The sequence below is a fragment of the Streptomyces sp. NPDC048659 genome (genome assembly GCF_040650575.1).
Classification (GTDB): domain Bacteria; phylum Actinomycetota; class Actinomycetes; order Streptomycetales; family Streptomycetaceae; genus Streptomyces.
On the sequence record NZ_JBEZHM010000041.1, the window covers coordinates 1 to 85,615 of the forward strand.

The window sequence follows — 85,615 nt, forward strand, 5'->3', positions numbered from 1 at the left end:
CCCCGCCCCCACCCGCGCCCGCTGTTTCACCGTCCCCCCCGTGGGGGGCCCGCCGCTCCCGTCCCCGGGGGGGCCCGGCGCACACGCGTGTGCGCCGGGCCCGACTTCGATTCGGAGTCCCACTCGGAGTCCCCCTCGGACTCAGAGGCCGGCTCCGACTCCGAGTCCGCCGCTCAACGCCAGATGCGGGCCGTCCGACGCCCGGGCGCCCCCTCGGCGGACGGCATGGTGATCGCGTAGTCGATCAGGGAGCCGAGCGCGGCGAGCTCACCGTGGTGGATCGCGCCGCGCGGGTCGTCGGTGAGGAGGCGGGGGATGCCCCGGACGCAGCCCGCGACCGCGAGGAGCGCGGTCTGCTCGCGGCGGGACAGGACCGGGGCTGCGGCGTCCGCCAGATACCGGACCAGGCCGTCGAGGGCATCCCGCGCTCCGACCCCTTCCGCGTCGGCCCGGCCGAGGCTGCCCATGGTCTCCTCGACGGCGGAGGCGAGCACCTCACGCACCCAGTCGCCCGGCGGCAGGGGCAGCCCCCGCATCCACGCCGCGGCGCGCCGGCCGACGGCCGCGGCCTCGGCGAGGACCAGCCGTTCGTACTCGGCCTCTTCGGCGAGAACGGCGGCCTCTTCCGGATCGGACGGCGGCGCGGGCACAGGATCGCTGTGCCGCTCGGCCGACAGCCGCGCGCCGGGGACGGGCTCGTGGCCCGCGCCGTCGGCTGTGCGCGGCGGCGTGTCCCCTCGGGGCGGTTCGGGCAGTTGATCGGTTGTCATAGCGGGTGAACGAGCGACCGCGTGCCTGGTGGCGGGCGGGGTGGGCGCCGTATCAGCAGCGCTGCCGCTCGACGGCCGGCGTCCCGTCCTCGATGTGCCCCGGGCGGGCGGCCCGGACCCCGAAGGCGACCTGGGGCACGAGTGTCAGGACGAGGAAGCCCAACGGCAGGGTCCACGCGTGCGTCTGCTGGTACAGGGCGCCGATCAGGACCGGTCCGGGGATCGAGATCAGGTAGCCGACCCCCTGGACGAACGCGGAGAGCCGGGCGACACCGCCGGGTGTACGGGCCCGCAGGCCGATCATGGTGAGGGCCAGCGGGAAGGAGCAGGCCGAGAGGCCGACCAGGGTGGCCCACAGCCAGGGCGCGGCGCCCGCGCCGAGGGCCAGCCCGCCGAAGCCCGCCAGGCCGCACAGGCCCAGGACGACCACGTAGATCCCCTGACTGCCGCGACGGGCCGCGAGGTTGGGCAGCACGAACGAGGCGGGGACGCCGATCACCATTACGTACGCCAGCAGCAGACCGGACGTTCCGGCCGGCACCCCGGCGTCCTGGTAGATCTGCGGCAGCCAGCCCATGACGGCGTACGCGCCGGCGGCCTGAACGCCGAAGAACACGGCGAGCGCCCACGCGGTGCCGCTGCGCCGGACGGACACCGCCGCGGCCTCCTGGCGCTGCCCGGGAACCCGCCGCCCACGGCGGCTGACCGCCACGAGCCCCCAGACCAGTACGGCCACGGCCACGGGGACGGCCCAGACGGCGAGACCGGGCCGCCAGTCGTCGCCGAGCGCGCGGGTGAGCGGCACGGTCACGGCGGCGGCCAGCGCGGTGCCGCCGGTGAGCGCCATCGAGTACAGGCCGATCAGCGGGCCGACACGGTCGGGGAAGAACCGCTTGATGACCACAGGGATGAGGACGTTGGCGACCGCCACGCCCGCCAGGGCCAGCGCGGTGAGCAGCAGGAACACGGCGGCGCCGCCCGCCAGCGAGCGCGCGGCCACGCCGAGGGCGACCGCGGCCAGACCGGCCATGATCGCCAGAACCGGGCCGATCCTGCGGGCCAGGGTCGGCGCGCCGAACCCGAAGACCGCGAAGCAGACGGACGGCACCGCCGTGAGCAGCCCGGCCGTCCCGGCGCTCATCCCCAGATCGCCACGGACGTCTTCGAGCAGCGGGCCGAGGCTGGTCACCATCGGGCGCAGGTTGAGGGCGGCGAGCACGATCGCCACGGCGAGCAGGCGTCCCGCCCACGGGGTGGGGCGGGGCGGGGGAGCGGCGGTGTCGGGGGCGGTGCCTTGTGCGGTCGGCGCAACCTGGGTGGTTTCTGTGGCCTGCGTGGCCTGCGTGGCCTGCGTGGCCTGCATGACCTGCGTGGCCTGCGTGGTGCGTGTGATCCGTGTCGGCATGTCGTTGTTCTCCCTCGCGGGCCAACGCAAAAAGGGCCCGCTCTCATGAGCAGGGCCCCAGCAACACGACTGGTCTGGCTCCCCAGGCACTCACCTGGAGATGTCAGCTTACTGGATCGTATGACCGAATTGCCTCGTCCCAGGCTCCCGGGCTGCGGTGATGATTCCTGTGCCCGGCGGCGAGTACGTGCCGCAGCTCGGCCAGGTGCCGAGTGCCCGTGGGGAGGGTCAGCCGGTCGAGGAGGGTGAGCGCGGCGGCCGGCTCCAGGTCGCCGTACAGGTCGTGGAAGCTGGTCAGCAGGGCCCGGAAGACGGCCGGGTGCAGGGCGGGAAGCCGTACGGCGGCGCGGTACGCGGGCTCCTTGACGGTCCAGTTCACGGGGCCCGAACACTCCAAGACCCGGCAGGCCCGGCGGAGCCCGGATTGCGTTCGCGCGGCCACCTGGTCGATGTCGTCGCCGAGGACCTCCGCGAAGGCGGTCGCGGACGTGGCGGGGTCCTCGAACCAGTCCACCCACAGCGAGTACGTGACGGCCTCGGCGTCCCGGTCGGCCTCCAGCCGCCGCCGGTAGCCGTCCCAGAGCGCGGCGGCCGGCAAGGGGCCGTCCGCCCCCTCGTTCGCGAACCGGATCTCGCACGTCACCCAGTACTCGTCGAGGAGGTCCAGCAGCCCGAACGCCAGCCGCACCTGGTCGGCGGCGTCCATATCCTCGGCGAACACATCACCCGCCCAGGGATGCGCCACCTGCCCGGCGGTTAGCGGCACACCGGGCTGCTCGGCGTGGACCCAGGCGCTGCCCACCTGGCTGACCCCTTGACCGGCCAGCCAACGCCGCGCCGCCTCCGTGGCCTCGCTCCCCATCCGGAAAGTATGACCGGCCGCGCGCTCCCGGCGATTCCTGGGGAGGAGCGGCAGGCCGGTGACACGAGCGCTACGCCCGAAATGCGGGCCCCACGCGCGGCTTCTACGTTGGGGATCATGACAGTCCAGGTCACAGACCAGCCCGACGCGCACCGCTACGTAGCCCGCCTCGACGGCGCCGAGGAGATCGCGGGGATCGCCGAGTATCTCCGTACCCCCGAGCTGATCGCGTTCACCCACACCGAGGTCGACTCCGCGTACGAGGGGAAGGGCGTGGGTTCCGCGCTGGCCCGCTCCTCGCTGGACGAGGCGCGTGCCGCGGGGCTGAGGGTGCTCGCGGTCTGCCCGTTCTACGCGGGCTGGATCGCACGGCACCCGGAGTACCAGGAGCTCCTGTACCAGAGCCGCAGCAAGGTCACCGACTGAACCACCGCCACCGACGCCACCAGCGCCGCCGTCACCGCTGACGGCATCTGCTGCGGTGGGGCAGGACGTGGACGGATCCGCCGGATCCGACGGATCTGGGCGTCGGCGGTCAATGCCTGGCCGGCACAGGGGAGGCCGGCCAGGAGCGCGTTCAGCCCTGCTTGATCGCGGAGATGTCGAATTCCAGGACGACCTTGTCGCCGACCAGGACGCCGCCGCCTTCGAGCGCGGCGTTCCAGGTCACGCCGAACTCCTTGCGGGAGATCGTCACCGAGCCTTCGAGGCCGACCCGCAGGTTGCCGTAGGGGTCGACGGCGTTGCCGGTGTACTCGAAGTCGATGGTGAGCGGCTTGGTGGTCTCCTTGATGGTGAGATCGCCGGTCACCCGGTAGTCGGTCTCGGACTTCGGCTCGACCTTGGTGACGCGGAAGGTGATGTCGGGGAAGTTCGGCGCGTCCAGGAAGTCGTTGGTGCGCAGGTGCTGGTCACGCTGCTCGACCCCGGTGTCGATGCTCTCGGCCTTGATGACCACCTGTCCGGTGGACCGCGCCGGGTCGGCGCCGTCCAGGTGCGCGGTCCCCTCGAACTGGTGGAAGGCGCCGCGGACCTTGGTCACCATCGCGTGGCGGGCGATGAAGCCGATCCGGGTGTGGGTGGGGTCGAGGACGTAGTCCCCGGTGAGCTCGCTGAGAGCCGCTGCCGTGGTCACGGTGTCTCCGTAGGTTCTGGATCCAGGCGACGGTCCGCCCGAATCGTTCCCGGGTCACGCTAGGCCGCGGACGGCTCTCGGCCCGGAGGTACGCGCGGGCTGGCGCGAGGATGCACCCTGATCGGTGACACGGGCGGCGCAGCGCCCGCCGCGCGGAGCATAGGGTGGCGGGCGAAGAGAGAAGACACCTCATGGACCCCCGGATACCCCGCCTGCGTCGCAAGCTGGCCGCGATCCCTTACCAGCCCCTGCGCAGCCACTCCTTCGGAGAAGAGCGGCACGAGTTCCGTCTCGGCCCGAGACTGCCGGAGTCACGCATCGCCCGGTACGAGGCGGAGCACGGCATCGAGCTCCCCGACGCGTACCGGCAATTCCTCATGTACGCGGGCGGCACGGGTGCGGGGCCTTTCTACGGCCTCATGCCGATGGAACGGTGTTCCCCGCTGGTCATGAATCCACGGGGAGAATCAGGAGCCCCTCGCGGATTCCAGGCAAGGCAGCCCGCGGCGGCTCAAGAAGGCGACCTCTTCCTCGGCATCATCGAAATGGGGTGCAGCGATGTATGCGCGATCGCGCTGACCGGCCCCCTTACGGGACGCGTACTCATCGGAAACAGCGAGGGATTCTGGGGGCCTAATGTCTCCTCCGCAGCCGATTTCATCGACTGGTACGAACGCTGGCTCGACCAGATGAACGCCGGACGCGACAACAGGGCCCTGCACCTCACCTCACCCCGGCTTCAGGCGCATCCGCACCGCTATCGCATGGCCCCGAGGATCTGACGCCTCCCCATGCGGCGACCGCGGCGGCGACGGCGACGGCGTGGACGCCTTACGACGTCCACGGCGTTTCGTCACCTGCCACGATCAGCACCACCGCTACGGCTACAGCTACGGCCACGGCACAGGCCGCTATAGCAGCAGGGCGTCGGCGCTGGTTACGGCACGTACTCCCAGAGGTTGGCACCGCCGTCGGCGCGGTTGGCGCAGTAGAAGTAGTGCCCCTTCAGGCCGTGCTGGTTGTACCAGGCGGCCGCGTTCTGGCAGTCGGTCATGTTGACGTAGGTGTTGATGTACTTGTTGTACGCCGCCGCTGCCGGCGTCGCCGTCATGGCCAGGGTCCCGGCGACTACCGCACCCGTCAGCCCCATCGCGGCCAGTGCTCTCTTCAGTTTCATCTGCCTCACCTTTCAAGAATCCGAAATGGCTTGCAGGAATTACCGCGCATTCCATTCCGGTCGACGCGCCATCCGGACCCCGGAGCCCGGAGGGGCACAGGATTGCCTCATGGGGAAGGGCAAGGGCAATGTCAACCGCCGTACCTTATGGCAGGCCGATCCGCCGCACGGACCTTTCCGCGCCGTCCCATCGAGGCCACGGGACCGCCGTGTTGCTCGGAGACCCGTGCCACGCGAAGCGGGCCCAGCTCGTGCGGAGTGCCCTGCCGAGGGAATCGACGGTCGTCCAGTCGGTGCCGCCCAGCAGCGGACTCGTCGCCCACGCCTCCCGTGTGCCCAGCAGGAAGGGCAGCTCGATTCCGTGCACCGCGCCGAGGCCGCCCCCCCGAGGGCGCCCAGCCGAACTCGTACAGGAAGGCCGCTCCGCCCAGGCCGAGCGCCTCCCTCGCGATCTCGTGCGCCGGCTCGACGAACAGCTCGCGCGACATCGCGGCCACGTCGTCCTCGGGCACCGGGGTCGGGGCGCCTACGGTGAACGCCGCACCCTCGTCGGAGGTGTAGCCGATGACCAGGTCCGGCACGGGCCCGGACCGGAAGACGCGCCGGATGGGCGTGCGGTGGACGAGCGGGGCCGCCAGCGCGGGCAGGAGCGGCACCGTATCCGTATCCGTATCCGTATCCGTATCCGTATCCGTATCCGTATCCGTATCCGTGCCCGTGCCCGTGCCCGTATCCGAACCCGACCCGGGCGTCATGTCCGCGTTCCATCGCGCCATGTCGGCCTGGACCTTGAGGATCCGGTCCACCGGCAGGGTCGCCAGGTCACCCCCCGCTGCCTCGGCGAAGCGGCGTCTGGCGGCCAGCGCGTCGCCGAGGGTGGGGAGCGTGGTGAGGGTCGGCGCGCTCTGCGCGATCAGGCGGCGGATCAGGCGTCGGGCGCGCGGGACCGACATCAGCAGGAGGACCGAACTCGCGCCGGCGGACTGGCCGAAGACGGTGATGCTCGCCGGATCGCCGCCGAACGCGGCGATGTTGTCGCGCACCCATTCCAAGGCGAGGACCTGGTCGTACAGCCCCAGGTTGCCGTCGCTGCCCCCTTCGTGCACCAGACAGCCCAGCGCGCCCAGGCGGTAGTTGACCGACACGACCACCACGTCCCCGTCAGCGGCCAGCCGCCCGCCGTCGTACATCGGGAGCGTGCCGCCGCCGGTCACGAACCCGCCCCCGTGCACCCAGAGCATCACCGGGCGCGCACCGGTGAGACCGGGTGTCGTGACCGCGAGGTGGAGGCAGTCCTCGGACTGCGGCGGCTCGTTCCACTGGGGCCCGAAGACCGGCTCAAGCCGGGACGGAAGCTGTGGACAGATCGGTCCGGGCCGCGTCGCGTCGACGACGCCGGTGTGGTGTTCGGCCCGCACCGGCTTCGCGAACCGCCGGGCCCGCCCGTAACGGATGCCCGGGAACTTCAGTATCCGGTCGGCCCCGCGAAGGCCGACCACCGGCCCGGAGACGGGACGGGCGATCACGGATCCGGAGCCGGATCCAGCCGCTGATGTGGACCCGGACGCTGACCCGGATCCCGTGTCGTCGGAAGGCTTCATCCTCTGGCTCCTTGTCTGTCGCGTAGGGGCGAAGGGGTGGGTCGTCGTACCTTCATCAGTGAACATTCGTACACCTAAGGAGCGAGTGAGGTCGCTCGTCGATGTGTGCAAGCGAGGACGGTGACCGGTTACAGTGCCTCGTGGTCGAGACAACGCGGCGTGCGCGCAATCCGCGAGGGCAAGGTGACAGGCTGCGCCTGGAGATCCTGGAGGCGGCCGCGCGGCTGCTCTCCGAGCTGGGCGGCGAGGAGGGGCTGACGATCCGGGGCGTCGCCCGCGCCGCCGGCATCTCGCCGTCCGCCATCTACCAGCACTTCGCCGACAAGTCGGCGCTGGTCGACGGGCTGATCGCGTACGACTACGAGCAGATCGCGTACGCCATGGCCCGGGCGGAAGAGGCGTGCCCGCCGGAGGCGGCGCTGGAACGGGTGCGGGCCCGGGTCCGGACCTACTGCCGGTTCGTGATGGACAACCCCGGTCACTACCGTCTGCTGATCAATCATCAGCCGCTGACGGCGGAGCCCCGGCGCGGACCGATGGTCGACCTCGTGACCAGTGTGGCCACGGCGTTCGAGCACTGCGAACGGTCCGGCGTGCGGCTGCGGATGCCGCCGAGGCGGGCGGCCGTCCTCGTCTTCACCGCGGCCCACGGGAGGGTCGCGCTCTGGCACGCCTCCGGCGATCACTCGGGGGCGGGGGTCGAGGACCTGGCCGACTTCGTCGACGAGGTGGTCTGGCTCGTCACCCAGTGAACTGGGCCGGGCGTCCGGGGCCTTGAGCCCGCTGCTGCTGCTGATGCCGCCGTCGGTCGGCTTAGGCTACCCTCCATAACTGAACGAATGTTTAGTCATGAGTGCCGTCCTGTCGAGTGGGGCGGCCTCGTGAGCGCGTCCCCTCGGTTTCCGTCACCCGGTAAGGATCTCGCATGCAATACGTTCGGCTGGGCAAGAGCGGGCTGTCGATCTCCAAGGTGGTCCTGGGCTGCATGAGTTTCGGCGACCCGGACGGCGGCACTCACCCGTGGTCCCTGGGTGTCGACGACTCCCGCCCGTACTTCAAACAGGCCATCGAAGCCGGCATCACCACGTTCGACACCGCGAACATGTACGGCCGGGGCTCCAGCGAGGAGATCACCGGCCGGCTGCTGCGGGAGTTCGCCAAGCGCGACGAGGTGGTCATCGCCACCAAAGTGCACGCCACGATGGGCCCCGGCCCCAAGGGCGGCGGCCTGTCCCGGGCGGCGATCTTCGCCCAGGTGGACGAGAGCCTGCGCCGCCTGGACACCGACTACATCGACCTCTACCAGATCCACCGGCTCGACCCGAACGTGTCGGCCGAGGAGATCATGGAGGCGCTCCACGACGTGGTGAAGGCCGGCAAGGCCCGCTACATCGGCGCCTCCTCCATGTGGACCTGGCAGTTCGCGACCCTCCAGCACACCGCGGACCTGTACGGCTGGACCCGGTTCGTGTCCATGCAGGACCAGTACAACCTGCTCCAGCGCGAGGAGGAGCGGGAGATGCTGCCGTACTGCCTCGACCAGGGCATCGGCGTACTGCCCTGGAGCCCTCTGGCACGCGGCCGGCTGACCCGGGACCCGGACGAGCGGACCCGCCGCAACAGCACCGACGGCGCGGAGGAGATCCTCTACGGCCCGACCGCCGAGGCCGACCGGGGGATCATCGGCGCGGTCGCCGACATCGCCGCGGAACGGGGCGTCAGCCGCGCCCAGGTGGCGCTGTCCTGGGTCATGCACCAGCCGGCCGTCACCGCGCCGATCGTCGGCACCACCAAGCCGCACCACCTCACCGACGCGATCGCGGCCGCCGAACTCGCGCTGAGCCCGGAGGAACTGACCCGCCTGGAGGAGCACTACACGGCGCGCCCCGCCTCTGGCTTCTGAAACGTACGGGGGCGGAGCCGGGCCGGGTTGCCCGCGTCAACCGCGCCGAGCAAGTCCCGGGCGTCGGCCGGTACGGACAGGGCCCGGCCGGCGAGGTCCTCGGGGATCTCGGGGTGGGTGGGGTTGACCCGTACGAGACGGGCACCGGGGAGGCCGCGGGTGAGGTGCTCCCCGGGCACGCGGATGACGCCGGGGGTGTTGAATCCGGCGCCGAACTCCAGCACGAGCAGGCGGGCGTCGGGCGGGGTCGCGCCCAGCCAGTCCTGGAGGCCGTTGAGCTCGGGGAGGTAGGGCGTCTCGACGAACTGGGGGCCGATCCGCACGTTGATCTCGACCGCGCCGCCGCAGTTCGGGCAGCGGGGCAGGGCGCCGGGGTCGGTGACGGCGCCGGTGGCCGGATCGTACGCGGCGAGGAGCCGGTCAACGAGAGGGCGGCTGTTCCAGGTGGTGTCGGTGCAGGGGCGGGAGCACTGGTAGCGGCCGTAGTCGCCCTGCGGGGTGAAGACGTGGTCGGCGGCGAAGCCGTTGCGGGCGAAGAGGCCGTCCACGTTGGACGTCATCACCCAGTGGTCCGTGTCGCCGACCAGCTCGCGCAGCCGCCGGTAGAGGGGGTTGGGCGCGGGGGAGAAGCGGATGTCGTCGATGTGGACGGCCCAGTAGCCCCACCACAGTTCGGGCGGCAGCGGGACGCCGACGAGGTAGCGGGAGCGCAGGCCGAGGGCGTGCAGGGCGGGGAAGAGCTCCCGGAAGCGGTCCTCGTCGCCGTAGTCGTAGCCGGCGGCGGCGCTGAGTCCGGCCCCGGCCGTGATCAGCACGCGGTCGGCCTCGGCGAGCCAGTCGGCCAGCGTGCGGGCGGCGTCCCGGGTACCGGTGACGGGGTGGTTCATCGGGGGGCGTTCCGTTCGGTCAGCGCGTGGACGTACGCGGTGCGGTCGGCGTCCCCGTACACGTTGAAGATCACGCGGTCGAGGCCGTCGGGGTGGCGGTCGAACCACTCGGCCACGGTCTCCAGGGCGGTGCGCGCTGCGGGCGTCCTCGGGTAGCCGAAGACGCCGGTGCTGACGCCGCAGAACGCGACGGTGCGCACGTCGTCCACCTCGGCGGCGAGGTCGAGGCAGGAGCGGTACGAGTCGGCGAGGGCGTCCCGGTGTCCCGGGAGCAGCGGGCCGTCGACGATCGGGCCCACGGTGTGCAGGACGTAGCGGGCGGGCAGGTGGTAGCCGCGGGTGACCTTGGCGCCGCCGGTCGGCTCCGGGTGCCCCTGCAGGGACATGACCGTGTGGCAGTCGGCGCGGAGTCGGGGCCCGGCTGCCGCGTGGAGGGCGTTGTCGATGCAGCGGTGCATCGGGGCGAAGCAGCCGAGCAGGGCGCTGTTGGCGGCGTTGACGACGGCGTCCGCGGCGAAGGTGGTGATGTCCCCCTGCCAGAGCGCGGTGCGGTCGGCGGCCGGATACGTGGTGCCGGGGAAGGCGTTGCGGAGCGTGGGCAGCGAGGCCGCGTCCGTCGTGGTCCGCGCCAGGCGCTCGCCGGCCAGGAGCGCGTCCAGCACCCCCGCGACCCCGGCGGGGAGGGGCTCGGGCTCCCGGACGGTCAGCACCGCCCGCAACAGCATCCGGGCGGCGGTGTCGTCGAGCCGGTCCGCGGGGTCGGGGAGCCAGCCCGTGCGTACGGCGATGGGGTCGCCGCCCAGCAGGGCGAGCGCCTCGTGGACCAGGTCGGTGGGGGTGGGGGCGGGGGCCGGTCCGGGAGTCGGGGTGTTGTGCGGGGCATCGGAACGGAAGGGCTCGTACAGGCTGATGGCGGTGGCGTAGGCGTCGAGCGGCAGCGCGGTGGTGGGCGTGGGCGTGGGAACGGGCATGGGCATGGGCATGGGCATGGGGGATCTCCGGCGGGGGAGGGGGCGGCGGTGACAGGGGTCGGGGCCCGCCCCCTGTCACCGCACCGAGGTCAGAACAGGCCGTTGGAGTGCGGGAGTTCCGCCGGGATCGGGGAGATGACATCCCAGTGCTCGACGATCTTGCCGTCCCGCACCCGGAACAGGTCGTAGTACGCGACCGGGACGCCGAACTCGCCCTCGGACTGCACCAGCACGAACTCGCCCTCGGCGATGGCCTGGTGGACGGTCTTGTAGACGAGGTTCTTGCCCTGCTCGGCCCACCTCGCCGCCGCCGCGCCGAAACCGGCCAGACCGTCGGCCGCCTCCGGGTTGTGCTGGTCGTAGGTCTCGGTCGAGATGTAGTCGGTGAGTACGGAGTAGTCGGCTCCGACCAGGACCTTCCGGGCGAAGTCGGCGACCAGGGCGCGGTTGGCCTCGGTCGTCTCCGGCGCGGTGACCTCGGTGGGACCGTCGGTCTGCGAGCGGCCGGAGGCGGTGTCCGTGACCACCGGGGCCAGGGCGTCCCAGTGCTCGGCCAGCTTGCCGTCGGCGTCGACGCGGAAGATGTCGAAGGCGACCAGCGGGTCCGGGCCGAAGCCGTGGTACGTGCCGTGCAGGACCACCAGGTCGCCGTCGGCGATCACCCGGGCCCCCTCGTAGCGGAAGCCCTCCGGCAGCCCGGCGACCAGCCCGCGCAGGGCCTCGGGCCCGTCGGCGGCCAGCGAGCTGTGCTGGCGGTAGTCGGCGGCGACCCAGCGGTCCACCGCGCTCGGGTCCTTCTGGCCGAACAGCTCTCCGGCGGCGGACAGGACGGTCTTCTTGGGGTCGCTCATGGCGGATCGTCTCCTTGTGGGTTCGGGTGGGGGGGATGGAATGGGGGTACCGGGACGTGGTCAGACGCCGGTCGAGCGCGGAGGCCAGGGAAGCGGCCCACGCTCCGCCAAGGACATTCCCCTAGCTCCTTTCCGACAACGTCCTGTCGTCGCCTGCCCTGACAATCCCCAAGTTAGGTGCACAGAGCTGGGTGGGCCGGATACGCTGCGGACTTACGATGGTCAAAAACCGACACGATGCCGACGGCGGCGCCCACGGCCTCGGCCACTCCGGCCGCGGCCTCGCCCGCGACCCCGGCCGTCGCCCTGGCGGCATCCCGGAGATCTCCTTCGCCGCGCCCGCCGGAACCCCCGCCGGGGTCGAGGTGCTGGACCTGGCGGACCTGCGCCGACGCGTGTCGGCCGAGTGGCTCGGCGTCCCGCAGCGCCCGGATTTCCACCACCTGATCACGCTCACCGAGGGGACCCTGCGGCACACGGTCGACTTCACGGCGTACGCGCTCGACCCCGGCCCGTGGCTCTGGGTGCGCCCCGGTCAGGTGCAGCAGTGGGGCGACCTCGCCCACGCCGAAGGCACCCTGATCCTGTTCCGCCCGGACGTTCTGGACCCGGCCACCACCGACAGCGCCCGCTTGGAGGACCCGCACGCGCCGGTCCTGCGGCGTCCGCTTCCCGACGACGCCACGGCCCTGCGGCTCGCCGCCGAGCACCTCACCGCCGAGTTCTACGCGCTCGGCCGCCTGCCGTTGGAGATCCACACGGCAGCCCTGCGTCACCTGCTGGCCGTCCTCGTGCTGCGGTTGGCCCACCTCACGACGCCCGCCGGCAGCCTTGGGCCCGAGCCCGACGCCACCTATCTGCGCTTCCGCGACGCCGTGGAACGGAGCTTCACCGGCACCCGCCGGGTCGAGGACTACGCGGAGGCGCTGGGCTATTCGCCGCGCACTCTCTCCCGCGCCACCCTCGCGACCGCCGGTCTGGGCGCCAAGGAGTTCATCGACCGCCGCGTCGTCCTGGAGGCCAAGCGCCTCTTGGCCCACAGCGACGAAACCGCCGCCCGCATCGCCGACCGGCTGGGCTTCTCCAGCGCCACCCACTTCAGCAAGTACTTCCACCAGCGCACCGGCCAGACCCCGATCGCCTTCCGCGACACGGTCCGCGGACACGCCACGAGAAGGCCGCCCCATCACGGCCCGGAACCCCTCGACGCCGAAGGCGTCTGAAGCGGAGAGCTCAGACATCGAACTCCCCGCGTACGGAAATGACTTCGCCCGCGCGGCAGCCGTACGACACCAAGCCTGCCCAGCCCACGGCCGAGGCCGTCGCCGCAACGCGCGACCACTCATCCTGCGGGCTGCTCTACGCCACCCGAGCCTCCCTCGTGCCAGTCGGTGGCCGTGATCCACCGAGTGGATGACGCGAACGGCGAGCTGGCGTGGATGCCCGACGGACGCACCTTCTGCTATGCCATGGTGCGAAGCTCGATGGCCAGGTCGGTATGTGGTCCCCTTCCAGAGAAGGCGCCCGAGCCCGGGCTGCCTTCCGGGCGGACGATCACCTTCCTGACCTTCGACCGCCCCTACGGCTCCGTCGACCCGAAAGCGGAGATCCGCAGCACCGATCGGACGGTTTGCATTTCTGCTCAGCCATGAGGGGAAGACGGCTCTCTGAGATCTGGTCCGCAAGGCTCTTCGATCCGACGGCGCGCTCGCCACTGTGACACGCCTGCCGCGGTCACCGAGAAGGCCAGGAGCGGTCCGGCAGCCCAAAAGAGCACGGTCATCGGCCAGGCCGGCTCTTTGCCGGCCAGCATGGTCGTCATCTTGGCCGCCAACGCGATGCCCAGCAGCACATAGGCGAGGCCCCAGGTGCGGGCCACCCAGATGGGCCCCCCGATCGGCTGCGGCGGACGGTGCGGACGGAGCACGGCCCGCCCGCCCAACCACGTACAGCCCAGTGCCAAGACCGTCATGAACACTGCTCCAGCCGTGTCCAACGTATCGGTCTGGATCCCGGGCATTCCCGCCACTCTCTTCTCACGTCATGCGGCTCTCAACGCCAAGACCGCCCCTGGTCAGCATCATTGCATTCCGAGTGCCTCACTTCAGATGCAGGGCACAGCAGACAGATGGAGCGGTTGCCTTCCGGCATCCGGCAATGTGGGGGGTCTGAACTACAGTCACGCATGCACCTGGCGGAGGGCCCCGAGCTCTGGTCAGAGCCTGCTGCGGCCCCTCCCCGATATCCCGCCCCGAGGCCCCTCCCCGTCACGTTCCGCTATCGTGCGAGCACCTGGCCGGAAGGGGTGCCCGTGCAGCCGTTGACGTTCATCGTGGGGACAGGGCGTAGCGGTTCGACCGCCTTGTCGAGGGTGCTCAATCTCCACCCCGACGTACTCAGCCTGAACGAACTGCTCGCCTCCGTCGGTGTCGGGGGCATTCCGGAGGGGCGCTTGTCCGGGCGGGAGTTCTGGCGGCTGCTCGCCCAGCCGAACCCCGTCTTCGAGAAGATGATCGTCTCTGGGATTCCGCTCTCGGAGTTCCTCTACACGCGCACGCCGGGGAGGTACGCCGCCGGGGGCTCGAGGATCCCGGCCATCCTGCTCATGGTGCTGCCCCATCTGTCCGATCAGCCGGACGAGTTGTTCGACGACCTGGGGCGCACGGTCAGCGGCTGGCCCGAGCGCTGCGCGGCCGACCACTACCGCGCCGTGTTCCAGGTGCTGCGCGAGCGGTTCGGTCGTACGGCGGCAGTGGAGCGGTCGGGCTACTCCACGGAGTGGATTCCTCGCTTGCGTGTGCTCTTTCCCGAGGCGCGCTTCGTCCACCTGGTCCGTTCCGGCCCCGACTGCGCCCTGTCGATGAGCCGGCATCCCGGCTACCGGACGATCCTGATCCTGCGGAAGATCCTCGAACACTGCGGCGTTGAGCGGCTCTTCGAGCTCACCGAGGAGCAGGTGCGGGCCCTGCCCCCGGACCTGGCCCCGCTGCTCGCCGACCGCTTCGATCCGGAGCTGGTGTGGGACCGGGACATCCCGTACACGGCCTTCGGCGAGCTGTGGTCCCGCCTGGTCACGGAGGGTGTCGCCCACCTGGAGGGGCTTCCCCCGGAGCGGCGGACGACCCTGTTGTACGAGGAGTTGCTCGACCACCCCGGCAGGGAGCTGTCGCGCTTGGCGGAGTTCGTCGGGGTGGAGCCGGCCGCCGACTGGCTGGCCACGGCCCAAACCATGCTGGACGGCGGCCGCCGAGGCGCGTCCAGGCGCCTGACGCCCGCCGAGCGGGCGGCGCTTGAGCGCAGCTGCGCGCAGGGAGAGCGGGCCTTGGGGTGGAGCGAGGGGTGAGTCGATGGCGTCACCGACATCCCTCTGTCTCTCTGTCTCTCTGTCTCTCTGTACCGCTGTCCCGCCGGACGGGCCGGTCGCAGATGAGGACCGAAGGCGCTGACCTCGGACTCGTGTGCAACCTTCCAGGCCACAGGCGAGTCTGAGGAGGAAATGCTAGTGACAGAAATGAGGCACGTGGTGGACGATCTTGGAGGTGTCCTGGTGAAGGCCGGGAAGTGGGTTGTTCGAGGTCTGGTCGTCTTCCTCGATTACGTCAACCTGCGTGACACGGTCAAGGGGGTCCGGCACGAGGTTCGCAAGGCGCGCCGCTGAAGGGTGTCCATGAGGGGGGCGTATTGAGTGAATCCGGTGACCTGAAGCTTGAGCCGGCCTGGTTGGTGGCGGCGAATGTGGTGGCCTGGCGCCGATGGGGAGTCGACGGGCAGGAGCTGCGGCCGGGGACGAAGTGCTTCAGGGGCGGGACGAAGGTGTACGTGGCCGATGCCTACTGGGGGCCCGGAGGCGACCGGGTCACGGTGGTCGGACGTGAGCGGCACACCCGGCGATGGATCGTCATCGACATGGCGACGCGCCACCTCTACGGTTTCCGGCCGAAGCTCGTCCACACACCGCGCGTCCTGGAGCGGCTGCGCGAGGCGGGACACGGGCGGGGACTCGGCGAAGAGTACGCGGCGGATGTCTCCGTGACACTGGAGCGGTACGCGCGTGGATACCGTGCCGACACGTCGCCGTACAGCCCCCACCCGGACCGCTGCCTCTGCCACGCCTGCCTCACCGGTGAGGCCGAGTGGGACCGGTCGCCGTCAGAGCCCGGCGGCCTGGAGCCGTAGCCCCGCCAGGGTGAGGTCCAGGGCGGAGCGGAACTGGTCGGCATCGTCGTGGCCGTCGAACTCGTCGACGATCTCGTGGATGAAGGGGAACTCCTCCGGGGCGAGCTCCCGCCACGTACGGGCGAAGCGGCCGAGGAACGCGTCGCGGTCGACCGCGCCGTCGAGGACCTCCTGGGGCGGCTCCTGGCCCATGTCGACGGCCGAGCCGACGACGACCCCGACGACCGCCGAGACGGCGTGGAAGCGCTGGCGGGCGGTGAGGTCCAGGCGCAGGGTCTGCCGGCCGAGCAGGTCGTAGATCCGCAGGGAATTGCTCTGCACGTCGGTGTTGCGCATGAAGTACGCGCCGAGCCAGGGGCGGGCGACGACCGCGTCGAAGAGGGTGACCGCCATCGCGCGCAGGTCGTCGATGGGGTCCTCGCCGAGCGGGAGCTTCTCGATGTCGTCGAGGACGCCGGCCATGACGTGGTCCGTGGCGAGGTCGAGCAGCTCGTCCTTGTTCGCGACGTACCAGTAGATGCTCGCGACGCCGCCTCCCAGGCGCTGTGCCAGGGCCCGGAAGGTCAGGGACGGGGCTCCCGCCTCGTCGAGGAGGGCCACGGCCTCGTTGAGGACGGATTCCATCGAGTGCGAAGCGCGGCGGCGCCCCGCGCCCGGGCGGGCCTGCTGGCGTGTCATGGCGTGCACTCCTCACCTTTACAGCGGATCGAACGTTGTTCTATCGTAACGGATGGAACAGCGTTCGATACTCGAACCATGTTCGATGCTGGATCTTCGATGTTCGACGCTCGATGCTCGATCGGAAAGAGTGCGCCATGACCACCGCCACGCCCACCGGCCCGCCCCGCACCTATACGTCCCTACGCGCGGCGTGGATCCCCCTGGCAGCGCTCTGCCTGGCCTTCTTCGTCGAGATGGTCGACAACACCCTGCTGTCCATCGCGCTGCCCACCATCGGCCGCGACCTCGGCGCGGGCACGACCGCGCTCCAGTGGGTCACCGGGGCCTACTCGCTCACCTTCGGCGGGCTGCTGCTCACCGCCGGATCCATCGCGGACCGGTTCGGCCGCCGCCGCGTCCTCCTGATCGGGCTCGCCGTCTTCGGCGTGCTGAGCCTCGGCGTCCTGCTCGTCCACTCCGCCGGCGGGCTCATCGCCTTGCGCGCCGGGCTCGGGGTGGCCGCCGCCGCGATGGCCCCGATCACGAACTCCCTCGTCTTCCGGCTCTTCGACGACAAGGCGCTCCGTATGCGCGCCATGACCGTGATGATCGTCGTCGGCATGTCCGGGTTCGTCCTCGGCCCGCTGCTCGGCGGCACGGCGCTGGCGCACGTGTCCTGGGAGTGGCTGCTCCTCGTGAACGCCCCCATCGCGGTGATCGCCTGCGTCGGCGTACGGCTCGGCGTCCCGGCCGACCGCCCGGACGGCCTGACCAAGGACTCCCTCGACGTGCCGGGCGCCGTCCTGAGCGTCGCCGCCATCGGGCTCGCCTGCTACTCCCTGACCAGCGGCGTCGAACACGGCTGGCTCTCCACCGTCACCCTCGCGTCGGTCGTCGGAGCCCTGGCCGCGGCGATCTGGTTCTTCCGCCACGAACGCCGGACGGCCGCGCCCATGCTCGACCTGGGCCTCTTCTCGCGCGGTACGGTCCGGGGCGCCGCCCTCGCGCAGACCGGTACGTCCATCGCCATGGCGAGCGTGATGTTCGGCCTGATCCTGCACTTCCAGTACGCGTACGGCTGGAGCCCCGTCCGCGCCGGGCTCGCCAACCTGCCGATCATCGTCACGATGCTCGTGGCCACCCCGCTGTCCGAGTGGCTCGCCCGCCGCTTCGGCCATCGCGTCGCCTGCCTGGTGGGCGCCGGGTTCCTCGCGGGATCGCTGGCCGGGCTCGCCTGGGGCGTCGAGCACGGGTACGCCGTGATCGCGGTGTGCATGGTCCTCATGACCATCGGCCTGCGCACCGTGATGACGATCTGCGCGGTCGCCCTCGTCGAGGCCATGCCGAGCAACCGCACCTCCATGGGCACCGCCCTCAACGACACCGCCCAGGAGGTCGGCTCCAGTATCGGCACGGCCGTCATCGGCACCCTCATCGCCGTCCTGGTGACCACACAGCTCCCCGCGGGCACCTGGAGTGAGGACCTGATCGCGTCCTTCTTCCACGGCGAGCGCATCACGTACGCCCTCCTCGCCGTCGTCGTCGGCCTCATCGCCGCCGGCGGCGCACTGGGCCTCACCGACTCCCACTCGGTGGAGGAGCACGGGGCGGAGGAGGCCGAGATGGAGGGGGCCGCCGGAATGCCCGGGTGAGGCTGGGCGAGGCCAGGCCGGTTCCGGGCCGCGTTGCCGAGGGCCTCGGATCCGGCATAGCCTCGCGGAATGGTGCAGAGCAGGGCGAGCGACGTCGACGGATATCTGGCCGAGGTCCCCGAGGACCGCAAGGCCGTGCTGGCCGAGGTGCGGCGGCTGTGCCGGGCGGAGCTGGTCGGCTTCCGCGAGGTCATGGCGTACGGGATGCCCGCGTACGAGCGGGACGGCGCCTGCGAGATCGCGTTCGCCAGCCAGAAGCAGTACATCTCCTTCTACCTCATGCGCGCTGACGTCCGCGACGCCTTCGAGGAACGCCTGGCCGGCCACGACATGGGCAAGGGCTGCCTGCGCTTCCGCAAGCCGCAGAGCGTCGACCTCGGCCTGCTGCGCGACCTGCTCAAGGCCACCGCGGCACGGCCGGGGGACGTCTGCTGAGGCCGGTCGCGGGGGCTGCTTGATCATCAGGTTCGGCATCCGGTTCGGCATTCGGTTCAGCAGCCGGTTCATAATCCGGCTGTGGACATATCCGATGAGGGCCAGCCCCTCGATCCTGCCTGGCTCGATGCCGACAACAACGTGTGCGGTGTGCTGACGGGAGTCTCGAACGTGTCGTCGGTGGCCGAGCGGTTCGTCGCCGCCGGCTGGAATTCCCGCTCGTCGTCGTGGGAGGGGTACGAGATCGAGACCGGCTGGTGCCGCGTCGAGATCGACCCGACCGGCGGGGACACGCTCCTGAACGGTGTCGTCGACCCTCGGCGCTTCGAGGATCTGGCGGTGTTGCTGACCCGCTGCGGTACGCGGTTCGTCCTCGAACTGTACGGCGATGACGGCGAATTGCTGCGGGAGATCAAGACCGGCGCCCCGTCAGCATCAGCATCTGCGTCAGCGTCTCAGGCAGCGACTCCTCGGGCGTTCCGTCGGCTGCTGGCTCCGCTCGGGCGTCTTCGGTCGGGGCGAGGCGGGCGCCGCCGGGGCCGGTGAGGATGAGGGGGGCAGTCGGAGCAGTTGACATGCCCTCTGGCGAGTGACCTGCGCTACGTTATCGAACGCGATCGCTACATATGTGCGGGTGACCCTTTCACGTGGGCGGATCGCGTCCGCCACCTCCCTGTTCGTGCTGTCCGCCGTCCTGTGCCCGGCCGCCGTACCCGCCGCGGCAGCCGAACCCGCCGCAGTCGCCGCTCCGGCCGCGGCGGCGGGGCCGCTCGCCGCGCGCGTCCTGCCCGAGCCGCCCGGCGCCGATCAGGTCCGCGCCGAACTCGACCGCCTCACCATCGAGGCCCCGCACTCGATGAGCGGCTACTCCCGGGACCGGTTCCCGCACTGGATCAAGCAGTACGGGGAGTGCGACACCCGCGAGGTCGTCCTGTCCCGCGACGGGCAGGGCGTCACCCAGGACTCGGCCTGCCGCGCGATCGAGGGCACCTGGACCAGCCTGTACGACGACAAGGTCATCGACACCGCGACGAAGATCGACATCGACCACATCGTCCCCCTCGCCAACGCCTGGCGCTCCGGCGCCGACAGCTGGACCACCGACAAGCGCAAACGATTCGCCAACGACCTCGACAACCCCCAGCTGATCGCGGTCTCCGCCGCCTCCAACCGCTCCAAGGGCGACCAGTCGCCGGACCAGTGGGCGCCGCCGAGCGTCGACTACTGGTGCACGTACTCCCGCGCCTGGACCCACATCAAGTCCCTCTACGGCCTGTCCATCACGCAGCCCGAGAAGGACAAGATCATCAAGATGCTCGACAACTGCGCCTGACACCCCCCACCGTCGCCCCGCGGCCTGCGCGACCGCGTGCTGCGGGGCGGCGGCACGGAGAGGACGACCTCATCGCGGCACGAGGTGCTGCTGGGGGAGCGGGTGGAGGCGGACGTCTTGGACGCTCCTCGGCCGAGCTGGGAGCGCATCAACGCCGAGCTGCTGGGCCTGTCCTGAACCAGGTCGCTTCCTTCCGGCGGGCCGGCTCCGGGTCCGGCCCCGGACCCGTCCGGTTGTCTGAAACCGCCGGGGCGGAGCGGTTCCCTCCGGACCTAGAGTGACGCGCGTTGATCGCGAGGGGCTCCTGTCGCGAGGCTTCCTCGTGGTCGCCGGTCGTGGCAGGTCCGTACCGTCAGGGCGCCCCTCTTCCGCGTTCCGCTTCGGGCCGTGACCCAGCCGGGTCCCGGGCGGTGTCCTCTTCTCAAGGAGTCCTCGTGAGCACGATCGTCATCCTGACCGAAGCGACCTTCGACGCGAAGGTCGTCAAGGTTCCGGGCCCGGTCCTCGTCTCCTTCCTCGCGGAGTGGTCCGGCCCGTGCAAGATGATCGAGCCCGGTCTGAAGGAGATCGCCGCGGAGTTCTCCGGCCGGCTCACGGCCGGCAACCTCGACATCGACCAGAACCCGGCCATCCCGCCCAAGTACAACGTGACCGCGATCCCCACCCACCTCCTCTTCAAGGGCGGCAAGGTCGTGGGGACCAAGATCGGCCCGTGGAGCAAGGCGCAGCTCGTCGAATGGCTCAAGGAGAGCAACATCTGATCGATCCGGCGACCGGTGCTCGCTCCGGCGCGGAGGAGGGGGATCGTGTTGGGCCTGTAGCACCGTCGCGGTCTGTCAAGTCTCGCCGTCCACCGTGCGCGCTCAACGTCTCCACCCCAGCTCCGTGTACGTCCGGCCTGCCTGAACGCCCTCGATCGCCGCCCGCGTGTACGGCACGACTCGCTCGGGCAGGTCCTTGCTCCCGAACCACTCCCAGGCCACGCACTTGTCCGGCTCGCGGACCTCCGGCTCGCGCTCCCAGTGGCGGGCGCGGAAGAACAGGCCGATGCGCGGACGGTCTCCCGGCCTGTCGAGCGTGTGCACGGTGTGGACGAGGTCGAGGTCCGCGGGGTCGATGACCAGACCGGCCTCCTCCCGGGCCTCGCGCACCAGGCACTCGGTGGCCGCCTCGTACTCGCAATGGCCCGCGAGCACATGCCACGTGCCACCCGCGTACGCCGAATCCGGGTGACGCAGCCCCAGCAGGACCTTGCCGTCGCGCTCCAGGTAGAGGTGGACGCCGATGATGTGCAGCTCGGTCCCGGTCGGCGCGCCCTCCACTACGGGCGCGGTTCTCGTCGGACGCTCGGTGGCACGGGTGGGACGGGTGGGATGATCGGGTCGGTCGGCCGCGTGGTCTTCGATCAGGGCCCGGGTGGCGGGCTGCATGGTCAGGTGCAGCAGATAGCGGCCCTGGCCGTCGTGGATTACCGCCGACGCGTTCACCGGAGTGATCGGGCCGGCCAGGCCGGCGGCGCCCAGTTTCGCGCGCAGGGACGACAGACCGACCTCGTCCTGCGGCAGCCATACGGCTCCGCCGACCTCCTCGTCCTGGAGAGCGAGCTCGGGTGCGTCCGACGTCAGACGGAAGACGAACAGGAAGTCGAAGTGCTGATGGGCGGGTTCGCCCCTGGCGGGGCGCGGCTGGATGTCGTGGACGCAGATGTCGATCGGGGCGCGCCCGAACTCCGGCGTGAGCACGAGGCAGTACGCAGGGATGCCCGTCTCCTCCCGGACCTCCCGCAGCACCGTGTCCAGGAGCGTGTCGTCGCCGCCCTCGACGTGCCCGCCGGGCGGCAGCATGAGGCCACTGGCCCGGTGCCGGACGTGCAGGACCCGGCCCTGCCGGTCGACCACGACGGCGCTGCACGTGATGTGCCCGGGCAGCGTCGTTCGGGCGGTCACGTCGACGGGCAGGTCCAGATCGGCGAGGAGGCCGCCGAGGGCGTCCCGCTCGCCGGGGTGCCGGGTGAGGTACGCCTCGACGGTCCGCCGGATGGCGGGGGAGCTGGGTGGCATGGGGGTCGCCTCGCCTTCGAGGTAGAGGTGGGGGTGGCTGCCTCGCGCCGAGGCGGATGCGGGCGTGCAGGCGTGCGTGCGGGCTATGCGATGGGCGGTAGTTCGGTGACGGGCTGGCGGGCGGCGCGGCGGATGCCGAGGCGTTCCCGGGCCCGGTGGACGGCCGCGAGCTGTTCCGCTGCCGGGCGGCCCCAGTCGAAGAGCTCCAGGGCCTGTTCCGGAGTGGCCAGGATCCGGATGTGGGCGACTCCCGTCGCCGGGTCGACGCGGCGAGGGCCGACGCTGGTCAGGGCGGCGGCATAGCGGACACGGGCGCACGCGGTGTCGGTGTCGGTGTCACAGACGTGCCCCACGAGCACCGGCTCACCGAATCGGGCCGTGGCCTCCTCGTACGCCTCCCTGCGCAGCGTGGCCACCCAGTCGTCTTGGTCGACGGGCTCCGGCGTGCCCCCGGGCAGGCAGGCGGCGCCCGATTGCGGGTCCAGGAGGACCAGCACTCGGCCGTCGGCGTCGAACAGCCAGCCCCATGACTGCCGGACGGGCAGGCCCGTCGGCGCGGCGGCGGGGTGGAAGGCGAAGCGGTGCTCCGGGCGATCCGTGCGCAGGATGCCCGCTCGGTCCAGCACGCTCGGCGCGATGGGCAGTCCGTTCTCCAGGACGACGGCGCCGGTGGCGTTGATACGGGCGCGCAGCGCCGAGAGGGCGCGGCGGGCGTCCCGGGGCGAGAGGAGGTCGGGCAGTCGGGCGGGCTCGACGAACTCGATGGAGTCGATCTCGTGGTCCGGGAGCCGGATGGCGGCGATCCGGTCGTCGTCCCAGGTGCCGCCGTCGAAGACGTGCAGGATCTCGCCGGGGAAGCGCATGGCCGCGGGCGCGTCCACGCTGTCGGCGGACACCCAGTCGACGGCGAGGCCGTGTTCGACCCGCAGGGTGACGCCGAGCTCCTCCCGTACTTCGCGGCCGGCGGCGTGGGCGGGGGATTCGCCCTTGTCGACACCGCCGCCGGGGAGGAGGCAGGTGTCGAGGTAGTCGACGTGCTGCACCAGCACACGGCCGAACACGTCGGTGATCAGCACCGACGTACCGCACCACAGGGCGGCGGAGGCGCGCAGCGCGCCGTACTCCTCGTCGGTCATCGCCGAGTCGGCGGGCGGGGTGCTCACGGGCGCAGCGCGTAGCAGCGCAGGACGTCCAGGTCGGCCGTGTGGACGGCGGACCATCCGCTCGTGAGCAGTTCGGCGTCCGCAGGCGAGATCCCCAGGCTCAGGAGGAACGGGTCGCTGGTGGTGCGGCGGCCCGCGATCTCGGTGACGACCCAGAAGGTGCCGCCGGGCGCGAGCAGACTGCGTATGCGGCTGAGGAAGGCCGGCTTGTCGACGATCCACCGGTAGACGAGGCGGCAAGTGAGGAGGGAGTAGGCCGGATCCGGGAGACCGGCGAGGCTGTCGGAGGCGAAGTCCAGGCATACCCAGGAGGGTCCGGGGACGGGTCCGGGGCTGGGTTCGAGTCCGGGTCGGGGTCCGGGTTCGAGTCCGGGGTCGAGCCTGGGCTTGAATCCGGCCCCGGGGTGGGCATCGTCCGCAGCGGCGGTCACGGTCGCAGTCGCGAGCGCGATCGCGCTGGGGGAGCAGTCGACGCCGGTCGTGCGGTAGCCGAGCCCGTGCTGGAGGTACCGGGCCAACGCGCCGTCTCCGCAGCCGATGTCGAGCGCGGGGCGGCCGAGCCCGGGGCCGAGGCGCTCGGCCGTCAACCGCCGCTCGGTCTCGCAGGCCCGCCGGTAGCGGCGGCCGGAGCTCCAGAGCGGCTCCCAGTAGGCCGGGCTCGCGGTGGACACGTCGGTGGTGGTCATGATGCTCCCGTCTGCTCGGGTGAGTGTGGGCGCGACGGGGCGGCGCTCTCGGCCGTTCCCGCCGCACGGGCCCGGTGTGTCATGGGTCCTCCCGTACGGTCGTCCGTCCGGCCACGGTCGGCAGGTTCAACGAGCGCGCAGGGGTGTCGGACTGGCGCCTTTCGGCCGGTGTTCGATCCCCGAGACTCGGTGCTCCGGGCGCGTGTCAACACGTGCCGGATCCATCGACCCGGCCCTCCCGACAGGGGCTGACACGGTCCCGTCTCAGCTCACCAGTACAGGGGTCGCCGCAGGTGCCCTGGCACGCGCCCGAGGATGGGTCCTCAGCGTCCGGGTGCGGCCGCCGCCCCCATCTCCCCGGCGAAGACGATGACCTGGTCGATGAGGCTCCGTCGCAGATGGACGACGTCCGTTCCCGTCAGGCGGGGGCCTCCGTCCGGCGTGCTGAAGGCCCACTGGTACCGGGCCCACTCGTCAGGCATGTCCACCTCCGAGCTGCGCACCATCGTGCCGGTCCCCGCCGGGTGGCGCCGGATGTCCAGCACGAACCGTTCGACCGCCGCGATTCCCTCGCTGCGGCCCAACGGACCCCAGAAGACCACGTCTGAGGTCAGGGCCTGGGCGAGCAGGGCGGTCACATTGCTGTCGTCCGAGGCGTTGAACGCGGAGATGAACGTGTCGATCGCGGATCGTGCCGTCTCTTCCTGCATGTTCCAGTAATACCAGCCGAGTCGGGCCGGGTCGGGCCGGGCCGGGCCAGGGAGTCCCGGCCCGGCCCGGCTCCGCTCGGCCTCGCCGTACGTGCTTGCCCCCTGCTTCGTCCGCCGCGCGGGCTCCGCGCGCCGGTGCGGGTGTCCGGTCAGGAGGCAGGAAGGGCCAGCAGGAGAAGGGGGGTGGTGGTGGGCTGAGGGGAGCCTCCGGCGGGTTCCAGGGTGAGGCCGACGGCGACCGCGTCGGCCGGGTTTCCGGCGAGGACGACGGTGCCGTCGTGCTCGATGAGGCCGGCCGGGCGCATGGTGCCGTTGTGGTCGAGCCACAGCTGGTACGTCTTCCCGGCGCCGGGCGCGGGGAGGTTGGCGGCGGTGAAGACCGCCTGGTCGCGCTGGGCGGAGGAGACGACGGTGGTCAGGGCTCCGTTGGCGGTCTTGCCGTGCACGGTGTGGGCGTCCGGGGCGGCCAGGACGGCGTTCACCGCGTCGATCTGCTGCTGGGCCTGCTCTGCCTGCTGCTTGAGCTCCTGCCCGTTCTGCGCCTGCCAGACCGCGACGCCTCCCAACGCGGCGGCGACCACGCTGGCGGCGACCGCCCAGGACACGGCACGCCGGCGCAGGAAGCCACCGAAGGCGGGCGTCACGCTGGGGGCGGGGATACGCGGCGGCAGCTGCCGTACGCCGTCGATGGCGACCATCACCTGGGCCTTCACCGCGGCGGGAGGCGTCTCGGAGACGGCCGCGGCGAGGCGCGCCGTGGTGGCCTCGAACTCGGCCGTCTCCTCCCGGCACTGCGCACAGCCCCGAAGGTGGGCGTCGAAGTCCTTGCGCTCGGCGTCGTCGAGTGCGCCCAGGGCGAAGGCGGCGGCGAGGGTGTGAACGTCGATGGCGTCGTGCTTCATGTGGTCACCCCCATGCAGTCGCGGAGCCGGATGAGCCCGTCGCGCATGCGTGTCTTGATGGTGGGAAGAGGCGTGCGCAGGGTCTCGGCGACCTCACGGTAGGTCAGCCCCTGGTAGTAGGCCAGGGTGACGGCCTGGCGCTGAAGCTCGGTCAGGCCGCGCAGACAGCGGCGTACCTGCTCGGACTCCAGGCGGGTCTCGACCTGTTCGGCGACCTCGTCGAACGCGGTGGTGTGCTCGCGGGCCGCCTGCGCGTGCTCGCGGTCGGTGGCGGCCTGGGCGGAGCGGACCCGGTCGACCGCCCGGCGATGGGCGATGGTCGCCGCCCAGGTGGTCACCGAGCCGCCTTCGCGGCGGTAGCGGGTGGCCTGCCGCCACAAGTCGATCATGACTTCCTGGGCGACCTCCTCCGACTGCGCCCGGTCGCGCACGACCTTGACCACGATGCCGAAGACCAGGGGCGCGAGGGCGTCGTAGAGGGCGGAGAACGCCTCCTTGTCGCCTCGGGCGACCTGCAGCATGACGTCGGCGAGGTCGTCGCGACCGGGACCGGCGGAGCGCCCGGCCCCGAAGTGGATCGGTTGGTTCACCTTCGCCGCTCCGCCCGTGGCGAGAAGGCGAAGGGAGGGCCTGGGGAGGCCGTCGGGGGGCGGGGTGTCCATCGCATGCCGCTCCTTGTGTCGTCGCTCGTTCGGGGCCGGACCATCAGGGGATGGCCTTGTGGATGGTCTGTCCCGGGAGACTGTCCGTTCCGGGATCCCGAGGGATTCGTTCGTGTGTTGCCCGTTCTTCGTAGCGGACGGGCCCACGGATGGGAGGGCGCTGGACGCCGGAGTGTCCGCCCCATGGCACGAGGATTCGCCGTCCGCGCGGTCTGACGGCAACAAGAACGAGTGGATTCACTCGTTCGGGGGTCGGTCCAATCCGCCGGGCGGGGGCCGCCGAATGGCCGGTGTGAGCAGCTTCCGCAGCAAACTCGTCCGCGCCGTCCTCGGCGCCTCGGCTGGACTCCTGGCCGCCTTCACGGCGCTGGCCGTGGCCGAGCTGGTGGCGGGACTCGTCCGGCCCGCGGCGGGGCCGGTGACCGTCGTGGGCGGCGCGCTGATCGACCGTACTCCCGCTCCGGTGAAGGACTTCGCCATCCGGAACTTCGGGGAGAACGACAAGACCGTCCTGCAGCTCGGGATCCTCGCGATGCTCGCGCTCGTCGCCGTCGGCCTGGGCGTCCTGGCCACGGCCCATCGGCGAGCGGGAGCCGCTGGTGTGCTGCTGTTCGGGATCGTCGGAGCGGCGGCCGCCCTCACCCGACCCGACTCCACCGGCATCGGCGACGTACTCCCCTCGGTCGCCGGAGCGCTGGCCGGAGCGCTCGCCCTCTATCTACTCGCCGCGCAGGCCGTACGGGCGCCGGAGCCGGCCGACCCGGACGGCGAGGGCGGCGGCGCCGGATGGAACCGGCGCGGTTTCCTCACCGCGGCCGGCGTGACAGCCGTGGCGGCGGCCTCGGCGGGTGCGCTGGGCAGAACCTTCACGGCCCGTCGAGGCGAGGGGGCGCTCGCGTCCCGCAGGAGTCTCGTTCTGCCCAAGCCCGCCTCGCCCGCTCCCGCGCTCCCGCCAGGTGTCCAGCTGAAGGTCCCCGGCATCACCGCCTTCACCACGCCCAACGCCGACTTCTACCGCGTCGACACCGCCCTGACCGTACCCATGATCGACGCGGCGACCTGGAGGCTGCGTATCCACGGCACCGGCGTCGCCAGGTCCCGGACCTATACCCTCGACGAGCTCCTCGCCCGACCCCTCATCGAACGTGACATCACGCTGACCTGTGTCTCGAACGAGGTGGGAGGCCCGTACATCGGCAATGCCCGCTGGCTGGGCGTCCCCCTCGCCGGACTCCTGAGCGAGGCCGGCGTGCTTCCCCCGTCGCGGGGAGGGCGAGCCGATCAGCTGGTGGCGCGCTCGGTGGACGGCATGACGCTCGGCTCCCCAGTCGAGGACGTGATGGACGGCCGCGACGCGATGCTCGTCGTCGGCATGAACGGCGAGCCCCTCCCGTTCGACCACGGCTTTCCTGTCCGGATGCTCGTTCCCGGCCTCTACGGCTACGTATCGGCCTGCAAGTGGATCACCGACATCGAGCTGACGACCTTCGACGCGTACGACCCGTACTGGGTGAAGCGGACCTGGGCCCGCAGGGCGCCGATCAAGACGCAGTCCCGCATCGACACCCCCAAGCCCTTCGCCCGCCCCGCCGCCGGTCCCGTCATCGTCGCGGGAGTCGCCTGGGCGCAGCACCGGGGCATCGCACGCGTCGAGATCCGCGTCGACGACGGGCCCTGGCGGGACGCCGACCTCGCCGCCGAGGCGAACGTCGACACCTGGCGCCAGTGGACCTACCGCTGGGACGCCGCTCCCGGCGGACACCACCTCACCGTCCGCGCCACCGACGGCACCGGCCAGGTCCAGACCGAGCGGCGCACCCGCACCATCCCCGACGGAGCGAGCGGCCTGCACAGCGTGTTCGTCACCGTCGCCTAGACCACCGGACGGCCGAAGGCCGCACCGGCCAGCACCACCACCTGCACGATTACCGCTCTTACCACGACCACTCAAACGAACACCCGACAGAACCAGCTCAAGGAGCAATCGGCAATGAACAACACCAAGATCCGCCACGTCGCCGTCGCCGTCGCCGCCGCGGTCCTGCTGCCCCTCTCCCTGACCGCGTGCTCCGGCTCGGACAGCGACACCAAGGCCGCGCCGCCGAGCGCGGCCGGCAACGAGGCGGAGACCGGCGTGACGCCCACCGGGGACGCGATGACCGGCGACCAGCCCTTCGGCCCCGCCTGTGCCGGGGTGCCGAAGGACGGGGCGGGCTCCTTCGACGGCATGGCCAAGGACCCGGTCGCCACCGCGGCGTCGAACAACCCGGCCCTCTCGACGCTGGTCGCGGCCGTCAAGCAGGCCGGTCTCGTCGACACCCTCAACAACGCGCAGAACATCACCGTGTTCGCGCCGACGAACGACGCCTTCGCCAAGATCCCGAAGGCCGACCTCGACAAGGTCCTCGCCGACAAGGCCACCCTCACCAAGATCCTCACCTACCACGTGGTCGGCCAGAAGCTCACCCCGAAGCAGCTGGAGAACGGCACCTTCGAGACCCTGGAGAAGGGCACGATCACCACCAAGGGATCCGGCGAGAGCTACACCGTCAACGACACCGCCAAGGTGGTCTGCGGCAACGTGAAGACCGCCAACGCCAACGTCTACATCATCGACACCGTCCTCATGCCGAAGTAACGCTGCTGACCTGCTTGCTTGCCTGCCTGCTGCTTGGTTGGCGGCTTGCCAGCCAGCCAGCCAGCTCGCTCGCCCGCAACGGCCGCCGGCCCCGTTCCAGGTCCACGAGGACCAAGGGAACGGGGCCGGTGCCCGCTTGAGTGAGGGTGCGACCACCCTGCACACCGGCGGATTGATCGTGGACAACGGGTGGCTGCGTGTCTTCGGCGGAGGTCACGGGGCCGCCCCGGGATACCCGGTCAGATGAGCTATTTCGCTCCTGACGCTCTGGAGTGGGAGACGATGGAGATGGGACACTCCGGGTGGGTCTCCTGGCTCCTCTCAGGCAGTCTGGAGATGTTCTACGACGGACTGCGCTGGCCCGGCTGGCGAGAGGAGGCCGCGGCTCTCGTCCTTGAGCAGGGTCTTTCCGTATATCCGTTCCTGTGGTCCGAGGAAGCCCACGCAGATCTCGCGGCCATGAGTCGGCGACCTGTCCCGATGCGCGAAGTGCTCGGATTCGCGGCGGACTTCGCCCGGCAGACGCGGATCTCCGATCCGGGGTTCCTGGGCGACGTGTGAGTCGCCGCGCCCGACCGTTCCGGCGGGTCAGGGCCAGGGCCAGGGTCGGGTGCCACGGGGAAACGGCTGGGGCGACGAGGCCGGGCCGCTGGCGCCTGACAAGGGCGTCTACACGGTGGCGGTCCGCCCTCACCTCTCACCCCGGTCTGGCAGAAAGGACCCTCGCATGGCACGGACGACCGACTCCTCGGACCGGCCGCACTTACCCCTTCCGACCGCCGTGTTCAGCAACGCCCACCTCGCTCCACGAGATCGCTTCGCCCACTGGCGTGACCTGCTGAACAGCACTCATGCGCCGATGACGTTGCGCAGCGACCGGAGCGACGACTTCCTCGCGCGTCAACGCGTCATCCCTCTCGGGGATGTGACGGTGTGGCCCGGGGCGTTCCCGCCCGTGGACTTCCACCGCACCAGCAGGCTCATCCGGCAGTCGGACCCCGAGAGTTACCACCTGACGCTGATGCTCCGCGGGAGCGGAGTCGTCGTCTGGCGTGACAGGACGCTCCGCACGAGTCCCGGTGTCTTCCACAACAACGACTCCTCCCGCCCGGTCGAGATCCGTTCATCCGCGGAGCGAGGGCGGGTTGTCATGATCGGGCTGGAGATCCCCAAAGCCGTGCTCCCGCTCGCCCCACGGCTCGCGGAGCGTGCCATCGGGCTGCCCATCCGGGACGATCACGGCGTGGGCCGTCTGCTGGCCCGCTTCCTGATGCAGCTCGTGCGGAGCCTCCCGGAGTACGGAATCGCGGACGGGCCGAGGCTCGGAGCCGTGGCCATGGACCTCACGGCCGCCGTGCTGGCCCACGCCGTGGAGGAAGACGGCGCGCTGCCGGAGCAGACCCTGCGCCGGACGACCTTGCTGAGAATAAGGAGCTTCATCCAGCAGAACCTCGACGACCCCGGTCTGTCTCCGCCCTCCATAGCCGCCGCGCACCGCATCTCCACCAGCTGCCTGCACCGCCTCTTCCGGCACGAGGGCATCACCGTGGGGGCGCTGATCCGCAGACAGCGCCTGGAGCGGGCCCGCGCCGAACTCGCCGACCCGGGCATGGCCCACGCGCTCATCGACCTCATCGCGGCCCGGTGGTGCCTGACACCGGCCGGGTTCAACCGCTCGTTCAGGACGGCTTACGGCATGCGGCCCAGCGAGTACCGCGACATGGTGTTCCGGGGACGGCCTGGGCCGCACGTGCCACCAGAAAGAAACCTGCCACTTTCTTCAGGGTGATCCGTCGACTCCGGAAAGTCGCTGAACTGGAAGGCTTCCGAAAAGTGAACTCGAAAGTGGCGCGCAGGGTTTCGGTCGAGGTCTTTACCTTCTCTTGAATGAGCTGGAGACGGGCTGATGATTTTTCATCCATCGCGATGGAAGGGCCTTGTCCTCGGGGACGCTCCGGTTGGATTCTCAGGCGATGGGAGAGATCTTCGTGCGATCGAAACGAAAAATCCGAGCGGCGTTTCTGGCTGGCTCGGCCGGCTTCGCTCTGCTGGCGACGGCCGGGACCGCTCAGGCTGCGGACACCCGAATCGACCTGCTCAATGGCAGCGGCTACGCCGAATGGACCGAGAACGGCGACACGCTGACGGTCCGCGACACCCGCAGCGACGGTCGGGGCGTCCGTGCCTACATCTACCGCCCTTACGCGGGTGGCCCCGGCAACGGTGATGTCCTCATCAAGGCGAGCAGCGGAGGGAACGGCTGCGTGGCCGTCCGCGAGGACATCAGTGAAACCATCCGCATCAACATCAAGGTCGTCAACTCCCAGGGCAGCGACATTATCAATCCCAATTGGAGGGTGATCCGCTAAGGAATTTGCTAAATCAGGTCCTCCTCTTTGGTAGACGGATAGCCGCTGGGATTCCCGTATGGGTGGTGGGCCGGTCTTCCTGGCTGGCGCTCTGTGACCGTCACCCGGAAGATCGGCCCCTCGCGAGTTCGAACTCGGACCAATCCGCCGGGCGCAACCGCTTCGAATCAGGTGTGAGGCTTCGGCGGCCTGCTCCCCGGCCCCGGCCCCGGGCGCGAAGCCCGGCCCGTAGGCCCCGCAGCCTCGGCGTATCCCCGGCGCATCACCGCTCCGGGGGCGAGAGACCGGACGGCGGGAGGTGGCGATCGTGTACCGCGCATCCGTTCCTGACGACCGCGGGCCGCGTGCCGGCAAGCATGCTCGGCGCCTTCCGTCCGACCGGGCCCTCACCGGCCGCATCCGGCTCTATCCGGCCGCCCCGCAACTCCCGGCCGGTCCGCCCCACCGCACTCCCCGCGGACCGGCCCGCCTCCTGGAGGAGGAACCGGCATGACCACCACCCGTACCCCGCGCCGCTCCGCACTGCTCGCGGCGGCCCTGTTCGTCCTGCCCGTCACCCTCGGTGTCGCGGGCCCGGCCTTCGCGGACTCGCCGCCGCCCGCCCCGTACGGTCCGGCGTGCATGACGGTGCCGAAGCAGGGCGCCGGCAGCTTCGACGGCATGGCCCAGGACCCCGTCGCCACCGCCGCCTCCCACAACCCCGACCTGTCCACCCTGGTCGCGGCGGTGAAGAAGGCCGGGCTGGTCGACACCCTCAACAACGCGCAGAACATCACCGTCTTCGCCCCGACCAACGAGGCGTTCGCGAAGATCCCGAAGGCGGACCTCGCCAAGATCCTCGCCAACAAGGCCGAACTGACGAAGATCCTCACCTACCACGTGGTGGGGGAGACGATCACCCCGAAGCAGATGGAGAACGGCACCTTCAAGACCCTTGAGGGCGGCACGCTCACCACGCAGGGGTCCGGATCGTCCTTCACCGTGAACAAGACCGCCAAGGTCGTCTGCGGCGGCGTCCCGACCTCCAACGCCACTGTCAACATCATCGACACCGTCCTGACTCCGCCCATGTAGGCCCCCACGCACACACGCACGCACACCAGCACCCACCACGGCGCCGCCCGGTTGTCTCCGGGCGGCGCCGTGGTGGGTGCCCGCCCCCCGGCCCCGGTGCTTCGGCTGGGACGCCGTGGTCCCCAGTCGTTGGCCCACCAAGAGTCCGATATGCGGGGGTTCACGCCTGATGGTCAGATGGACCGATACGCGGAACGAGTGTGCGGCATGCGGAACGGAGCATCAGACCCATGAGCGAGACCCTGCCCTCCTTCGAGGACACGACCGACTTCGACAACGCCGACCGGGGCTTCCTCGGCGCCCTCGTCCCGGGTGTCGTGAAGGCCGACGACGGCTGGGTGATCTGGGACAACGACACGTACGCCTTCCTCGGCGGCGACTGCCCGGACACCGCGCACCCCAGTCTCTGGCGCCAGAGCCGGCTCGCCTCCCGCCAGGGCCTCTACGAGGTCACGGAGGGCATCTACCAGGTGCGCGGCCTCGACCTCTCCAACATGACCCTCGTCGAGGGCGAGCGCGGAGTCGTCGTCATCGACCCGCTGATCTCCGTCGAGACCGCCGCCGCGGCCCTCGCCCTCTACAAGGAGCACCGCGGGGACCGGCCGGTCACCGGCGTCATCTACACCCACTCGCACGGCGACCACTTCGGCGGCGTCCGCGGCGTCCTCCCGCACGGTACCGAGGCCGGCGTTCCGGTCATCGCCCCCGTCGGCTTCCTGGAGCACGCGGTCAGCGAGAACGTCTACGCGGGCAACGCGATGAGCCGCCGCGCCAGTTACATGTACGGAGTCGGCCTCCCCGTCGCCCCCGACGGGCAGATCGGCGTCGGACTCGGCCAGGCCACCTCCACCGGCACCGTCAGCCTGATCCCCCCGACCGTGGACATCACCGCGACCGGTCAGGAGGAGACCGTCGACGGCGTACGGATCGTCTTCCAGCTCACGCCCGGCACCGAGGCGCCGGCGGAGATGAACTTCCTCTTCCCCGGCCACCGCGCCCTCTGCCTGGCGGAGAACGCCACCCACACCATGCACAACGTGCTCACCCTGCGCGGAGCCGTCGTCCGCGACAGCCGGATCTGGGCGCGCTACCTCGACGAGGCCATCGAGTACTTCCACGGCCGGTACGACGTCGGTTTCGCCTCCCACCACTGGCCCACCTGGGGCCACGAGAACGTGGTCCGCTTCCTCACCGAGCAGCGCGACCTCTACGCGTACCTGCACGACCAGACCCTCCGCCTCCTCAACGAGGGGTACACCGGCGCCGAGATCGCCGAGCGGATCGAACTGCCTCCCGCCTTGCGGAAGGCGTGGCACGCCCGCGGCTACTACGGCTCGCTCAGCCACAACACCAAAGCCGTCTACCAGCGCTACCTCGGCTGGTACGACGGCAACCCCGCCCACCTGTGGGAGCACCCGCCCGTCGAACTGGCCCGCCGGTACGTTCAGGCGGTGGGCGGCCCGGCCGAGGCCCTCGCCAAGGCGCGCGTGTACGCCGAGGACGGCGACCTCCGCTTCGCCGCCACCCTCCTGAACCACCTCGTGTTCTCGGCCCCGGACGACCAGGAGGCGAAGGACGCCCTGGCGGCGGTGTACGAGCGGCTCGGATACGGCGCCGAGAACGCCACCTGGCGCAACTTCTACCTGCGCGGCGCCCAGGAACTGCGCGGGGGCATCACCGGCGAGGTCATCGACCTGGCCAACCCCGAGATGGTGATGGCCCTCACCGTCCCCATGCTGCTGGACTCGGTCGCCATCGCGATCGACGGCCCGCGCGCCTGGGACGACGAGCTCGTCGTCGACCTGGTCCTCACCGACGGTCCCGCGGGGGCGGGCGCCCGGCACCGGCTCACCCTCCACAACGGCGCCCTCACCCACCGCGAGGCCACCGCCCCACCCCGCGAACCCGCCGGCCTCACGCTCACCCTCGGCAAGGCCCAGCTCCTCGGCCTGCTCGCCGGGAAGGGCGTCGACGAACTGGGCATCGGCACCGACGGCGACCCGGCCCTCATCACCCGGCTCCTCGCCTATCGCTCGACGCCCGACCGGAACTTTCCCATCGTCACCCCCTGACGAGAGTTCGGTGAGCCCCTTCCGGAAGGGGCCCAGAAGGATTAGTTCCAGAAGCCGTGGTGGACCTTGCGGGCCTCGGGGAGGTCGATCGGGCCGATGACCGGGAGGTCGCGCTGGCCGGCCGTGAAGACCTCGCGGCAGGGGAGGGCCATGGTGGGGTTCTCGTCGTTGGCGCCGGTCATGGCGAGGAGCTCGTCCTCGCCGAGCGCGTACACGACGCGGCCGATGTTGCCCCAGTAGATGGCGCCGGAGCACATCGCGCACGGCTCGGTGCTGGTGTAGAGCGTGCAGGTGCGCAGGAAGTCGGCGTCGTACGTGGCGGTGGAGAGCCGTACGAGGTTGGTCTCGGCGTGGCCGGTGGCGTTCCGCTCGGTGGTGACGGTGTTCTCGGCCTCCAGCAGGACCGTGCCGTCGGGGCCGGTGAGGACGGCGCCGAAGGGGTGGTTGCCCGCGGCGCGGGAGCGGCGGGCGACCTCCACGGCGGTGTGCAGGACCTGGATGTCGGCGTCGGTCGCGGTCGGGGGCGCGGTCTCGGCGGTGGGGACGGTGGTGGGGACGGCGGTCATGCGGGGATCTCCTCGGTGGTGTCGGTGGTGTCGGTGGTGTCGGTGGTGTCGGTGGTGTCGGTGGTGCGAATGGTGCGGGTGGTGGCTCGTTTCCCGGTCCTCCGGGTGAGCGCGTAGTGGATGAGCCCGGCCGTCACGAAGGCGACGGCCGCGGCGCAGGCGCCGAGTGCCGGGTGGCTCTCGGCGATCGGGCCGACGAAGACGCCGGGCTGGCTCATGAAGGGGACCGCGGCGAGCAGTCCGAGCAGCCAGGAGGCGAATCCGGGCCCGAAGTTCCGGGGCTCCTCGTCGTCGCGGGGCGGGACGAGGAAGCGTTGGACGAGCATCACGGCGAGCCAGGGCGCGATCCAGTTGCCGAGGACGATCAGGAAGTTCTCGAACGACTTCCAGTAGTCGCCCTGTCCGGCGAACCAGCCGATCGCGCTGCCGAGCCCGCCGACGACCAGGACGGCCTGCCAGCGCGCCATCCGCACCCCGGCGATGAGCCAGGCGAGGGCGCCGGAGTAGCAGTCCAGGCAGCTGGAGGTGATCGTCGAGACGCCGAGGGCGAGCATCGTGACGGTGGCGAGCGCACCCGGCAGGACCTGGCCGACGAGGTCGGTCGGGGTGCCGATGAACGCGAGGGTGCCGATGGCGGCGCCGAGACTCGCGATCCACACCGAGCCCAGCCATGTACCGGTGAAGGCGTAGAGGAACAGGGTGCGCGGCGGGGTGTCGACGGGCATGTAGCGGGTGTAGTCGGCGGCGTACGAGGAGAAGCTCAGCGCGCGGGCCGCCTGGATGGCCATGACCAGGGCGAACGCCCCCACAAAGCCGAGCGGACCCGCCTTGGCCGGGTCGAAGCCGGAGCCGAGGTCGCTCTCCGTGTACCCGTAGAGCGAGACGCCGATGAACAGCAGCGGCAGCACCAGGGCCATCGCCTTCTGCACCAGGTGGATGAAGCCGTAGCCGACGAGCGCGATCGCCACCTGGGCGACCGTGACCAGGGCGAAGGCCGGACCGAACCCGGTCCCGATCAGGGTCTGGACGGCGAAGGCCCCGAGGATCGAGTTCACCGCGAACCAGGCGCACGCCTTGAAGAAGACGAGTACGGCCGGGATCGCGGCACCGCGCCGCCCGAGCGGGAGCCGGGTCTGGACGAGCAGACCGACGCCCTTGGGCGGGCCGAACGTCGACGTGACGCCGATCGCCGCCGCGCCCACGGCGCTGCCGAGCACGATCGCGAGCAGCGCCTGCGCCCAGCCGAGGCCGAAGGCGGCGGTGGCGAGCATGCCGCTGGTGAGGCTGGAGAACTGCACGTTGGAGCTGAACCAGAGCGTGAACGACGAACCCGGTCCGCCTTCGCGGTCGTCGGCGGGTATGGGTTCGACGCCGGAGGTCTCCACCGCGGTGGCGGAGCGCACCGCGGCTGTGAGCCGTTGCGCGAGAGGGCCTTGTCGGGTCATGTCGTGCCCCCTTCCATGAATCGTAGGAAGTCAGGGATGCCGGAGTGCTGCAGCAACGGAAGTACACACCCCGTGGGCAGCGGCGGGGCACCCGTCCGGAACGCGAAGCGCTGGCCGAAACTGCACTACTCTTCGTACGATCGTCGGAGAACGGGAAGAGGGGGGGCCTGTGCGGGTACGGGTACGGGATCTGCTGGCCATGCCGGAGCTGGGCCTCACCCTGCTGACCCCTGAGGGCGAGCACACCGGCCTCGCCCGGGAACTGCGCTGGGTGTACGCCACCGACCTGCTGGAGCCGGCCGCCTTCCTGACCGGCGGCGAACTCGTCCTCACCAGCGAGGGCTGGTACCGCACCCCCGCCGACTGCGAGACCTTCGCCGCCTCCCTCGCCGAAGGCGGCGCCGCCGCGCTCGTCGCCGGTGACCTCCTCCTCGGCGAGGTGCCGCCCGCCCTGGTCGAGGCGTGCGGCAGGCACGGCATCCCCGTCCTGGCGGCCCCGCCGCAGATCAGCTACGGCGCCCTGTCCCGTACGGTCATCGACCGGATCAACCGCGAACGCGGCCTCGAACTCGCCGACGTCCTCGGCCGCCACCGCCGCCTCGTCGCCGCCCTCGTCGAAGGCGCCGACCTCGGCGGCCTCGTCGCCATGCTCGCCGCCGAACTCCACACCGACTGCTGGGCGTTGTCGTCCGCGGGCCGACTCCTCGCCGGCCCGGCCGAGTCCTTCCCCGCCGCCGCGCGCGCCCACCTCGCCGCCACCGCCCAACGCGCCGACCGCCTGCCGACGCTCATCGACGGCCACTGGGCCCTGCCCATCGGCCGCCGCAGCGCGGGCGGCGGCCTCCTCGTCGTACGGGGAGAGCCGTCCGACCCGGAGGCCGCCGAGCAGACGGCGGAGCTCCTCGCCCTCGGCGGCGCCCGCCGCGACGAACGCCGCCGCACCGAACAGCGCTTCCACGCCGACCTGGTCGAGCTGATCGAACAGGCCGCCCCGCCCGCCACCCTCGCCACCCGCCTGCGCACCGCCGGCCTCGACCCCACCGGCCCGTTCCTCGTCCTCACCGCCCTCACCAGGGGCGCCCTGCGCCCCTGGGACCTGGCCGCCGACCTCGCGGAAAGCGTCCTGGACGACAGCCCGGACACCCGCACCGTCGTCGCGGGCGGCGAACACGGCCTGACCCTGCTGATCTCACCCGGGCCAGCCTGCGACGGGACGTCCCGCGACGAGACGTCCGGCGGCGACACGTCCCGCGACGCCACGACCTTCAACAACACGACCGTCGACAACGCGGCCTTCGACGACACCGCCTTCGCCGCCCTCCTCGACGAACGCCTCGCCCGCTTCGAACCGGTCGCAGAGGGAGGCCGCATCGCCTTCGGCCTCGGCTCCACCGCCCCCGACGCCGGCGGCCTCGCCCGCGCCCTGGAAGAATCCCGCCACGCCGCCCGCCTGGCCGCCCTCCGCCCCACCCGCCTGGCCCTCGTCACCGCCCGCGCGCTCGACTCACACCTGCTGCTCCTGGCCGGCGTCCCCGCCGAGATCCGCGCCTCCTACCGTCGCCGTCTCCTCGGCCCCCTCCAGGAGTACGACACGGAGCACGGCGCCGACCTCGTCCGTACCCTCACCATCTTCCTGGAGCACAACGGCGCCTGGCGCACCACGGCCACCGCCCTCCACATCCACGTGAGCACCCTCCACTACCGCATCGGCCGCATCCAGCACCTCACCGGCCGCGACCTCGCCACCGCCCACGACCGCGTCGACCTCTACCTCGCCTGCGCCATCGACACCCCGTGAGCCGGCAGCGCGTCGCGTACGGCGTACCGCCTACCGCTCGGCGCTCGGTGCGGCTCAGGCGGCTGTCGACCGTGCCCGCGCCGCCGAGGGGGAGCCGGGGGAGGGTGCGGCGGCAACCTGAGGGGCGGTGAGAGCCGGGTCGATCGTCCGTGCCCGCGCCGCCGAGGGGGAGCCGGGGGAGGGTGCGGCGGCAACCTGAGGGGCGGTGAGAGCCGGGTCGATCGTCACCAGCGTCACTCCGAGCGGCTCGACGAGCGCGCGCAGGGCGGCCTCCGACAGCCGGATCCACGGCTGGCCAGGGCCGAGCGTGCCGACCAGCCGGTCACTCGCCGTGAACACGACTGCGGTGCGGATGCCGAGCGGTGTGCGGAACATGCGTACCACCACGAAGCTGGTGCCTGGCCGGACCGGGACGTAGAAGAGTCCGGACAGGCCAGGTTCCTCGGGATCGGACTTGGGATCGGGGCCGGGCTTGGGCTGGGACTCGGGATCGGACTCGGACTGGGGATCGTCGTCGTAGGTGAACAAGCACATGGGGCCCTCCTGGGGCTGCCGCGAAGCGTCGGGTCGCGTCCCGACCGGCCGAAGCACCCGGGCGTGACACCGAAACCATCCCCCCTCGGGCAGCGTCCCGGACGGCTCCTGATGTGATCTTGACGGTGAACATCGACGGCCACGAGGACCGGACCGCTTCACCCGGCGAGGACTTGTCCTGGCGGTCTCTGAGTGCAGCAGCGGCCGGCACTCGTGAATCTCGTTGTCAAAGGTCGCGCCGAGTGAGGTAGAAGGACGGGATGGATACCGCCGTACTTGAGCAGATGCTGGACGAGACCTTCGATCACGCTGTTGTCCACCACGGATACACCAACTACATGCGCGACTACGAGGTCATCGTTTACGCGACGGCTGATCCCCGTAACGGAGTCGCGCCGTCTCACCTGAGGTATCTCTTCCGATACTGCGTCGAGGCCAGGTGTGAGACATCAGTGCCGACGGAGACCTGGCGGGTTTCCTTGGATGAGCGACTCATCGACCATGAAACGGGCGTTGACCTGGACGGATACGTCTGGGGCGTCAAGTGGCACGCCATGTACCCGGGAGCCAGACTCCTTCCTGAGTCCGAGGCGGCCCGTCGCTGGTCCAAGGCCCTTGGGATCGACTTTCACGAGGTGCGCATTGAGACCAACGCGCACAACATGACCTTGCTCTTCTCAGACCTTCAGGTGAGCGAGGTCCCGGTCGGATACGCACCCTTCGCCACGGAGTAGCGATCAGGGCTCGGGTGATCTTTTGGCCGCCGCCTGACCAGGTCCTTCTTCCTCTCCTGGGGCGGGGTGCTCTGAGTGATGCTGAGTGGGAACGGCTGCCGCCATTCCTGCCGGTCGACAACAGGCGTTGTGGCAGGTGGTGGGATCACCGGCGGGTGAGATTGACTGGGATATCTCGATCGACTCCACCATCGTGCGGGCGCATCAGCGCGCCGCAGGCGCCCGCACCGATGCGCCACCCGCACCGGACCCGCACTGCACGGCCTGAGGCGACTCGGCCTCCCCGCCCCGCCCCGGCTCAGCGCGTGTGCCGCACCAGGGCGTCGACGAGCTGGGGCCAGAGTGCGCGGGGCCGGTCGTGCCCCATGTCCGGGATCAGGAGCAGTTCGGCGCCGGGGATCAGGTCCGCGGTGCGCCGCCCGCCGCTGGGGTCGATCAGCGTGTCGTCCAGGCCGTGGATCACCAGCGTCGGCACGTGGAGGGCGCGCAGGGCGTCCGCGCGCGAGCCGCTGAGGATCATGGCGCCCAGCTGTCGGCCGGTCCCGGCCGGATAGTAGGCCCGGTCGTAGCTGTCACCGGCGAGCCGGCGCAGCGCGGCGGCGTCCCCGTACCGCTTCGAGGCCCACACAAGCTCCCGCTCCGCTGCCGCGACGTACCCCGCCCGGTCCGAGGGCTTCGGGCCGAACAGCACCGCCTGGGCCTCCGCGCTCGGCTGGCCGTACTCGCTCTCGCCGGTCGAGGACATCATCGACGTCAAGGTCAGCACGCGGTCCGGGGCGGACAGCGCCATCGTCTGGGCGATCATCCCGCCCATCGACGCGCCGACCACGTGGGCGCGCTCGATCCCGAGCGCGGTGAGGAGACCGAGGCCGTCGTCGGCCATGTCGGTGAGCCGGTACGGCACCATCGCGAGCGCGGCGGGCAGGTCACCCGAACTCACGGCGGCGACGAACTCGGCCATGTCGACGGGCTGATCGTCGAACTTCGTGGACAGCCCGCAGTCGCGGTTGTCGTACCGGATCACATACCGGCCCCGGTCCGCCAGCGCACGGCAGAGGTCCTCGTCCCATGCCAGCATCTGCGCCCCGAAGCCCATGACGAGCAGGACGGCCGGATCGGCCGGATCGCCGAAACCCTCGTACGCGATGGAGACCTCGGGAGACACGGCGATGATCGGCATACCCGAAGCCTGCCATGGCGGGACGGGCGAGGCGCGCGAATATCCGGTGCGTGACCTGCGCTTCTTCTCCTACGCTCGGCTCCGGCCGCGCACGTCCGAGTCCGGACGTGCGCGGCCTTGTGGCGGCGTGGGCCGGGTGCCGGGGCTGGGGATCCTCAGTATCTGGGGGCTGGCATGATCCGGTCACGTAGCAGTGACATCGGCAAGGGGTGGGGATGACGAAGGCGATCGAGGAGACCGAGGCGGTCGAGGCCACCGAGGCCAGTGAGGTGACCGAGAACCCGGGGGAGGAGTGCCCTCGCTGCCACGAGCGGATGCCGGTCGACCCGAGGTTCGTCGTGTGGTGCTCCGCTTGCGGCTGGAACGCGGACCCGAGCGGTGCCGAGCCCATCGGCGGCAGCAGGATCGAGCGGGCGCGGCGACGCATGGCGCATCGGTACGGGGAGGAGCTGTTCGCCGAGCTCGCGCACGGTACGAGCGGCGCCGTTCGGAACGGGCTCGGTGCGGCGGGCGTGCAGGCGGTGGCGGTGTCGGCGCTGGTCCACGGGCTGACCGTGGTGCTGGTGGTCCTCGGCCTCTGGCTGCTCATCGCGGGCTGGGGCGAAGGGCTGCAGCCGGTGTTCGCCGTGATCCTGTTCGGTTTCGCCGCTCTCCTGCGGCCCCGGTTCGGCCGTCTGCGCCGGAAGGGGGACGACGAGCCCGTACTCGAACGGCGGGACGCGCCGGAGCTCTTCGCCCTGCTGGACGAGGTGGCGGGCGCGGTGGGGACCACGGGGGTCGACGTGGTCGTGGTCGGGCCCGAGGCGAACGCGAGCGTGTCCACGTACGGGGTTCGGCAGCGGCGCGCGCTGCGCCTCGGCATGAGCCTGTGGGCCATCCTGGAGCCGCAGGAGAGGGTCGCGCTGCTGGGGCACGAGTTCGGCCACTACGCGCACGGCGACACCCGGCGGTCCCTGTGGGTCGGCGGGGCACTCCGCTCGCTGGACACGTGGCGCTACCTGCTCGCCCCGAACGCCGGCGAGACCCTGATGGACCAGTTCGTGAACGTGCTCACGGCCGTGCCCCGCTGGACCGTCCACGGCGTGACCCTGCTCCTCGACCAGGCGACGCTGCGGGCCGCCCAGCGCGCCGAGTACCTCGCGGACAGCTCCGCCGCGCATGTCGCGGGACCGGCCGCGGCCGCCGCCCTCATGGACGTCACGCTGTGCGTCGAGGCCGCCGAGTCGGCTCTCGTACGGGAGATGGTCGCCGCCCGGACCCGGCTCGGCGGCGCGGCCCGGCACGACGACCCGGCGGTCGGGCTGTGGGACCGGATCGCCGCCCAGACCGCGGCCGTACCGGACCACGAACGCGACCGCCTGCGCAGGGTCGCCGAGCTCCGCGGCCACTCGATCGACGCCACCCACCCGCCCACCCACCTGCGCCACCGCCGCCTCGCCTTGTCCGAACCGGCCCCCGCCCGCCTCGTGTTGGACGAGCGGCGCGCGGCAGCCGTGGACCGGGACCTGGCCGGCCCCGCACAGACTGTGGCCCGCCAGGTGATGCGCGACGGGCACGCGGGGTAGCGGCGCCGCGCCTTGTCGGCCGACGACCCGGGCACCGTCGGGCGCCCGACCCAGGCTCACCGCCGAGCCCGCGGGCTACACCGTTTCCGGGACCGGCACGTCCGGACGGGCGATCCGCAGATTCCCGCACAGCCCCGACGAGGAGACGAGCCCGCCGAGCCCCCGCCGGGCGAGCGCCGGCATCCGAGGCCGTGCGCAAGGCCGCGCCGATGAACAGCGCACAGCGCCAGGAGCCGACCGCCCTTGGCACGCCAAGGAGGCCGCCCTCCGACCACCGAGGCGTGGACGAGGTCGGCGGGCGGCCCGCTGGTCCCTGCTTCCCGCACACGCGGGGCCCCGCCCTTCGGGGTGGCTGACCGGGGTTGCAACTGTGCCCCTTCACGCAGAGACGCTCCCTCCTCTTGAGTGGTGCTCCGGGTCTTGGCGGTTTGTTCCCAGTGCCTGAGATCTTGGAGATGCGCGCCCTCGGCGAGCGGCTAGCGAGGGATCCTTCCCACGCGGCGTCTGTGCTTTCTGATGGGCGGCTGGTAGATAACGCGTCGTGGCAACGGGCGGCGCGGCAGCGCGGTCCTGCAGCACGTTGGGCGGGGGATTCTGGAAACGGTCACGGCGTAGCGTTCGGACCCGCGCGTGACGATGGCGATGATTGCCGATCGGTGGCGGTGTTCGCTGTGCGGGTCGAGGTCGTGCACTGGCGACCCCGTTCGGTTTTTTCTCCCAGGGTGCGAGTCGTGCGGTGGGGTTCGTTATCGCCCGCGCGCGGGTGGGGTTGAGCTTGGGCAATTGGGTGCGGTCCGGAAGGGGGAACGGGCGAAGGTCGGTGGACGGTGGTGTCGATGTATCGGGCATGACACCGTCTCAGTTTGATTCCGCTGTCCCCGGCGGCCGTGTGCGGCCTTGTGGGGGCGTGCTGCCGTTGGCGGTCTGTGGCCTGTTGGCCGCTTCCGTGGTTCCCGCCTATGCCGCACGGCCCGTTTCCGCCGATCCTGCGCCGCATGGTGTGGTCGAGTACACGGAGCGAAACTTCTACACCTTCGTCGTTCCCGAGGGCGTCACTCAGGTCACCATCCTCGCGGTGGGTGGCGGCGGTGCGGGTTCTCCCGCGGCCGGTGGTGGCGGAGGCGGAGGGGGCGGCGGTGGCGGGAGCTGGACGATCCTCGGGAGTGGGAAGGGCGGAGGGGGCGGGGGCGGCGCGGGAGGAACCGGTGGCGCCGGCGGGGGTGGTGGCGGCGCGGGCGCGGTGGTCCAGTGCACCGTCCGGGTCACTCCAGGGGCGGAGCTGCAGGTGACTCCGGGGCAGGGAGGCATGGTTCCGTCGGCCGGGCAGGGCGGCGCGGGAGGCGCGGGAGGGTCCCCCGGTGCGACGTTGACGCCGTCGAAGGTGGGAGCCGACGGAGCCCTCGGGACGGTCGTACGCGCCGGGGGCAACGAGCTTCCGATCGCGACGGAGGTCTCGGGGCCTGACCTGTTGGTGCACGCGGCGGCGGGGCAGGACGCGGGCAGCGGCCCGTCCACTCCGGGCGGCGGTGGCGGAGGTCGGGGTCTGGTCGCGGACGGCGCGCTTGGCGGCGATGGCGGGCCGGGAGGCGTTCCCGGCAGCGGGGTGGTGGCCGGCGGAGCGGGCGCGGGTGGGGAAATCGACGAGGAGTTCGGTTGCGGGGAGGCCGACGAAGACGGCTCCGCCGTCTTCGTCGCCTTTCCCGGTACCCCGGGCAGCGCGGGCATGGACGGCCGTCCGGGCGGTGCCGGGGGCGCTGGTGGCAAGGGCGGCAGTTCCCTCCAGGGTGGCGTCGGCTCGGCCGGTGACGGTGGCGATGGAGGCGAGGGCGGTTCGGGTGGCGCGGGCGGCGTACTGCAGCTCCCCGAAGGAGTAACCGTCCTCGCGGGCGTGGGCCTGGGCGGGGCCGGTGCCCTCGGCGGGGCCGGAGGCGGCGGCGGCAAGGGCGGCGCCGGCGGCGGGCCCGACCCCAACCCCCAGGCCATGGCGGGCGCTGACGGCGCGGCGGGCACCGGCCCCGGCGCGAACGGCCAGGGTGGCGGCGGCTTCGTCCGCATCACCTGGTGACACTCAGCACCGCGATGGCTCTGTTCACGTCGTAGAGCGGGGCTTCGAGGGACGTTCGGGAGGCACCCGTCCGCGTGCGATGTTCACGACTACGGACCGCCACAGTGGCGGGCGGTTGAGTCGTCGACGGCAGCGGAGCCGGTGTTCTGCTCGGGGCGGTGCAGGCCGGGGTGGCCGGCCCGCACCTGCCCGGGAGCTTGGGCGTCGTGGAGGGCTACGTCGACCGCATCGAAAGGATCAAGCGGCAAGACGCACAGACGCGTCGGCTTCCAGGTCCTGTTTTCGCGCGCCTGGCTTGGGAACGGGGTGGTCCGGGTGCTGTCGAAGTCCCGAGTCGGTCCGTACGCGGCGATCCATCCTGGATTGCGCCATGGGTCGTCGAACCACGCTCTCCAGCGGAATTACGGCGATCAGTTCTTGACGGTGCAGAAGGGTGCTGTCGTCGGCCCGGCCGGAGATCAGGGTCGAGCGATCGAGATCGTCATCGACCGGTGAACGGCTCGCGAGGAGTGGATCCACGCTAGACTTCAGTAATTCAATGGACTCTGGTGCTCGGTGATGTCCGAGCTGCCGATGTCTCCGTCAAAACCACGAAGGGCGTCACGCTGCTGAAGCGCTGTCTATCCCGACGGGGTGGGTATCGCAATCGCATGTCCTGTCCGGAGATCTCATGATGTCCAGCGAGCTTCGCTATCTAGCCCGTTCGTACTTCCACCAGGACTACGACCTGGAATCCGGAACCCCGTCCCAGGTGGTGGAGTCGTTCCGCCGGGACGAATCCGATGCGAAAGTGGATGCCTTGCGGCACGAAATCGAAAGAGTACTGGCTGCGGGGATGTCCGAGGACATGCTTGCCGTACTATGGATCGATCAAGCCGGTGCCTCGTGCGATCCTCGGGATGACGGAATGGAAATCTCAAGATGGTTTGAGACGGTCGTAGAAGCCCTGGCTTAATCGCGTGGGGCGTTGAAGCCTATAGCCTCGATCGTTCATGAAGTCCCTGTCGGTCCGCCGACGGGGACTCCACGCTACAAGCGCTTGACCCAGTCCCAGGCTGGCGCGAGCAGTGAGTTTGTGGGTCGTGAGTTCGACCCGGCGGCTCTTGTCGTTGGACAGGGACACTTCGCACGAGGTACATGGTGGAACATCCGCCATTCGCTATTTGCTAGTCGCCGGGTGCGCTGCCCGTGTCATGTCGAGCCCCGGCGCCGCCGCTACCACCCCTGGCCGGTCCGCTGGCACCCAGTACTTGCTGATCAAAGGGCCGAAGGTGTTCGGATTCTCGCCGAGGAGTATGAACTTGATCAGGGTGATGGCTTCCCCCTGACTGATTCCCCATCATCGATGTCAAGCGAGTGGCACGCCGATCGATCTCGTTGGTCCTATGTCGTCGGTGCTGGCGGTGGCTTGTGTGCGCAGCGTTCCAGGAGTTGGCGATATCGCTCGGGATCTGCCTCGATGATGAGCCTGGCCCTGTCATGGCAGTCCCGGAGTTCGGCGGGGTAGTCCGCCGGGTCAAGGCTGAGGTCCAGCGAGAGGTCCTGGCGTGTCTGTGGGTCTTCGCAGACCAGGAACGCGGAAAGGCAAGCCGATCGGTAGTCGTTGCGGATATCGGCCAGCGCCTCCAGTGCCGCTTTGCTCTCCTCCGTCGGCACTCCCCGGCGAAGATCCTCCATGGAGGCGTACTGGAGCCCCGGGAGAGAGAAGTACCAGGCCATGCCGGCACCGATCCTTTCGGGATCGGAGCCGGTACGCATGTAGTCGATGATCGCTGTCTGGACCTGGCGGTGGCCGCAAGCTGCCAGCAGAGGCTGGATGAGTTGCCGTATGCCGCTTCGGCATTGATCGTGCACGGCGGCATGCATGAGGAGTCTGGCGTGCTGCCGCGTCGCGGCGGGGTCCTGGGCTGCGGCCTCACCGAGCTGGTACCGCTTCACTTCGTTGCGGTGGTATTGGTGCTCGCCTTCCATGATCGACGGCAACTCCCAATCCCGGCAGAAGATCGCAAGGAGCTCATCCAGCAGGGGTTCGAAATCGACTTCGCGCCCGGCTCGGTCGGGGAGTATCTCTACCGGCATTCCCTCGCCTCCCTGGTTCAGATCGTCGCGGCCCGTGCACAGGCCCCGGCTCAGGCTAGGCGTCAGACCGGTCTGAGAGTCAGCGAATCGGCCATCGTCCGACACCTCCTCAAGTCCCGCGCCGAAGTGGGGCTCACGCAGCTGGTCGTAGGAGGCCCGAGCTGCCGAAGGCGTCCGTGTCTCCGCCGATGAAGGCAAGGAACTTCGCCCGCCCCAACAACGGGCTGATGCCAGGCCGTGCGTCGACGTCCGGCTCCGTTGCTCCCACCATGGCGCACGGAACGTGCCGTCGCTGGAGCAACCCGGATCCGGTACGGGTGGGGCGGGGCCTGCGCTGTTCCGGGTGGTCAGCGGAGTGCGAGTGCTTCGAAGAACGCGCGGTCCTCGGTGGGATCGGTGCCGAGGAGTACGTAGTCCCCGGCAGGCCATACGGAGCGGCCCTCGATCCTGGGCACGCGGATGTCCAACTGGTCGGCCGTGCCGTGTAGCTTGGCCTCGCCGCTGGGGCCAGGGAGGGGCTGGTTGGCCAGGAGCGGCTGCGCGGCGAACGGGGTGTCCGTGTCGCCGCTCGCGTCGGCGGTGGCGAAGTACAGCGCCCACGGCGTCTGCGTCGTGGCTTCCCGCAGGAGGACGTAGCGGCACAGTTGCTGCGGCTCGTGGGCGGCGTCCCGCGCGAGTTCCCGTGCGGTCCTGGCTGCGCGCAGCGTCCGGGCGCACGCGGCGAGGAACGCCCCGCACGTGACCGCCAGGATGATCCACGAGCCCCTGCCCGTGACGATGAAGACGGCGACGGCGCCCAGGAAGATCAACGCCGTGCCGCCCAGGTGTTTCACTCCCGCCAGCTCCAGCAGCGGTCCGATCCGCCACCACGGGGCCCCGGCCGTGTCCGGTGTCGCCGGCGCCCGGCCGTTCGGCACGTCCGGTCGGGAACGGGCCTGTTCGGACGCCGCGGCCGACAGCTCCGCCCAGCCGAATTGCCGTTGCTCGACGGGCGTCTTGAGCAGCGATACGCGCGGTTCGTCGTCCCCGGGTCCTTCGAGGGCCTCCACGCCGGAGGCAGTGCGGCGGCGGGCCGCTGCAGCCCAGCGGACGGCCAGAGTGCCCCCCGAGCCGAGGAACACCAGCCCGCCTACGAGCACGCCGACGCCGTACGCGGTGAACGCGCCCGTGCCTTCCATGTCCGCGTTGTACAGGTCGCCCTGGAACGGACCGTGGGCGATCATCCAGCCGTCCATGAAGCGGAACCCGTACGCGGACGGTTCGCCGATCAGCCCCTCCCTGCACGGCAGGTCCACGAAGTGCTCCGTGTAGGTGTCCCGCTCGCTCCACGACACGACGCACGTGCCGTCGCTCGTAGGGCCGGACTCCACGATCAGCGGCACATACGGATCCGAGCCCGTGGACGTCACCGCCGCCACGCCGCCACTGGCCAGCATCAGCCCCGCGGCCATGAGCCCGGCGAGCAGCCGCCACCGCACCGCCCGTACGAGCGCCTGGCCGCCGGCCCCACCGGCGGGCCGCGACACATCCACACGCGCCTGCGCACCCGTACCCGCACCCGTCAGCAGACCCGACCGGATCGCCGTCCGCTTCTCCCGCGCCGAGCCCACCGTCCGGGCCCACAGCAGACCGTCGCCGTCCGGCCTCACCAGGACCCCGCCGCGCGTCACGTCACCGCACCACCACAGCACCCCGCGCGCGTCCGGCTCGGCGAGGTGCCACCGCTGCCGCACCGCGACGACCGACCGCACCATCACCGTGCCGGTCGCCGGGTGCCGCAGGACCACGCTCGGCCCGGACCAGACGGAGGGAGCCGTCACCGCGGTGCAGGCGAGCCAGGGACCGGTCCGCAACACCTGGCGGATCCGCCAGTAGTTCCGCAGGGCGAACAGGCCCAGGCCCCATGCCGCAAATCCCAGCATGCTGCCGAGGACGCCCACACCCGGCTGGATCCCGCCGAGGAACACGCCGAGCAGCATGGTCACGAGGCCGCCGCCCGCCCAGCACAAGGCGCGTCCGCGGTACCGGTCCAGCGCCTGGCGGGTGGTCGGATGGTCGATCGCTTTCACAGGTACTGCTCTCTCCGGACTCGCTCATGGTCGCCGTGGGCCGATCGGATGCGAGCGCATCCGATCGCATCCGAGTACCGGGCCAGTCCACTCGCGCGGGTGACGCGGCGCCAGAGGCGTTGGACCCGTACGGAAGTCCCGTAAACGATCTCCCGCTCGCCCCGCTCGCCCCGCTCGCCCCGCTCGCCCCGCTCGCCCCGCTCGCCCCAACCGCCCCGCGTGCCGGGGCGTCCCAGCGCGCGCGGCGTCTCAGACCGGCGGGCGCAGCCCCGTGCGGCTCGCCCCGGTCGAGGGGTCGCGCGACTCCTCCAGGAGGACGCGCAACCGGGTGAGCCGCTCGGCCAGTTCGGGTGACTCCCGCCGGAGCTGCCGCAGGTCGGTGCGGACGTCGAGAGCCTGGGACCACAGCACCCCGCGGCCCAGTTCGAGCAGTTCCAGCGCGTGTTCCGCGTCGTGCAGGTCCAGTTGGTCGGCCGCGGCGCCCGAGGCCAGGTCGAAGTCGGCCGTCTGGAGCACCCGTTCCTGGCTGAGGCGGTCCAGGCCGCGCCAGGCGGCGAGCGGCAGCAGCCGTACGGCCAGCGCACTCGCCTCCGCCGCCTCCTGCGGCTGCGAGACCTGGCTCCGCCACCGGGAGGCCGCGTGGAGCCTGCGCCAGGCGGGCGCGGTCTCCCGCCGGGCCGCCTGCCGCCAGGTGTCGGAGGACCTGCGCCAGAGCACGGCCGCCTCCTGGCGGTCACCCGCCTCGGCGTGCAGGGCCCACTGCCGCCAGGTTGCCGCGAGCCAGATCAGCACCTCGTGGGCGTCGCCGCCGTCCCGCGCGGCGGCGGCCTCCAGGATGTCCACGGCCTCGCCGAGGCCGTCCGACGACTCGGTGAGCGCGGCGCGCCCCGTCAGGATCTCCACCCGGGGCCGCCACGCGGGATCGTGCGGCGCTCGGCGGCGCAGCACCGCGTCCGCCGTGGCGAAGTCCGCCAGGCTCCGCAGCGCCAGGCCCCGGAGGGAGAGCGCGTGCACCCGGTGCCGGGCGACGGAGCGACCGCCGTCGTCGCGTCGCGGCATGAGCCGGTCGGCATCCTCGAAGAGCCCCACCGCCCGGACGAGGTCCGCGGGATCGCGCAGGAGTTCGTAGCGGAAGGTCAGCAGGGCACCGAGCTGGGAGAGGATCGAGGCCCGCTCGTGCTTGTAGTCGCCGGCCCACGGGGACGCGGCCCAGCGGAACGTACGGCTGAGCGCCTCGGCCTCCTCGCTCGTCTCGACGGCCCGCTGGAGGTCGCCGTACGTGCGCAGGAACTCGAAGCGCGTATGGAGTACGTCACCGAGCCCGAGGAACACCGTGAAGCAGATCGTCCGGCTCAGCGGCGGCCACACCTGACCCTCGTCGGGATACCACTGGTCCCGCCACCACCGCCGCAGCGACGCGCGCCACGGCCCCCTCGGCGCGGTGAGCCAGGTCCGGCACAGCTCGGCGGCCCGCCTCTCGTGTGTGATCGCCTCGTCCACGTCGGTCCGGTCACCGCTCCGCTCGAACCGTCGCAGGAGGCATTCCGCGAGGAGAGCGCGGTCGTAGACCTCCGATTCCCACCTGGCGGGCGGCTCCCTGACCGCCTCCAGGCCCAGGGCCACGGCACGGTCGAGGAGGCCGGGGTCGTGGAGGACGTCGGCCGCGGGCGCCAGCACGCAGATCGCGAGCCTGCGCAGCAGAGCGCGCGTCCAGCGCGGAGAGGCGTCCGCCGTACGGACCTCCTCGACGCGCCGGATCAGCTCCGGCAGCGCGGCCGCGTCCCGGCGGTCGACCGCCCGCAAGGCACGGGACCCCAACGGCCGCCACTTCACCAGGAACAGGAGCTGGAAGCGCAGTGACGCGAGCGGACCGGTCGGCGCTCGCCCGGTCACGGACACTCCTCCACCGTCTTGAGCTGCGTCAGCGCGCTCGCCACCACCTCGACCGTCGTACCGCCGGTCTTCAGCACGATCCGGCCCTGACGCACCCCGGTCACGGTCCCGCACAGCTTGCCGGTCGCCGGCGTGCTGAGCTCGACCGCCGGCGGCTTCGCGTTCGGCCCGTACCAGGTGCTCCCGACGGCACAGACGAGGAACAGCACACACGCCGAGGTCATCGCGATGCCGCCGCGCAGGGCCCGCAGGGCCGAACGGACTTCGAGGTGCTCGGTCGCCGAACGCGTGGTGCGCGTGCCCAGCCGGAACGGTTTCGGCGCCCCGTGAGCCGCCCGGTTCAGCAGGTACGCGCCACAGGCCCCGCAGACCAACGCCAGCAGGAGCAGACACCCGACGGCCAAGGCCCACCGGTCGGCCAACTGGCCCACGTCGGTACGCCCTTTGACCAGGCCGAAGGCGACCAGACCGGCCATCAGCGCCCCGGCCGCGTTACGCCAGCCCAGCGAGGCCGCGCGCACCCTCGGGAGGGCCTCGGCGGCCAGCCGGTGGCGTTCCTGCGAGGCCAGCAGGTCGGCGGCCGTGGCTCTCGGACCGGCGGCGATCCTCGGGGGAGTACACGGCGGCGTCACATCAGCTCCACGGTCCAGTACGCCCCGCAGCCGCTGCGCCCCGTGGGGCAGCCGGGGTGGAGGTCGCCCTCGCAGCGGCAGCTCATCGGCAGGGTGTCGCCCGAGGCGGCGGCCGAGGGGGCGTTGGCGGTCCGCAGGGCGCGGAAGCCGGGTTCGAAGAGCGGGTCCTCCTGCGCGGCGCCGCAGCGCGGGCAGGTGAAGACGATCACGTAGTCGTCCGCCTGCACGCGCTGGAGCTCGTGGTCGCGCGCCACCTCCTGGGCGTAGCGGGGATCCGTCGTCTCCTCGTACGGGAGGGGCAGATGGCTCGGGGCCGGAGGCGGGGGCGGCGGAGCGGCGGGCGGCTGGGGTGGGGTCACGTGGTCTCTCCCTGCTGGTTCGTGCGGGGCCGGTCCGTGCGTGCGGTTCAGGGGCCGATGTGAATGAAGGGCACCCAGGCCGTCAGCTGTCCTGGGCGGTGCTCGCGCAGGGCGCGCACGGCGCGGTGCAGACAGCGGGCGGCGGCGGACGCGTCGAAGTCGGGTACGGGGTCGGGGGCGGAGACGGGTACGGGGGCGGAGACGGCGTCGGTGGCTGTGTTCCCGGCTTCCTCCGCGTCCCCGGCGGCGGCAGCGTAGAACTCCCGCGTCACGGCCGCGGCGGCCCGGTCCTGTACGGACCAGAGGGTGCCGATGACGTGCCGGAAACCGGCGACGTGCAGGGCGGCGCAGAGGGTGATCGCCTCGTTGGCGAGGTCGATGCCCCCGACGGCCGTCTGGCAGGCCGACAGGAACGCCAGCTCCCCGTCGTAGCTTCCGGCCGCGAGGTCGTGGACGGTGAGGGCGGCGTCCCGCAGGGCGATGGCGCCGAGCCCGGGATCGTCGAGGTCCTGCCCGGCGTGCGTACTGAAGTGCACCCACCGGTGGTCCCGCAGGGCCGTGAGCACGGCGGTGGCGGTCGCGTCGGGGCCCTCCAGCCGGGTCAGGCGCTCGCCGAACCGTCCGGCGAGCGCCGCGCGGTCGTCGGCGATCGACTCCAGGACCGGCAATCCGGCCGGCTCGGGCGCGACGAACAGCATGCGCCCGGCCCCGCCGCCCCCGTGGCCGGGCCGGGAGCGTGCGGCGAGCAGTGCCCGTACGGTCGGCGTGTACGAGGAGACCACACGGTCCAGGACCGTCCGAGGCCGGTCGCCGACGGGCTCGCCGTGGTGCCCCGCGGCGTGCAGGGGCAGCAGATTGAGCAGGCCCGTCGGGCACCACCAGAGCCGGGGGAGCGGTGCCGCGCCGACCGGTTCACCCGTGTGCCCGAGGGCGTCCAGGACGGGCCCGCAGATCTCGTCCCACAGCCACGCGGTGAGTACGGCCAGCTCCTCCTCGGCGCCGGTCCGGGCGGCGGAGAGCGCGGCCCGAGCCCCGGACACCCGGAAGAACACCTCGGGTGACCTCCCGCCCGCCTCGAACTCGGCCAGGGCCGCCTGGAGTTCCCAGCCCGCTTGCTCCAGCGTGCTCAAGGCCACCAGGTAGGCGACGGCGCGGGTCTCGACCCCGTCGGCCGTGACACCTGGCAGCGGCAGGCTCCGGACCCGGCCGTCCGCGATCAGCAGGGCGTCGCACCGGCTCCGGCTGATGTTGACGACCACCACGGCTCCCTCGCCTCCCGCCTCCGCGAGGAGGGCGGCCTTCGGGGGTTGTAGGAAGCCGGCGAGCTCGGGAATGCCGCGCGCCCGCCCCAACTCCCGTACCGAGGCAACGAGTCCGTCCCACTCGCGGGACAGCGCGATACGCCGGTCCACGGCGTATCCGCCCGCGCCGCCCGTCCCGCCCGCGCCGCCCGTCCCGCCTGCGCGGCCTGACTCGCCTGACCCGCTCGTCCCGCCTGCCGTGCCCGCCCCGTCCACCTCGTCCGCATCCCCCACGCACCCCTCCTCCCGCCATCCCCCAGCGAGACTAGACAGTCCCCGTCTGCGTGTCCCGTGTCTCTCGCCTTTCGTCACGGCCTCCGCCCGGCCCGCTCCAACCGCCGTGCGGCGACAGGCGTGTAAGCGCGGCGGCCACCAGGGCGTCGATCGCGGGCGGCAGGGCAGTGCGCGGGTCGGGGGCGAAGAGCGGCGAGTGGTTCGGCGGCAGGCGGCCCGCCGACGCCTTCCACTGGCGGGGGCTGGCCGTGCCGACCATCCAGTACACGAGGGGCACGTCCGGTTCGCCGTGCAGCTCCGTCCCCGCGTCGCCGTACAGCGCGAAGTCCTCCGCGGCCGACGACGGCGGCCAGTCCGCGACCCGGGCGGCGCCGAACAGCTCCGTGTGCGCGGCCCGGACCGCGCCGGTCGCCGCCGGGTCCCCCCACAGCGCCGGGGCCCGGGACACGACGGTGATCGTGGGCTCGCGCGGGCAGGCGGAGGCGGCGCACTCGGCGCGGATCACGCGCTCCACCGCCGCGAGCGCGCGGTCCAGGGACGCGTCCGACCGGGCCCGCAGCCCGATGCCGAGCTCGGCCGTGTCCGGGACGACGTTCACCGCCGTGCCCGCGTGGACGGTGCCGACGGTGAGCGTGAGCTCCTCGGCGGGGGCGCTCTCGCGCGAGACGACCGTCTGGAGCCGGGTGATCACGGCCGCCGCCGTCACCACCGGGTCCACGGTCAGGTGCGGTGTCGCCGCGTGCCCGCCGCGCCCGTGCAGGACGACCTCCAGCGCCACGCTCGCCGCGGTGATCGGAGCCCGGCCGGTGCCGTGCGCGACCAGCCCCGCCGGCAGCGGCGCCGCGTGCTGCGCGAGGACGGCGTCCGGCCTGCCGCACCGCGCGTACAGCCCGTCCGCCAGCATCGCCCGCGCGCCCGTCAGCGTCTCCTCGGCCGGCTGCCCCAGGACGACGAGGGTCCCGCGCCAGCGGGCGGCCGTGCGGGCGAGGACCTCCGCCGCCCCGACGGCCGCCGCGAGGTGCAGGTCGTGGCCGCAGGCGTGCATGGCGCCGTTCCCGCTCGCGTACGGCAGCCCCGTGCGCTCCTCCACCGGCAGCGCGTCGAGTTCGGCCCGCAGATAGACCCGGGGGCCGTCGCCGTTGCGCAGCACACCGGCCACGCCGTGGCCGCCGATGCCCCGCACGACCTCGAAGCCGAGGGCCGCGAGCCGGTCCCCGAACAGGGCGGCCGTACGGCGTTCCGCGCCGGACGGCTCCGGGTTCCGGTGCACGTCCAGGTAGAGCGTGAGGGCGGGGCGCAGGGCCTCGGCGGCGGCGGCCTCAGGGGCCGGCGGTGCGGGCGGCTCGGACCGGTTCACGGGGGCTCCAGAGAGAGGGAGAGGGGGTGCGGGGTCGAGGGCGCTGGCGTCGCGTGCCAGCGATGTGCGTGCGGGACGCGCGTCGAACGGTGAGCGGGCGGCGGTGGAATGGGTGACGTACCCACCCCCGGCGGTCCCGTGCGGGACCGTGGTCACGAGGAGGCGCCATGAACAAGGACCTGAGCACGCTCGCCGACGAGATCCTCGAGCTGGAGGCCGAGACCTTCGAGATCTCCGACTACTCGGACGCCAGCGAGGTCGTCCTGGCCGGTTCCACGAGCACCAGCTCGACCTCGACGTGCAGCTCCACCACCAGCACCACCTCCTGCTCGGCCTGAACCACCGGCCTCACGGCCGACGGAGCGCCCGGTGTCCGCCAGGACCCCGGGCGCTCCCGCGTCCGCGTGCCGCGCGTGCCGTGTTCCGCGTTTGCCGGGGCTACGGGAACGGGTGCGGGATCCAGCGGATCTCCGCGTCGTCCAGGTCCGTCGCCCGGTGCCCGCCCCGGCGTAGCGCCGTCCGCAGGCGCGGCAGCAGCGGGGCCCGCTGCCGGTTCCAGCCGAAGTCGATCGGCAGCAGCCCCGGGACCAGGGTGCTCACCGTGCGCAGCCCCATCCGCTCCTGCTCCGGGGTCGTCTGGTCCACCACGACGACGTCGTGGCCCGCCGCCGCGAGCAGGTCCGTCACGGCCGTCACGTCGTCCCGGAGGTCGTGCGTGCGGGGCCGCCCGGTCGCCTCCCAGTCCCGGTACGTCTCCTCGAACGGGCGCACCGCCGTCGGCTCCAGATAGCCCTGGGCGTGTACGGCCATCCGCGGCAGCCCGTACAGCTGCGCGTGGTCCTTCAGGTGCCGTACGCGGTCGAAGTCGTCCGCCATCGCCTCCAGTTCGGCCTCCCGCTCCAGGGTCTGGCGGGACAGGTGCGGGATGTACGTGAGCACCTCGGACAGGGCGCCCTCCACGGCGGACCGGGGGTCGAGCGAGGCCGCCGCCGCGAACGACAGTGTGCCGGGGCCGCCGTCGCGGCGGACGGCGACCGCGGTGACGACGGGCACCGGCAGGTCGACGCGGTTGTCCAGGACGTGCACGTCGTAGCCCTGGAGCGCCGCGCGTTCCGCCATGGCGGTGGCCGTCCCGCCGCCGACGGTGGCCAGGTCGATCGCGGGCAGCCGGGCGCCGCCGTACCAGACGTTGAGGAAGGCGTCCCGCTCGACGAGTTCGAGCAGCCCGCCGAGGACCGCCTCCTCCAGACTCCCGCCGATGGCGCAGCCGTTGGAGCACTCGAAGACGAAGTTGTCGGCCGCGAGACCCGCGCTGTAGTACACGAGCCGGGAAGGCACCAGGACCGGACGCGCGTCCCGCAGCGACCAGCCCCACTCCCAGGGGATCGGCCGGTCCGGGTCGAACGGGTCGACCAGCGGGTCCTCGCGGTAGGTGCGGGGGGCGTAGAAACCGCACACCGCGGGGTCCACGGCGGTGTCCCGGAGCTCGTTCCAGGAGCCCGTCACGGGCGCCCGGCCGTGCCGCCGGTGGGTGCCCGCGTACCGTTCGAGGCCCTCCAGGAAGGCCAGCGTGCGGCTGGTGGCGAAGCTGTTCTCCTGGCCGCTCCAGGTGACGTCGTTGAGGCCCGCGTAGCCGCGCACGAAGACGCTCCCGGCGACCGGCGCCGTCGTCGGCGAGGTGACGCTGATCCAGGTGCCGCCGCCGAGCGCCCCGCACACCGGGTTGGCGAGCGCCTCGCGGGGCAGCGGATACGCGGACGCGGCCCGCAGCCGGTACGTGCCGGGGTCCGGCTTGCGCCGCTCGACGAGTTCCAGCGGGCGCGGCCCGGCAGCCGCCGGCTCGCCCGCCGCCAGTCCGGTCTCCGCGAGTCCGCCCGCCGACAGGCCGGCCTCCCCCAGTCCGGCCTCCGTCGGGCCGGCCGTCCCGGTGGCCGGCGAGCAGTCGGGGCAGAGCGGGTCGGCGAGCAGGGGATACGTACGGACCGCGAGGGTCGCGAGATCCACCCGCGACACCTGCGGCAGCGCCCGGTCCGCCGGTTCGGGCGAGGGCGGTTCGGCGTCCGGCGGGCCGTCGAGCAGTGCCTGGTGCAGGGCCGCGACCGCGTCGTACACGTGGTCGGTGAGCAGCGGCCACACCCCGGCCGGGCGGGGCCCGTCCGGGCCGCCGGTCTCCAGCGCGTCGCGCTCGCTGCGGCTGCGCAGCCGTTGCCACCGCAGCGCGAGGCAGCGTCCGCAGGCGGGCGCGGTGCCGTCGCCGCCCCAGGGGCCGACGAGCACGGCGGAGGCGGTGAGGTGGACCCGGGCGGCGGCGCGTCCGGCCGCCCACGGGTCGGGGGCGCCGGGGCCGCCGAGCGGTGCCCCGGCGTCGGTGGCGCCCACCGGGACGACGGGCACGTCCCGCCCGAGGCGGGCGGCGAGCGCGGCCCGCAGCCCAGCCCGCGCCTCGTCCATCGGCAGCGGCAGACCCGGCGACGACGGCAGACCCGAAGCCGTCGACAGACCCGCAGCCGGCGGCACCGGCCGCCGCCCCCGTCCGTGCGCCGCCGCCCGGTCCGACGGGCTCGGGGCGGTGCTCACGAGGACCTGGTCCAGCGGAAGGTCTTCACCGCTACCGCGCCGAAGACCAGGGCGAACACCAGCAGCCCGGCGCAGCCCCCCCACACGTCGGAGGCGTCGCCCCGGCCCGCGAGGGCGTGCGACACGGCGTCGTTGAGGTAGCGCAGCGGCATCACCAGCGAGACCTGCCGCAGCCAGGACGGCATCGAGTCCAGTGGGAAGAACGACCCGGACAGGAACGCCATGGGCAGCATCAGGAAGTTGGCGACGGCCGCGACCGACTCGGGCGTGTTCGCGAACGACCCGATGATCACCCCGAGCAGCAGGAAGGTGGTGATGCCCAGGACGAGCACGGGGATCAGCAGCGGCCAGCCGGAGGCCGGGCGCAGGCCGAACACCGGCAGCATCGCCACCCCGACGAACAGCAGGGACTGCACCGCCCCGACGACCAGCGCGATCACGTAGCGGGAGCCGATGACCGCCGACAGCGGCGCCGGGGACATGCGGATCAGCCGCAGGATGTCGTCGGTCCGCCACTGCATGAGCGTGAAGGCGATGCCGAAGACGGCGGCGTTGGCGACACCCCAGGACAGCACGCCGGAGGCGGTGTACGACAGGTACGACAGACCGCTCTGCTCGACGGCCTGGCCGCGGAAGATCAGCCCGAAGACGACGAGGAACAGCAGCGGGAAGGCGAAGGTGAAGAACAGGGTGGTCTTGTCGCGGACCTGGGCGCGATAGCCCGCCCCGGTCAGTGCGGTGTAGGCGCTCACGGTCATGCCTCCGTGGTCTCGGCGTGCGGGTGGGCCGGGTCGCCGGCACCGGCCGGGCTTCCGGCACCGGCGGGCCGCCCGCTCCCGGTCCCGGTGAGGCGGGCCGTCAGTTCGAGGTAGACGTCCTCCAGGCTGGCGGAGCGGGTCTGGACGCCGTCGAGGCCGACCAGCCGGTCCACGGCGGACAGCACCCGCCCGGACGCGTGCGTCTCCAGGACCAGCGAACCGCCCTCGACGCCGACCCGCTCCACGCCCTCGATCGCCGCGGCCCGGTCCTCGTCGAGGCGCCCCAGCGGCAGCAGCACCCGGCTCGGCGCCCGGGACGCGCCGACCAGGTTGTGCGGCGAATCGGTCACCGCGATCCGGCCGTCCACCAGGATGCCGATCCGGTCGCACAGCGCCTCCGCCTCGTCGAGGTGGTGCGTGGTGTGCACGATGGTGCGGCCCTCCGCCTTCAGGCCGCGCAGCACCTCCCACAGAGCGCGGCGGGCTTGCGGGTCGAGGGCGGCGGTCGGCTCGTCCAGGAAGATCAGCTCGGGGCCGTGGACCAGCGCGGAGGCGATGGCGAGCCGCTGCCGCTGCCCGCCGGACAGGTTCTCCACCTGGACCCGGCGCTGTTCGGTGAGGCCCACCGACGCGAGGGTCGCGTCGACGGCACCCTCGGGCGCGCCGTACAGGGCGGCGACGGTCCGCAGGTGCTCCCGCGCGGTCTGCCGGACGAAGAACGCGGAGCTCTGGGTCTGCACGCCGATCCGGGGGAGCAGCGCGGTGTCGCGGGGCCACGGCGAGCGGCCGAAGACGGCGACCGTGCCCGAGTCGGCCCGGCGCAGCCCCTCCATGATCTCGATCAGGGTGGACTTGCCCGCACCGTTGGGGCCGAGCAGACCGAAGAACTCGCCCCGGTGGATCTCCAGGGTGACGTCGTCCACCGCCTGGCGGTCCCCGTAGCGCTTGGAGACTCCCCGGACCTGGACGGCGGCGGTCGGCGAACCGTCCGCGGCGGATGTGGTTGACATGGCCGGTACCTCATTCATGTGGTGCGTGGTTCCTTCGGGTCATCGGTCATCGGTCGTCGGTCATCGGTCATCAGGCATCGGGGCATCGGGGCATCGGGGAATCGGGGAATCGGGTCGTCGGGTCAGCCGAGCAGTCGGAGCACGAACGCGACGGTCCCCGCCGCGGCGAGGAGGATCAGGACGGTCGAGCCGATCGCGTACGCGGTGTAGACGCGCCGGGCCCGGGCCGGATACGCGGCGAGGGCGGCGGCCCCTTCGGCGCCCCGGCGGCGCAGGGCGAGGTAGGCGCGGGTCTCGGGGGCGAGGTGGTCGGCGCCGAGGGCGTGTCCGAGCATCCGGTAGCCGTCGAGCGGCGGCAGCGGGACGAGGTTGCTCAGCGCCTGGAGCGTGCCGAACGCGAGGAGGCCGGAGAGCGGCACCCGTTCCGGCGCCCCGGCGGGCAGCAGGGCCCACCAGACGCCGAACGGCAGCAGGAGCAGCAAGTTGAGGTGGGCGCCTGCCCCGGCGACCACCAGTTTGGCCCGCCGTCCGGGCAGGAAGAGGTAGTCGTCCACGGTGCAGTAGAGGAGGACGGCGGGCAGCCGCCAGCGCAGGCCGATCTCGGCGACGTGGCCGCCGTAGTGCTGGGCGGCGACGCCGTGGGCCAGCTCGTGCAGGGTGATGCTGGCCCAGAGGTACAGCGCGACACCCGCCAGCGCGACCGGCTGCCGGACGAGTTGGGCCGTGCCGTCGAGCAGCGCTCCCGCGTCCCAGGCCAGCCGCCCCAGGAGGACGAGGACGGCGGCGAGCAGCGGGAGCTGCACGGCCGGGTGGAGCAGCGGGCGCAGCGCGCGGTGCAGCCGGGCGGTGGTCGCGTCGGCGTCCGCGACCATCCGGCGGGTGCCCCGCCAGAAGGAGTTGGGGCGGTCGGGCGGGGCCGGCCGGGGGGCGGGGTCGGGCGCGCCCGCGAGCAGGCCCCGGGTGCCGAGCAGGCCGAGGAGCCGGTTCCAGTGCTCCTCGCCGAGCCGGCGGCCGAACTCCCGCGCGTACAAAGGCGCCAGGTCGTCCAGGGCGCGCGTCCCGTCGAGCCGCGCCATCAGGAAGTGCTCCTTGACACCCACCTCGAACGCGTCGCCGGTGACCGGGTGCCGGACCAGGTGCACGGTGCGGGGGCCGCGCAGCAGCGGCGGGCCGATCAGCACCCCGGTCCGGAGCGCGGGGCGGTAGGCCCGCGCGGCGGCGGCGGTCACGCGTCGGCCGCCGAGGCCCGCGGGTCCCGCAGGACCTGGCCGAGGGCGTAGGACAGGTACGCCTCGTCGCGGATCGTCACGTGCAGCCGGTTGTTGGTCATGTGCATGTACGGGGAGAGGAGCCGGGGCAGGACCGACGGCAGAGCGGTGAGCGGCGCGAGCGGCACGGTGTCGGCCGGCTCCGTCCGCAGTTGCCCGGTGTCCTCGCGGGCCGGGCCCTCGTGGAGCGGGAACAGCAGCTCGCCCCGCCCGGCCAGATCCGCGATCCGGCCCCGGAGTTCGAGGCAGTGCTCCGCCCAGCCCCGCAGGAACGAGGGCAGCCGCCCCAGCTCGCCCGCCGCGACGGCGCCCCGCACGGCGGCGAACCGGCGCCCCAGGGCGGGCGCCATCTCGGCGTAGTTCCGCTCGTACTCCTCCGAGCCGATGAAGCCGGTCCCGGGGAACGCCCGGTGCCAGAACGCGTAGTATCCGTCCAGGTAGTCGGCGAGCCGGTCCTCCTCCGGCAGGAAGCAGCTCGCCATCACCATCATCAGCTGCGCCGACGTGCCGAGCAGCACCGTCCGCAGGTGCAGGTTCATGGTGCGGAACGCGTCGACGACCAGCTCGCTGGAGTGCCGGAAGTGCCACTCGGCGAGCTCCACCCCGGCCGGGCCGCCGTACTTGGCGTACTCGGGGGCGTACGGCTCCTCGCTGAACGTGTTGTTCGGCCGCAGCCGCATCCGGCCGTCCTCGCCCATGTACCGGCCCCGGTCCTCGCCGGGGAACTCGATGTCGAACAGGGCGTTGTAGAAGTCCTTGAGGAAGCCCGAGTCGACCTCGTACAGCGCGGGGCGGCTCTTCAGGAAGGCGGTCAGCGCCTCCTCGGCCCGGCGCCGCACCTCCTCGGCGGCCTCCGGGCTCGCGGGCCGCAGCCGCAGCCGCACGTGCGGGCCCTCCAGCCAGTAGTTGATGAAGAAGTGCCCCGCGAGCAGCCCCTCCTCGGTCAGCTGGGCGACCAGCGGGCGGACGCAGTCCACCAGCATCGGACGTGGGCTGGCGGCGTAGAACACGTGCAGCGCGATCCACTCGCCTGGCCCGGCCGCGGCGAGCGGTCCGGAGGGGGAGTGCGGCGAGATCAGTTCCGGCATGACGGGCCGTCCTCCGTGCGGTGGTGGTGGCGGGTGGTGAAGGTCTCCACGGCCAGTTCGGCCACGTGCCGTCCCTCGGGCGAGGACAGGTGCAGCCCGTCCTCGGCCGGCAGCATCTCGCGCAGCACGACCCCGGCGCCGGGCTCCCGGTCGATCAGGGCGTCGAACGAGGTCAGCGACAGCGGGCTGGCGAAGTCCACGTACACGGGCTTGGCCCCCAGCGGCCTGCGGCCGTCCCGCAGCACCGTGGCGAAGACCTGCTCGGGCAGGCCGTGCCGGTGTCGCCAGCGCCGCCACTCCAGATACCAGTCGGCCTCCTCCGCCCCCGCGCGCCGCACCGGCAGCACGGCGGCGTCCGCCGTCCAGGCCCGCCGGCTCAGCACCAGGCCGCCGTGGACCACCCGCGGCCTGCGGGTCACCCCGTCGACGGCGGGCCCCTCGGGCACCCCGCCCCACACGTCCGTCGGGGTCATCGAGCTCGGCGAGAGCAGCAGCAGGGTGCGCGGGATCTCCGGCAGGGCCACCGGCACGAGGTAGCCGAGGTAGACCGGCAGCACCTCGCGGCCGAGCCGCCGCGACCGCAGCACGAGCCGGTCGGTGGCCTCGTCGTGCTCCAACGACAGGTCGCCCAGCTCGATCCGGGCCTCGACGGGCACCGTGGATGTCTCGCCGGGACACACGATCTGATAGTCCGTCAGGCGTCCGTGCAGGTTCAGATTGCTGGTGACCGGGCCACCGGTCAGCTCCGCGAACACCGCCCCGCGCGGCTGCCGTTCGCGCAGCTCGGCGCGCAGCCGCTCCGAGAGCCCGGCCCCGCCGGACCCCGGCAGCCCGCCGGAGCCCGGCGCCCCGTCGTAGACGTGCGTGAACCGGCTGAAGGGGAAGGCGAGTCCACCGTACGAGCGGTTCAGCACCACCCGGGCCTCCGCCCCGCCGTCGGGGCCGGGCAAGGCCACCTGGAGGTGATGGCTCTGCGGCGTGAACGCCCCGGCCAGCGGCTCCAGTCGCCCCGCCACCTCGTCCAACAGCCCGGCGGGCAGCGTCATTTCCACCCCTGACCCCTGCCGCTCCCACAACTCCCGCATCCCCGCCACGAAACACCGGCGGGCGTCGTCCAGCCCGCGCATCGCGGGCTGACCCAGCCAGTTCTCCTCGGGAACGTACCTCCCGTCCGCGTCGAACGGCGTCCGCTTCGCGGCGAACGACACGTACTGGTCGAAGAAGTCCTCGTGGAAGTCGTGCACCAGACCCAGCAGATCGTCGCAGCGCCCGCCGCGCCCGTACCGGGCCAGGAAGAAGCCGTGCAGGGTGATGCGGTGCGGCAGCGTCAGGTCGAACATCGGCAGCACCCCCTCGACCGCGCGCAGCGCCGCCAGCGCCGCCTCGGGCAGCGCCCCCGTCCCGCAGGGCAGGTCCTCGCCCGCGCTGACGTCCTCGTACAGCAGCGTGCGCGGCAGCGTCGGCTCCGTCGCCCCCAACACCCGCTGAGCGTCGAGGAGTTGCTCGCGGAGGCTGCCGAGGAGCGCCCGCCGCCCGGCGAGCCCGGCGGCGGGATACGCGGCCAGGCAGGCGGCCGGGCCGTCCAGCGCGGCGGCCAGGTCGTCGGCCCAGGGCGCCGCGAGGCCGCGCAGGACCGCCTGGAAAGCGGCCAGCGGGTCGGGGCCGTGCACATCCGCCCGCAGCCCCGGCACCTGCACCATGCCGAGCTCCAGCAGCGCGGCGGCGTAGCGCTCGCACGCGGCGGGATCGGCGCCGTGCGCCTCGCCCAGCCACGCGACCAGGTCGCGGTGGCGCAGCCCCTCGGCCCCGTCGAGGAACGCCAGCAGACGGTCCAGGGTGCCGCCGCCCCGCAGGTAGAACAGCCGGTCGCGGACCGAGTCGAACGTGACGGCCGCGTCGTCGTCGCCGCTCGTCACCCACTGGCGCACGTACCGGATCCGGTCCTCGTCCCGCCCCCACCCGGGCGACAGCGCGACCGGCAGGTCCAGGCGGCGCACCGGATCGGCGACGATCAGCTCGGCCAGCCGCCCCAGGGCGACGACGTTCAGCCGCACGTGCCCGGTCCGGCTCTCCGGCCCGCCGATCCGCAGCTCGGCACCCCCGTCCGCCGCCGGTGCGAAGACGCCGGTCGCCACCGGGGTGAGCGTGCCGAACGGGCTCGTCTTGCACGCCGTCCGGTGAAGGTAGGCGAGCGCCGAGCGCTCCACCTTGCGCATCCGCTTGTCCGGCACGTCACGGCTGTCGCGCAGATACGCGTCGAGCCGCCCGTCCAGCACCGGCGACGCCAGCAACAGCCCCCGCCGCAGGGGCTCCCGAGTGAGCACAGCCTTCAACTCGGCGCGAGCCGCGCGCAGTTCGCCGGACAGCAGGGCCGGGCCCGTCGCCAGGAGGTCCGCGTACCCGACCCGCTCGTCCAGCCAGGCCGACAGCCGCGCCCCGACGGCCGTGTCGAGCCCGGCCACCAGCCGCACGGCCGCCGCCGGATCGGCGGGCAGCCGGTTGTTGAAGACCTGGCGGCGCAGCGCGAGGAGCGCCCGGCGGGCCTCGTCGCCGTCCGCGTCGGCCGCCTCCAGCAGGGCGTGCAGCGCGTCGCTCAGGGCGGCGCCGCCGTCGCCGAGCCGGCGCTCCCGGGCCAGCGCCTCGTCGGCCCACGCCCGGGTCAGGGGGCAGCGAAGCCCGTGCACGGCCGCCACGGGCAGCCCGGCGGCGCGCAGCAGGAAACGACGGCCGAGCTCCCAGGACGTACCCGCGCGCGAGCCGCCGCCGGTGCCCGCATCCGTATCGCCGCCGGTACCGCCGCCGCTCCCGGTGTCGGATTCCGCATCCGCATCCGCATCCGCATCTGTGCCGGTGATCAGGGTCATCGTCGCTCCCCCTCAGGCGATCTCGTGACGGAAGTCGGCCGGGTCCGGCCGCTCGTTGCCCAGCGGCATGATCAGCAGCGGTGCCTCGCCGGTGTCCTCAAGGCCGAGTCGCTCGACGAACGACACGTTGTCGAAGCCGAGCGCCACCCCCGCGCCCAGCGACAGCGCGGACGCCGCCAGGTAGAAGGTCTGCGCCACGGCCCCCGCCGCGCCCACGGCGAGCCGGTAGCCCCGGTCCCCGACCGCGTCCAGGACGGCGCCCGTGCACACCGTCGGCACCAGGACGACCCCGGCCCGTTCCAGGTTGTAGTTGGCCAGGAAGTAGTTCTCCTGGACGAACGCCCCCTGCGGACCGGGGACGACGAGCGCGAGTTCGCCCGCGTCGGGGTCGTAGACGTACGCGCCGGGCGCGATGCCCTCGACGTGGTGGACGAACGCGTACAGCCGCACCTGCCGCAGGGTGCCGTCCGGGTCGGCCTCCCCGCCGAGCGAGGTCGCCGCGCACGCCGCGAGCACCGACGACAGCTGCCCGGGGGTGACGGGCACCGCCGGGTCGAACCGGCCGAAGCTGCTGCGCCGGGTCCGCAGCACCCGCCGCACCGGCGTCTCGGGGAAGTCGGGCGCGGGCAGGGCGATCCGGGTGCCGCCCGCGGGCACCGGCCGGGCCGCCGAGAGGGCGAGCGCGCCGGGCGCGGGCCGGTCGGCGGCGCCCGTGAGGGCCGCCGCGTGCATCGCGAGCACCGTGGGGAACGCGATGACGGTCCGGGAGCGTTCGGCGTCCCGGTGCCGCACCGAGGGGTCGGGCCCGACGGCGACGGCCGTACGGGTGGGGGAGCCGTCGCTCTCGGACGCGGAGGCGGCGTCGCCCGCGTCGGCCGGGCGCGCGTCGCCCGCCCACCGCAGCGGGACGACGGCGAAGACGCCCTCCTCCTCGCCGACGGTGCCGAGCAGCCCGTTGAGGCGCGGCTCGTCGAACCACAGCACCGGCGCGGTCCGCAGCCCGTGGGCGGCGGCCCAGATCCGCCAGGTCCCCAGCAGCGTCCCCACGTCGGTGCAGACCACGTGGTAGCCGAAGCTGTTGTACTTGAACGCCGTCTGCCAGTACTTCACGGTGAGGATCAGGTACTGGTCCGTCTCCAGCGCCTCGGCCGGGGCGTCCGGCCCCAGCGCCTCGCGCACCCGGGCCGTCACGTCGCCCGTCAACAGGCGCCGCAGGCCGTGGTGTTGCACGTCGTAGTAGTGGATGCCCGGGGTGAGCGGGCCCGACGGGCCGCACGCCCAGTGGACGCCGACCGGGTAGAGGCCGCCGCCGCCCGCCGTGCCGCGCGACCAGTTGGCGTGCGGGTACGAGGGCAGCCCGGACAGGTCGCTGTTGGCCTGGATCCCGAGCCGGCGTCCGGTCAGCCCGTACGAGTCCTTGAGCATCGCCGACAGCAGCGGCAGCGTGAAGGCGCCGGGGGCGGCGCCGGGCGTGCCGCCGGGGCCGGGGAGCAGGCCCGCCCGCGCGGGCGCGTCGGGCAGGTCGTCCCCGTCGGGCAGCGCGTAGCACTCCGTACCGGGATGGAACTTGCCCCGGCGCGGCCCGTCGGGCCAGTCGGGGACGAAGTCGGCGGGCTCCATCGGAACGCGGCCGCGGCGCAGGACGGCGTCGGCGTACTCGTGGGCGTACCCCATGGGGGCGGTCTCCTTTCGGACGGCGTGCGGGACGGACACCGCTACGGGAAGGGGTGGGGTGCGGGATGGAGACCGGCGGCGCCGAGCGCGGCGCGCATCCGGGGCATGTGCCGGGCCCGCTGCCGGGACCAGCCGAAGTCGATGGGCAGCAGACCGGGCACCAGGACCTTCACGGTGTGCAGCCCCAGCGCGCGCTGCTCGGGCAGGGTCTGGTCGACCACCACCACGTCGAGGCCCGCCGCCGTCACCGCGCCGACCGCGCGCCGCAGGTCCTCGCGCACGTCCGTGGCGACGGCGGGGCCGCCCGGTGCCGCCCGCCCTGCGTCGGGCCGGGCGAGGTCGGCGACGGCGAGCGGCGGCCGGGGGTCCGGCTGCCGCAGCAGGAAGTCGGCGTGCCGGCCCATCTCGGGGACCCCGTACAGGAGGGGGTGGTCGTGGAGGGTGGTGACCAGGTCGAAGTCGGCGGCCATCGCCCGCAGCCGGGCCTCGTCGCGCCGGGTCCTGCCCACCAGGTTGACGGCGTCGGTGGCGATCTCGCACAGCGCCGCGTCGAGGGCGGACTCGGGGTCGAGGCCCGCGCCCGCGCCGAAGCACATGCGGCCGAGGCCCCCGTCGAAGCGCTCGGCGCACGCGGTGACCACCGGGACCGGGAGGTCGGCGCGGGTGTCGAAGAACCGCGCCCGGTAGCCGTACATCGCGAGCCGCTCGACGAGATGGCGGGTGCCCGGCCGGGTGCTGGTCGCCGGGTCGATCTCGCGCAGCGGGACCTGCCCGTACCAGGCCAGCAGGAAGGCGTCGCGCTCGATCACCTCCATCAGGCCGAAGTACACGGCCTCCGCCAGACTGCCGCCGGACGCGCACCCGTTGGAGCTCTCCTGGACGAACCGGTTCTCCAGGCCCGGGGCGTGGTAGTACGCCAGGATCTCCGGCACCGCCCGCGCCGCCCCGTCGCGCAGCGACCAGCCCCACACCCAGGGGATCTTCCGGTCCGGGGCGAAGGGCCGCACGCGCGGGTTGTCGCGGTGGAAGGCGTCCGCGTACAGACCGGTCACGCGCGGGTCGACGGCGACCGCGCCGAGCTCGTCAAGGGACGCCCGGAGCCAGGCCTTCCGGGTCCGGGCGCGCATCCCCGCGTACCGTTCGAGCCCCTCCAGCACCCCGATGTCCCGGCTGTGCGCGTACGAGTCGGCGTGCCCGCCCCAGAACGTCTCGCGCAGGTACTCCCCGGACCGGGACGAGAAGCAGCCCACGGTGGCCGAGGTGGTCGTCGAGGCCACGTCGAGGACGACGGACGGGCCGATCGCCCCCCAGTGGGGGTTGGCGAACGCGTCCACGGGCAGCGCGTAGTCCTCGATCCGGCGCACCCGGAAGACACCGGGCCGGTACTTCGGGGCCGGCGGCGGCGCCAGGACGGCCGCCTCGGCGGTGTCCTCCTCGGGGGTCCCGCAGTGCGGGCACTCCGGGTCCGGCACGAGCGGATGGGCGCGTACGGTCATGGCGTCGAGGTCCAGCAGATGGACCCGGGGGAACGGCCCGGCCGCCGGCTCCCCGGCCGCGAGCCCCGCGATCAGCGTGGCGACGGCCTCGGCGGCGAACGGCACGCCGTACGGCCAGTCGCCCGCGGACCGGGTCCCGGAGCCGCGCTCGACCGCCTCCCGCAGCGGCACCGAGCGCACCGCCTGCCAGCGCCGCCGCAGACAGGTCGCGCACCCGGCCCGGCCCGCGCGGCCGGTCTCCCCGGGCGCCGCGGGCCACGGCCCGACGAGGACCTGGCGCCCGTGGAGGTGCACGGGCAGGGCCGCGCCCTGCGGTCCGCCGGGCGCGGCGAACGCGTCCTCGACGCCCAGCACGTCCACGGTGACGGCGGGGAGCGAAACCCCCGCGTCCGTGCCCTGTTCGGCCAGCGCGGCCCGCAGCGCGTCGCCGAACCGGGAGGCGGGCGCGGCCTGGGGGATGTCGGCGGCGGCGCCCGGCGGCGGCGCGCTCCCCACGTGCGGCGGAGCCACGGCCCCGGCTCTCATCGGGCGTCCCGGGTGAGCAGGACGCGCACGGTGTGGATGCCCGCCGTCGGCAGGTCGGCGGCGTGCGTGGGCACGACGAAGGCGTCGCGCCCGGCGGCGGCGAGGCGTTCCAGCACGTGGGCCCAGTCGACGGGGGCGCCGGGCGACGGCGCCGGGCCGTCCACGGTGACCGGCACGAGCGCCGGGACGAGGTCGCGCAGCAGCGGGTCGCCGCCGTCCATGGCCAGCTCCTCCCCGGCGAGCTGGACCTCGCCCAGGAGGTCGCGGACCGCGTCGACGGCCGCCGAGGTCAGGTCGAGCGCGGCGCCGACCGCCCAGCGGCCGGGGGCCGTGCCGTCGGCCGGTGTCCGGGCCAGGACGACCGACGCGCCGGAGCGGTCCCGCTCGCCGAGGTCCAGGAGCTCGACGGTGAGGCCGAGCAGCGCGGCCGAGCGGAGCAGGAAGGTCGTCTCCGGGTCTGTGCCGAAGGCGTCGGGGGCGATCTGCGCGATGGCCCCGGCGCCCGACACGGCCCGCCGCAGCGCGTCGTGGGCGAGCGCCGACAGCAGCCCGGCCGCCGCCGCCTCGGGCAGGTCCGAGCCCGCGCCCGCGCCGGCCCGGGTCGGCTCGAAGCGGCGCGCCGCGTTGTCGGGGCCGAAGGGGCGCACGGCGCCCGCCGGGACCCGTACGAGCTCCTTGGTCAGCAGCGAGGTGGCCGCCGTCCAGGCGATGGCCCCGCCGGTGCGGCCGGTGCCCGACGCGAGGGTGAGGTCGTCGGGGGCGACGGCGGGCAGCGCGTCCAGCGGCTCGGCGAACACGGCGGCGGGGACGGTGTGTTCGGCGTGGACGACGGCGGCGGCGTTCAGCGCCCGCAGCCGGGCGCCGGCCGTGTGGTGCACGTCGAAGGCGGTGATCGTACGGCCGCCGCCGGGCCCGTGGCCGAGGACGACCGCGCCCACCTTGAGGGGCGTCTGCGTCACCGGCTCGTCCGCGTACGAGGTGAACACCCCGGTGAAGGGGCGGACGAGCACCGAGCGCCGCTCCAGCTCCGCCAGCGGCCCCTGGGCGGCGTCGTCGTCGGGCGCGGTGGCGACCGTCGGCAGGAAGGCGGGGCGCGGCGGCGCCGATGTCACGTCGACCGGCTCGGGCAGGGCGGCGGCGGTCGAGCAGAACGGGCAGCGCGGGTGCGGGAGCAGCGGCTCCGACGCGACGTCGAGGGTGGCCATGGACTGGACGAGGACCCGGTCCCGGGTCTCGGCCGGCATGGCCCCGGTGACCAGCCGGAACACCTCGTAGCCGAGCAGGTTCCCGAGCATCGCGGCGAGCGGGCCGGTCGGCCCGGCCCCGGGTGTGCCGGTGCCGAGCGCGGCGCCGCTCCACAGCTCCGCCGCGTCCGCGGCGGCCGAACCGCCGCCCAGGCCGCCGCCCGAGCCGAGCCGGAGCGCGGCGCAGGCCCAGCAGGCCGCCGAGTCGGCCGAGGACACCGGGCCGACGACGGCCAGGCCGCCGAACGTCCACGCGGGCAGCAGCGTACGGCCCGGGGGCACGCCCTCGCGCAGCAGCGGCAGCACCAGCCCCGGGACGCCGGACCCGGCGGCGGCCACCACCACGTCGTAGCCCTCGTACGCCGCCCAGGCGGCACGGCCGGCGGCCGGGTCCGGGTCCGGCAGCGGGGCCAGCTCGACCGGGCAGCCCTCGTCGGCGAGCGCGGCGGCCTCCGCGCGGACGGCCGCGAACTCCTCCGCCGTCACCGCGCCGGAGCCGTCGGTGAGGGCGCGGTCCACGCCGACGGCGGCGCAGCCGTTGCGGAGGAGGGAGAGCACGCACCAGCGGGCCACCGGGCCGTCGCCGAGGACGGCGACCCGGGTGCCCCGGAAGCGCGCGAAACGCTCCTCGGCGCCGTCGGCGTAGTGGTCGAGGTAGCCGATCTGCGGGGCGAAGCGGGCGGCGGCCTCCGGCGTGGGCGTGGGCGCGGCGGAGCCGGCGGTCTCGTCCGGCGCCGGCACGGGACGGGCGAAGCCCCGCCCGTACAGCGCCCGCACCAGCTCGCCCACCATGGCCTTCTGCGCGTCCCCGAATCCGGCGCATATCTCCTCGACGGCTCTGCTGCCGTCGAGATACGGCATGAGGAGGGTCGCGAAGCGGTAGCCGGACTTCGCGGTGAGCTGGAAGCCGCCGTCGGCGTTGTGGAAGATCACGCCGTCGGGGGTCTGGGTGAACAGGACGTCCCGGCGGACCCGGGGCCGGGTTCCGGCGATCTCCGCGTACGACGTAAGGGTCATGCGTGCGTCACACCTCTCGGTACGGGGGTGGTGGGGAGGGGGCGGTGTGGTGAGGGTGGTGGGGGTGGAGTGGTGCGTGTGGTCGGAGTGTTCGGTGCGGACGGGGGCGCGGGCCGTGCGGGAGGGCGGTCGGGTGTCACGGTCCGGGGCGGGTGGCCCCGGCGGGTCACCTCAGGGCGGGCGGCCGGGTCCCGTCCCGCCGCTGTGTGTCACCGGCCCCGTCGTGGCCCCGGTACCGGGGCGGGCGCGGCAGCGCGGGGGAGCGGCCGGGGGCGGCATCGGCGGCGCGGCGGGCGTGGGCCCGCAGCAGCTCGTGCGCCCAGAACGCGCCGGGCTGCCCCTCCTCCAGGAGACCGGCGTCGAGCAGCCGCTCGATCACCTGCTCCGCCGTGTCCTCCGGCAGCCCGAGGAGTCCGGCCGCCACGGCGGCGGTGAACGGATCGTGCGGCGACGCGGCGAGCCGGAGATGGGCCTTCGCCAGCGCGGGCGGCAGCCGCCGCAGGGCCTCGTCGAACCGCTGCGGCACCGACATCCGGGGATCGTCCGCGAGGCTGAGCCGGCCCACGGGGTCGTGCCGGAGCCAGTCGGCGTAGTCGGCCAGGCGCAGCCGGGGACGGGTCAGGAGCCGGGCGGCGGCGATCCGCAGGGCCAGCGGATGGTGCCCGCAGGCGTCCGCGAGGGGCAGCGCCGCGTCCGGTTCGGCGGCCAGGCGCTCCCGGCCGAGCACGGCGGTCAGCAGCTCCCGCGACCGCTCCGGGGCGAGCGCTCCGAGCCGGTGCACGGTGCCGCCGTGGGTGGCGACGAGCGCGGCGAGCCCCATCCGGCTGGTGACGATCGCCGCGCCGCAGACGGGGGCGGCGAGCAGCGGGCGGACCTGGTCGGGGTGGACGGCGTCGTCCAGGACGAGGAGCGCCCGCGCCCGGCCCGCGCCGGGCCCGGCGGGCAGTGCGCGGCGCAGCTCCTCGGCGGCCTCCTCCGCCGGGCGGGGAGTGCCGTCGGCGCGGGTCAGCGGCACCAGGAGGCAGCCGTCCGGGAAGCGGCCGCTCACGAGACGGGCGACGTGCAGCGCGAGGGCGGTCTTGCCGATGCCGGGGGCCCCGGAGAGCACGGCGAACGGCGCGCGCCCGGAGCCGTCCTCGGGTCTGTCCGATCTCAACAGGCGTACGAGAGAGTCGACTTCGTACTCCCGCCCGGTGAAGCCGGGGGCGGTGTCGGGCAGGGCGCGCGGACCGGCGACGGGCGGGACGGCCGCCGGCTGCGGATGCGGTACGGGGGCCATGAGCGCGGGTGCGCTCGCGGGCGCGGCGACCGGCGCGAGCGCAGGTGGGGCCGTGGCCGCCGTGCTCCCGCCCGCCCTTCGTGCCGTCCCGCCGCCCGCGTCCCGCCCGAGCTCCTCGCCGCGCAGGATCGCCAGCTCCAGGCGCTGGAGTTCGGCCCGGGGATCGACGCCGAGCCGTTCGCGCAGGTGCTCCTTGATCCTGCGGTACTCGGCGAGCGCCTCGGTCTGCCGGCCCGTGCGGTAGAGGGCCTCGACGAGCTGCTCGGCGAAGCGCTCGTGGGCGGGGTATACGCGCGTAACCTCCCATAGATCGACGAGGGCTTCGCGACATCGGCCCTGCTCCAGCTCGATGTCGCAGACCCGCTCCAGGACCCGGAGCCGTTCCTCCGCGAGGCGGGGCACCTCGTCGCGGTGCAGCAGGTCGGAGGGGACGTTGGCGAGCAGACCGCCCTGCCACAGGGCGAGAGCGCTGCGCAGCGTGTACAGCTCCGAGCCGTCGTCACGGGCTCCGGCCCGCTCGACGAGCTGGCGGAAGTGGAGCAGGTCGAGCGTGTCGGCGTCGGCGTCGATCCGGTAGCCCCCGGCGACCGCGACGACGGCCTGGTGCTCGATGCCGTACTTGGCGAACAGGCGTCGCAGCCGCAGGACGCAGCTCTGGAGCGCGGTCTTGGCCGTGGCGGGGTGCTCCTCGCCCCAGACGAAGTCGCGGAGCCGGTCGGCGGGCACGACCGACCCCGGCCGGACGAGCAGCGCGGCGAGCAGCGCCGTGGGCTTGGAGGGCGGGAGCACCACGACGTCCCGCCCGTCGGTGACGCTCAGGGGCCCGAGCAATTGGAATCGCACCGTCGTCTTCGCCTTCCTCGTCCGCTGGTGCCGGGGGGATTCCTACGGATGGCCGGAGCTGTGCGGCCGGAGGCGTGAGGTGGGGGGCCGGGCGGGTGCAGCGAGCATGACGAACCACCGGGAAGGCAGAGGGGTGCGGGGGGTGTGCGGCGCTGGGCGGCCCCGGTCGGCGTCAGGGTCAGGAGGAAGGTACAGCGGTGACGGCGGGGAGGGGACGGGGCCTGCGCCCTTCCGGACATCCGGCGGTGCGCGGTTGACGGTGCGGCGTGATCCGTGCAGGGGGGCGTCGGTGGCGGGGGCCAGGGCACTCAGTGATGAGGTCATGACACCACCCGTCCGCTATCCGGACGCCGACCGAGAACGCCCCGCCGCCCCGGCGGAGTCGCGGTCCGGGTACGCCGGAGGCAAAGAATGGCCACTTTCGATCCATCCGGCTTCGGCCTCGATGGCCGTGAATCGTCGATGTCCCGGCGGGGCGCGTGCCCGCACCGCCGTGCGGCCGTCCGTGACCAGCGTGAACAACGCATCTCGACGAAACGTCCCATACACGAACACCCGGTGCGGCAGAGGTGCCGCCGGTCACCGGACACGCGCCGTGGCCGTCCGTGACGGAATCCGGTGACTTCCGGCCAACGCAACGAAAATGCTCGGAACGCGCCTAATCCGCGTAACCTGCATCCCTACGGAAAGACGACGGAAGAAGGCCAAGGCGGAGGAGCGGTCGATGGACGGCGTGAGCGGCGTGAGCGGATTCTGGTGGGTCGTGGCGGCCCTGCTCGTCGTGGCCACCCTCGTGGTCGCGGTCGTGCTGGCCGTACGCCTGTTCCGGGCGCGCAAGCTGCTCGCCGACACGGGCATCCCGCTCTCCCGCAAGCTGCTCTTCTGGGGCGCCCTGCTCTACCTGGTCAGCCCGGTCGACCTGCTCCCCGACCCGATCTTCCTCGACGACATCGGCATCCTGCTCGCGGCCCTCCGCTCCCTCCACCAGGCGGGCGCCCAGGCGGCACTGAAGCCGGCGGACCCGGCCGGGTAGTCCCCTCTCCGGCCACAGGGTGCGCGCGTACGCACACATGGCCGCCCGATGTGAGCGCGGTCAGGGAGCTTCGTGGTGCGCGCCGCCCTCCTCGCCGATGAGGTGCTTCCGGCCCCAGGCGCCCAGCGGGCCCAGGGCCTCGTTCAGGGAGACGCCGAGCGGGGTGAGGGCGTAGGTGACCCGGCGTACCGCCCCTTCGAGCGCCTCCTCCCGGGAGATCACGCGATCGCCCTCCAGCTCCCGCAGGTGCGAGGCGAGGACCTTCTCGGTGACACCAGGGATGCCGCGCTTCAGCTCGCCGAACCGGCGGGGCCCGCCGTCCAGCGCCCACAGGATGAGCACCTTCCACTTGCCGCCGACCACGTCGATCGCGGCGTCGATGCCGCACACATAGGTGTCCCGCCGAGTCATCCGCTCACCTTAAGGTAACCACCCACGAAAGAGTGCGTACTTGATCATGGTCCTGGCGTGGACGAGCCTGATCGGCATGGACGAACACAGCAATTCCAAGACCCCCGTCACGCTGCTCGGCCTTGGCAACATGGGCACCGCGCTCGCCCGTGCCTGGCTGGCCGCGGGCCACCCGCTGACCGTATGGAACCGCACTCCGGAAAGGGCCGAACCGCTGGTACGCGAGGGCGCCCGGGCGGCGGCCACCCCGGCCGAGGCGGTCGCCTCGGCGGCCGGCCCCGTCGTGCTCTGCCTGCTCGACGACGCTTCCGTGGGCGAGACGCTGGACGGCGCCGATCTGCGGGGCAAGGAGGTGGTGAACCTGACCACGAGCACCCCCGCCCAGTCCCGGGAGCGCGCCCGCTGGGCCGAGGAGCGCGGGGCCCGCGCCCTCAGCGGGGGCATCATGGCCGTGCCCCCGATGATCGGCCGGCCGGAGACCGGCGGCTACGTCCTCTACAGCGGGGACCGCGCGCTGTTCGAACGTCACCGCGAGACCCTGGCGGCTCCCGCCGGAACGAGGTTCGTCGGTGAGGACCCCGGCCACGCGGCGCTGCACGACATCGCCCTGCTCAGCGCGATGACCGGCATGTTCGCGGGCATGACCCACGCCTTCGCGTTGGTGGCCCCCGAGAAGGATCTCGACCGGAGCGGGTTCGCCGCGCTGCTCGCGGAATGGCTCGGCGCCATGTCCGGGGCCGCCCACGGCATCGCCGCCCAGCTGGAGAGCGGCGACTACACCCAGGGAGTCGCCTCCAGCCTCGCCATGATGGCGGCGGCCGACGACACGCTCCTGACCACGGCGCGGGACCAGTCCGTCGATCCCCGGCTCCTCGTCCCCTATATGGAGCTGATGCGCCGCAGGGTCGCCCAGGGCCACGGCGCCGAGGGGCTGGCGGGCGTCGTGGGGCTGCTGAGCGGTGAGTGACGTCCCCGAGGCGGCGGGCGACGTTCGTGACGAGTGGCCCGCCCCGGAGCGGACCAAGGACCCTCCCGGGTAGTTAAAGCCTCAACTACCTTGGGGGTGTCAGCCGCCGCGCATCCCGCGCGCACGCATCTCACTCAGGAGGCATCGCCATGAGGCTCGTCGTGGTCAACGGGGAACCGGGCGCGACACCCGAGGCCCGCTCGCTGGCCGACCGCCTGGCCGTCTCCACCCGCTCCCGGGTGGCCCGTCGGGGCGAGGCGCTGGACGTCGTCACGATCGAGCTGCGTGACGTCGCGCACGACATCGGCGACGCCTCGCTCACGGGCCAGGCCGCCCCCGCTCTCCGAACGCACCTCGACACCGTGCGCGGGGCCGACGGCCTCATCGTCGTCACCCCCACGCTCCACGCCTCCTACAGCGGGCTGTTCAAGTCGTTCTTCGACCTCCTGGAGGCGGACGCGCTCGCCGACAAGCCCACCCTGCCGGCCGCCACCGGCGCCGACCCGCGGCACGCCCTCGTCCTGGAGAGCGCGCTGCGCCCCCTCCTGGCCCGGCTGGGCGCCCACACCGTGCCCACGGGGGTCTACGCCACCCCCGCGGACCGGGCCGCCGACGGCGACACCGGCGAGGAGCTCGCCGCACGGACCCACCGGGCAACGAACCAGCTCGCCGCCCTGATGGTCACCTCGCGCATGGACGGCTTCATGCCCGAACCCGGCGCCGCGGCGGACGACACGCACCTCACCGAGTCCGACCTCGTCCCCTTCGAGCGCCAACTCGCCGCCCTGCGCGGCGACGAGCCGACGCACACCCACCACTGACCGACCACCGACCGACCGGCCAAAGACCGGCCAAAGACCGGCCAAAGACCGACCGACCAAGACCGACCACGGAAACGGACCGAGAGAATGAGCCACCCGAAGACATACACGGGCAAGGGAATCGCGGTGCACTTCGACGCCGAGCGCTGCCGTCACGCGGCTCGCTGCGTGCAGGGCCTGCCCGAGGTCTTCGACATCACCCGCCGACCGTGGATCACCCCCGACGCCGCCCCGGCCGAGGTAGTCGCCGAGGTCGTCCGCCGCTGCCCCTCGGGCGCCCTGACCTACACGGCCGAGGGAACCACACGGGCCTGACCGGGCCGGACAGCGGCCGGTCGGGCAGCCCTCACCCCTCCCCGGCCTCCCCGGGCTCGGCCAGCGCCTCCCTGATCAGCTGCACCGGGTGCCAGGCGTCGCGCTCGGTGCCGTGGAAGATCTGCTGGCGGCAGGAGACTCCCGTCGCCACGATCACCGTCTCGGCCGGCTCGGCGCGGACCGCCGGGAAGAGCCGGTCCGCGCCCACGGTCATCGACAACTCGTAGTGCTCCGCCTCGAAGCCGAACGAGCCCGCCATCCCGCAGCAGCCCGCGTCCAGCTCGACCACCTCGACACCAGGGATCCGGTTCAGCAGCGCGACCGTGGCCGCCGTGCCCACCTCCGCCTTCTGGTGGCAGTGACCGTGGTACAGGAGGCGGCGGCCGGCCGGCCACGACGTGGCGCTGAGCGTGACACGGCCCGCGTCGATGGCCTCGACCAGGAGCTCCTCCACCTGCCGCACGCGGCCGGAGACGTCCGCCACGGCCTTGTCGCCGGGGAGCAGCGCGCGGTGCTCGTCCTTGAGGGTCATCAGGCAGGACGGTTCGCAGCCGACGATGGGGGAGCCCGGCGGGGTCGTCTCCGCGAGGAGGTGGGCGAGTTTGAACGCCTTGTCGTTGGCGTCGTCGAGGAGCCCCTTGGAGAGGCTGGAGCGTCCGCAGCACCCGCCGCTCTCCAGGCGCACGTCCCAGCCCGCCCGTTCCAGGAGCTCCACGGCGGCGCGGCCGATGCTCGGTTCGGTGTACGTGGTGAAGGAGTCGGCCAGATACGTGACCACGCCCTGGGGCGCGGCCGTCCCGGTCGCGGCGGGCCGGCCCCGGAACCAGCGGACCAGGTTGCGGCGCTCGAAGCGGGGCAGCGGCCGGGCGGCCGTGATGCCCAGGGCGCGTTGCATCAGGCGGCGCAGGAACCCGACGCGGCCCGGGAGGTTGGAGAGCGGCGCGGCGGCGGAGCCCAGCCGGTTGAGGAGGCGGATGGAGCCGAAGAGCCGGGAGCGCAGCGGGACGCCGTGCACGTCGTGGTGGTGGGAGAGTGCCTCGGCCTTCAGCGCGGCCATGTCCACGCCGAGCGGGCACTCGCTCTTGCACGCCTTGCACATCAGGCACAGGTCCAGGACCTCGTGGAGCCGCTCGTCCCCGAGGGCCTGCTTGGGGTCCGGCTCCGACAGGGCCTTGACGAGGGCGTTGGCGCGGCCCCGGGTGGAGTCCTGCTCGTTGCGGGTGGCCATGTACGAGGGGCACATGGCGCCCGTGTCGCCCTTGCGGCAGAGCCCGATGTTCATGCAGCGGTCGGCGGCGCCCCGCATCCCGCCGACGACGTCGAAGGAGAGCCGGGTGCGCAGTTCGGGCGCAGGGGGCAGAGCCGGGTCGCGGAGGTTGTCGGTCATGGCCGGGGCGTCCACGATCTTCCCCGGGTTCAGCCGGTCGTCCGGGTCGAAGAGGCCCTTGACGGCGCGCATCGCCTCGTAGAGCTCCGCGCCGAAGATCTCCCGGTTGAACTCGCTGCGGGCCAGCCCGTCGCCGTGCTCGCTGGAGTTGACGCCCCCGTACTCGGTGACGAGATCCTTGACGCGTTCGGCGACCTTCCGCATGGTGGCGACCTGGCCGGGTTCGGTGAGGTCCACGAAGGGCCGGATGTGGAGGCAGCCGACGGAGCAGTGCCCGTAGAAGCCCGCCGACAGGCCGTGCTCGTCGAGGATGCCCTTGAAGCGCCGGGTGTACTCGGCGAGGTGCACCGGGTCGACGGCGGTGTCCTCCACGAAGGCCAGCGGCCGGCGGGTCCCCTCGCCCGCCGCCATCAGCAGGCCCAGGCTGGACTTGCGCACCTTCAGCAGGGCCGACTGCTGCTGCGGGGTGACGGCGCGCAGGGTGTGGTAGCCGTGCCCGTACCGCTTCCACGAGGTGGTGAGCTGGTTCAGCTGGTCGAGGAGTTCGGTCTCGTCGTCGCCGGTGAAGCTGACGAAGAGGAGGGCGTCCGGGTCGCCCTGGAGGAGGGTGCCGAGGGAGGCGTACTCGATCTTCTGCCGGGAGAGGTCCAGGATCGTGCGGTCCATCAGCTCCACGGCGGACGGATGGCAGGCCAGCGCCGACTCGGTGGCCTCGATGGCGGCCACCACGGACGTGAAGTGGCCCACCGCGATGACCGTGCGGGTCGGCTTGGGCACGAGGTCGACCAGGGCCCGGGTGGCGAGGGCGAGGGTGCCCTCGGAGCCGACGACGAACTTCGCCAGGTCGAACGGGACGTCGGTCCGGGCGAGCCGGTCGAGCCGGTAGCCGCAGGCCCGGCGCCAGAACGCGGGGAAGCCCTCGGCGATGGCCGAGGCGTTCGCGGCGACGAGGGGCGGCAGCTCCCGGTAGAGACGGCCCTCCAGCGTGGGCAGCGCGGCCCGCCGCCGGCGCTCCTCCTCGTCCACCGGCTCGAACCGGGCGGTGCTGGCGTCGGAGAGGACGACGTCGAGGGCGCGGACGTGGTCGATGGTCATGCCGTGGCGCAGCGAGCCGCTGCCGGCCGAGTTGTTGCCGATCATCCCGCCGATGGTGGCGCGGTTGCTGGTGGAGGTGTCGGGGCCGAACATCAGGCCGTGCGGGGCGGCGGCCCGGTTCAACTGGTCCTGGACGACGCCCGGTTCGACCAGGGCGGTGCGCGCCTCGGGGTCCAGTTCGAGGACGCGGTTCATGTGGCGGGAGAAGTCGAGCACGAGACCGGGGCCGACGGTCTGCCCGGCGAGGCTGGTGCCCGCGCCCCGGCCCAGCACCGGCACGCCGTGCTCGATCGCCGCCGCCACGGTGGCGCGCACGTCGTCGGCGTGCCGGGGGAAGACGACCCCGCGCGGGGTGATGGCGTACATGCTGGCGTCGCGGGAGAAGAGGTGACGGGTGTAGTCGTCGAAGGCGACCTCGCCTTCGAGATCCCGGCTCAGCCGCCGCTGGAGCTCCCGGTCGTCGGGGCTCGCGTCGGGGGTCGGGGCCGGGGTTCGGGTCTGGGGCGGTGTCGTCCGGGTCTCTCCGCGGGGCGGTGTCATGGGTGCGGCTCCAGAGGTGGAGGGGATGCGGAAGGGGGCGCCGCTCCCCGCCGGGGCGAGGGCTGTCCCCGACGGGCGGCGGTACGGGAAGGGTTACGGGCAGGGGCAGGGGCAGGGGCACGGGTACGGGCGTGGCTTCGAGGGCGGCGCGGGCGCCCCGGTCAGGGAGCGCGCAACACGTCCAGGGCGGCGCCCAGTCCGGCGGGATCGGCCGGCGCCCCGGCCAGTTCCAGGCCCATCTGGACCCCGGCGAGGGTTCCGGCGAGGGTCAGGTCGTTGAAGTGGCCCAGGTGCCCGATGCGGAAGACCTTCCCGGAGAGCTTCCCCAGGCCCGCGCCGAGCGACATGTCGAAGCGTTCCAGGATCACCTTGCGGACCTTGTCCGCGTCGTGGCCCTCGGGCATCAGCACGGCGGTGAGGGAGCCGGAGTGCTCGCGCTCGTCGGCGCAGAGCACCTCCAGGCCCCAGCCCCGCACCGCCGCCCGGGTCGCCGCCGCGTGCCGGGCGTGCCGGGCGTACACCGTCGGGAGGCCCTCCGCGTCGAGCATGTCGAGTGCCTCGGCGAGCCCGTACAGCAGGTTGGTGGCGGGGGTGTACGGGAAGTAGCCGTGCCGGTTGGCGTCGATGACCGGCGCCCAGTCCCAGAACGACTTGGGCAGCCGGGCCGTCCGCGCGGCGGCGAGGGCCTTGTCGCTGACGGCGTTGAAGCTGAGGCCGGGCGGCAGCATGAGCCCCTTCTGGGACCCCGCCACCGTCACGTCGACGCCCCACTCGTCGTGCCGGTAGTCGAGGGAGCCGAGGGAGGAGATGGTGTCGACGAGGAGCAGGGCCGGGTGGCCCGACTCGTCGAGGGCCCGGCGCAGCTCGGCGATCCGGCTGGTGACGCCCGTCGAGGTCTCGTTGTGGACGACGCAGACCGCCTTGAGGGTGTGGGCGGTGTCGGCTTCGAGGCGCCGGGCCAGTTCGGCGGGGTCGGCGCCGTGCCGCCAGTCTCCCGGCACGAAGTCCACCTCCAGGCCGAGGGAACGGGCCATCTCCTGCCAGAGGGTGGCGAAGTGCCCGGTCTCGAAGCACAGGACGCGGTCGCCGGGGCTGAGCGTGTTGACGAGGGCCGCCTCCCAGGCGCCGGTGCCGGAGGCGGGATAGATCACGACGGGGTTCGTGGTGCCGAACACCGGCTTGACGCGCTGGAGGACCCGCAGGCCGAGTTCCGCGAACTCGGGCCCCCGGTGGTCGATGGTCGGCGCCGCCATGGCGCGCAGGACCTGGTCGGGGACGTTGGTGGGACCGGGGATCTGGAGGAAGTGGCGGCCGGTGCGAAGCGTCATGGGAAAACCCCTCCGAAAGCCTTGTGCCGTGAGACGGCACGCCGTACCGTGATGTGGCATGGCGGAGCATAGGGATCCGCGGACGAGGGAGTCAATGGATGCAGAACGTCCTCAACGCCCTGCGCACCCTGGAGGAGGTCGCGGCGCGGCAGCCGATCGGCGTCGCCGAGCTGGCGCGCGCCCTGGAGCTGCCCAAGAGCTCCGTGCAGCGCACCCTGGTCACCCTGCACACCGCGGGCTGGATCCGGCAGGCGCCCGGCACGCCCACCCGCTGGGCGGTGACCACCAAGGCGCTCCTCGTCGGCCGGAGCGCCACGGGTGAGCTCGGACTGCGGGACGTCGCGGTCCCGGTCATGGAGGAGCTGCGCAGACGCACCGACGAGACGGTCCACCTGGCGGTGCCGGAGGGCGGCCGGATCGTGCTGATCGAGCGGCTGGAGACCAGCCGGCCGGTCCGGATCGTCCTGCCGCTGGGCCAGAACCTCCCCGCCCACGCCTCGGCCAACGGCAAGGCGGTGCTGGCGGCGAGCCCCGCCGAGGCGGTCGAGCGGTACATCGCGGACGGGCTCGCCCGCTTCACCGACTCCTCGATCACCGACCCCGACCGGCTGCGCGTCGAGCTCGCGGAGATCCGCGCGCGGGGCTACGCCACCAACTCCGGCGAGTGGCGCGACGACGTGTCCGCGGTGGCCTCGGCGGTGATCGGCCCGGACGGTACGACCCCGGTGGCCAGCATCAGCGTGAACGTGCCGAGCAGCCGGATGACCGAGACCTCGCGGGTGGCGCTCGGGGCCGCGGTGCGGGAGGCGGCCGACCGGGTCGGGACGCTCCTCGGGAGGTCCACCGGACCCTGACCGCCCCGGGACGGCCGCGGGGGAGTTCCCGCGCGACCCCTTGACGCACCCGGTTTGACGAGGCTTCCATACTCCTCACTGCGGAACAGGAGTTCCGCATGACGGAATTCATCCGTCGGTATCAGGTCACCGGCGCCACCGCCGGCCCGCGGCACCCCTTGACTCCGCCCAGCCCGTTCCCGGTGCGCTGGGCGGAGCCGGTGCGCCCGCTTCATGACCCTCGACCGAAGGCGAGGAAGCCTCGTGTCAGATCATGTCATCTCCATCGTCGCGTTGGCCTTGGTGTTCACCATCGCCACCTTCACCTCGGTGCACATGGGGGCGCTGGCCATCGTGGCCACGTTCATCGTCGGCACCCTGTTCGTCCACGAGACCACGGACGAGATCTTCGGCGGCTTCCCCGGGGACCTCTTCGTCGTCCTCGTGGGGGTCACCTTCCTGTTCGCCATCGCCAAGAACAACGGCACGATCGACTGGCTGGTGCACGCCTCCACGAGGGCGGTGCGCGGCCGCATCGCCCTGCTCCCCTGGATGATGTTCCTGGTCACCGCCGCCCTCACCGCGGTGGGAGCGGTCGTGCCCGCCGCCGTGGCGATCATCGCCCCGATCGCCATGGGCTTCGCGGCCCGGTACCGTATCAACCCCGTACTGCTCGGACTGTTCGTCATCAACGGCGCCAGCGCGGGCGGGTTCTCCCCGGTCAGCATCTTCGGCTCCATCACCAACGGAGTGGTCGAGCGCAACGGCCTGCCGGGCAACCCCACCCTGCTCTTCGCCGGTTCCTTCGTCTTCAACGCGCTGCTGTGCGGGGTGGTCTTCCTGCTCTTCGGCGGACGGTCCCTGCTCGGGCGCCGAGCGGACGACGACACCCCCGACGGCGCGACCGGGGGAGGAGGGCGGGCACCGCGTCCCCGGCACGGGACACCGGGCCCCTCGGGCACCGCCACGGCCCTGCGGCCCGCGCCCCCGGAGGCCGCCCCGGCCGCCGCCCCCGACCCGGACCCCGCCGCCCTCACCCTGAACCGGGTCCGCCTGCTCACCCTGCTGGGGCTGCTCAGCCTGGTCGTGGGAGCCCTCGTCTTCGACCTCAACGTGGGACTGCTCGCGCTGACGGTGACGGTCGTCCTGTCGCTGCTGTCCCCCGAGTCCGCCAAGGGCGCGGTGGACCGCTGCGCCTGGTCGACCGTCCTGCTCGTCTGCGGGATCGTCACCTTCGTCAGCATGATGGAGCGCATCGGCACCATCGAATGGCTCGGCAACGGCGTCGCCGGGATCGGGGCACCGCTGCTCGGGGCCCTGCTGATCTGCGCCATCGGCGCGGTGGTCTCCGCCTTCGCGTCGACCACCGGCATCCTCGGGGCGCTCATCCCGCTGGCGGTGCCCTTCCTGCTCGCCGGGGAGGTCGGCGCGGTGGGCATGGTGACGGCCCTCGCCATCTCCTCCTCGGTGGTGGACTCCTCGCCCATCTCCACCAGCGGCGCGCTGGTCACGGCCAACGCGCCGGAGGACCAGCGCGATGCCGTCTTCAAGCGCCTGATGGCCTGGGGGATGAGCATGGCGGTGATCGCCCCACCGGTCACCTGGGCGCTCTTCGTGGTGCCCGGCTGGCTCTGAGCGGAGCCCGGCCGGTCCCGCCGCCGGGGCCCGGCCGGGCCCCGGCCCGGTCAGCGCGAACGCTGCCCGGTGAACAGGCGGTAGAGCAGGAGCACGATCACCGAGCCGGCGATCGCGGCGATCCAGGTCGAGAGGTGGAAGAAGCCGTTGATGGAGTGGACGCCGAAGACCACCTTGCCGAGCCAGCCGCCGAGCAGCCCGCCGACGATGCCGATCAGCATCGTGACGAGGCAGCCGCCCGGGTCCTTGCCGGGCGTGAGGGCCTTGGCGATGGCGCCCGCGATCAGGCCGATCAGAATCCAGGCGATGATGCCCACGGTATGCGTCCTTCACTGTAGGTGTGGTGTCCTGACGGGACTTCCGCCAGGACCGTCCGCCGGTCGCTCCCCGCGGACGACCGGTCACCTACGCCTATCCGCTCGGAGCGACTTCACACCTGGACCGAGGCCGCTTTCCGGCGACCGCCCGCCCCCGCATCCTGACGGGTGGGCGGCCCGCCCCGGTTCAGCGCCCGGCGAGCAGGGGGCGCAGCGGGCCCCGGGCCAGCCGCTCGGGGAGGGCGGCCGGGACGTGTCGTACGGTCCAGGCGGCGAGGAGGGCCACCGCGGCGCCGACGAGGAGCCCGGCGGCGGCGTCGTGGGGGTAGTGCGCGCCGACCCACACCCGGGCGGCGCCCATCAGGACCGCCGCCACCACGGCCACCGCGCCCAGGCGGCGCGAGACGAACAGCAGGGCGACGGCCGCCGCGGCGGCGAGGGTGGCGTGGTTGCTGGGGAAGGACCAGTCGCCCGCGGCGGGACAGGTCTCCAGGACAGTGACGTGCAGCGACTGACAGGGCCGGGCCTCCCGCAGGACCTGCTTCAGCAGACTGCTGACCCCGAACGCGGCGACGGTGACCAGGGGTACGGCCAGAGCCCGGACGGCCCGCTCCGGGCCCTGGCCGCGCGCCCGCCACCAGGCGGCCACCATGAGGGCGCCGAAGAGGGCGAGGCCGTAGGTGGAGTAGGCGCCGATGAGCCGGTCGAGCCACGCCGGGGCGTCCTGCGCCGTGTGGACGACATCCAGGTAGGCCGCACCGTCGATGCCCGAGCCGTCGACGCCCATGGCGTGCGCGGGAGGGCCCGTCACGCCGGCCGTCCCGGCCATCAGGCGTTCCCGCCGGCGCGGCGCGCCCGCCGGGAGCGGGTGAGCTCCAGCGCGACGGGGATCAGGGAGACGGCGACGATCACGGCGATGATCGGAAGGAGATAGCGGTCGACGTTCGGGACCGAGGCGCCGAGCGCGTACCCGGCGAGGACCAGCCCGACGGTCCACAGCAGTCCGCCGAGCACCTGCCAGAGGGCGAAGGTGCGGGCCGGGACGCCGAGGACCCCGGCGAGCGGGTTCAGGACGGTCCGCACGACCGGCAGGAAGCGGGCCAGCACGATCGCCTTGGCGTAGCCGTACCGCCGCAGGATCTCCCCGGCGCGTTCGGCGCCCTCGGCGATCTTCCGCGACTTCGAACGGGCCAGGAACGCGGGGCCCGCCTTCCGGCCGAGGACGTAACCCGTCTGCGCCCCGGCCAGTGCCCCGACGACGGCGGCCACCAGCACCCAGGGGAGCGACAGATGGCCGGGCCGGGTGGCCGCCCCGGCACTGAGCAGGCCCGCGGTGAACAGCAGTGAGTCGCCCGGCAGGAAGAAACCGATGAGCAGGCCCGTCTCGGCGAAGAGGACGGCGGCGATGCCGAGGGTGCCGAAGGCGGTGAGCAGCGACTGGGCGTCGAGGACGTTCACGGCGAGGTGCGCCGGTGACGCGGCGGTCAGCGCGGGGGACATGGGCGAAGCCCCTTCTGGTGGGCGGGGACGGGCGTGGCCGAGCGGGCGGCCCGGTGTCAGGCGGGCACGCGTCGGCGGTCACCGCCTATCCTGTCTACAGAACAGTAGTCGGTCTACTGCACTGTAGACGCAATGGGGAGGGAAGGGGTTCCATGTCGGTCTCCGAAGGCGAACGCAGGCCCGCCGGCGAGCTGGAGGCCAGCGTCCTCGCGGCTCTCTGGGCGGCCGGGGCGCCCCAGACGGCGGCCCAGGTCAGGGCGTCGATATCCCAGGACCTGGCCCGCACCACCGTCGCCACCCTGCTGGCCAGGCTCCACGACAAGGGCGTGATCGGACGCCGCCCGGGCGGCCGGGGCTTCCTCTACTACGCGGTGGAGGACTCCAACGGCCTGACCGCCCGCCGCATGCACCGCGCGCTCGACCAGGGCGGCGACGACCGGGGCCTGGTCCTGGCCCGCTTCGTCGAAGGGCTCAACGCCGACGACGAGGCCGAACTCCGCCGCCTCCTGCGGGAAGACCGCCCATGACCGCCCTTCCACTCCCGCAGGAGGACGGCACATGACCGGCCTCCTTCTCCTTCTCTTCCCCCTCCTCCTGCCCTGGGCCCTGCCGCCCCTGGCGCGCCGGACCGTGGCGCGTGTGCATCCGTGCATCGCCCTCGTGGCGGTCACGGGCGCCTCGGCCGTACTCGCCGCGGCCGTCGTCGCCTGCCTCGGCGTCCTGCTGCTCCCCCTCGTGCTCCGGCTTCCCGGTGTCGCCGCCCTCGCGCACCTGCTCCGGCCGCTCCAGGCCGGGCCGCCCCTCTTCGTCCTGGGGGCGTCCGCCGTGGCGGCGTCGGCCCTCGGCGCCGCCGTGCTGGCCGCCGCGCGCGGGAGCCTCGCGGAGGCGGGGCGGCTGCGCACGGCCCGCCGCCAGGTGGCGGGGATTCCCGAGGCCGGGGGGATGTGCGTGCTCGACGACGACCGCCCGGACGCCTTCGCCCTGCCCGGCGGGCCCCGTGGCGCGGGGCGGATCGTCGTCACGGCGGGGATGCTCCGCGCCCTCGACGCCCACGAGCGCGAAGCGCTCCTCGGGCACGAGCGGGCGCATCTGGCCGCCCGCCACCATCTGTTCCTCGGCCTGGCCGCCCTCGCCGGCTGGTGCCACCCGGCCCTGGCCGCCGTCGTCCCGCACGTCTCCTTCGCGGCGGAACGAGCCGCCGACGAGGCCGCCGCCCGGGCCTGCGGAGACCGCCGCCTGGCCGCCCGGGCCGTCGGCCGCGCCGCCCTCGCGGCGACCGCCCGTCCGCCGGGCCCGGAGCTCCCGGTCCTCGCGGCGGGCGGCACCACCGGCCCCGTCCCCGCCCGGGTCAAGGCCCTCCTGGCCCAGGCCCCCACGCGCCGGATCGCGCCCGCCCTGCTGGCGATGATCCTGCTCTGCTCGGCGGCGGGCGCCTCCGCCTCCGCCGGGGCGGTCTGGCTGCACCGGGGGGTGGAGACCGCGCAGGGGGAATCTCCCTTCGAGTGACGGACGGGCGTGTGGACCGCGCGGATGGCACCTTGCGGAGCTGGCTTAGGGCAGCCTTTCCTGAGCGACTACATTTATGTAGACTCCCGAGCTGTTCGGGAGTGCACGCCCGGGCCGCTCACGCCCGCTCCCGCGAAACGAGGCCGTCATGCCGTCCCTGCCCCGTCCCCTGCTCGTCGCCGCCGGAACAGCGGTGGTCGCCGTCGTGACGCTGGCGGGCTGCGCGCAGAAGAGCGACGGCAAGTCGGAGGACGGCGCGGTCCAGGTGATCGCGAAGGACGACTCGTGCGAGGTGTCGAAGAAGGACTTCCCGGCCGGG

General features: G+C 72.7%; 78 protein-coding genes and 2 pseudogenes. 35 read left to right on the forward strand and 45 right to left on the reverse strand.

Annotation, left to right across the window (positions count from 1 at the left end; all coding sequences use genetic code 11):
• Positions 1-173: 173 nt before the first annotated feature.
• The 3 genes from AB0C99_RS26925 to AB0C99_RS26935 form a co-directional block, all read right to left on the reverse strand.
• Positions 174-770 (reverse strand): hypothetical protein, encoded by a 597-nt coding sequence (locus AB0C99_RS26925; RefSeq protein ID WP_362480033.1) that lies wholly within the window; start codon positions 768-770, stop codon positions 174-176.
• Positions 771-822: 52 nt separating this feature from the next.
• A complete protein-coding gene (locus AB0C99_RS26930; RefSeq protein WP_362480036.1) occupies positions 823-2,175 on the reverse strand; it encodes an MFS transporter in 1,353 nt (450 codons plus the stop codon).
• A gap of 103 nt (positions 2,176-2,278) precedes the next feature.
• On the reverse strand, positions 2,279-2,896 hold the full coding sequence (locus tag AB0C99_RS26935) for a hypothetical protein (protein WP_362480039.1): 618 nt from the start codon (positions 2,894-2,896) through the stop codon (positions 2,279-2,281).
• 258 nt (positions 2,897-3,154) lie between these two features.
• On the opposite strand from AB0C99_RS26935, the gene AB0C99_RS26940 reads away from it, so the two are divergent.
• Entirely contained in the window at positions 3,155-3,463 is a 309-nt protein-coding gene (locus AB0C99_RS26940; protein ID WP_362480042.1) for a GNAT family N-acetyltransferase, read from the forward strand.
• Between the two features lie 151 nt (positions 3,464-3,614).
• Here the strand turns inward: AB0C99_RS26940 and AB0C99_RS26945 are convergent, their stop codons facing one another.
• Positions 3,615-4,172 carry a YceI family protein gene (locus AB0C99_RS26945; protein WP_362480044.1) on the reverse strand — a complete coding sequence of 186 codons (558 nt, stop codon included), beginning with the start codon at positions 4,170-4,172 and terminating at the stop codon, positions 3,615-3,617.
• A gap of 191 nt (positions 4,173-4,363) precedes the next feature.
• Between AB0C99_RS26945 and AB0C99_RS26950 the strand changes: the two genes are divergently transcribed.
• Positions 4,364-4,954 (forward strand): SMI1/KNR4 family protein, encoded by a 591-nt coding sequence (locus tag AB0C99_RS26950; protein WP_362480047.1) that lies wholly within the window; start codon positions 4,364-4,366, stop codon positions 4,952-4,954.
• Between the two features lie 155 nt (positions 4,955-5,109).
• Here the strand turns inward: AB0C99_RS26950 and AB0C99_RS26955 are convergent, their stop codons facing one another.
• Positions 5,110-5,349, reverse strand: coding sequence for a hypothetical protein (locus AB0C99_RS26955; RefSeq protein ID WP_362480050.1), 240 nt, complete (start codon positions 5,347-5,349; stop codon positions 5,110-5,112).
• Between the two features lie 131 nt (positions 5,350-5,480).
• Entirely contained in the window at positions 5,481-6,875 is a 1,395-nt protein-coding gene (locus AB0C99_RS26960; protein WP_362480053.1) for a carboxylesterase family protein, read from the reverse strand.
• A 215-nt stretch (positions 6,876-7,090) separates the two neighbouring features.
• Here AB0C99_RS26960 and AB0C99_RS26965 point away from each other — a divergent pair, with 215 nt between their 5' ends.
• Together AB0C99_RS26965 and AB0C99_RS26970 are read left to right on the forward strand one after the other, a co-directional pair.
• Positions 7,091-7,702: a TetR/AcrR family transcriptional regulator gene (locus AB0C99_RS26965; RefSeq protein ID WP_362480055.1), complete on the forward strand. Its 612-nt coding sequence runs from the start codon at positions 7,091-7,093 to the stop codon at positions 7,700-7,702.
• Between the two features lie 173 nt (positions 7,703-7,875).
• Complete coding sequence (locus AB0C99_RS26970) at positions 7,876-8,853, forward strand: aldo/keto reductase (RefSeq protein ID WP_362480058.1); 978 nt, start codon at positions 7,876-7,878, stop codon at positions 8,851-8,853.
• Here AB0C99_RS26970 and AB0C99_RS26975 read toward each other — a convergent pair.
• The 3 genes from AB0C99_RS26975 to AB0C99_RS26985 form a co-directional block, all read right to left on the reverse strand.
• Positions 8,823-9,740 (reverse strand): NAD-dependent protein deacetylase of SIR2 family, encoded by a 918-nt coding sequence (locus AB0C99_RS26975; protein ID WP_362480061.1) that lies wholly within the window; start codon positions 9,738-9,740, stop codon positions 8,823-8,825. The two genes, AB0C99_RS26970 and AB0C99_RS26975, sit on opposite strands and share 31 nt — an antisense overlap.
• Positions 9,737-10,711, reverse strand: a complete 975-nt coding sequence (locus AB0C99_RS26980; RefSeq protein ID WP_362480063.1) for a protein-ADP-ribose hydrolase — start codon at positions 10,709-10,711, stop codon at positions 9,737-9,739. The genes AB0C99_RS26975 and AB0C99_RS26980 overlap by 4 nt, the downstream gene beginning before the upstream one ends.
• A gap of 89 nt (positions 10,712-10,800) precedes the next feature.
• Complete coding sequence (locus AB0C99_RS26985; RefSeq protein ID WP_362480066.1) at positions 10,801-11,562, reverse strand: nuclear transport factor 2 family protein; 762 nt, start codon at positions 11,560-11,562, stop codon at positions 10,801-10,803.
• Between the two features lie 218 nt (positions 11,563-11,780).
• Between AB0C99_RS26985 and AB0C99_RS26990 the strand changes: the two genes are divergently transcribed.
• Positions 11,781-12,785 carry a helix-turn-helix transcriptional regulator gene (locus AB0C99_RS26990; RefSeq protein ID WP_362480068.1) on the forward strand — a complete coding sequence of 335 codons (1,005 nt, stop codon included), beginning with the start codon at positions 11,781-11,783 and terminating at the stop codon, positions 12,783-12,785.
• A 419-nt stretch (positions 12,786-13,204) separates the two neighbouring features.
• On the opposite strand, the gene AB0C99_RS26995 is transcribed toward AB0C99_RS26990, so the two are convergent.
• Complete coding sequence (locus tag AB0C99_RS26995; RefSeq protein WP_362480070.1) at positions 13,205-13,582, reverse strand: hypothetical protein; 378 nt, start codon at positions 13,580-13,582, stop codon at positions 13,205-13,207.
• 351 nt (positions 13,583-13,933) lie between these two features.
• On the opposite strand from AB0C99_RS26995, the gene AB0C99_RS27000 reads away from it, so the two are divergent.
• The 3 genes from AB0C99_RS27000 to AB0C99_RS27010 all read left to right on the forward strand — a co-directional run bounded on the left by AB0C99_RS27000 (position 13,934) and on the right by AB0C99_RS27010 (position 15,738).
• A complete protein-coding gene (locus AB0C99_RS27000; RefSeq protein ID WP_362480071.1) occupies positions 13,934-14,905 on the forward strand; it encodes a sulfotransferase in 972 nt (323 codons plus the stop codon).
• 180 nt (positions 14,906-15,085) lie between these two features.
• The gene (locus tag AB0C99_RS27005) at positions 15,086-15,220 is read left to right on the forward strand and encodes a hypothetical protein (protein WP_362480074.1); all 135 of its coding nucleotides are present in this window, start codon (positions 15,086-15,088) and stop codon (positions 15,218-15,220) included.
• A 161-nt stretch (positions 15,221-15,381) separates the two neighbouring features.
• Positions 15,382-15,738 carry a hypothetical protein gene (locus AB0C99_RS27010; protein WP_362480076.1) on the forward strand — a complete coding sequence of 119 codons (357 nt, stop codon included), beginning with the start codon at positions 15,382-15,384 and terminating at the stop codon, positions 15,736-15,738.
• Here AB0C99_RS27010 and AB0C99_RS27015 read toward each other — a convergent pair.
• Positions 15,712-16,362 carry a TetR family transcriptional regulator gene (locus AB0C99_RS27015; protein WP_362480217.1) on the reverse strand — a complete coding sequence of 217 codons (651 nt, stop codon included), beginning with the start codon at positions 16,360-16,362 and terminating at the stop codon, positions 15,712-15,714. The two genes, AB0C99_RS27010 and AB0C99_RS27015, sit on opposite strands and share 27 nt — an antisense overlap.
• Before the next feature lie 191 nt (positions 16,363-16,553).
• On the opposite strand from AB0C99_RS27015, the gene AB0C99_RS27020 reads away from it, so the two are divergent.
• From AB0C99_RS27020 to AB0C99_RS27040, 5 genes are all read left to right on the forward strand, one after another.
• A complete protein-coding gene (locus AB0C99_RS27020) occupies positions 16,554-18,050 on the forward strand; it encodes an MFS transporter (RefSeq protein WP_362480079.1) in 1,497 nt (498 codons plus the stop codon).
• Between the two features lie 69 nt (positions 18,051-18,119).
• The gene (locus AB0C99_RS27025; RefSeq protein WP_362480081.1) at positions 18,120-18,485 is read left to right on the forward strand and encodes a DUF1801 domain-containing protein; all 366 of its coding nucleotides are present in this window, start codon (positions 18,120-18,122) and stop codon (positions 18,483-18,485) included.
• Between the two features lie 81 nt (positions 18,486-18,566).
• Positions 18,567-19,031, forward strand: coding sequence for a hypothetical protein (locus AB0C99_RS27030; RefSeq protein ID WP_362480084.1), 465 nt, complete (start codon positions 18,567-18,569; stop codon positions 19,029-19,031).
• Between the two features lie 88 nt (positions 19,032-19,119).
• Complete coding sequence (locus AB0C99_RS27035; RefSeq protein ID WP_362480086.1) at positions 19,120-19,818, forward strand: HNH endonuclease family protein; 699 nt, start codon at positions 19,120-19,122, stop codon at positions 19,816-19,818.
• A 434-nt stretch (positions 19,819-20,252) separates the two neighbouring features.
• Entirely contained in the window at positions 20,253-20,579 is a 327-nt protein-coding gene (locus tag AB0C99_RS27040) for a thioredoxin domain-containing protein (protein ID WP_362480088.1), read from the forward strand.
• A 102-nt stretch (positions 20,580-20,681) separates the two neighbouring features.
• On the opposite strand, the gene AB0C99_RS27045 is transcribed toward AB0C99_RS27040, so the two are convergent.
• The 6 genes from AB0C99_RS27045 to sigK form a co-directional block, all read right to left on the reverse strand.
• Positions 20,682-21,878, reverse strand: a complete 1,197-nt coding sequence (locus AB0C99_RS27045; RefSeq protein ID WP_362480091.1) for an NUDIX domain-containing protein — start codon at positions 21,876-21,878, stop codon at positions 20,682-20,684.
• 83 nt (positions 21,879-21,961) lie between these two features.
• Complete coding sequence (locus tag AB0C99_RS27050) at positions 21,962-23,041, reverse strand: NUDIX domain-containing protein (protein ID WP_362480093.1); 1,080 nt, start codon at positions 23,039-23,041, stop codon at positions 21,962-21,964.
• The gene (locus tag AB0C99_RS27055; protein WP_362480096.1) at positions 23,038-23,727 is read right to left on the reverse strand and encodes a class I SAM-dependent methyltransferase; all 690 of its coding nucleotides are present in this window, start codon (positions 23,725-23,727) and stop codon (positions 23,038-23,040) included. The genes AB0C99_RS27050 and AB0C99_RS27055 overlap by 4 nt, the downstream gene beginning before the upstream one ends.
• A 323-nt stretch (positions 23,728-24,050) precedes the next feature.
• Complete coding sequence (locus AB0C99_RS27060) at positions 24,051-24,437, reverse strand: nuclear transport factor 2 family protein (protein WP_362480098.1); 387 nt, start codon at positions 24,435-24,437, stop codon at positions 24,051-24,053.
• 149 nt (positions 24,438-24,586) lie between these two features.
• Positions 24,587-25,339: an anti-sigma factor gene (locus tag AB0C99_RS27065; RefSeq protein ID WP_362480100.1), complete on the reverse strand. Its 753-nt coding sequence runs from the start codon at positions 25,337-25,339 to the stop codon at positions 24,587-24,589.
• Positions 25,336-25,860, reverse strand: coding sequence for an ECF RNA polymerase sigma factor SigK (sigK, locus tag AB0C99_RS27070; protein ID WP_362480220.1), 525 nt, complete (start codon positions 25,858-25,860; stop codon positions 25,336-25,338). Before sigK ends, AB0C99_RS27065 begins: the two co-directional genes overlap by 4 nt.
• A 424-nt stretch (positions 25,861-26,284) precedes the next feature.
• Between sigK and AB0C99_RS27075 the strand changes: the two genes are divergently transcribed.
• From AB0C99_RS27075 to AB0C99_RS27105, 7 genes and pseudogenes are all read left to right on the forward strand, one after another.
• Positions 26,285-27,877 (forward strand): molybdopterin-dependent oxidoreductase, encoded by a 1,593-nt coding sequence (locus AB0C99_RS27075; RefSeq protein WP_362480102.1) that lies wholly within the window; start codon positions 26,285-26,287, stop codon positions 27,875-27,877.
• A gap of 114 nt (positions 27,878-27,991) precedes the next feature.
• Positions 27,992-28,639 carry a fasciclin domain-containing protein gene (locus AB0C99_RS27080; RefSeq protein ID WP_362480104.1) on the forward strand — a complete coding sequence of 216 codons (648 nt, stop codon included), beginning with the start codon at positions 27,992-27,994 and terminating at the stop codon, positions 28,637-28,639.
• Positions 28,640-28,817: 178 nt separating this feature from the next.
• Positions 28,818-29,200: pseudogene (locus AB0C99_RS27085) on the forward strand (DUF2625 family protein).
• A gap of 166 nt (positions 29,201-29,366) precedes the next feature.
• Positions 29,367-30,428: a helix-turn-helix domain-containing protein gene (locus tag AB0C99_RS27090; RefSeq protein ID WP_362480107.1), complete on the forward strand. Its 1,062-nt coding sequence runs from the start codon at positions 29,367-29,369 to the stop codon at positions 30,426-30,428.
• Positions 30,429-30,612: 184 nt separating this feature from the next.
• Positions 30,613-31,008 carry a hypothetical protein gene (locus AB0C99_RS27095; RefSeq protein ID WP_362480109.1) on the forward strand — a complete coding sequence of 132 codons (396 nt, stop codon included), beginning with the start codon at positions 30,613-30,615 and terminating at the stop codon, positions 31,006-31,008.
• 489 nt (positions 31,009-31,497) lie between these two features.
• A complete protein-coding gene (locus tag AB0C99_RS27100) occupies positions 31,498-32,082 on the forward strand; it encodes a fasciclin domain-containing protein (RefSeq protein WP_362480111.1) in 585 nt (194 codons plus the stop codon).
• Between the two features lie 230 nt (positions 32,083-32,312).
• On the forward strand, positions 32,313-34,154 hold the full coding sequence (locus AB0C99_RS27105) for an alkyl sulfatase dimerization domain-containing protein (protein ID WP_362480113.1): 1,842 nt from the start codon (positions 32,313-32,315) through the stop codon (positions 34,152-34,154).
• Positions 34,155-34,195: 41 nt separating this feature from the next.
• Here AB0C99_RS27105 and AB0C99_RS27110 read toward each other — a convergent pair whose 3' ends face one another.
• Complete coding sequence (locus AB0C99_RS27110) at positions 34,196-34,720, reverse strand: nucleoside deaminase (RefSeq protein ID WP_362480115.1); 525 nt, start codon at positions 34,718-34,720, stop codon at positions 34,196-34,198.
• On the reverse strand, positions 34,717-36,165 hold the full coding sequence (locus AB0C99_RS27115; RefSeq protein WP_362480118.1) for a cytosine permease: 1,449 nt from the start codon (positions 36,163-36,165) through the stop codon (positions 34,717-34,719). Before AB0C99_RS27115 ends, AB0C99_RS27110 begins: the two co-directional genes overlap by 4 nt.
• Before the next feature lie 169 nt (positions 36,166-36,334).
• On the opposite strand from AB0C99_RS27115, the gene AB0C99_RS27120 reads away from it, so the two are divergent.
• Positions 36,335-37,963: a PucR family transcriptional regulator ligand-binding domain-containing protein gene (locus AB0C99_RS27120; RefSeq protein ID WP_362480120.1), complete on the forward strand. Its 1,629-nt coding sequence runs from the start codon at positions 36,335-36,337 to the stop codon at positions 37,961-37,963.
• Positions 37,964-38,017: 54 nt separating this feature from the next.
• Here the strand turns inward: AB0C99_RS27120 and AB0C99_RS27125 are convergent, their stop codons facing one another.
• Positions 38,018-38,395: an SAV_915 family protein gene (locus tag AB0C99_RS27125; protein ID WP_362480223.1), complete on the reverse strand. Its 378-nt coding sequence runs from the start codon at positions 38,393-38,395 to the stop codon at positions 38,018-38,020.
• Between the two features lie 362 nt (positions 38,396-38,757).
• Here AB0C99_RS27125 and AB0C99_RS27130 point away from each other — a divergent pair, with 362 nt between their 5' ends.
• Entirely contained in the window at positions 38,758-39,231 is a 474-nt protein-coding gene (locus AB0C99_RS27130) for a hypothetical protein (protein WP_362480123.1), read from the forward strand.
• A gap of 56 nt (positions 39,232-39,287) precedes the next feature.
• Positions 39,288-39,469, forward strand: a pseudogene (locus AB0C99_RS27135) (hypothetical protein); the annotation flags it as partial.
• Between the two features lie 60 nt (positions 39,470-39,529).
• Here AB0C99_RS27135 and AB0C99_RS27140 read toward each other — a convergent pair.
• Positions 39,530-40,411, reverse strand: coding sequence for an alpha/beta hydrolase (locus AB0C99_RS27140; RefSeq protein WP_362480126.1), 882 nt, complete (start codon positions 40,409-40,411; stop codon positions 39,530-39,532).
• Positions 40,412-40,626: 215 nt separating this feature from the next.
• Here AB0C99_RS27140 and AB0C99_RS27145 point away from each other — a divergent pair, with 215 nt between their 5' ends.
• Together AB0C99_RS27145 and AB0C99_RS27150 are read left to right on the forward strand one after the other, a co-directional pair.
• Positions 40,627-41,976, forward strand: a complete 1,350-nt coding sequence (locus AB0C99_RS27145) for a M48 family metallopeptidase (RefSeq protein WP_362480129.1) — start codon at positions 40,627-40,629, stop codon at positions 41,974-41,976.
• 1,723 nt (positions 41,977-43,699) lie between these two features.
• Complete coding sequence (locus AB0C99_RS27150; RefSeq protein WP_362480131.1) at positions 43,700-44,041, forward strand: hypothetical protein; 342 nt, start codon at positions 43,700-43,702, stop codon at positions 44,039-44,041.
• A 237-nt stretch (positions 44,042-44,278) separates the two neighbouring features.
• Here the strand turns inward: AB0C99_RS27150 and AB0C99_RS27155 are convergent, their stop codons facing one another.
• Complete coding sequence (locus AB0C99_RS27155; protein ID WP_362480134.1) at positions 44,279-44,560, reverse strand: hypothetical protein; 282 nt, start codon at positions 44,558-44,560, stop codon at positions 44,279-44,281.
• Positions 44,561-44,711: 151 nt separating this feature from the next.
• Between AB0C99_RS27155 and AB0C99_RS27160 the strand changes: the two genes are divergently transcribed.
• On the forward strand, positions 44,712-44,996 hold the full coding sequence (locus AB0C99_RS27160) for a contact-dependent growth inhibition system immunity protein (protein WP_362480137.1): 285 nt from the start codon (positions 44,712-44,714) through the stop codon (positions 44,994-44,996).
• A gap of 428 nt (positions 44,997-45,424) precedes the next feature.
• On the opposite strand, the gene AB0C99_RS27165 is transcribed toward AB0C99_RS27160, so the two are convergent.
• The 7 genes from AB0C99_RS27165 to AB0C99_RS27195 form a co-directional block, all read right to left on the reverse strand.
• Positions 45,425-46,120 carry a hypothetical protein gene (locus tag AB0C99_RS27165; RefSeq protein WP_362480139.1) on the reverse strand — a complete coding sequence of 232 codons (696 nt, stop codon included), beginning with the start codon at positions 46,118-46,120 and terminating at the stop codon, positions 45,425-45,427.
• A gap of 347 nt (positions 46,121-46,467) precedes the next feature.
• The gene (locus AB0C99_RS27170) at positions 46,468-48,189 is read right to left on the reverse strand and encodes a hypothetical protein (protein WP_362480142.1); all 1,722 of its coding nucleotides are present in this window, start codon (positions 48,187-48,189) and stop codon (positions 46,468-46,470) included.
• A 249-nt stretch (positions 48,190-48,438) separates the two neighbouring features.
• Positions 48,439-50,082: a hypothetical protein gene (locus AB0C99_RS27175; RefSeq protein WP_362480145.1), complete on the reverse strand. Its 1,644-nt coding sequence runs from the start codon at positions 50,080-50,082 to the stop codon at positions 48,439-48,441.
• Positions 50,079-50,714, reverse strand: coding sequence for a hypothetical protein (locus AB0C99_RS27180; protein ID WP_362480147.1), 636 nt, complete (start codon positions 50,712-50,714; stop codon positions 50,079-50,081). The genes AB0C99_RS27175 and AB0C99_RS27180 overlap by 4 nt, the downstream gene beginning before the upstream one ends.
• Positions 50,711-51,073 carry a hypothetical protein gene (locus tag AB0C99_RS27185; RefSeq protein ID WP_362480149.1) on the reverse strand — a complete coding sequence of 121 codons (363 nt, stop codon included), beginning with the start codon at positions 51,071-51,073 and terminating at the stop codon, positions 50,711-50,713. The genes AB0C99_RS27180 and AB0C99_RS27185 overlap by 4 nt, the downstream gene beginning before the upstream one ends.
• Before the next feature lie 47 nt (positions 51,074-51,120).
• Entirely contained in the window at positions 51,121-52,485 is a 1,365-nt protein-coding gene (locus tag AB0C99_RS27190; protein ID WP_362480152.1) for a CHAT domain-containing protein, read from the reverse strand.
• A 154-nt stretch (positions 52,486-52,639) separates the two neighbouring features.
• A complete protein-coding gene (locus AB0C99_RS27195) occupies positions 52,640-53,965 on the reverse strand; it encodes an amidohydrolase (RefSeq protein WP_362480155.1) in 1,326 nt (441 codons plus the stop codon).
• Positions 53,966-54,132: 167 nt separating this feature from the next.
• Between AB0C99_RS27195 and AB0C99_RS27200 the strand changes: the two genes are divergently transcribed.
• Complete coding sequence (locus tag AB0C99_RS27200; protein WP_030757923.1) at positions 54,133-54,303, forward strand: thiazolylpeptide-type bacteriocin; 171 nt, start codon at positions 54,133-54,135, stop codon at positions 54,301-54,303.
• Positions 54,304-54,403: 100 nt separating this feature from the next.
• Here AB0C99_RS27200 and AB0C99_RS27205 read toward each other — a convergent pair whose 3' ends face one another.
• The 10 genes from AB0C99_RS27205 to AB0C99_RS27250 all read right to left on the reverse strand — a co-directional run bounded on the left by AB0C99_RS27205 (position 54,404) and on the right by AB0C99_RS27250 (position 71,608).
• A complete protein-coding gene (locus tag AB0C99_RS27205; protein WP_362480159.1) occupies positions 54,404-56,416 on the reverse strand; it encodes a TOMM precursor leader peptide-binding protein in 2,013 nt (670 codons plus the stop codon).
• 122 nt (positions 56,417-56,538) lie between these two features.
• A complete protein-coding gene (locus tag AB0C99_RS27210; protein ID WP_362480162.1) occupies positions 56,539-57,294 on the reverse strand; it encodes an ABC transporter permease in 756 nt (251 codons plus the stop codon).
• A gap of 2 nt (positions 57,295-57,296) precedes the next feature.
• Positions 57,297-58,328 carry an ABC transporter ATP-binding protein gene (locus AB0C99_RS27215; RefSeq protein WP_362480164.1) on the reverse strand — a complete coding sequence of 344 codons (1,032 nt, stop codon included), beginning with the start codon at positions 58,326-58,328 and terminating at the stop codon, positions 57,297-57,299.
• A 104-nt stretch (positions 58,329-58,432) separates the two neighbouring features.
• Positions 58,433-59,539: a M50 family metallopeptidase gene (locus AB0C99_RS27220; RefSeq protein WP_362480167.1), complete on the reverse strand. Its 1,107-nt coding sequence runs from the start codon at positions 59,537-59,539 to the stop codon at positions 58,433-58,435.
• Positions 59,536-60,666 (reverse strand): lantibiotic dehydratase C-terminal domain-containing protein, encoded by a 1,131-nt coding sequence (locus tag AB0C99_RS27225; RefSeq protein ID WP_362480169.1) that lies wholly within the window; start codon positions 60,664-60,666, stop codon positions 59,536-59,538. Before AB0C99_RS27225 ends, AB0C99_RS27220 begins: the two co-directional genes overlap by 4 nt.
• Positions 60,654-63,530, reverse strand: coding sequence for a lantibiotic dehydratase (locus AB0C99_RS27230; RefSeq protein ID WP_362480172.1), 2,877 nt, complete (start codon positions 63,528-63,530; stop codon positions 60,654-60,656). The genes AB0C99_RS27225 and AB0C99_RS27230 overlap by 13 nt, the downstream gene beginning before the upstream one ends.
• Positions 63,531-63,542: 12 nt before the next feature.
• On the reverse strand, positions 63,543-65,204 hold the full coding sequence (locus AB0C99_RS27235; protein WP_362480175.1) for a nitroreductase family protein: 1,662 nt from the start codon (positions 65,202-65,204) through the stop codon (positions 63,543-63,545).
• 41 nt (positions 65,205-65,245) lie between these two features.
• Positions 65,246-67,108, reverse strand: a complete 1,863-nt coding sequence (locus tag AB0C99_RS27240) for a TOMM precursor leader peptide-binding protein (protein WP_362480226.1) — start codon at positions 67,106-67,108, stop codon at positions 65,246-65,248.
• 113 nt (positions 67,109-67,221) lie between these two features.
• Positions 67,222-69,486 (reverse strand): TOMM precursor leader peptide-binding protein, encoded by a 2,265-nt coding sequence (locus tag AB0C99_RS27245; protein ID WP_362480178.1) that lies wholly within the window; start codon positions 69,484-69,486, stop codon positions 67,222-67,224.
• Positions 69,487-69,652: 166 nt separating this feature from the next.
• Positions 69,653-71,608 carry a BTAD domain-containing putative transcriptional regulator gene (locus tag AB0C99_RS27250; RefSeq protein WP_362480180.1) on the reverse strand — a complete coding sequence of 652 codons (1,956 nt, stop codon included), beginning with the start codon at positions 71,606-71,608 and terminating at the stop codon, positions 69,653-69,655.
• Positions 71,609-72,332: 724 nt separating this feature from the next.
• Here AB0C99_RS27250 and AB0C99_RS27255 point away from each other — a divergent pair.
• Entirely contained in the window at positions 72,333-72,641 is a 309-nt protein-coding gene (locus tag AB0C99_RS27255; RefSeq protein ID WP_362480183.1) for a YkvA family protein, read from the forward strand.
• Between the two features lie 60 nt (positions 72,642-72,701).
• Here the strand turns inward: AB0C99_RS27255 and AB0C99_RS27260 are convergent, their stop codons facing one another.
• Complete coding sequence (locus tag AB0C99_RS27260) at positions 72,702-73,052, reverse strand: helix-turn-helix domain-containing protein (protein ID WP_362480186.1); 351 nt, start codon at positions 73,050-73,052, stop codon at positions 72,702-72,704.
• A 46-nt stretch (positions 73,053-73,098) separates the two neighbouring features.
• On the opposite strand from AB0C99_RS27260, the gene AB0C99_RS27265 reads away from it, so the two are divergent.
• The 3 genes from AB0C99_RS27265 to AB0C99_RS27275 all read left to right on the forward strand — a co-directional run bounded on the left by AB0C99_RS27265 (position 73,099) and on the right by AB0C99_RS27275 (position 75,155).
• Positions 73,099-74,019: an NAD(P)-binding domain-containing protein gene (locus AB0C99_RS27265; RefSeq protein ID WP_362480229.1), complete on the forward strand. Its 921-nt coding sequence runs from the start codon at positions 73,099-73,101 to the stop codon at positions 74,017-74,019.
• A 149-nt stretch (positions 74,020-74,168) separates the two neighbouring features.
• Complete coding sequence (locus AB0C99_RS27270) at positions 74,169-74,840, forward strand: CE1759 family FMN reductase (RefSeq protein WP_362480189.1); 672 nt, start codon at positions 74,169-74,171, stop codon at positions 74,838-74,840.
• Between the two features lie 87 nt (positions 74,841-74,927).
• A complete protein-coding gene (locus AB0C99_RS27275) occupies positions 74,928-75,155 on the forward strand; it encodes a (4Fe-4S)-binding protein (RefSeq protein WP_362480192.1) in 228 nt (75 codons plus the stop codon).
• A 31-nt stretch (positions 75,156-75,186) separates the two neighbouring features.
• Here AB0C99_RS27275 and AB0C99_RS27280 read toward each other — a convergent pair whose 3' ends face one another.
• Both AB0C99_RS27280 and AB0C99_RS27285 read right to left on the reverse strand, forming a co-directional pair.
• A complete protein-coding gene (locus AB0C99_RS27280) occupies positions 75,187-78,177 on the reverse strand; it encodes an FAD-linked oxidase C-terminal domain-containing protein (protein WP_362480195.1) in 2,991 nt (996 codons plus the stop codon).
• Positions 78,178-78,338: 161 nt separating this feature from the next.
• On the reverse strand, positions 78,339-79,505 hold the full coding sequence (locus AB0C99_RS27285; protein WP_362480198.1) for an aminotransferase class V-fold PLP-dependent enzyme: 1,167 nt from the start codon (positions 79,503-79,505) through the stop codon (positions 78,339-78,341).
• Between the two features lie 98 nt (positions 79,506-79,603).
• On the opposite strand from AB0C99_RS27285, the gene AB0C99_RS27290 reads away from it, so the two are divergent.
• Positions 79,604-80,359 carry an IclR family transcriptional regulator gene (locus AB0C99_RS27290; RefSeq protein WP_362480201.1) on the forward strand — a complete coding sequence of 252 codons (756 nt, stop codon included), beginning with the start codon at positions 79,604-79,606 and terminating at the stop codon, positions 80,357-80,359.
• 243 nt (positions 80,360-80,602) lie between these two features.
• Positions 80,603-81,973, forward strand: a complete 1,371-nt coding sequence (locus AB0C99_RS27295) for an SLC13 family permease (protein WP_362480204.1) — start codon at positions 80,603-80,605, stop codon at positions 81,971-81,973.
• Between the two features lie 50 nt (positions 81,974-82,023).
• Here the strand turns inward: AB0C99_RS27295 and AB0C99_RS27300 are convergent, their stop codons facing one another.
• The 3 genes from AB0C99_RS27300 to AB0C99_RS27310 form a co-directional block, all read right to left on the reverse strand.
• The gene (locus tag AB0C99_RS27300) at positions 82,024-82,290 is read right to left on the reverse strand and encodes a GlsB/YeaQ/YmgE family stress response membrane protein (RefSeq protein WP_362480206.1); all 267 of its coding nucleotides are present in this window, start codon (positions 82,288-82,290) and stop codon (positions 82,024-82,026) included.
• Positions 82,291-82,477: 187 nt separating this feature from the next.
• Positions 82,478-83,077, reverse strand: a complete 600-nt coding sequence (locus tag AB0C99_RS27305; RefSeq protein ID WP_362480232.1) for a phosphatase PAP2 family protein — start codon at positions 83,075-83,077, stop codon at positions 82,478-82,480.
• A gap of 41 nt (positions 83,078-83,118) precedes the next feature.
• On the reverse strand, positions 83,119-83,790 hold the full coding sequence (locus AB0C99_RS27310; protein ID WP_362480209.1) for a DedA family protein: 672 nt from the start codon (positions 83,788-83,790) through the stop codon (positions 83,119-83,121).
• Between the two features lie 152 nt (positions 83,791-83,942).
• Here AB0C99_RS27310 and AB0C99_RS27315 point away from each other — a divergent pair, with 152 nt between their 5' ends.
• Complete coding sequence (locus AB0C99_RS27315; protein WP_362480211.1) at positions 83,943-84,317, forward strand: BlaI/MecI/CopY family transcriptional regulator; 375 nt, start codon at positions 83,943-83,945, stop codon at positions 84,315-84,317.
• Between the two features lie 31 nt (positions 84,318-84,348).
• A complete protein-coding gene (locus AB0C99_RS27320) occupies positions 84,349-85,296 on the forward strand; it encodes a M48 family metalloprotease (RefSeq protein WP_362480214.1) in 948 nt (315 codons plus the stop codon).
• Positions 85,297-85,615 lie beyond the last annotated feature (319 nt).

What these genes read in the sequence shown, in the direction of transcription:
- AB0C99_RS26925 (WP_362480033.1), bottom strand. Translation starts at nt 770, where the DNA reads ATGACAACCGATCAACTGCCCGAACCGCCCCGAGGGGACACGCCGCCG.
- AB0C99_RS26930 (WP_362480036.1), bottom strand. Translation starts at nt 2,175, where the DNA reads ATGCCGACACGGATCACACGCACCACGCAGGCCACGCAGGTCATGCAG.
- AB0C99_RS26940 (WP_362480042.1), top strand. Translation starts at nt 3,155, where the DNA reads ATGACAGTCCAGGTCACAGACCAGCCCGACGCGCACCGCTACGTAGCC.
- AB0C99_RS26950 (WP_362480047.1), top strand. Translation starts at nt 4,364, where the DNA reads ATGGACCCCCGGATACCCCGCCTGCGTCGCAAGCTGGCCGCGATCCCT.
- AB0C99_RS26955 (WP_362480050.1), bottom strand. Translation starts at nt 5,349, where the DNA reads ATGAAACTGAAGAGAGCACTGGCCGCGATGGGGCTGACGGGTGCGGTA.
- AB0C99_RS26970 (WP_362480058.1), top strand. Translation starts at nt 7,876, where the DNA reads ATGCAATACGTTCGGCTGGGCAAGAGCGGGCTGTCGATCTCCAAGGTG.
- AB0C99_RS26975 (WP_362480061.1), bottom strand. Translation starts at nt 9,740, where the DNA reads ATGAACCACCCCGTCACCGGTACCCGGGACGCCGCCCGCACGCTGGCC.
- AB0C99_RS26980 (WP_362480063.1), bottom strand. Translation starts at nt 10,711, where the DNA reads ATGCCCGTTCCCACGCCCACGCCCACCACCGCGCTGCCGCTCGACGCC.
- AB0C99_RS26985 (WP_362480066.1), bottom strand. Translation starts at nt 11,562, where the DNA reads ATGAGCGACCCCAAGAAGACCGTCCTGTCCGCCGCCGGAGAGCTGTTC.
- AB0C99_RS26990 (WP_362480068.1), top strand. Translation starts at nt 11,781, where the DNA reads ATGGTCAAAAACCGACACGATGCCGACGGCGGCGCCCACGGCCTCGGC.
- AB0C99_RS26995 (WP_362480070.1), bottom strand. Translation starts at nt 13,582, where the DNA reads ATGCCCGGGATCCAGACCGATACGTTGGACACGGCTGGAGCAGTGTTC.
- AB0C99_RS27015 (WP_362480217.1), bottom strand. Translation starts at nt 16,362, where the DNA reads ATGGAATCCGTCCTCAACGAGGCCGTGGCCCTCCTCGACGAGGCGGGA.
- AB0C99_RS27020 (WP_362480079.1), top strand. Translation starts at nt 16,554, where the DNA reads ATGACCACCGCCACGCCCACCGGCCCGCCCCGCACCTATACGTCCCTA.
- AB0C99_RS27025 (WP_362480081.1), top strand. Translation starts at nt 18,120, where the DNA reads ATGGTGCAGAGCAGGGCGAGCGACGTCGACGGATATCTGGCCGAGGTC.
- AB0C99_RS27045 (WP_362480091.1), bottom strand. Translation starts at nt 21,878, where the DNA reads ATGCCACCCAGCTCCCCCGCCATCCGGCGGACCGTCGAGGCGTACCTC.
- AB0C99_RS27055 (WP_362480096.1), bottom strand. Translation starts at nt 23,727, where the DNA reads ATGACCACCACCGACGTGTCCACCGCGAGCCCGGCCTACTGGGAGCCG.
- AB0C99_RS27060 (WP_362480098.1), bottom strand. Translation starts at nt 24,437, where the DNA reads ATGCAGGAAGAGACGGCACGATCCGCGATCGACACGTTCATCTCCGCG.
- AB0C99_RS27065 (WP_362480100.1), bottom strand. Translation starts at nt 25,339, where the DNA reads ATGAAGCACGACGCCATCGACGTTCACACCCTCGCCGCCGCCTTCGCC.
- sigK (WP_362480220.1), bottom strand. Translation starts at nt 25,860, where the DNA reads ATGCTGCAGGTCGCCCGAGGCGACAAGGAGGCGTTCTCCGCCCTCTAC.
- AB0C99_RS27075 (WP_362480102.1), top strand. Translation starts at nt 26,285, where the DNA reads ATGGCCGGTGTGAGCAGCTTCCGCAGCAAACTCGTCCGCGCCGTCCTC.
- AB0C99_RS27080 (WP_362480104.1), top strand. Translation starts at nt 27,992, where the DNA reads ATGAACAACACCAAGATCCGCCACGTCGCCGTCGCCGTCGCCGCCGCG.
- AB0C99_RS27090 (WP_362480107.1), top strand. Translation starts at nt 29,367, where the DNA reads ATGGCACGGACGACCGACTCCTCGGACCGGCCGCACTTACCCCTTCCG.
- AB0C99_RS27095 (WP_362480109.1), top strand. Translation starts at nt 30,613, where the DNA reads ATGGGAGAGATCTTCGTGCGATCGAAACGAAAAATCCGAGCGGCGTTT.
- AB0C99_RS27100 (WP_362480111.1), top strand. Translation starts at nt 31,498, where the DNA reads ATGACCACCACCCGTACCCCGCGCCGCTCCGCACTGCTCGCGGCGGCC.
- AB0C99_RS27105 (WP_362480113.1), top strand. Translation starts at nt 32,313, where the DNA reads ATGAGCGAGACCCTGCCCTCCTTCGAGGACACGACCGACTTCGACAAC.
- AB0C99_RS27110 (WP_362480115.1), bottom strand. Translation starts at nt 34,720, where the DNA reads ATGACCGCCGTCCCCACCACCGTCCCCACCGCCGAGACCGCGCCCCCG.
- AB0C99_RS27115 (WP_362480118.1), bottom strand. Translation starts at nt 36,165, where the DNA reads ATGACCCGACAAGGCCCTCTCGCGCAACGGCTCACAGCCGCGGTGCGC.
- AB0C99_RS27130 (WP_362480123.1), top strand. Translation starts at nt 38,758, where the DNA reads ATGGATACCGCCGTACTTGAGCAGATGCTGGACGAGACCTTCGATCAC.
- AB0C99_RS27140 (WP_362480126.1), bottom strand. Translation starts at nt 40,411, where the DNA reads ATGCCGATCATCGCCGTGTCTCCCGAGGTCTCCATCGCGTACGAGGGT.
- AB0C99_RS27145 (WP_362480129.1), top strand. Translation starts at nt 40,627, where the DNA reads ATGACGAAGGCGATCGAGGAGACCGAGGCGGTCGAGGCCACCGAGGCC.
- AB0C99_RS27150 (WP_362480131.1), top strand. Translation starts at nt 43,700, where the DNA reads ATGGACGGCCGTCCGGGCGGTGCCGGGGGCGCTGGTGGCAAGGGCGGC.
- AB0C99_RS27160 (WP_362480137.1), top strand. Translation starts at nt 44,712, where the DNA reads ATGATGTCCAGCGAGCTTCGCTATCTAGCCCGTTCGTACTTCCACCAG.
- AB0C99_RS27165 (WP_362480139.1), bottom strand. Translation starts at nt 46,120, where the DNA reads ATGCCGGTAGAGATACTCCCCGACCGAGCCGGGCGCGAAGTCGATTTC.
- AB0C99_RS27200 (WP_030757923.1), top strand. Translation starts at nt 54,133, where the DNA reads ATGAACAAGGACCTGAGCACGCTCGCCGACGAGATCCTCGAGCTGGAG.
- AB0C99_RS27205 (WP_362480159.1), bottom strand. Translation starts at nt 56,416, where the DNA reads ATGGACGAGGCGCGGGCTGGGCTGCGGGCCGCGCTCGCCGCCCGCCTC.
- AB0C99_RS27215 (WP_362480164.1), bottom strand. Translation starts at nt 58,328, where the DNA reads ATGAATGAGGTACCGGCCATGTCAACCACATCCGCCGCGGACGGTTCG.
- AB0C99_RS27225 (WP_362480169.1), bottom strand. Translation starts at nt 60,666, where the DNA reads ATGCCGGAACTGATCTCGCCGCACTCCCCCTCCGGACCGCTCGCCGCG.
- AB0C99_RS27230 (WP_362480172.1), bottom strand. Translation starts at nt 63,530, where the DNA reads ATGACCCTGATCACCGGCACAGATGCGGATGCGGATGCGGATGCGGAA.
- AB0C99_RS27235 (WP_362480175.1), bottom strand. Translation starts at nt 65,204, where the DNA reads ATGGGGTACGCCCACGAGTACGCCGACGCCGTCCTGCGCCGCGGCCGC.
- AB0C99_RS27245 (WP_362480178.1), bottom strand. Translation starts at nt 69,486, where the DNA reads ATGACCCTTACGTCGTACGCGGAGATCGCCGGAACCCGGCCCCGGGTC.
- AB0C99_RS27255 (WP_362480183.1), top strand. Translation starts at nt 72,333, where the DNA reads ATGGACGGCGTGAGCGGCGTGAGCGGATTCTGGTGGGTCGTGGCGGCC.
- AB0C99_RS27260 (WP_362480186.1), bottom strand. Translation starts at nt 73,052, where the DNA reads ATGACTCGGCGGGACACCTATGTGTGCGGCATCGACGCCGCGATCGAC.
- AB0C99_RS27265 (WP_362480229.1), top strand. Translation starts at nt 73,099, where the DNA reads ATGGTCCTGGCGTGGACGAGCCTGATCGGCATGGACGAACACAGCAAT.
- AB0C99_RS27270 (WP_362480189.1), top strand. Translation starts at nt 74,169, where the DNA reads ATGAGGCTCGTCGTGGTCAACGGGGAACCGGGCGCGACACCCGAGGCC.
- AB0C99_RS27275 (WP_362480192.1), top strand. Translation starts at nt 74,928, where the DNA reads ATGAGCCACCCGAAGACATACACGGGCAAGGGAATCGCGGTGCACTTC.
- AB0C99_RS27280 (WP_362480195.1), bottom strand. Translation starts at nt 78,177, where the DNA reads ATGACACCGCCCCGCGGAGAGACCCGGACGACACCGCCCCAGACCCGA.
- AB0C99_RS27285 (WP_362480198.1), bottom strand. Translation starts at nt 79,505, where the DNA reads ATGACGCTTCGCACCGGCCGCCACTTCCTCCAGATCCCCGGTCCCACC.
- AB0C99_RS27290 (WP_362480201.1), top strand. Translation starts at nt 79,604, where the DNA reads ATGCAGAACGTCCTCAACGCCCTGCGCACCCTGGAGGAGGTCGCGGCG.
- AB0C99_RS27305 (WP_362480232.1), bottom strand. Translation starts at nt 83,077, where the DNA reads ATGGGCGTCGACGGCTCGGGCATCGACGGTGCGGCCTACCTGGATGTC.
- AB0C99_RS27310 (WP_362480209.1), bottom strand. Translation starts at nt 83,790, where the DNA reads ATGTCCCCCGCGCTGACCGCCGCGTCACCGGCGCACCTCGCCGTGAAC.
- AB0C99_RS27315 (WP_362480211.1), top strand. Translation starts at nt 83,943, where the DNA reads ATGTCGGTCTCCGAAGGCGAACGCAGGCCCGCCGGCGAGCTGGAGGCC.
- AB0C99_RS27320 (WP_362480214.1), top strand. Translation starts at nt 84,349, where the DNA reads ATGACCGGCCTCCTTCTCCTTCTCTTCCCCCTCCTCCTGCCCTGGGCC.